Below are 99,870 nucleotides of genomic sequence, written 5' to 3'. Positions count from 1 at the left end.
AATGATTCTTGTTTTTTCTCTCTTGATAAAAGAGAATTAAAAATCGGATGTATATTTGTTGCTTCGCTCATACGTTTTTTGAATAAGAGTAAAATTAATAATTCTATTACCCTATATATTTAATAGGCAAATATAGAGTATGTCCATTTTATAACAAACAAATCTGCAAAAATTTAACCTTTCCGCAATATTAATCTCAAAAAAAGCACCTTTACATTGCATAATTTTCATACGTTAACAGGAGAAATGAATAATCAAAATCAGAATACCGAAAATAATATTAGAACAATTTTACGACCTCTACTCCGCTATCTTGAAGATAAAAATATTCAATATAGCATTGTAAATCACATAGATACATCTCCTTATTCATTTATTTCCATTCCTAGTATCAGTACAAAAATCCACTTTATCAACCCTACAAAGTCTTTTAAAAAGTGGCATACAACTCATGCTATTACCTCTATTAATTCCTATTTTAAAGAGGAACGTATTATTCATTTATGGGCAGATACTTGGCACTTGAAACAAAGTGCTGTCTTGTCTCGCGTTGCAGGACTACTTGGTTATACAACACGAATCCACGCAAGAACATTGAAAGTAAAAAGAATCGACATTCATACTTTAAATGAGTTTATTGAAAGTAATCATATTAGCGGATCTCCTAGTTCAAAAATCAAATTGGGATTATTTCAAGGGGAAAAATTAGTTGCTGTTGCGTCTTTCAGCGGAAAAAGAAAAATAAATGACAGAGATGGACTATCTCATCGATCCTATGAATTAATTCGTTATTGTAATCTTAATGATCATACTGTTGTTGGAGGATTAAGTAAGCTATTGAAATACTTCATCAAAGAATATTCACCAGATGATATTATGACATACACTGACTCCGACTGGTCTGCTGGTGAGAGCTTTACAAAATTAGGTTTTGAAAAAATGGATCATTCAGTACCCATCGTATACAACTGGAATGATGCATTAAAAATTAGAGAAAAAAGTAATAATAACTTAGACGCTAAATTCCCTGTTTTTAATGCAGGAAGCAATAAATATATCCTGAACTTAAACAGGATTAACAATTAAAATTTAATGGATATGAAAATGTTTATTAACTTATCGTTTAATAACATCGTTTTAAGATAGAATTATTAAGCGTTTCTATCTATTTTACATGTCATATGAAGAACTTTTTAGGCATTATTTTTATTTTCTCTCTGTTGCAATCGCCAATTATAGAAGCTCAGAACACAAAAATTGAGCAATTGGAACAAGAGCTACCAAATCTCTCTAAAGATCAAAAATGGACAGCCATGATTGACCTTATGTGGGAGTACAGAGACATTGCACCGGAAAAAACTATTACAATTGGCAACAAATTACTTCATGAAACAAAATCTGATGTAAAATTTAAAAATACTGCGAAAGTGCTCAACCTTATGGGGGTGGCACATCGTAACTTAGGAAATTATACAGAAGCGTTAGATTTTTATAAACAAGCTTTACTCCAATCAGATATCTTAAACGATACTCCTCAAAAAGGATATGCTTACATCAATATTGGTAATCTATTTTATTTCCAAGGAAACCAATATGAGGCTTTGAAAAATATGAAAGAAGCTCTCATCATCAGTACCAAGGAAGAAAATGATCATATGATTGGCTACTGCTACATGAATCTTGGAGATATACAACTGTCTTCAGGAAAATATGATGTCGCTTTAGAAAATTACAAAAAAGCTAGAAAGGCAAGACTTGCAATCAGTGATACAAATGGTATTGCCGTAGCGGAGTTTAGTATAGGCAAAGCACTTTTAAGTGGAGGAAAACCACATTTAGCACGTACTAAATTCTTGGCTGCTTTAGAAGAAGCTAAAAAAACAGATTACAAATCATTGCAATACAAGTGCTATGAACAAATTGGGATTACTTACGCGTCAAGTTTAGATAGTTTATCATGGGCAGTTCAAAACTATGATAAAGCTTATGAAGGTTTCTTAACCCTGCAACAGCCTCTTGGACAGGCAAGGGTACTCATTAGAAAAGCGGAGGTAGAGTATCAGCTGGAAAATTATAATCAATGTATTGCTTATGCTGGTAATGGTTTAACTATAGCTGAAAAATTGCCTGCTATATTAGAGGCTTTGCAACTCTCTGAACTTTTGGTAAAAGCTTACCATAATAAGGGTGATTTGATTAAAGAGAATATTGCCCTGAAGGATAACATTAAGTACCTCCAACTTTTTAATGATACAGAAAAGCTCAGAAGAGCACAGATGCTTGATAACTCTATTCAACTTTCGAACAAGGAAAAAGAAATTGACAAACTTAATTTCGAGCGTCAAATCTCCAATGATCAAATCAAAAACCAACAATATTTTATCATTTTTCTCTTTGTTGTATTTGTTCTTTTTGCTGTCATTCTTTATCTACTCAACCTAAAATCTAAACGATTTAGACAGTTTAGTGTACAACTCACCGAAAAAGCGAAAGAGATACAAAAACAAAAAGTGATCATTGATCAGAAAGCTTTAGAAGAACATGAGCTTAATGAAAAGCTTCTAGAAAAAAATATTGAGTTGATGGAAGCACTTGAACAATCCAAAAGGATGTTCGAGCAGCTTGAAAAGAATGATAAACTCGCTTTATTGGGTCAAATGATGGCAGTTGTTGCCCATGAAATTAATAACCCTACCAATTTCATTTACAATAATGTTGTTCCAATTCAAGAAACCCTTGATGAGCTTCTTGTTTTCATCAAAGAAATCGAAAATGTAGATGAAGAAAAAATAGAGGATGTGGAAGAGTGTAAGCTCTTATTAGATGGCATTCAAGATGGGGTAAAAAGGATTATGGACATTTCTGCTGAATTGAAAAATGTAGTAAAAAGTAATCATGGATTCCCTAAACCTTATCTTATTCACGAGAATCTTGATACCACTTTAAACTTACTCCATAAAAAATATAAATACGATGAAATTGAGATCATCAAAGATTATGATCTAAAGGTGGGTGAAATCATCTGTTTAGGTGGTAAAGTTTCACAAGTGTTCATTAACCTCATCGACAACGCTTTCCAAGCTGTAAAAGAACATACTCCTGAAGGTGGCCAAATTACCATTAGAACCAATCTTCTAAAGGATAAAATTGGAGTAAGTATTATCGATAATGGTGGCGGAATCAAAGATTTAGACCATTTGTTCGAAACCTTCTTTACAACTAAGAAAGATGGTTTGGGCTTAGGTTTGATGATTTGTAAAGACATTATCAAACAACATAGAGGAGAAATCAATGCCTTTAACAACAAAGAAGGAGGTGCAACTTTTACGATACAACTCCCTCTTCAATTTGATAACCCGGAGGCTTAGTCCTCCTCGTTTTATTTTTAATATCCCAGCTTCTTTTCAATGAGCTGTATGATTATATGAATAACTTTAATGTGGATTTCTTGAATACGGTCAGCAAATCCAAAATGAGGAACTCTAATTTCGACATCTGCTAGATTCGCCATTTTCCCTCCATCTTTCCCTGTTAATGCAATTACCTTAATGCCTTTTTGTTGAGCTGTATTGATCGCATTGACAATATTTTGAGAGTTTCCGCTAGTACTTAGTGCAAAGAGCACATCTCCTTTCCTACCGACTCCTTCCAAATATCTTGAAAAAACATATTCATATCCATAATCATTACTTACACAAGATAAATGACTAGGGTCAGAAATCGCTATTGCACCAATAGAAGGCCTATCTTCTCTGTATCTCCCTGTTAACTCTTCCGCAAAATGCATCGCATCACAATGTGAGCCTCCATTTCCACATGAAATTACTTTCCCTTCATTTTGGAAAGAATTTACGAGAAGATCTGCTGCAGCTTCAATTGCATTTATATTATTTGTATCTGATAAAAAACGAGCTAAAACTTCTTGTGCTTCTTTTAACTCCTCAATTACCAAGTTTGTGTAATCTGACATGTAATCTTTGTTTTTAATTGAAAAAAGCAATGTTTTTTCTTTTTACAATTACAATATTCAGAAAAATAATTTTAATTTTATACAAAGTAAGTATCTAAGTATACAGGTTATATTAATTTATATTTCATTTAACTAAATAATCCTTTCTGAAAACTACACATCGGTTGTACTTTCCATCAATTTTTTAAAAGAACTATAAATTATTGATATCTCATGTAACAATTAGATACAATAGCATTTTTCAATCTATTCTTTAATAATACCTTACAAATGGAAGAAATTTCTCAATATCAGGACGTAATTGTCGTCTCTACAGTGAATTTCGTTAACCAATATGCTTTTAAACTTTTAGGAGCTTTAGCGATTTTAATTATTGGTTTTTACATCGCGAATAAAGCTGGTAATTTTGTTTCCACGCAAGTCAAAAAGAAATATTCTGACAACAAAGCATTAGTTGACTTTTTAGTAGCTATCACAAAAATTATCATTAAAGTCATTATTGTTGTTGCTGCCATAGGACAAGCAGGAGTCGAAACAACTTCATTCATTGCAATGTTGGGTTCTGCAGGTTTAGCAATTGGTTTAGCACTTCAGGGATCACTAGCCAACGTTGCAGGTGGTGCTTTAATTCTCACTCTAAGACCATTCAAAAAAGGAGAATTGATTGATGCTCAAGGACACTTAGGTGTCGTTCTCGACATTGGTTTATTTGCAACTACTGTTGTTACACCACACCGTAGACATGTATTTATTCCTAATGGAGCTTTAGCAGGTGGTGTTATTAAGAATTTCACTCGCGAAGGTTTTGCAAGATGTGATATTCCTATTGGTATCTCTTATGGTGCTAATATTCAAAAAGCAAGAGAGATTTTACTTGATCTTGCGAATAATGATAAAAGAGTTTTAGACAATCCTGAGAAACCAGTGGTTTGGGTTACAAATCTTGGTGACAGCTCAGTAGATTTACAATTAAGAGTTCACGTAAGTGTGGATGATTATTGGGGAGTTCTTTTTGAAACAACTGAAGCGGCTAAAATCGCCTTCGATAATGCTGATATCGAAATTCCATTCCCTCAAAGAGTGGTACATATGCAGAAATCGGAAGATTAATCAACATACATATTAAATCACAGGAAGAGCATACGAATAAAAAGTATGCTCTTTTTGTTTTCTCTTCCTTTTTATTTCCCCTATCAATCCGTTGAAATCAAAATAGTAAGTAAAATCACAAAAGTGTGAGTAAAATCAACTTGTGTCATTCCTATGAAATCGTAATTTTGTGACTTGAAGCGAAAAGCTTCTATTATTTTAGAAATTAATAATACACAAAAGCAGATATAACATGTTGAAAACAGTAAATCCGACTTCAACAGCAGCTTGGAAAGCACTTGAAGCTCATTATGCTGAAATGAAAGACGTACACATGAATGATTTATTCAGTGCGGATGCAGATAGAGCAGAAAAATTTTCATTGACGTTCGAAGATATTTTTGTTGATTTTTCAAAAAACATCATCGACGAGAAAACATTCAGCCTACTTCTTGACCTTGCAAAAGAAACAGGTGTAGCTGAAGGTATTCAATCAATGTTCGCTGGAGAGCATATCAACCAAACAGAAGATCGTGCTGTTTATCACGTAGCATTACGTAATCAGTCTAACGCTCCTATGTCAGTAGACGGTGAAGACGTAATGACTGAAGTAAACCATGTGAAACGCCAAATGAAAGAATTTACGGACAAAGTAGTTTCTGGAAACTGGAAAGGTTACACTGGTAAAGCTATTACTGACGTTGTAAATATTGGTATTGGTGGTTCTGACTTAGGTCCTTACATGGTGACTGAAGCTTTAAAGCCATACAAGACTAATATTGATATTCATTTTGTTTCTAATGTTGACGGAACTCATATCTCTGAAACATTAAAAGGTTTAAACCCTGAAACAACTTTATTTATCATTGCTTCTAAGACGTTTACTACGCAAGAAACAATGACAAACGCTAACTCAGCAAGAGACTGGTTCTTGGAAGCTGCGAAAAGCGAAAATCATATCATGATGCACTTTGTTGCTCTTTCTACAAATGAAGAAAAAGTAAGAGAGTTTGGTATCGCTCCTGAAAATATGTTCCGTTTCTGGGACTGGGTAGGTGGTCGTTACTCATTATGGTCGGCAATTGGTCTTTCTATCGCTTGTAGCATCGGTTATGATAACTTCGAGGAGTTATTAGAGGGTGCTCACGCAATGGACAACCACTTCAAATCAGCTGAATTCGGTGAAAACCTTCCTGTAATCTTAGCAGTATTAGGTATTTGGTACAACAACTTCTTCGGTGCTGAAAGCCACGCTTTACTACCTTACGATCAATATATGCACCGTTTTGCTGCGTATTTCCAACAAGGTGATATGGAGTCAAATGGTAAGTATGTAGACAGAGCGGGTAATCCTGTAGACTACCAAACTGGTCCAATCATTTGGGGTGAGCCTGGTACTAACGGTCAACACGCATTCTACCAATTGATCCACCAAGGTACTAAATTGATCCCTGCTGACTTTATTGCTCCTGCAGTTTCTCAAAATCCTATCGGTGATCACCATCCTAAGTTATTATCTAACTTCTTTGCTCAAACTGAAGCTTTGATGACAGGTAAGTCTGAGGAAACTGTAGTTGCAGAATTCAAAGCGGCTGGTAAATCTGATGAGGAGATTGATAAATTAAAGACGTTCAAAGTATTTGAAGGTAACCGCCCTACAAACTCAATCTTATTCAAGAAGTTAACTCCATTTACATTGGGTGCAATGATTGCAATGTACGAGCACAAAATCTTCGTACAAGGTGTAATGTGGAACATCTTCAGTTTTGACCAATGGGGTGTAGAATTAGGTAAGCAATTAGCGAACAAAATTCTTCCTGAATTACAAAACGATGATAAAGTTGCTTCTCACGATTCTTCAACGAATCAATTGATCAACAAATACAAGGAGATGAGATAATTCATCCTTAAGAAATACATCTTTAAGCACCACATTACGGCAATGTGGTGCTTTTTTTATGATTTTTTGAACACAATTTTTCAAGAAATGAAGAATCGTCAACGAAAATCAACTTTTTATGGTTGTGAAGGTAGCTAATAACTTAAATCAGAGATCTTAATAATAAAAACAGGTAAAAGTTTTTGATCTATTTTTCTTTACCCCATGTCTTACCCTTTAGAATTAGGGTAAGACATTTTTTGTTTCTATCATTCCTTATCTCGAAGAATAAATTCTTATATTGATGCAACTATTCAAATTAACTTTTGTCTTTAAAAGAAAAACTTTCATCATGATGAACAAATTACTATTATTTACAAGTGTCATTTTAATTTCTATTTCTTCAGTATTTGCTCAAAAAGAAGTAACCACCAAAAAGCTTGATGTCAAAGACTTTACTTCACTCAAAGTAAACGGTGAGTTTGACTTAGTCCTTAAACAAGGGGATGTTCCAAAAGCTTTTATTGAAGGTACCGAAAAACAACTCCAAGAAATTACTTTTAAACAAAAAGGTGATCAAATCGAATTTAGAAATCGAGAAGATGGAGAAGAAAAAAAATCTACAAAGTGGAAAAATAACAGACCGGTCATTTATGTTCAATTTGTCGATTTGACAAAAATTGAAACTGCAATGGTCGGAGAAATGACCAGTGAAGGAGATTTAAAGTTCAACACTCTTGACTTTGAATATTCTGGTGTAGGAGACAACGAATTAGTCTTATCTGCAAATGAGTTTAACCTTGAGTTTGACGGCGTAGGTCAGATTACTTTAAAAGGTAAAGCGAACAAGGCCACTATGGAATGTAATGGCATCGGTAAAGTAATGGCCAAAGATTTTATTGTTAGAGACCTTGAAGCAGAATGCAATGGTATTGGAAGCATGCATGTAAATGCAGAACAATACATTAAAATGGAAGCTTCGGGTATTGGTTCAGTAAAAAACCACGGAAACGCAAAAGAACCTGCTAATTAAAAATTAGTTGAACATTGACTTAGATGAAAGGGAGTGATAGAAAAATATCGCTCCCTTTTTTTTTGTCTTCTGTTTTTTTCTTAGCTTAAGATTAGTACTAATGAAAACATGAGCCTTTCATCTGCTCTATTGATCATAGTACACTACACAAACCAAAAAACACTAGAAATAAACAACATGAAGGATAAGCTTCAGCAATTAGAAGAAATGAACCGCTTAGCCGAACTTGGCGGCGGAGAAAGAAGAATAGAAGCTCAACACAAAAAGGGTAAACTAACCGCCCGAGAAAGAATAGAGTTACTCTTAGATGAAAATACTTTCCATGAAGTAGGCAAATTCGTCAGACACCGTGAGGTACAATTTGGACTGGATAAAGAGCATTATCTAGGTGATGGTGTAATTACCGGTTATGGTAAAATTTCAGGTCGATTAGTTTATGTCTACTCTCAAGATTTTACTGTATTTGGTGGTTCTCTCTCAGAGTCTCATGCTGAGAAAATTTGTAAGATTATGGACATGGCCATGAAAAATGGTGCTCCTATAATCGGATTGAATGACTCTGGTGGTGCTCGTATTCAAGAAGGTGTGAAATCCCTAGGCGGCTATGCAGACATTTTTTATAAAAATACCCGTGCATCAGGCGTTATTCCTCAGATTTCATGTATCATGGGACCTTGTGCCGGTGGTGCAGTCTACTCCCCTGCTATTACTGATTTTATTATGATGGTGGAGCAAACGTCCTATATGTTTGTAACAGGTCCTAATGTTGTAAAAACAGTGACGCATGAGGAAGTTACTTCCGAAGAACTAGGTGGAGCCTCAGCACATAGTACCAAAAGTGGTGTAACCCATTTTACGGCAGCCAATGAAGCTATTGCACTACAAAACATCCGAAAGCTCCTAAGTTATATTCCTCAAAATTGTGAGCAGGATTCTCCTCGCTATGAATATTCTAATATCAATTCTGAAGTCAGAACAGAATTGAAAGATATCATACCTGACAACCCGAATACTCCCTATGACATTCGCGATGTCATTCACGGTACTATTGATAAAGATACTTTCTTTGAAGTACATGAAGCTTATGCTGAAAATATTGTCGTAGGTTTTGCTCGTTTAGGAGGAAAAAGTATAGGTATTGTAGGTAACCAACCTGCGGTACTTGCAGGCGTTTTGGATAATGACGCTTCAAAGAAAGCTGCCCGATTTGTGCGCTTCTGCGATGCTTTTAATATCCCTTTATTAGTATTTGAAGATGTACCTGGCTTTCTTCCTGGTACAGATCAGGAGTGGAATGGAATCATCGCCAACGGTGCTAAATTGCTTTATGCTTTTTGTGAAGCAACAGTTCCTAGAGTGACAGTCATCACACGTAAAGCCTATGGTGGTGCTTATGATGTAATGAACTCTAAGCATATAGGTGCAGATTTGAATTACGCTTGGCCTACAGCCGAAATTGCAGTAATGGGTGCTCAAGGTGCAGCGGAAATCATATTCAGAAAAGAAATCCAAAGTGCTGTAGATCCTGAGGCAAAACTACAGGAAAAGATTGATGAATATACTGAAGAATTTGCTAACCCTTATAGGGCCGCTTATAGAGGTTACATTGATGAAGTCATCAAGCCTGAAAATACAAGGGAACGATTGATTGCGGCATTCAATATGCTTCGAAATAAAGTGGATCATAATCCTAGAAAAAGGCATGGAAATATTCCTTTGTAAGGAAAACATAAAGAGTAAAAAAGAAGAAAGTAGAGCATAGGAAAAACCTATCTCTACTTTTTTTTCTCATGAATAAATACGTGTGGTTTAAAGCATTTCCAAAAAATGGAGCCGCTTAGTTACCAATAAAAACATCGTAAAAACACTATTTTTTTACTTAATCTATCCACACGTCATTCAAATAAAGTGAAACTATAAGACTATTACTTATAAGGTAAAGAATACTGATAGTAGGTATATATTCGTCCGTTTTCAAAAAAATACAATTTAAAATATTTTGCATGGGCGTTTCATTGCAACGCCCATACTTTTCTTAGTGTGTGATTTTCAAATAGCTTATTGAAACTAAACCATAATCGCTCGTATCTAATGACTTCCCTTTCATGGATTGCATATAGTTACCCGCTTTAAAATAGTTTGAATCACTGTTACAGCCATTGAAACGGTAGATCTCTGTTCTTGAACCGTTATTGATAGAATACAACACTACATTGCTGTTTTCAAAAATCAGTTCAAGATGCATTTCTTGATCCAATGCCCAATTTCCATCAATAAAGTCTCCTGAACCATCATCATTTTCTTCTGTTACCCAACCCATAATTTTCAATCTTGCCGAACCTGAAGATTGGTTAGGGTCTCCTTCATATTGTACTCTGATCACATCGTCATAAGAATTAGAAGGACCGTGAATTTGACCAAAACATAGCTTACCTGAACTTGGTAATTGGTTAACTGTTACTTTCCATTCCATACGGTTAGTACCACTTCCTCCATCCCAATAGATATTATTAGATCCATTGGCTGTCAATTCTCTTAACTCTGTTCTTGGATTTCCAGAACCAGAAGAAGTAGGGTATCCTGCATAACATTTGAAGAACACTTTAGAACCATCAGTATAGAACCAATTATCGTTAGAATAAGTATCCAAATTAGGAATTTGATCTACGAAAGTAGGGTTATTTAATGTTCCTGAGAACGCATTTAACTTCCAATTTTGCAAACCTAATACATCATAAGGATAATCTCCACCAGGTGTTGGGTCGGTAGGATCTGTAGGGTCAGTTGGATCAGTACCATTTCCATCTCCATCTGTCCCAAAAGCCTCAAATTCTGTGATACTGTTCCATGTGTTAGATGTGTTTCCATACCCAATAATCTGGATATAACGCCCTGAAACGTTACTCAATGATACTGTTTCTAAATCTAAAGAAGTTCCACTTGAGACACCTGAGTGTACAACACTTAATGCATCTGTTGCATCTCCAGCTAGAATCTCAAAAGTACTTGCTCTTTGATCTCCTTTGAACCAAGCTATTGCTACTGATTCAATGTTTTTTACAGAACCGAAATCATAACGAATCCATTGACCACTACCATTAGCTGACCATCTTGTACCTAGATTTCCATCCGTGGTGTTTTGAGGAACATTTCCATCATTTGATGAAGCTGCTACTCCACTTACCGACAACTGTTCTGAGGAGGCCGGAGGATTTGTAGAAGATCCATCCAATGCGATCAATTCGAAATCATCATAGCGGCCTTCACCATTATAATACTCTCCTTTAATCGTTACTGTCGATGAGGATCCTGAACTAAAAGCGACAGTTTCTTTTGTCCAATCCGAAGCATTACCACTTCTTGAAGTTTTGTTTCCATTGACTGTTGCAGAGATTCTCCAACTGCCTTTCACATAAGCAGATACTTCAAAATCAGTATTGGAAGCAACATTGACATCTTGAGCAAATGATCCTCCACTTCCTGTGATTTTGGCAGCACTTGTTCCTGAGTTGGCATCGCCTGAAATAGCGGATGGATCTGTATCCGACCAACTGCTCCAACTGCTTTCAAAGCCACTGTTACTTATAGCGACTGCTGTTCTGGCATTACTGCTCTGAAGGCTGGCTTCTTCAGCAACTGTAATTTCCTGTTGGTTGTTTGTACAGCTCATTGCGCCTGCAATAAGCATTGTTCCTAAAATAGATTTAGAGAATAGTTTCTCAATTAAAAACTGGTTGTTCATAATTCATTTAATTTGTGTGCATTTTTGCATTTCATTTCGAAGTATTGCTGCTGTTTATTTAGTTTATCTGGTATGCATTTGAAACCAAATACGTACCGCACACTGATGAGTACTTGGGATAAAGTAAAATTGACAAAATATCGTGCACCATGACTGAAGTCATGGGCTAGTGATATTGACTCCGACAACACTAAAGTGTTGCCTCTGTTATCAACCTTCAAGACTTTAGTCTTGGATAGGTTGCTATACCACCTGCCCATAGTTTTAACTATGGTGCAAGAGACACCCGATTACTTTTTCTTTGTACTTAGTAATGTTAGTTAGGATCCTTAATTATAGTTGATGAAAAAGTGTTTCACTATATCAAAAGTGTGATAATTGTTGGTGTTTTTTTAAATGGTGGTCCGTTGGACGTTGCAATGCAACACCCCTACATATTTTTTCCTATCGCAAGTGTTAAGCCGTAGGTGTCACTTGTGATTAAATTTTGGCGAAGTCTCCCGACTTCGAAAAATATCTGTTATCAATATTCGAAGTCAGGAGACTTCGCCAATGTTCAGTTCCAAGTGACGCTATCGCTTAACACTTGAAACAGTATAATAAATTACTGATGAGTAACCGACAAGTATGACATTGATACTTGTCCGTAATCCTCCAAATTATAAGGTTTGTTTTGCATGGATTGCATATAAAGTCCTGCTTTGAAGTAGTTTTCAGTACTTCCACATCCTTCAAAACGGTAAATTTCTATAGGTTCTTCTTTCACAATTGAATACAAAATCAAGTTTTCATTTTCGAAAATTAATCGGAATCGATAAATGGTATCCAAAGACCAATCTCCATCAATAAAATCACCTTCATTATCATCATTTTCTTCCGTTACCCATCCCATTATCTTTAAGCGTACATCTCCTTCACTTTGGTTTTTATCCCCTTGAAATTGTACTCTAATAACGTCATCATAAGAATCTGAAGGTCCATGAATTTGCCCAAAACATAATTTCCCTGAGCTTGGTAAGTTTTCTACGTTAAACTCCCACTCCATTTCATGAGTACCCTTTGTTCCATCCCAATAACTATTGGTTTTTCCATCATCTTCTAACTCCCTCAATTCTGTACGCGGATTCCCAGAACCTGAAGAAGTAGGAAAACCTGCATAACATTTAAAAGTTACCCAATTTTCAGCTGAAGAATAGAACCAATATTCATTAGAATAATTGGCTAAATCAGATATCCTATCAACGTACTCCAAATTATCTAATTCCCCCTCAAACGCATTCAGTTTCCAATTATTTAAATTGAGTATAACGTAAGGAAGATCATAGTCTGGAGTGACTATAACTGTGTCTTCGTTTGTTGTATCAGTTGTATCTTTCTCAGTGAGATCATTATCTATTTCTTCGTCAATGATTTCCTCATTTTCTTGGGAAGGTTCAACAGCATCCGACTTGCATTGAGCATTAATAAAAAAGAAAGAAAGTAGTGTTAAAGTAAAAAGTCTGTTCATCGCTTTATCAAAATTATACAAGTACAGTTTCTCTGCCCATCGCTTCTTGAGCTATTTGATAGACATTTTTAATATGTTCTTCCAATGCAGTGAAGTTACCTGAGGAAATCATTTTAGAATCCATCAACTGTGAGCCTAATCCCACACAATGCACTCCTGCATCAAACCATTTTTTTAATTCATCGAATTGAGGTTGTACTCCACCTGTTGGCATAATGCTCGACCAAGGCATTGGTGCTTTGACACCTTTTACAAACTCAGGTCCTCCCACTTGTAGTCCTGGGAAAATCTTTACGACTTCAGCACCTAATTCTTCTGCATAAGAAATCTCAGTGACAGAACCACAACCTGGCATCCAAGCTACTTTTCTTCGGTTACAAACCTTTCCAATACTTGGGTTCAACAGTGGTGAAACGATAAAATCAGCTCCATTTTGAATATATAATCCGGCTGTAACGTCATCGACAATTGAACCCACACCCATTTTCATTTCAGGTGCTTCTTTGATCACTTTCTTCAATACCTCATCAAAAACTTTGTGGGCATTATCTCCTCGGTTTGTAAATTCGAAAACTCGGATTCCTGCATTATAACATGCTTTTACCACTTCCCAACACACTGTGGCATCGGCATGATAAAAGACGGGAACAATCCCACCTTCTTTCATGCTCAAGGCTACATCAATTCTACTGAATCTTGCCATTTTATCGATTGATTTTTTTGATACTGTTTTTGTCCATGATCTGGAATACTTCTTCCTCTGTGGCAATGTTATAATCACCTGGAATAGATAGCTTGTAAGCGGAAGCGGCTAATGCAAAATCCAATGCTTCTTTGTCTACCACAAATTTTCTTTTTCCATGGATATAAGCCGCCATAAACGAATCTCCTCCTCCTACTCTATCAATGATAGATGGAATTTCATGTACTTCGCCTTTTACAAAGTTTTCTCCATCATAACTTACACCCGACCATCTGTTGTGAGAAGCGTTGATGGTTTGTCTTAAAGTAGTGATCACATAATCCAAATTTGGAAAGGCTTTCATCACTTCTCGACTGATAAACTTATAACATCGCTTATCAAATCCTTCTACTTCTTCGTAATCAGACTCCTGAGGAACAATGCCTAAGTATTTAGAAACATCTTCTTCATTGGCTAAACAGATTGTTGTGTTTTCCAATAGTTTAGGCATGATGTGTTTTGGATCTACACCATACTTCCAAAGCTTGCTTCTATAATTTAAATCACATGAAACTGGAATTCCTTTTTTAAAGGCAGTTTCTACGGCTGCAAGGTTAGCAGCAGCGGCACCTTTTGATAAGGCTGGCGTGATACCAGACCAGTGAAACCAATCGGCGTCTTCAAGGATCTTATCCCAATCAAACGTATCTGCATCTACATGAGTGATACTTGCTCCCGCACGATCATAGATTACATTTCCACCTCTTAGAGAACCTCCTTTTTCAAGGAAGTACATTCCCATTTTATCTCCTCCAAATTGGACTCCTTCTACTCCTGCACCCCATTTTTTTACTTCGCGTACTGCAAATTGTCCCAATGCATTATCAGGAACAATACTCACGTACTCCACTTCACTTCCGTACTGTGCCAGAGAAATAGCGATGTTGGCTTCAGCACCTCCTACAGTTGCTTCGTATTGGTTGGCTTGAGAGAATCGAAGGTTGCCCATTGGCGAAAAACGGTAAAGTAATTCGCCAAATGTTACGACCTTCTTCATATTATGAGAACATTAATCCTCCGTTGATATCGATATTTGTACCTGTCACAAAAGTTGACTGATCTGAAGCTAAACAAGTCACGAAATCAGCTACTTCTTCTGCTCTACCTTCTCTACCTAGTGGTGTAGAAACAGCTACTTTTTCACGTACTGCTGTTGCTGTAAATGTATCATGGAAAGTAGTTGCAATCATACCTGGGCAAAGTGAGTTCACTCTGATACCTTTTGGTCCTAATTCTTTTGCCATTGAACGCGTGAACGTCATCAATGCACCTTTTGCTGTAGCGTAAGCACTTGCACCTGGTCCGCCACCGTCTTTACCCGCTTGTGATGCGAAGTTGACAATTGAGCTACCTTTTGGCATTAATGGAGCTACAGCTTGTGTCATTAAGAATGCTGTATTTAAGTTCAATTGGATCACGAAGTTGAAGAAATCAAGATCCATTTCGTCGATTTTCTTTCTAGCTACTAATCCACCTGCTACGTTTACTAAGATGTCTACTTGATCACCGTAAGCCGCTTTTGTTTGAGCTACTACGTTATCTACGTCTTCTTTCTTCGTCATATCACCTTGTAAAATGATTGCTTCGCCACCTAGTGCCTTAATCTCTATTAAAGTTTGAGTTGCTTGTGCTTCATTATCAAAATAGTTGATCACTACTTTTGCTCCTTCACTTGCTAATTTTAATGATACTGCTTTTCCGATGTCTCTTGCTCCGCCAGTAACGATGGCTACTTTGTTTTCTAATAACATAATGATTTTGTTTGTTCTCACTTATTCTGAAATGAAATAAATTAGCTACCTCTTGATAACTGAGAATGAATAAGTGAGAGGTTGATTTTTAATTAATTGATTTGATTTCTTTAGCAAACAGATAGATCGACCCTACTCCTAATGGTACAAACGCTGCGATCATCACGAAGATGGGAACGTAAGAGTAGCTTGAAATAACTGGTACTAAAAAATTCATAATGATGACCGAAAATACGCCGACCGTACCTCCAAGTCCTGCCAATGACCCTACTGATTTACCTGTAAATAAATCGCTTGGTATAGTTTGAATGTTGCTGATTACAAACTGGAAACCATACAATACCATGGCTACGATAAGTACAAATTTCAATGCACTGTCTGCCAAAAATATAGTTGCCAATAGTCCAACAAACATGATGATTCCACCGATAAAAATGGTTCTCTTTCTTGCTAGATCTACCGATGCTCCTGCTTGCATCAATTTCCCAGAGAAATAACCGCCTGATACACTTCCCAATGCTGCTCCTACGTATGGAACCCATGCGAAGTAACCAATTTCTTTGACATTGAATCCATACGTATCTGAAAGATATAATGGCATCCAACCTACGAATAACCACCAGATGGGTTCGATAAAGAAACGGGACATTAGTACCGACCATGAAGCCTTTTGTGAAAGAATTGCTTTCATACTTAAACCCGGCTTATCTTCTTTCTTTTCCTCTTGATCACCTTGTATAAACTCCTTTTCTGCTTTCGTGATCCACGGGTGTTTTGCAGGAATCCCTTTATTGATAATTAACCAAGGGATGATCCATACTAAACCTAATCCACCAAGGAATAAGAACGTCTTTTCCCAACCGTAAGTCGCCCAAACAATGGCAATCAAAGGTGGTGCGATGACAGATCCTAATGCCGCTCCGGAATTGAAAATCCCTTGTGCCAAAGCTCTTTCTTTCGCTGGAAACCACTCTGCATTATTCTTTGCTGCTCCCGGCCAGTTACCAGCTTCACCCATTCCTAGCATTATTCTAAATCCTGCAAATGAAGTCACACCTCTTGCCACTGCGTGAAGCATTGTAGCGATACCCCAAACGGTGATTGAAACTACAAAGCCTAAGCGCGTCCCAATCTTATCAAACATCTTTCCAGAAACTGACTGTCCAATTGCATAAGCAATCATAAAGACGTTCAAGATTAATGCATAATCGTTTTTTGTCATGTTCAGATCTTGGGCGATATCCGGCCACATCATTGCCATTGCCAAACGGTCAATGTAATTGATAACTGTTGCCAAACATACCAAACCGATGATCCACCAACGGAGACCTTTTAGCTTAAAACCTCCGGTTGAAGAGGAAACTTTTCCTTTAATCTCCTCCTCAGGTAATTTTATGCCCGTAGCCATTATTTCTGATCGAAAAAGTCTTCACGAATAGGACTAAATACATCGATCAACTCGCCTGCTTCTAAGCAAACTGCACCGTGATCAACGTGAGGAGGAATGTAAAATCCATCTCCAGGGCCGATTACCTTCTTCTCATCACCCACCTGTAATTCAAATTGACCCGATACTACATAAGTGGCTTGACTATGGTGATGCTCATGTACCGTACCAATTGCTCCTTTTTCAAAAAGTACTCTCGCCATCAGAATTTTATCATCGTAACCCATGATCTGACGCTTCAAACCTGGTCCTACTTCTTCCCAAGGTAGTTCGCTTGAAAATAAAAATTCTTTGCTTGCTTTTAATGCTTCCATCTTGCTTAATATTTTATGTTTTTACTGTTTTAAATCATTTTGAAATAGGGCGAATGGACCGCCCCATTTGTACTCTCTATCTTCGATCGTAATCTCATGTGTTGTTTGACCTGATTTGTCAATAGTTGAAATGATGAAGGTCCATTCTTCATCTTGTTTGTTAGTAAAGCTTACCGCTGTATATTCGTCCGTCTGAAATGAAATTGTTACACTATTTATATTCCCGTATGAATTTCTTGAGGCTTCTGTTACCGTAGAATAACTACCGTGAGTTTCTAGTACAGAAGCCATCAGGTTATTCCCTTTTTGCCCTTTTCTTTTCAGAATAAAACAAGGATCGTTTCTCAAATTGAAGTTGGGATCATTAGCACCTAATCTTGCCATAATCAATTGATCTCCTTTATTTGAAGCTACATTTAATGTGTAGAAACGTGTCTTATCAAACCAATTGATCTGTTCGTAATCTTGATCCGCTTCACCTTCTGCTACCTTCCATAAGTGCTGATAACCGTCTTCTTCACCCAGTGGGCTTAAAGTTTGATTCCTTGTCAAATCTATGCTCGATGACATAAACTGACCGTGATAATGATAAGGTAATTCGATTTCTGCCTCTTCAGAAAGCTTCACATTGTAAAGGTCAATCACCAATGGATTTTCAAAGCTCTCATTCGTTACCAAAGCCAATGTTCTGAAGAGTTCAACGCCTTCATACGCATTGTTTTCTTTGGCACTTACCACTTGTACTTTTTGATTATCTGCTGAAAAAACAAACTCGTCTGGAGCAATTCGATCGGCTACTTTTACCTTTCCATCAAACTGCGATTGTCCGTCGATTACTACCGTGTTATGTGCAATGGTCTGCTTCGCCCACGTTTTATTTTCTTTTAAATATCCACCTCCATCTTTTTGATGAATGTTGACATATCTTGCAGCTCCGTAATCTTGAAGAATCTCGTTTCCATCATAATTCAAGCTGTAAGAAAGTCGATCGAAATGTCCGTGTCCCATACCGTGTTGAGTGAACTTCATGATTAGCTCATGTTCCTGACTTCTCAAAACACCGATTCCTCCCTTTTCACCTTGAGGGCCATCACTTAAATAGATTGATCGCTTATCAAATTTCTTTCCTTTTCCTTTGGCTAAACCAATAGCTGATTTCCATCCAGAATAGGTCAACGGCACTCTATTTTGCTTTTGAATCAGGGATAATAAACCTTCATCTTGATTGCCATAATAATATCCTAAAGCCAGTGACAATTGTAATTCTCTTGAGAAATAAGACATTCCTTTTTGAGCGTCATTTAATGGAAAGAACTCTCCATCATCATCTGTTTGTTGCAATAATGCATCAATGGCTTTCAACAATACGCCTTCTCTGTATTCAAAGATCTTTAAGTCCTTCTTTTGATGTTCCAATGAGAGAGCGAAAATCAAGAAAGGATACATCGCATAACGTTGGTAATAAGGACCCTCCGTGTAATAACCGTCAGGTGAAAAAGAGTGATCGATTTGAGCCAAGAAACCTGCTTTCGTTTGTCCTTCTTTTTGAATACTTCCACCATCGTTGTCCGTAGCAGCTTTGGTATCTATTGGCAATCCATACAATGCTTTCTGAATTAAATCTTCATTTTGCATCACCAAACCAATCATCCCTACACCTGCATTGGCCCAAGTACTATGGTTGTGTAAGCGGTTAAAAAAGTGAGGTGTTTCGATGGATAAGAAATTTGCCATCGGTACAAAAAGCTTTTCATTAAATCCCTTTTTCTCTTTTTCGCTTAACCAACTATATATACTTCCGTAAGCTTGACTTGTGTAAACCAACCAATTGGCATCATTTAAACATTGCCAGAAGATTTTCCCTCTTGCGTATGACTTTTCAGAAGGATGCCTCCCCCAAGTCGGGTATTGCTTCAAGTACTTCTCTAAAGTTGTTTTGATCAGTTCAGCGTAAGCTTCTTTTCCTGTAATCTGGAAAAGTAACCCTGCCTTCTGCATTGTAAAGTAATTCACTTTATGTTGGGTATGCGTGTAACCTCCAGCTAGATCTTTGGGAGTTGGAACATCCAAACCACTTTCCAGATAAGGAGCTAATTCCTTTTCTGCTTGCACAAGTGATGCACCAAATAGATTCCCTTGATTATCTACCGCTACGATCTCCTCAACTTCTCCTTCAGTCAGTGTTACTGACTGAGCGAAGAGAGTTGAAACACACATTATAAAGCAAACTACTGTATATAATTTCTTCATCAACATTACTTATTGATCATTTTCACGTTTTCTAAACTGTATTGATCCGAGTTCGCCACCACCTTTTCTGTTTCATCAAATGTGCAGTCTTTGATGATGGAAATGGGCTCTCCGTTGGTCAAGAATAATTTCAGTGGAGCACTCTTTTTCCAAAGGCAATCTTCAACGACCAAATGCTGTACTCCATGGAAAGTCAATGAAGACATTTCCTTATTTCTTTTATCTTTTCCTACCTCCTCGAATGTAGAATTTGTTACACTTACGTTAGGTCCGAAAGTACTTTCATCCGTTCCTCCTCTGTACACATCAGCGATTGTATTTCCGATGTTTTTGAAGTTGGATTGATCGATGATCACGTACTCTGCGTTATACATTCCCAAGTCATCCACTTCTTTATCCAAGGCTAAAATTGCTCCCGTTACATCTTCAAAATTTGTATTTTGAATTTGGATTGTATCCGCCATTGTGGAAGGATAAATCTTTAAGAAGTTGAAAGTATGGTTGATGTTTAAGCTCTTCACTGAACAATCAATCGTCTTGAAAATGTAGTTATCGTTCATAGAGTATTTACTCGTACTGACAATTGCATTTCCAGACTGATCTGGAGCGTCTGAAGCATCAATCAATAAGTTATTCAGTTCTAAATCACCTCCATTTTCGATTTGAATGGCAACTGATTTTTCTGATTTTAATACTGCTTGATCATCACTTTTAATCGTGATGGGATGCATTACAAATAAGGTCTTTGTCAGAATGTATTCTTGACTTCCTTTCAATAGCAACACATCACCTGCTTTAGATTGATTGTAAGCATCAATGACTGTATTAATTCCTGGTGTAACCTCAATGACCTTTCCATCATTCAATCCTAATCTATTTTTATCTTTTTGATAATAAGACGGTCCAACTTCTGCTTTCGCCACTGGTAATTTCACCTCTCCCTCAAAACCAATTTTCTTTAAGATTTTCTTTGAAGGAACCATCAAACCGTTTTCATTTTCTGATAGTTCAAACTCTACTTTTTTAAACCCTTCTTCCTTTGGTGTATTTTCTTCTTGGTTAATGTAATTTCCATTAAAACTAATCCCTGAAATATCATCATACACTGTAAAAAGTTGAGGGTTTGTACTTGTCATCAATACATTTTGATCAAAATGAGAATCTACTGGCGTTGCTGATCTTTCATCATCACTACCCGCACACAACTGAATGTGATCGCTATCAATAATGATGTTGTTCGTGATCTTTGCACCTACCACTTGATTGTAGCGGTTCAAAGGCGAGTTTGGCACTCCATTCATCACTACTAATGCTCCTCTAAAACGGTAGCCCGTCAATCCACTTAAATAGTTATTCTTTACCGTTTGATACTCATTGATGACTCTGATTCCTCCAGTATTGTGTTTTCTATTTCCCAAGAAATAATTGTTCTCCACTAATGTTCTTTCTCCATGACGCATCGTCAACGTACCTTTGCATTCATCAAAAACATTGTTCTGATAAGTGTTACCACATGATTTGTTTGAGATAATTTCTAATTCTCCATCACATGCTTCGAAGTAGTTGTTACGGACAATCGAATTAGAGTTTTTTCTTGAGTAGTGACTAGTACCAATTCTTAATGTTTCACCTCCGTTTGAACCTAAGTTCTGTCTTTTCCCAAAGTAATTGTACTCAATAATATGGTTATTTTCTAAGCTCTCCTCACTATTTAATCGCACTGTAAAAGTCACCCCTTTGTTGCGTTTATCAACTAATGCATTGTGGTCAAAGGTGTTGTTTTTTCCATACATTTCCACCCACTTGTCTGCATCATATCTTTCTGGATTACTGTAGCTTTCTACTACACACTGCGTCACTCTACAGTGGTAAGCCAATTCTTTACTGCTTGTTCTATAGCTAATTACTGCATTGGTAGGTGTATAGCCATTTCTGAAAGTAAGTCCTTCTACTTGAAGGTATTTTCCTGAAATACCGATATAAGACTGTCCTTCTAAGTATACACTTCCGTTTGTTTCTGCTTTTAAAATAATAGGTTGTTGTTCGGTTCCTTCTCCTTTAAATTTGATTTCGGCATCTTTCCAAACGCCATTTTTCATTAGAATAATGTCTCCTGATTTTGCTGTTTTAATCGCTTCTTTTAGTTCTGCCACATCGTTGACTAGCTTCTGACCGTGAGAGACCAAGGCCATAAAAAGTAAGAGCGGTAAGAGTAGTTTTATTTTAGTTGAAGTATTCATTATCAATTCATTTATGCTTCTTTGAATGATTTGAGAGGTACCATCCAGTTGATACTGGATGGTTGTTGTCTGTTCATTTTTACCTGTCGTAATTCGGGTAAACATATGAATTTGCCCCTACTCTACTTTTGCAATTTCTACTAAATCAAATCTTGCCTCAGTATCAACATAATTCAAACTGAATCTTAATTGTGAGGTGTTATTGGCGGTCTCTACAATGTAACTTATATATACGTATTCAGAAGAATTGTCAGTCATTGGAATGTTTTCATCAACAAATTTGATTTCATTGTCAGGGTCTTCTAAAAGTAATGCCCCTGCACTTGTTCCGCTGTTTTTACTTACATAATGGAAACTCACATTGTAAGTCACTCCGCCTGTTACTGCGATCGTCTGATCTAAGTATTGAGAGCTATTTCCAAGTTTCGCTCCTGTAGATTCATCTGGAGGCGTTGGTGACCCAGAACCTGAGAAACTACCCCAAACGCTTCTATCGGAACATTCGAAACTTTTACATTGGAACTCTGGAACTAACTCATCTACCACTTCTACAGTAATAGTCGTATCAGATGTAAGGTTGTTACCGTCTCTTGCTACTAGTTTTACAGTGAAAGATCCTTCCCCTGGGTAAGTATGTGTTGGATTTCTTTCGTCCGAAGCATTTCCATCACCAAAATCCCATTCAAATTCTCCTGCTGAAATAGAGTTATTAGTGAATAAAATTTCTTTGAAACTTTCTGTACTTGATTTGTAAGTAAAGTCTGCTGAAGGTGGTGTTAAATCCTCAATTGACCCCACACCAGGCAATTCTTCAGTACAAGCAAATAATGCTGCACTTAAAGCTCCTGCCAATCCTATATATTTTAAAAATGATTTCATGATTTGCTTATTGAATTGTTCTTCAAAAATTTAAGAGTAGGTTGGGAACAATGTTTCAAATTTCACGTGCGTTTCCCTTTATTTAATACTTATTCCCAATACTACTTTTAATGGAATTAGTAGCCAGGGTTTTGTTTTAATAACCCGTAACTTGTATCTATTTCTCTTTGAGGAATAGGAAGTAATAATTTTGTTCCGTTGAATGTGAATCCATTGTCCGATGCAAATGCACCCATTACTTCTTCCGCTACTCCAAATCTTACCAAGTCATAAAGTCTATGATTTTCGAAGCCTAACTCAACTCTTCTTTCCAATAATAAAGCTTGCTTAGTCAATGTACTTCCTGCGTCTAAAGTAGGCATTCCTGCTCTTGATCTGACCATATTGTAAGCGTCTACCGCTCCTGCATCAGTAGTTGTTTCTCCACCTGCTAAAATTGCTTCAGAGTACATCAAGTAAACATCTGCCATTCTTAAGACAATCCAATCATTTCCACAAAGTCTGTTATCCGATGAAGAAGTGATAAACTTACCATTTTCTTTGTCATCCTCTGGATTGTAAAGTACGGCTGTTCTTTCGGTATCTGCTGCATCTACATTGGCTTTAAAATCATCTGTTACATAATTCAAACCACTGTTTTTACCCAATTTTGTGAACTCATAAGAGAAGTCTTGTGATTCTTCAGCATTATCATTGAGAAACTGAATAGCGAAGATAATTTCAGAATTTAATTCAGTGTAAAATACATCTGTGTAATTTTCCTCAAGACCATAATCAGCATTATTCATTACAGTTTCTAATAAGCTTTTTGCACCTGCATAATCACCCGTTGTCAACTTCACTTTTGCCAATAGTGCTTGTGCTGCCGCTTTTGTTGCTCTTCCTTCTTCAATACTTCCTCTCTCAGGAAGACCCGCAATTGCTTCTGTCAAATCCTGATCAATTTGTTGGTACACTGTAGTTGTGGCTATTCGCTCAGTAGTTGTCAAATCACCAGGTACTACAACCTTGGTTACTAACGGCACATCACCAAAACCTCTGGACAAATTGAAATACATCAATGCTCTCACAAATTTTGCTTCACTTTCAAAAATTGTTTTCGAAGCGTCATCTGTTACCACATCTAGTGATGCAAGTACTTTATTCGCTCTGAAAATTACATTGTAACAATCGATCCAATACGTTGATAAAGTACCATTTGTAGGAGATACGTTCATGTGCTCAAATTGTGCCCACTCTCCTTCACTGTTCTTTGATTTTGAGTTATCAGAGCGCATTTCTGTCAATGCAAATTCTCTCAAAACTGTACTCTGAAGACCATCATACATCGCAAATGTTGCCGCTTGTACTTCTGAAGTGTTTTGGTAAAATCCATTATCCCCTATCGCTGAAAGAGGCTGAAGGTCCAATTGGCTCTCACAAGATGTTAATGTTGCTGCACCTAACATCAAAGCGGAGATAATATTTAAATATTTCTTTTTCATGTTTCTTAGAATGATAAGTTAACGCCTGCTGAGAATGTTCTGTTGATTGGTGCTGCACCTCTCTGATAACCGTAAGTTAAAGGTGAATTCAACCCTTGATTAATACCTTCTGGGTTATAGCCTCTATAGTCATTCCCCATGATGTACAATAAGTTTTGTGCTGCAACATAAATTCTCATCTTGTTGATACCTACTTTGCTTATTGCAGCTTTCGGTAGAGTATATCCAATATTCAGATTACGTAAAGCGATATAAGAAGCATCCATAACAATATCATCTGTAAATATTCTTTGTACCACTTTGTCTGCATCTGGGAAGAAATTCGGGTCTTCTTCATCTGTAATATAATCTTGGTTTGAGCTAAACTGATTATTTACATACTGAGGGTCCATGTTTCTTACTTTTGCACCATGCGAACCTTGGAACATAATGCTCAAATCAAAGTTTTTGTAGTTGAAAGTATTCGATATTGACCAAATCATTTTTGGATATGGAGAACCTAATATTGTTCTATCATCTGGATCAATAATACCGTCACCATTCAAATCTTTTACATAGATGTCTTGTGATTCACCGTTGATTGGGAAGAAAGGATTTTTGATGTAGTTCAATGGAATCTCTTTCTCTACCACATAACCATAAAACGATGACACCGGATGACCTTCTTTTGCAATCCATTCTGCTGGTCTTTTGGAATCTACGATAGAGATCAAACCATCAGCTCCAGCCATGCTTACCAACTTATTTTCATTTAAAGATAAGTTACCAGTTGTAGACCATTTGAAACCACCTTTATCTATATTGGTTGTTCTTAATTCAAACTCAATACCTCTGTTTTCAACTTCACCTAAGTTGACAATGGCATCACTAAATCCAGTAGCTGACGGGATTGGTCTGTTCAATAATAAGTCTTGGCTATTTTTCTTATAAAGGTCAATACTAAATCCGAAACGGTCTTGGAAGAAACCTACATCAATACCTGGGTTGATCTCAATTGATTTCTCCCATCTTAATTGTGGATTTGATAACGTAGACTGATTAAAACCTGTATAAGTATTTCCGTTGAAAACTGCACCTACCGGTTCTACTAGACCTATTGATGGATAACGGCCTACAATTCTATCATCACCATCATTACCAGTTACACCATAACTTGCTCTAACTTTCAGGTTACTGATAATTTCACTGTCTCTTAGGAAATTCTCTTCTGATATTCTCCAACCCACTGAAGCTGCTGGGAATACACCAAATTTATTATTTTCACCAAACTTAGAACTACCATCCGTTCTGAAACTTAGTGTAACAAAGTATTTGTCTTCATAACCATAGTTTACACGACCTAAATAAGATACCAAAGACTTCTGATCAGCTGAAGTGGCTGCTCCTGTTACATTGTTGGCAGGAATTGTATTGATGTAATCAAAGTTATAACCATTGGCTTCAATTGAGCTGTAATTTCTATCCCAGAACTCAAAAGCAAAACCAACAACTGCATTCAAAGAGTGCTTATCTGCAAATCTCTTGTTGTAAGACAACGTATGCTCTGTTATAATATGAAACTGATTTTCCGTGTTATCATATGCTGAAGTACCGGCCTCCTCGTTTCTACTTGCCTTTACACCTGTATAGCGATGATTTCGTGTATTCTTGTAATCGCCACCTACTGTAGATCTGAAGTTTAATCCATCAGCAATTTTATATTTTAAATAAAGGCTTGTGAAAAGCTTTGTTTGGTATTTTCTATACTCTCTTTCTAAAATCTTAGCAATCGGTGATGCGTTTGACGTTGTACTGATGTCTGTTCCCCCAGATTCTACTGGCATTCCAGCATCTAAATCATAATCATCAAACATTCTTTCCATGGTATAATCACCGATTTGAGTATTTGCCCAACGACCTGACTCACGCTCACGGTTAATATACTGCTCATTGTTTTCATCCACATATTGAGGCAACCAAGGCGATTGACGAAGGGCATCGTGTACACCAATTGGGAATCTTCTTTGATTACTGTATGAAGGGTTTAATTTCAAACCAAATGACAAACGCTTGTTGACTTTAGTATCTACACTCAAACGGAAATTGATTCTCTCATAGCTGTCTGTTAATAACACCCCTTCATCTTTGAGGTAGTTACCTGAAGCTGAATACTGTGTTTTTTCTGAACCACCTCTTGCTGAAAGTGAGTGACTTTGGATTGTACCACCATCCATGATTACATCTTGCCAATCGGTCTCCGTTCCCAACTCATTGATGTAACGCATCTTGTCTGTTAACTCTCCCTCGTTATTTTCTCTTACAAAAGCATTCCATTCACCAACAGTTTTTAAAACATCGTTCCCCGGAACTTCCTTTACACCGAAGAAACCATTGTAATTAAATGTTGCTTTTCCTTCTTTACCTTTTTTGTTGGTGATCAAAATAACACCATTCGAACCTCTTGAACCATAGATTGCTGCAGAAGAGGCATCTTTTAAGACCTCAATTGATTCCACATCATTCATATCCAATGTGCTCATATAATCTTGATCCACTACAACTCCGTCTACTACAATCAGCGGATTAGGGAATGATGTAATTGAACCCACACCACGAACACGGATGGTTGGTGCTTCACCTGCAGCAGGGTTGGTCATTTGAATATTTACACCCGAAACTTGACCTGCTAATGCGTCATCTAAACGAGCTGCTGGAATTTCGTCCATTTTATCACTCGTTACTTTTGATACTGCACCCGTTAAGTGTGATTTCTGTATAGCACCATATCCTACGACCACAATTTCTTCCAATTGACTTGCTTCCTCTTCTAAAGTAATGTTCAATTCTGTCTGTGAAGTAATAGTGACACTTTTAGGTTTACATCCAATAAAAGAATAAGTAACAACGTCTGATGTTTTAACCATCAATTTATAAATACCATCAAAATCGGTAATTGTACCTTTTGCCGATTCATTACCGTTGACCACAATTGTAACACCCGGAAGAGGCATTCCTTCTTGATCAACGACCTGTCCTTTGAGCATGTAAGCCTCCTGAGCATAAGTTTCTGAAGTGCATAAAAAAGCCATCAGACTTATTACAGTTAGTAATATTCTAGATAAATAATTCATTTTATTTCATATAAGAGAGATAGCGATAGATGTTATTTCACGATTGTAGCTAACGATAAGTTAAATACATACGCCATTCATCTATTTGCTTAAAATTTTAATAATTAGTTAGGATGCAGGTTGTGTTGTAGGTTAGATAAAAATTTGTGTTTACATAATTGAAATATTATCTTTGAACCCTAAGATGTTTCTAATGCGGATGATTTTGCCGATGACCCTGCTTATGAAAATCTTAACCTGCATGGATTAGCATTATTTATATTGTTAATCCATTTTTTTTGTGTCTTTGTTCATATCATAGGCATTTTTAAAGTTTAGTGTCAAGAATTTCCTTTAAGTGATTATACATTGCCAACTCTGCTTTTTCAGGCTCTCTGTTGGAAATATGTTCTAAGATTTCATAGTGTTCTTCCAATGCTTTTGAAGGTTTTGTCCCTGTACAGATATCATTTTCTTTAAAGAAAGTGATGATGTCTGGTGCTACAATCAACATCAACGACTTCAAAACATTGTTTTTACTTGCTTCCGCAATTTTAAGATGGAACATTAAGTCGTGTTCCACTGTATCATTTCCTTCTTTTACCGCTTTTTCATAGGCTGCTAATGCACTTGATATAGAAACAATATCTTTTTCATCACGACGCATTGCTGCAAAACGGGCTGTATTCTGTTCCAAAATCACCCTAGTCTCCACTAATGATTTAAAGTCATTTCCTTCTAAATCAAGAACATCGGTAATTAGACCTTCCAAAGCTGTAATGCCAAAACCTGCCACTACAGTGCCACTTTGAGGTAGCGTTTTTAGAATGCCATAAAATTCTAATTTTCTAATAGCATCTCTAACGTGTGTACGTCCGATTCCAAAATGTTCGCTCAATTTTCTTTCAGATGGTAATTTATCACCTGGCTTCAATTGACCTGAAGATATTAATGTCTTGATCTGCTTGATGATTTTATCAACAGGCTTTTCAATTTGAATTTTTTTGAATGTATTGAATACTGTCTGCTCCATTTTCGTTTTACTTATAAACTGGTAGACCAATTTACAAACATTTACATTTCACTTCCAAATCAAAAGACAATTTTATTTTAAAAATCATCAAAATAAGCCTTAAAATACTTGTTTTCTACATTTTAGTAGGCTTTTGTAGACAATGATCAAAGAGTGCTATAATAGTTCGTTTTTCTACCTAAATTAATTTATTGAATAAGTCATTTCGTTTTTTAACCTTGCTTTGGTAGTGTTTCAACTGCTCTACCATAAACTGGTTGACCAATTTTACGGCGATTAAATTTCAAAAGCAAATATTTATTAAAAAAATGTTCAAAACACACTTATTTTTTAACAAAAAAGAGAATTGATGATGAAAAACATTCCATAATTCATCGACAAAGGGTAGTTTTAAATCATGAAAAAAATTGTACTACTCCTATCATTTTTTACACTTTGTCATCACAGTTTTGCTCAATATAAATTCAAGCCAACGGATTACACTTCTAAAACTTTTCATCAAAGTAGAAGAGATAGTCTTCGGGCAAAAATGCCTGACAATAGTGTAGCAATATTTTTTGCCAATCCTGTACGTAATAGAGCCAATGATGTGAACTACATCTATCATCAAGATCCTGATTTTTTTTACTTGACTGGTTACAGGGAACCTAACGCAGTATTGATCATTTTCAAAACCCCTTTCACATTGGAGAATGGAGAGACGTGTACTGACCTTATTTACGTACAACCCAAAGATGATTATGATGAAATGTGGAATGGTGGTCGTTTGGGTGTACAAGGTGTTTATGAACAATTGGGGTTTCAAAATGTAAGGTCTAATCAAGAGTTTAGAAAAATTGAAATTGACTTTCAAAGCTTTCAGCATGTACTTACTTTCGATCCTCCAAGAGATTTACGCGACAATATTTATGATCCTTATGAGCTTTTCGACTTTATAAAAATCTTCAAAAAGAAAAGTCAGTATCCTACCTACCTCAATACTGCTACTGAGGACTTATATAATATGATGAGAGAAGTAACGCTTCAAGATCAAGCCGATATTGCTCAAATCATTGGTGGTGAATTGGTAGATGCAGCAGTTTTAAGATTAGATCAAAATATAATTTCATTTCTCACCGCCCCATCTCCAGAACAAAGGGTTTCTGTGGGAGAAAGTCTTACTACCACCAATATTCAAATAAGAGTCTTGGATAGTTTGATGAAAGACTTGAGACAAATCAAGCAAGAAGAGGAAATAAAATTATTGAAGAAAGCCGTTTTTATATCATGTGTTGGTCAAAAAGAAGTCATGAAAGCCATAAAGCCCGGAATGTCTGAGACCGAGATTCAAGGGATTCATGAATTTGTCTATAAAAAATACGGTGCAGAATACGAAGGCTACCCCAGTATTGTTGGAGCGGGAGAAAATGCCTGCATGTTGCATTATATCTCCAATAATAAGCCTAAAATGGAAGATGGAGAGTTGATATTAATGGATTGTGGTGCTGAATATAGAGGCTACACTGCAGATGTTACAAGGACGATTCCGGTAAACGGTACTTTCACAAAAGAACAAAAGCTGCTTTATAACATTGTACTCGAAGCACAAACAAAAGCAATTGAAGCCTGTCAAGCAGGTAAAACCTTTGAAGAAGTATATGAAGTTGCCACTGAGATTATTGGAAAAGGTTTGACGAAACTGAAAATTATAGAATTTCCTGAAGACTATGCTCGGTACTTCCCACATGGTTTAATGCATCACATTGGGTTAGATGTACATGACAAAGGACATTATAAAACGCTTTTACCGAATATGGTTGTAACGGTTGAACCAGGCATTTACATCCCAGAGCAGAGTGAGTGTGATGAAAAATGGTGGGGAATAGGTATCAGAATTGAAGATGATATCTTAATTACAGAAGATGGGCCGGTCAACTTATCGGCTTCTGCTCCTAGAACTATTTCAGAAATTGAAACGTTAATGGAGCAGGAAAGTGCATTTGATAAAATAATTCTCCCTAACTTTGAATAAATCTTTATTTCCCATACAATAATCTTATTGTTTACTAGGTTTAAAAAGTAGATAATAAAGTATATGAGGCTTATTACTATTTTTTTAGTTCTTTTTATCAGTACATCTTTTCAGATTCCTACAAATGTACTGAATACCACCCTTCCTCTCAGTGCACTTGAAATTGAGAAGCAGGGCTTTAATAAATTGAACTCTTCTCTTCACTATGAACTCAATATCAGCTATCCTTTTGTTCACTACAAGGATAAGTTTGATATAGAACATAAAATCAACATTGATATCCAAAGTATCATGGCTTTTGCTATTTCTGATTTTATGAAAAAGATGTATCATACCAAAAATGAGAAGGGGGCTATAGGTCTAAGTTTTTTAAACTTAGATTACCGAGTTCACTTCCAAGAACATGGTATATTGAGTATTGCCTTCGCAAAAGAGACGTATTATAATGGTTTGGAAGATGTCAGAAATATCAAATTGACATACAATTATGATTATATCCATAAAAGAAATATCCAACTCAACGATTTGTTCCTTCCTGAGTCTGATTATAAAACAAGATTACATCAGCTTATCAAAGAAAAAGTAGGGAGTGGTGGTAAAGTCAAAAAAGAAAGCTACAGCATTTTTTGTATCAATAAAGATGGGTTGTTATTCCCGTTAGATTACAATCGATGTAAGGGTAAAAATTGTCCGCATGAAGTATTGATCAAATGGACAGAGATTGAGGACATTACCTCTGATTTTATAAGATCAATTGAACTGTTATAATGCTTTTCATTTTGTCTTATTAATCAGATTGTATAAAAGCATAAAAAAGGCTTAAGAGAATTATCCCTAAGCCTTTCATATTTTAATAACAAATAGTTTCAATACTCTGTAAACTAAATTTCTGAATATTTATAATATTTAGAAATCGGGAGATTTCTGATGATCTGCAGGACACGAATGACGCTATCGCTTAACATTCGCGCCAGTGAAATTACTACTCTTTTAATTTGGTAGTTCTACCCCGGCCTTGAAGGGAAAAGCGTTAAGAATTTCATGGATTGAGCCGTTAAAAATAATTTTGCTGTTTGAGTGCAGCGAGTTTAAAATCATTTAGGCTCAAGCAATGGAATTTAGCTTTTGACTTCAAAGCCTTGACTTTTTTGCTTCGTTTTTGTGTTAAGACAAAAATGAAGAAGAAGGAAGCTTGGAAGTAGCCCCTATGAAGTCTAGTAGAAATAGGGATTAAAAGTTAACGATAACTTAGTTTACAGTATTAATACCCATTATTTTGTTGCAATTCTGGATGCACATCCAATTCCACAATCGGAATAGGTAAAAAGCCTCTCTGCTCCACTTTGAAATCAATTTCATAATCCTCGCTTTTACCCGCTTCACCATATCGATCAATTTCATTGGACTCTGGTGTGTAGTTTTTCACATCCAAAATGGATTTCACTGTCGTTAATCTACTTTGACCATACCTTCTGAGTAAGTCGTGGTACCTTACTCCTTCAAGGGCTAACTCTCTGTTTCTTTCTGCAAACAAAGTTTCTTCATCAATCGCTGCTAAAGCTGCTGCATTTGCTCTTGTTCTAACTAGATTGACATATTCTAGTGCTTTTCCTGTGTTTCCTTTTCTTAAATACAGTTCCCCTGCCATTAAAATAACATCTGCAAAACGGATGGCATGATGGTTCATCCCATAATTGAGATTAATGGCAATGGAAGGTTGAATAGAGGCAAAAGTACTGTACTTTTTATTGTATAAACCCGTGTGTTGCCAACCTATTTTAATGGGGAATTGAGCATTTTCTGGATCAAAACCATCGTCATTCTGTCCTTCTTCCACTTCCTCTGCTGTTAAGATGGTTGCCATTTTTCGCTCATCATTAGGATCATCCCAAATTGACAATAGCTTTCTTCTTGGAACTCCGTTTGCCCAGCCGTCAGCGTAAGTTGCATCAAAAGCTTTGCCTTTACCTCCCCATGGTCCAGAGGCTCTACACATAATATTTCCTGATTTAATGCCTGTCCAACCTGGTAAACCAGAGTCTACATGTGGTATTTCTAATAAAACCTCATCATTCCAATTACTTGTCAAAGGATCAAAATTATCTGCATATTTAGGCAATAGACGTTTTCCACTGTTCAGATAAATATCATCCGCTAATGCAATGGCATGGTCTAAAGTAAACGTACTTCCATCTGTTCTTGGTAAAGCCTCCTTTTCATAATAACCCGTATAGAAAAGGAACATTTTCAATAACTCTGCTTTTGATGCATACATTGACATTCTACCTCTCTCTGGGTCTGTTTCTGCCATCAATTCAAAACTCTTCAAATAATCATCTGTCGCTTGAGCATATACCTTTTCAGGGTCTTCCTGCTTAAAACTTCTCCAACTCGTACCGTCGATAGGTTCGGTTGTCAGGATTACGTTCTCATACATTCTGAGTAATTCAAAATAATAATGTGCTCTTAGAAAATACGCTTCTCCAAGGATATTATTAGCTCTTGCCTCTTCGCCTTGTTTGATAGTGATATTCTCCCAATTGTGGAATAAAGAATTGACTCTTGAAATACCATTATAAGACCTTCTCCAGAATGCCTCTGATCGAATTGGGCTCATTTCAAACTGATTTGCTTCCTGATAAGGATTGTTGGTCTGCTTTTTATTGGCCCCGCCATTCACATTGTCAGACATACATTCGCTAAACAAAGCAATAGAAAATAATGGGAACGGATCCACATAATTCATTTTCATGGTACGTATTGGTTCATACGCACCAAGAAGTGCCTGATAAGCCTCATCTACAGAATTATAATATTGAGAAGATGGGATTCTGTCGTTGGGTTGGATATCTAAATAATCACACCCCATCAATAGAAAAAAGATTAAATATATTTTTTTCATTGGATTACAGTTTAGAATGATACATTAAGTCCCATTAGGTAAGTTCTTGCTTGAGGATAAGAACCGTTATCAAGGCCATATCGAAGGAGGTTACTGTCACTAAATTCCGGATCAGCTCCTGAATAATTAGTAATTGTAAACAGGTTTTGAACTGAGCCATAAATTCTTAATCGCTCCATTCCAATTTTACTTGAAGTTCTTGTTGGAAGGGTAAATCCTAATTGAAGGTTTCTAAGTCTTAAATAGCTTGCATCCTCAATATGAATCATGTCGTTGATCTTAGTGAAGTTACCATTTGCATCCTCATGTGTCATTGCAGGCCACTCATTAGTTGATCCTTCCCCAGTCCAATAGCCTAGATGTCTAGCATTTAAGTTTTGGTAAGTTTCATTAGGACCATATGCCACATTTGCAATATCATAATGCGTTTGTGCTTGTAAGAACATGCTTAAATCCCAATTTTTATAACCAAGGTTAATCGTCAAACCGTAGTTGAATTTAGGAATAGCATTACCAATGTTCGTTCTGTCTTCATCTGAGATTTTTCCATCACCATTGATGTCTACAAAACGGATATCACCAGGCTTGGCATTTGGTTGAATTAAGTTTTCTTCATCATTGACATAACTGTTAACTTCTTCCTCATTTTGGAAAATACCGTCGGTTTTATAAGCAAAGAAAAATGGCATTGGGTACCCTTCTTGCACTCTCATGTTGCCATCCAATGTTCCTAAATTCCTTCCATTAAAGTATCCCTCAGAATTTTCTAGTTTGGTCATGTTATTATGGTTGTATGACATATTGCCTAGGATATCAATCTTAAAATCTCTGATTTCGCCAGTGTAACGTAAATCAATTTCAAAACCCTTGTTAGAAACGGTTCCAATATTTGCGAGTGGCCCCATTCGTCCTGTAAAAGCAGGAATAGGAAGTTCATATAGAAGGTCCTTCGTCAATTTATCATAGTATTCGGCTGTTAATGTAAGCTTATTGTTCAAGAAGCCGAGATCAATACCGATGTTCAATGTTTCTGACGTTTCCCATTTCAAATCAGGGTTTGCGGCTCTTAACGGTGCAAAACCTTGAATTAGGCGACCGTCCACAATATAATGATCACTTCGCTCCATGATGGACATGTGACCCCAGTTACCGATTCTGTCATTTCCTACCTGTCCCCATGATCCTCTTAGTTTAATCAAGCTGATTTTGTTGTGATCAACTTGGAAAAATTCTTCATTAGAAATAGTCCAGCCTGCAGATATGGAAGGGAAAATACCGTATTTATTATTATCTCCGAATCTTGTCGAACCATCTCTTCTAATAGTTGCATTCAGCATGTATTTTTCATCATAGTTATAGCTCACTCTACCAAAGAATGAAACCAACCTTGATTCATTCAACATCGCTTCAGCCAACATATTTTCTTGTCCTCCATTAGAAGGCCAACCATAATGCCATGTACTTGGGTAAATATCAGAGTTGGTACTGTTTGTATTTCTGTATTGATCACTGATTAATGATTGACCAAGTATTGCTGAGATATTTTGTTTCCCGAATGATTTGGTGTAGCTCAATACATTTTCAAATTGAATGGATGTATTTCGGTTGGTGATGACTTGAGCCGTACTTGTTCCATTTTGAAAAGGGCCTTGTGCTGAAATATAAAAGGCTGGTGTAAATACCCTGTTATGACTATCATAATTATTCAGACCAAAACTTGATTTAAATTTCAGTCCCTCAACAAGTGATGATAAATTAAAATCCAAGTACACATTTCCTCTTAAAGTGTTATCGAGTTGTTCTCTATTTTGAGTCTCTAAAATTGCCATTGGGTTACCTGCATAACCATCCAACTCTTCACTGATTGCATAGTATCTTCCATCTGCATTGGTTACCGCATTTTTGTGATAGCCGGTTGGGTCATCCGTAAATACGGGTGTCAGAGGATCATGCAAATACATACTAGAGAGCGTAGATACTTGCTGTTTTTCATTAAAACCTCTTGTCTTTGAATACGAATAAGAAAGGTTTTGTCCAAAAGTAACCACATCATTGATTTCATGTGTGGAGTTAATTCTAAACGTATAACGATCAAAATTAGATTTCGCACTTCCTCCCACTATACCATCTTGTGAGAAATAAGACAAAGAACTACTAAAACTAGACTTTTTACCACCTCCAGAAAAACTTAATGCGTGGTTGGTGATGGGCGCTGTTTGATACATTTCATCTTGCCAATCCGTATCTATTGTGTTTTGCTGAATTCTATCATCTGTATAACGTGGTTCAGTATTGTCCCATTCACTGGCAGCATTATGAATTTTCATATATTGGTTAGCGTTCAGCATATCAACCTTATTGGCTGCTTCTTGTATACCATAGTAACCATCGTAAGTAATTTTATACTTCCCTTTTTCACCTTGCTTTGTAGTGACTAATACTACCCCGTTAGCACCTCTTGCACCAAAAATGGCTGCAGAAGCTGCATCTTTCAACACTTCTATGGAAGCAATATCGTTGGGTGATAAATTATTGATATTCCCGACTTGAAGACCATCTACGATGTAAAGTGGAGCTGAGTTACCATTACTACTCACCCCTCTTATTTTTATACTTACTGCCCCACCCGGAGCTCCCGAGTTACTCTGTACAATCACACCCGATGTCCTACCTTGAAGCGCTTGTGAAGCATTGGCAATAGGAGTCGACTCTACATCTTCCGATTTGATAGAAGAAATAGCACCCGTTACCACGCTTTTCTTCTGTACACCATAACCTACGACTACGATTTCTTCCAATTGTTTCGCATCCAAATCTAATTGTATCTCTAGGGTGTTTTGTCCTTTTACAGCGATCTCTCTTGTCTGATAACCAATATAAGAGAACACTAGAATATCATTCTCATTTGTAGATAAAGAGAACTCCCCGTCCATATTAGTCACTGTGCCTTGTGTGGTGCCTTTAATAAGGATGTTGGCTCCTGGGATTGGTGATTCTTTTTCGTCAAGAACCACTCCTTTAATGATATTTTGGGCAAATACATTGAAGGATAGAAGAGATAATAGACTCACTGTCAATATCTCCGAAAATGTAATTTTAAACATACTTTAAATTCAAATTCATTTCAAAAAAAGAGCATAACCTTTCAGCATTAAGAAGATATTTCATCTTAATAAAATAATAAGCATTACATAATATATAGTATATCAATAGTTAGAACTCCCTTGTTTTTTACTCAAAAGAAGTGATGTAATTTGATAAAAACGCGTAGACATCGCTTTCGCTATCAATTGTTTAGTTTTAAGATTTTGATGTATAATTCTTAGTGCTTACATCAATGAGGCATTCCATTTTATATAGTTTTAATTTTATAGACCTACCACCTCATTGATAAAAGGTTGTTGTTTACTGTTTACGATTAACTCGACGGATGCAATCATCATCAAGTACCTTCTTTCTATGAAGAGAGATAGAAAGATCATTTCATTTTTGTAGTTTACTTTTAATACCTAATTCATTTCATGTATTGATTACTTCTTGGGATCATTTGAAAAATAATTATAGTCCAAAATTAGGTGATTTAACGTGCAGACAGGGATAGTATTAGTAAAAAACAAGTTACTGTTAGTTTGAAAAAATGTTGCTCTGAGTGAAAAAGATGTTACCGCTTTGAGAACGTAATTACATTGTAAACTAAATTACCGAAAATTTACAATCAATTATTCTACAGGCTTTTATATCCTACTTTCAAGCTTCCTTCTTCTTCATTTTTCCATTGATGAAAAACGAAGCAAAAAATCTAGGCTTAGAAGTCAAAAGCTAAATTCCATTTCACTTGCCTAAATGATTTTAAACTCGCTAAAGCTCGAACAAGAAAATCATTTTTAACGGCTCATTCCATGAAATTCTGAACGCTTTTCCCTTCAAGGCCGAGGGAAGAAGTAGCAAATGAATTGGGTAGAAAGTCCACTGGTGCGAATGTTAAGCGATAGCGTCATTCGTGTCCTAAAGATCAGCAGAAATCTCCTGATTTCTAAATACTTTAAATATTCGAAAACTTAGTTAACAATGTAGCAATTCTAAAAAAACTGCCTATATGAATTCTTTTCATATAGGCAGTCAATTATTATTTGTATTTAGATTGAAGATTTATTTTGCTTCTTCAGCTTCTTCTTTCTTTCTGAAAATTAAGTCATTTAGGCCTTCTACTTCGCTTCTTTCAAAGTCTTCAAACCAATTTTCCATTTTTTGTAATGCCAATTCCTTATGTTCTTGTTTTAAGCAAACCGAAACATAACCAATTGCAGCAAATACCACCGAAAAATCATCAGCAAAACCTACTACGGGAATAAAATCGGGAATTAAATCCATTGGTACTAATAAGTATCCTAAAGCTCCTGCAATAGCTACCTTTGCTTTACTTGGTGTTTCTTCATCGATATACATAAAGAAAAGTAACAAGGCAACATATACTACTTTTTCACCCGCTTTTTTGGCCATCTTAAAAAGAGCATTCATAAACTTACTCTCCTTAAATGCATTGATATATTTTGCCGTTTCAATATTCTTTAATTCCATATTTTAGTTTTATTTATCGTATTTATAAATGGGATATCTTAGGTGTGACTTTTCCTTATGATCGGAATGTTCATAAATAAATTCCAATTGCTGATAAGCAGAGTTTTTAAAATGCTTGTCTTCTTTTTTCTTCTGTTCTAATGCTTCTTTAAGTTCGGGATTTTTTGCTAAAATATCTATCGCTTTATCTTCAAAAACATAAGATGAAAAATGTTCTTTTTGCTGTAAAATAGGATCAAAGTAATTCCACGCGAAAAAACTGTCCTTTGCTTCAGGAGTGAGCGTTTCCATTAAAAACCGAACCCTTCTTTGTGCTGTTGGAATCAAATAGTCTCCTTTTCTAAATTGAACTTCCTCACTTTTGGTTACTGTCGCTATATCATAATGTAAATAATGCCCTTCATAAGGACTTTTTACCGTTTGATAGCGGTCTATGTATTTTACGTCTACTTTCATTTTTTGATCAGCTTCCAACTGTGTCATCTTAATATGATTGTGTTCCAAAGCGGCAATCACATTACCCCACGCCCTTGGAATGACAAAAAAGTCCGGTTTCTTTTCCTCCTTTGTCACTTGTAAGCCGGAGTAAAAAGGGATCTTTTTCTCATAAGGTTTTGATCGATCATAAAATAAGCGAGGCAAACCACTCACTTCACTTGCTTTATATGATCCTTCATATCCTTTAAACGTAATTTGATCTACTTTGGATGAATCCAAGCTCCAATTAATCGCTAATGACTCTGCTTTCAGATCTGATGCTATCTTATCTTCTTTGGCTTTTGATAGTGCATCACCGTGTTGTTCTAAAAACATAATGGCCTTCTTTAAAAAAGCATAAGTCGCTAATGTCCTTTGCTGATATGGCTTGAGCATATGTGTTTCAATCACATAACTTGGCGTATTAAAAAGAGCAGTGTAACCCGAAGAGTAACGAGGTGAATCAAAAAATTGTACATAACCTTTATCAGGTGTAGTGCCCCAAACATTGACATAAGGGACAATATCCCATCCTTCTTTTTTCATTTCAGCTTCCATAAAAGGATTCATTTTCTCTTTCATAAAAGCTCCTATTTCACCACCCAATTTCTCCTCATGAGTAGCTAAATAGGTTAAAACATGCTGGTAGTCTGCTCCATTACTCACATGTGTATCAATAAACAATTCAGGTTCATAGAGATGGAATATTTCTGCAAAAGAACGCATATTTTCAGAATCCATTTTGATAAAATCTCTGTTCAAGTCAAGGTTTTTAGCATTTCCTCTAAAACCATATTCGTGTGGGCCATCTTGATTTGCTCTTGTCGATGAGTTTCTATTGAGGGCTCCTCCAATATTATAAAAAGGGATAATGGCAACAATGGTATTTTCATTCTCAATATTTACTTTTCCTTGTAACAGATCACGCATCAACATCATTGACGCATCCACTCCATCTGGCTCCCCTGGGTGAATAGCGTTATTGATCAATAACACGTTTTTCTTTTTTATATCAGAAGGTATAAACGTACTTTCCTTGGAATAAATACCTACATTTAAAGGATAACCACTGTCAGTTTTGCCATACTCTACCACTCTAAATGCTTCATAACTATCACCTAATTGATGAAAATAAGCCATACCTTCTTCATAAGTGAAGGTTTCTGTTCCATTGGATTTCTCAAACAGTGTTTGCCAATCAATGTCTTCTTCAGTTTGATTCTTTGAACATGAAAAAATAAAGGTGAATAAGCCTATTATTAAAAAAGTTCTGCGTAGTTGTATCACTATTTTGATATATTTATTGTCAATATTGAAGTGCCAATACAAATGTAAGGATACTTTATTTTTAAACAGGCACTTACTTATAGCATATTGAATTCTCCCTTCTGGGTTGAATTATATGTTTATGAATATCTAATATTTAAATCGATTCAACAAAAAATATGCGCAATGTTGAATTTTTTTTTAATGAAAAACTTATAGTAAATCATCAACAATGAAACTATCTATCAAAAAAATAAGCCTTTCACTAATTGCTTTTATAGTATTTTTTTATGCTGTTATCTCCATCTTCACTTACACACAAACCTGCTTGATCCAAACACATCAAGGCACAAGCAAACTACAAGATGAAAAGGAAAATGGGTCTTTTGATACTGCTTGGCTGGACAAAGTAAGTAGAGAGGATTTTGAAGTAACTTCTGAACAAGGGTATACACTCAGTGGTACTTACCTTGAGGCCCCCGAAGACTCTGTACAACTGACAGCAGTAATGGTTCATGGTGTTACTCACGATCGATGGAGAATGATGCGTTATGCTCAAATCTACCTTAAACACGGTATTGATGTAGTACTTTATGACCATAGAAAACACGGATTGAGTGGTGGCGGAGAAGTGAGTTTCAGCTTTTTTGAAAGTCAAGACCTAGAGAAAGTAGTGCAATGGGCGAAAAAAAGAAAGCCAAATGATATGATTCTTGCTCATGGAGAGTCGTTAGGTGGTGCTACTGTCACATCTCATTCTGGTATTAATGAAACGACTCATTCTGTTGATTTTTATATTGCCGACTGTCCTTTTTCTGATACAAAAGAATTATTGGCATTTAGAGCTGAAGAAGATTTTCATGTTCCTGATCTTGGGTTTATGAATACTTCAAGTATTGTTACAAAATTGATGGCAGGCTTTTACTTAGGAGATGCTTCTCCTATTCAAAACGTAAAAAAATCAAAAGTCCCGTTCTTGTTTATTCATGGAAAAGATGACAAATATATTCCTATGCAAATGACGAAAGACTTATTTGAAGCAAAAGAGTTTGGTGAAAAATATATTTGGCTTGTACCTGATGCAAAACATGCGAAATCAATTACGGTTGCACCTGTGATGTATGAAATTACAGTGATGAATTATATCAATACAGTGCTTTCTCAGCTTTCTAAATAATTTGCACAGTATGCAATAATGTATGTATATTCACTCATTCATAATCAACACAATACACCTTTACTTATGACAAAACAAACAGATACAACAACAGGTAGAATAAGCAAAACGACGATTAAAGTAAGAAATTATCATATTGATAGTTTCCAGCATGTAAACAATATGAGATACATGGAGTTTCTTGAAGAAGCAAGGTGGTGCCACTTTGAAAACAATGAAACGTTATTATTGGCAAGTCAAGAAGATACAACATTTGTAATCGCCAATTATAATATCAACTTCAAGTACCCTGCTTCTATTCATCAAGAATTAGAATTGCACTCTCAAGTCGTTAAAGTGGGCAGTTCGAGCGTAACTTTCCATCAAATTATTTATATTAAAGGAACGGAACTTGTTGCACTGGAGGCTGACGTAGTTTTAGTCGCTTTTGACATCAAGACACAAAAGCCTAAGAAAATATCGCCCATCATAAAAGATGAGCTGTTTAAATAATTAACCTTACTGCCCATGTCATCATTACAGCATAGGATTTTGAAAATGGGATTGAACCTATCCTCTACTTTATTTCCTACAAAAGACATCAACCTTACTTTATTAAGAGAGACCACAGAATTGATCTCCTTTGTGGCTTTATTGCCCTGGGGAGTCAAGTCTACCAAATTCAAAATTGGAGAATTGGAAGCCGAAGTGATCAAACCTGTACATACTTCTGAGAAGAAAAGAGCTTTGCTTTACCTTCACGGAGGAGGTTTTGCTATTGGTTCAAATCAGACGCACCGGCATATGGTGGGAAAAATTGTGAAAGATACTGCTACGGAAGCATTGCTGATCAATTACCGTAAAATTCCCAATCACCCCTGTCCTGCTCCCATTGAAGATGCTTATGAAGGTTATCAATTTCTTTTGAAAGAAGGTTATCAAGAAGAGGAGATTATTGTAGCAGGTGACTCCGCAGGTGGAGGTTTAGTCTGTACTTTATTTTTTATGCTGAAAGAAAAAGGAGATCAACTACCCAAAGCAGGGATTTGTCTTTCTCCTTGGTTAGACTTAATGCATACAGGAGAGACGGTAGAAGATAATAAATACACCGATCCTTTTGTGAAAATTGATGAGATGAAAAGGTGGGCAGAGGTATATGCTGGTACAAAACCTTTGGACGATCCCTATGTTTCTCCACTTTACGGCGACTTCACGGACTTTCCACCTATATTGATTCAAACTTCAAAAAATGAAGTATTACATGATGATAGCGTCAGGCTCAAAAAAGCACTTGAAGACAAAGGAATTAAAGTCACCTATCAAGAATGGGATGATTTGATACATTGGTGGCAACTGTTCTGGCGTTTTATCCCCGAATCCGATGAAGCACTAACAAAAGTTTCAAGTTATATTCATCAACAATTCAAGTAAACGCAATAGTTATTTCCACCACTTATCTCTATCTTTATCAAGAGATTATCCTTAAATCAAAATTTTTCTTAAATTTCGGAATAGTCTTAATAATGATTGTTCATTCATTTATTTTTACTACCTTTGTAAAAACAATAACTCAAGGTGATTGAACAGTTAAGTTTAACCACAAAATAAAAAATAAGCACCATGGAAGAACTATTAAAAAAGCTAGTATATACTGGTGTCGGTATTACAGCATTTACTATCGAGAAAATTCAAGAAGTTGTTGACAAATTAGTAGCAGAAGAGAAATTGACTGTTGAAGAAGGGAAGAAAATAGTAGACGAATTTGTTGATAGCACTGAAGCGAAGAAAAGCGAATTTGAAGAGCAACTCAAAACATTAGCTGAAAAATTTACATCATCATTAAACTTTGATTTTGACAAGATCACTTCAATGTTTAAAGGTGGAGACTCTGAAGAGGTAGAGATCTTAAAAGCAAGAATTGAAGCTTTGGAAGCTGCTCAAGCAAAGACAGCTGCACCTAAAAAAGCTCCAGCTAAGAAAACTACTACGTCTTCAGAAGCGTCGAAAGCGTAAGCCTTTTGGTACTTTTGTGATGTGTGTGGGCCGACAGTACTGTATGTTGTACAGAATTGTCGGTCTTTTTTTTATACTTACTGCAATCGATTGCAACAAATCAGAAATAATTACCTAATTTTATCCAACCAATATAAGACAACGAAAAAACACAAAAATTATTCACCAAAAATTATGATGGATAAACTTACTGCTTCAGTCGGTACAGCGCTAGATCGTTTTATCGCTCAAAAGCAAGAACAATTTCCTTATGCTACAGGAGAACTATCTCAGCTACTTCGTGATATCGCTTTAGCTTCAAAAATCATCAACAGAGAAATCAATAGAGCCGGTTTGGCTGGAATTGAAGGAGGTGCAGGAGCAGAAAACGTGCAGGGAGAAGCGCAACAAAAACTAGACATGATTGCAGACATTCGTTTTACAAGAGCACTTTCAAAAGGTGGAGAAACATGTGGAATCATCTCTGAAGAGGTAGACGGAATTATCGACACGGGTAATCATCATGCAAAATACATCGTTACTATAGATCCCTTAGACGGTTCTTCGAACATTGATGTAAACGTACTTGTAGGTACAATCTTTTCGATTTATCGAAGAAGATCACCTATTGGTAGACCCCCTACCAAAGAAGATATGTTACAACAAGGTACTGAACAAGTAGCTGCTGGCTATGTACTCTACGGGTCTTCTACCATGCTTGTCTACAGTACTGGATATGGTGTAAATGGATTTACGTATGAACCTTCTTTAGGTGAATACTTCTTATCTCACCCAAATATGCAGTCTAAAGAAGATGGTCAAATCTATTCTATCAATGAAGGTGGTTATAATACTTTCGACGAAGGTTTAAAAGATTATATCACAAAATGTAAGGATAGAGAATACTCTAGCCGTTATATCGGTTCATTAGTTGGAGATTTTCATAGAAACTTATTGAAAGGTGGAATTTATATTTACCCATCAACTTCCAAGTATAAAAGCGGTAAACTACGTTTGCTTTATGAATGTAATGCTTTGGCCTTCCTAGCAGAGCAATCTGGGGCAATGGCAACTGATGGCTATCAACGAATTTTAGACATCAAACCAACCGAATTCCATCAGAGAACTCCTTTTTATGTTGGTTCTCCGAAAATGGTGGAAGAAGCTATGGCATGCTTACAAGGTAAAAAACATGAAACGGTTACTACACCTCCCGTCAATGGTGTAGAAGTAAAATAAGAAAAAGTACAAGAATGAGATAGTTTGTATTCATCAATACACTCAACTCCTTCCTCAATCATATCACACTTTAATGGTCAGCTAATCAATATTTTAGCTGACCATTTTTTTTCTTACAACCCCTGAATTCCTTTTAAGCAGTTGTACATTTAAAATTGGGATAAGTTGGATTATTATTTTTTAGTCTAATCAAGGCAGAATAGAAGAGCATAGTCGAAGCTACGTGATGATATTCTAACGAAGAGTAGGCTAAAAAAGAAAATCCAAAACTTCCGATTTTAATTGTACAACTGCTTATAACTTGATTAACACAGATTTATCATAATAAAAGTTTAGTGATGCTCGTTTTTATTGTTTTAACTCTAACTTTACAAATGTGTGTACTTAACTATAGACTGACAATTCATAGAAGGCGAACTTCTACCTAAACAATTTCCCGTATGATCTCACTAAATAAAAAAGAGAAAGTAACGCTATACATGCTTGCTGCAGTTAGTTTTACGAATATCTTAGACTTCGTTGTATTGATGCCTTTAGGACATACTCTACAAGAAACTTTCGATATGACACCTATACAATGGAGCGCAGTGGTATCTTCTTACACACTAGCCGCCTCAGTATCCGGGCTTTTATCCATTTTCTTTATTGATAAATTCGAACGAAAAAAGATGTTCTTATTCATCTATGCCTTTTTCACCTTCGGAACTGTATTGTGTGGAGTCGCAAATACTTACGATTTTCTACTCTTTGCTCGGTTGTTTACAGGGATTTTCGGTGGATTGATCAATGCCACTTTGTTTACAATTGTCGGTGATATGCTTCCAGAAGAAAAAAGAGGTACAGGTATTGGTATTTTAATGACAGGTTTTGCCGTTTCTTCTGCCGTAGGTGTACCGATCGGTTTATACCTAGGGGTTACAATTGATTGGCATGCTCCATTTATCATTATTGCAGTGGTATCCGCGATTCTTTGGTTTGTATGTTATTATAGATTAGAGGAAATGAAAGGACACATGGATGACACCCCAACTAAAGGGAAGAAGGCCTTCTTTTCTCCATTATTGAATGTTCTGAAAAACACAAAACAACTGAAAGGCTTATTTGCCTTATTCTTAGTGTTTTTCGGTCATTTCTTACTCATTCCCTTCTTCTCACCTTATATGGTGAAAAATATTGGATTTTTAGATCAACAACTCACATGGATTTACTTGTGTGGAGGTCTGGCCACGTTATATTTCTCTCCAAAAATTGGTAAATGGTCTGATCATCATGGTAAGTATCATGTATTTGTAATCATTTCTTTTATTACAATCATTCCGGCATTAGTACTCACCAATGTACCTTCAATGAGTATTCCCGTAGTGCTTGTATTCTCTTCTTTGTTCTTTATTTGTGGAGCAAGATCTATCCCTGCCAATGCTCTGATTTTAGGGACTGCTGATCCAAAACAAAGAGGTAGTTTTATGAGTATTCGTTCGGCTGTACAAAATCTATCTCAAGGATTGGCCTCATTCGCCTCAGGACTGATAATAATTGATAATCCAATTACAGATAAGCTGGAAAATTATAACATAGTCGGTATTTGTAGCGTAATTGCAACTATGCTAGGCGTCTTTATGTTCAAGCACATCAGTGATACAAAAGCACATAAAGAGCGAATGAAAAATTTAGTCACAAAATAAGGTTATAACCACACATTGATCATGAACTTTCAATCTAGAAGGTATTTCCCCTACTCCCAACAGTTAAAAAATAAATATGGAGGACGTATTCAAAAAGTCTCTATTCATGCGGAATTTACCTGCCCGAATAGAGATGGTTCATTGGGATATGGTGGCTGTACTTTTTGTAACAATGATAGTTTCGTTCCAAATTACCTTCATGATGGAATGCTGAGTATCACAAAACAGATTGATCATGGTATGGAATTTCTACCTGGCAGATACCATAGTGCAAAAGCATTTGTAGGGTATTTCCAAGCCTATTCCAATACGTATGGAACTTTGGAATATTTGAAAGAAATCTATTCTGAAGCATTAAACCATCCAAAAATTGATGGTTTAGTGATTGGTACCCGTCCTGATTGTCTTTCTGATGAACAATTGGATTACCTCGAAGAATTATCCAAAGAACATTTGATTTTTATCGAATTCGGTATTGAATCTTGCTATAACAAAACATTAGACAGAGTAAACAGAGGGCACTCGTTTGAAGACGCTGTAGAAGCGATTCAAAAAGTAGTTGATAGAGGTATTTCAGTAGCAGGACATATGTTATTTGGTTTACCCGGTGAAACAAGAGAAGAAACTTTAGCACAAGCCGAAATCTTAAATAAATTGCCACTAGAATCGTTAAAGTTTCATCAATTACAGATTGTAAAAGGAACGATCATGGCTAAACAATTCAAAGAAGACCCCTCTCAATTTCCGCTTTTCCAGCCTGATGAATATGTGGATTTTATGGTGGATTTCTTAGAAAGGCTTCGTCCCGATATTGCTATCCAACGTTTCAGCAGCGACACCCCTATCAACTTAAGAATTGCACCTAATTGGGGTATTCGTCCCAATCAAATTCAATTGATGATTGAAAAGAGATTAAAAGAGCGAGATACTTATCAAGGGGCTTTGTATAAATAATAGTAGAAAGGTCTATTGAATGTTGGTGAAACTTACTACACTGTAAACTAAATTTTCGTTAATTAATGCAACTACTTTTTATGAAGGATTAATGGTAGTGTGTTGTGGTTCGCGAGGACGTTGCAATGCAACGTCCCTACAGAACTGCATTTTAGAAAATTATTATAAAACCTTTGTCTTTTAACATGTAATCAGACCATCATTTAGTAGTATCTCCCTCGGCCTTGAAGGGAAAAGCGTTCAGAATTCCATGTATTGAGCCGTTAGAAATGATTTTGTTGTTTGAGCGCAGCGAGTTTAAAATCATTTAGGCGAGAGAAATGGAATTTAGCTTTTGACTTCAAAGCCTTGAATTTTTTGCTTCGTTTTTGTTTCAAGACAAAAATGAAGAAGAAGGAAGTTTGAAAGTTGATCCTATAAATGCTGGCAGAAAGGCTGATTGAAAGTTGACGATAATTTAGTTTACAGCGTACTTACCTTACAATGCACATTATAAATGAAGCAAAAAGACAGATTAACTTCTGTTTCATACTCTATTCTCCATGTTCTAAAAGGGATGTATTGAAAGATTTTGTAAATATTTCTCAATTTCTATTAAACATAATATCTTTCTTACGTATTATATTATGTAGGATAAATTGTATCCCAATAATTGGTGAGACTAGAGTTACAGTTAAAAGCGATCTTAATTAAAAACTTTCTCCTTAAATTTTTAGTAAAAATGGTTACTATAACTTTATATTCGTGATCCAATAAAGGGAAAAGAAGAGTATAAAGCACTCTTCGAGTAGAATACACCATTTATTAATATGTCAAATTAGAACGACCAGAAAGAATTAACAATGGAATATATAGATTATTATCAAGTGCTTGGGATTGACAAAAGTGCCTCTCAAAGCGAAATAAAAAAAGCATATAGAAGATTAGCTCGTCAATATCATCCTGACAAAATTCCAGACGATGATGTAGCCAAAAAGAAGTTTCAGCAAATCAATGAAGCAAATGAGGTATTAGGGAACGAGGAAAATAGAAAGAAATACGATAAATACGGAAAAGACTGGGAACACGCTGATCAGTTCGAATCTCAAGGCTTCGGTGGCGGAGGATTTGGAGGTTTCGGCGGCGGTGGTGGTTTTGGTGGAGGCGGCTTTGGCGGCTTCGGTGGAGGCCAAGGCGGTACCGATTTTTCAGACTTCTTTAACTCAATGTTTGGTGGAGCATCTTCTCCAAGACCTAAAAAAGGTGGAGATTACAAAGTCAATGTCACTTTAGACCTTAAAGACATCTACAAAACAGAGAAGCGTACTTATAAGATCAATAATAAAAATATTAGAGTAACAGTTCCTGCTGGTATTGCAGATGGTCAAGTCATCAAGATTCCTGGTCATGGTAAAGCGGGAATAAACGGAGGTCAGAACGGTGACCTTTTGATTGCTTTCAATATTATCAATAATACTGAATTTGAACGTAAAGAAAGTGATCTTTACAAAACTGTAGACCTTGATTTATATACTGCTTTATTGGGTGGAGATATTACCATTGATACTTTTGATAGTAAAGTGAAATTGAAAGTAAAAGAGGGAGCTCAAAATGGTATGAAGGTGAAACTCAGAGGTAAAGGTTTCCCTAAATACAAACAAGATGAGGTCTTCGGTGATTTATATATTACTTATAATGTGAAAGTTCCAACTTCGCTTACCGATGAGCAAAAAGAACTGATCAAAAAAGTGAAAGAATTGTCAGAATAAAAGAATGACTAAAATCAGTTCTTTTGTTGGATTAGGACGCACAATTGTTTATACTTGTGGCGTAAAAAACCGAATTACATTCTCTTAACTCCAACGACAATGATAGCAACAGCGTATTTGGAATATGCAGCAATGGGCTTTATGGTGCCTCCATTAGTAGGTGCAATTGCTTATGCTCTTATCACATTAAAAAAAGATAAAGTTTAATTTTGTCTTTTGCGTTAGACCATAAAGGCGTTAGAACAATATGTTTCAAACGCCTTTATTTTTTGATGATTTCTAAAAACGCTACATTAAAACAAAACCATGTGGCTTTATTTTCTCTGGCAACTTTTCTTTCCCTAGCATTTCCTTCAGATCAATTTCAATGGTATTACAAAGACTCGTCATCGGCGTATCAAATGCCAACCCCTCAAACGGGTTTTCAGCAAAATCCCCTACAAATTCCATGATAAAATAGATTCCTCCAACAATTGTAGTAAAGGGAATAGTCAACCAAACCAACCCTTCACCCATAGCTCTAAATTGAGACACCATTCCAAAAGGCAAAAGAAAAACGATCAAAATAGTCAACACAAAAGAAGTATTGGCATACTGTCTTGGTAATGGAAAATTCTTGATACGCTCGCACTTTCCTTGTTGGGTATAAAGATCACGAAGTAATTTTTGTAACTCTACATGTCTAAAATCATCGATTATCCCCTTTTCTCTCAGCTCTAAGAGTTTTTTAGATTGATTACTTATGATTTGTGTACATATATTTTTCTTCTGGAGTAACTCTTCCACCTCATGGTCTTCAATAAATAACTTTAACTCTTCTTCTTCAGAAAGTGAAGCGAAAGTATCTCCAAGTTCTTTTCTCATGTCATTAGAAAGCTTATGAGAATGTTCCCAAGGTTGAGGTTTCCATAACTGTCGACGTAATCGGTAGGTCCAACCAATATGTCTAAGAATTAAATCTCTATGAATTTGATACAGCTCATCTTCCTCCAGTTTTTGACCATTCACAAAAAGGTTGGATGTATAGTCTCTAGCTTGTATTCCCCAAGTACGGCTGGTATTAATGATCGCTCCCCAAATTTTACGAGCCTCCCAAGTTCTGGCGTAAGCTGAATTATTTTTAAAGCCCACATAAAAAGCCACTGCCGTACCTACGATTGATAATATGGACCATGGCAATTTGATCCATGTCATATTGAAATATTCATAAAGCACTACAATCAATGCACCATATAGCGCTAGAAATATTAATGGCTTATAGGCTTTTTGAATAAAGATTTTGAAGTTGATGGTTCTGTTAATGTACATCTATTGGTCGTTTTTGGTGTTTACTAAACTAAATTACCGTTAACTTTCAATCAGCCTTTCTGCAGCATTTATAGGATCTACTTTCAAGCTTCCTTCTTCTTCATTTTTGTCTTGAAACAAAAACGAAGCAAAAAATTCAAGGCTTTGAAGTCAAAAGCTAAATTCCATTCCTCTCACCTAAATGATTTTAAACTCGCTAAAGCTCAAACAAAAAAATCATTTTTAACGGCTCAATACATGAAATTCTTAACGCTTTTCCCTTCAAGGCCGAGGGAGGTACTACTAAATGATGGTCTGATTACAAATCAAACAACAATGGTTTAAAAATAACCATCTAAAATGCAGTTCTGTAGGGTCGTTGCATTGCAACGTCCTCGCGAACCACAACACACTACCATTAATCCTTTATAAAAGGAGTTATATTAATTAACGAAAACTTAGTTTACAATATATTTACTTTATGGAAGTTAAGTAAATCTAGTCATTAGGACAAAGGTTTAATAAGTTATCATTAACATGTAAAATGTTTTTAGTCATCTTAAACAAAAGAAAACACCCCTTATTTTAAGAGGTGTTCAACTTTGTATGTTACTTGAAAATTACTTTTTTATCATTTCTGAATTATAATAGAATGGATTCCATAATTAGATTTCTCATTAAAAACATCCATAAAGTATTTACCATTTCCAAGTTTATTAAGCTGTATATCTTTCGGTTCTCCCTGATATTTTTTTACAATCCTACCATTGATATCTCTCACTACTATCGATATTAAACTCTCCTCAATTCCAACCAATGACAACTCACCTTTTGAAGGGTTAGGATAAACAACCGTTGCGTTTTTGTATTCCTTCTCAATAGAATTAGGGTTAAACTCGATACGAATAACTGCTGTTGTTATAGTAGATGCTCCACAATTATTTACAGCTTGCACACCTACATTATGATCTCCAAGGTTAGATTCTCTTACTGTGAACTGTATAGTTTCTTCATTATCTGCTCCTAATATTTGAGCTCCTTGTGGTAAAGTCCATATACACTCTACTCCGCCCATTACATTAGATGCCGTCATGGACACTGTATCATTTGGATGAATAATGTCATCTGAAATATCGATACCAGACACTGTAGGTACCCTAGGTACTGCAATTTGTATAGAATCCGAGATATTTACATTACATGAATTTCCTATTGTCACATTAACTTGCACTGAATCTGTAATAATATCTGACATATCTAAAGTCACTAACTTTGTACCCTGACCAGAAATCAGAATTGCATCATTTGGGAAAGTCCATTGATAACTTTCTGCACCATCCACATCAGCTATGAATGAAACTATCTCATCATCACAAGATAACGCTCTATTAGCTGATAAGCTATGAATGCTTGGAACTGTATGAATATCTATTGAAGTTGTATCTGCAAGATTAACATTACAAGAGGCTTGAACTGATGCTATGATTTGATGACTACCTTGAGCAACTCCTGAAAAGTCTACTTCAACAGACGTAGCATTTTGATTATTTGCCCCTACAATATATGCTCCATTAGGTATAGTCCAATTTATTGTTTGACCACTTACCGGAGTTGTCACTGAAAAAGTTAAATTACCATCAGTACAAGTGGAACTTGCTGTACTCGTTAATTGAAGGTCATAATTTGGATCAACTAATTCAAAAGAAAGTGTATCTGAAACTTGTTCACCGCAACCATTAAAGGCGTGACAAATAATTTGATGCATACCATAATCTTCTCTACTAAGATCAATTTGTATTTCATCTTTATCATTTACACTTGTCAGAGCAACAATGTCCGTTGGAATTTCCCAATAGAAAGAATCGACATGAGTATACGAGCTTAAAGTTAGACGAGCATGTTGCACAGGACAATGTAAATCTACAGATGAGACAATATTACCTATACTTGGTTGAACATATTGATGTACATCCCATAATAATGTATCTCCATATTGATAAGCAGATGCTGCTATTGGATTATAAGCAGCAACACTTATTGTCGTTGTTTGCTCTAAATTTGCAGGGACGTTACTAAAATCAAAAGTTGCACTATCAGCGTTGGTCATTGATGGTACTAATGTCACATTCGAATTGGATGACCACCACTGAAGAGTACCTCGGTTATAACCATACACTTTGAAAGTCCTTGTAGTAATTGCACAGCCTAACGTATCGGCATTTAACTTATTACCTGAAATTGGTGCTAATTGAATAATATCTGTTGATGTTAATAATGGACTAATCCCTGTACTTTCCTCTAAAGTATAAAGTAATTCGAATGCATTAGCATTTGCCCTATCAATACTCCAAAAAGTACCGTTAAAAGCGGCTGTTCCTCTTTCAGCTCCATGATCAGCAGAAGTGTAACTTCCTGTTAATCCACCTTTAGTAAAACCATAAATTTTGTTATCATAATAGGCTAAATCTGCCATTGGGAACCATCCATCAGTACTATCATTTGCGGATGTATTTGAATCTGGATCAAAACCTGTTTCAGGAAATTCTTTAATGATATGTGTCGTTCCGATTCTATTTCCATTTTCACCCATTGGGTACGCTAGTATACATCCTAATGTTGTTGGGCTATTGTACTCAGAAGCTAATACTAATGTATCTGGATCTGAGTTTGTACCTGGTAATATTAACATACGCCCTTTAACACCTACACCTCCTCTACCTGCAGACCTTACTTGAATTCTTGACCTATAAGCACTATTAGAGGTAAGTGGATCAATAGTATATTCATGTGAAATTGTCCAAGGTGATGTAGAAACATCTAATTTCAAGATTGTGCCACAATGTGTATTAGGTAATACTTCTCCAGACCCTTGTGTTGCATAATAATAAGTATTGTCATCCTTTTTTGTTACAGCTGTAGAGAATAATTCTCCCCAATCCCAAGCAGCATCACTATTATCCACATTTCTTTTACTGTGTAGATCTAAAAGTTCTGTAAACTGACCAGATGATAAATCATAAGTATATAACCTATTAGTATAAGTAAAAACTAATTTCCCTTGTATTTCAATAATTTCACCGATAACATTATAGGGAGCATATTCATTTGTTTCATTAATTCTATTCTTAAATCTTGCAGTTAATACAGTTACTGAATCAAGATCATCATTGAATTGAACTAAACGGTCTCTATAGAATAAGGAATCTTTATAAATATCATATGCTGTTGCTCTAGTTCTTTCAATTGCATAGTATTTTCCATTTGAAGCCAAGAATGCACCGTTTGAATAACCTTGTTTCGCTAGAGAGTTATTCCCCGTAGCATATAAGTGACCTATTGCTCCTGTAGAAGGATCAAAAGAAGCTAATGTACCACCATTTTTAATACCTCCATCTCTATTCGAAAATGTATATTTTCCATCTTTGAAAGAAGTTAATCTTGTTTCAGGTACAAAACCTGTATCCGAACCAAAGTTTGCAATTACTTCCATCTTATTGGTTGCGATTTCGTATTTAAAAATTGCCCCTTGATTACTTTTTCCACCATATCCCGCAATACCCCATACTGTTCCTCCATTATCATTTGTAATTATAAAAAATTCAGAAGGATAAGACATATCTTTAAAATGATAAAGTTCCTTGTAATTTCCATGTCTATCAATTTGATATATTACCCCTCTATTAGGCCCTGAAGAAAGAAAATCAAAAGGCTGAGTCATACCTATTAAATCATGACCATTCGGTACTAAATTTGTAATTGCAGTTCCATTTGCTGGAGTTAAAGTAAATTCTTTGGTCACTTTTTTATCATCTGGAAGTATACTTACCAATGTACCTACTCCGGCACTTCCATCTTCAAAAGATCTAGAATAAAAATCACCTGAAGAATTTCTAAATACACCTGAGAATTTTGAGCCTTTAAATTTTCGATCTCTTACGACACTAATTTCATGAATAAAACCACTTTCGGCATCTACTTCATAAAAACCACCTGCTCCATATGGAGAAGATGAATTGGCTACTATCAATCTATCTCTTCCTTGCACATTACGATGAGAAAGAGCACCTGAACTTAATATATAACCATATGGGCTACTACATAATATCCTATCATTTCCTGTAGATAAATCATATTCGTATACACCTCCATTTACAATATTAGACCCATCTAGCCCATCAAATATTGTAGCATATAGCTTATTATTTAATTTATAAAAACCTCCTCCTAGTCTCTTTATTTTAAATCTGTCTGTTAAGTTAGTAAGAGCTATTAAATGAGTAGGATCACTGAGTTTAATAGCGAATACTACATCTTCTCTACTACTTCTTCTCATTACTCCGTACAGAACCTGATTGTGTTCAACCATGTTATAAATAGGAAAATGATTATTATAATCAAAAGAAAATAATTGAGTTACCGTGTTGGTAGCAGGGTCTATTCTAAAAAATATACCACTATAATTTTCACCTCCTCCTTCAGTATGTCCATAGATATAACCATCTGAAGCTAGTATTAAAGAACTAAAATCACCAGGTTGACCAGTAAAAGATTCTCCATGATCATAAAATTCAGGGGGAGTTCCTGCAGGAGATGATAAATTGTAAATAGAAATACCACCTGCATTCTGAATACCTCCACTTGAATTTGTATTCATCAAATAAGGCTGTGCTTTAAGGTTGGTAATTATACTAAGTATAAATAGGATTGAAAATAAGGCGAATGGGTATACCTTAAAAAAGCGATTCACTTTCATAAGTCAAGAGTATAATTGGTTTTAGATAATAATTTGTTTTGTCCATTAGGCTAAAACAAATGAATAAATAATCATATCTAATCTAATGATTAATAAAGACACCATATATAATAACATGGGACATTCGTAATCGATTCATGATATTTTACATTAAAATAGAGGTACGATACTAAATTGTAATCTATGTTATAAGACTATATTTAAATTGGGTTTACTATCACCTTTACTTCTATTAATACTTTTTTGAAGGAAGTAATCACAAATCAATAAATAGAATTAGTATTAGATAATTTTGAATTTGTACTTATATTAAATAATCCATCACTAAAATCCTTTACTCATGGAATATCAACTCATTAATAACGAAGAAAAGAAACGGTATGAATTTAATATCGACAATCAAATCGCCCATGTAGATTATATGCTAGCTCGAGGAAACATCTATCTCACCCACACTGAAGTGCCATCTTCTTTAGGAAGTCGTGGAATTGGTTCTAAACTTATACATAGCGTTCTCACTGATATTAAAGAAAATACTGAGTACAAACTTTTTCCACTTTGCCCTTTTGTAGCTGCTTATATAAAGAAACATACGGAATGGAAATCCATATTATCGGAGCTTGTAAATATTGAATAGCGAACGCATCGATAAAAAACACAACCCTCAACAAATTGGGTGATATAAGAGAGTAAGTTCTCTTCTTTTTTTTGATCTAATTTTCCAAAAAGTCATTTTCTCTAACAAACAATACATTTTAGCTTCCACACTAAAAGTGAACGATTTGAAGTGGGACTACATCTACCCAAATTTGTTTTAAATTCTCTAACTCAATAGAAAGTACAATACTAAGATTTGAGTTATTTAAGTCTTTTTACGTCAATTAGATACTATAAAATACAAATTCATTACATCTAAAATAAAATTACACAAAACTCAATTTATTAGATATATACAATATTTATATTCCCATACGTCAATTTTAATCCAAATAATACAATTGTAACATATTTTAAACAGCTAAAAATAATCACATTACAAGTAAAACCTCACGCATCTGCTTTATCTAAAATATATCCTAAATAAAAGTTAAACCGTTAGACAGACCAAACCTAATTTACACCTTTACTCACTGAAAAAATGAAAAAGATTTTATTATTGTTACTCCTAATTTTAATAGTAAAAATTAATATTAACGCTACAACTTACTCAGTATCAAATTCAGCTTCAGGATTCATTTATATAGGAACTAGAGGAAGTTTATCACATTTTGTGGATGAGGATGGAAATTCTTTACCGTCTTGGACCGGAAATTATAACATTAGAATTCAATCAGGAAAAAATGTTTATATAGGAAATGATTTATTTGATCCAGATGTAGTTATTGATACTTTATTTGTAGACGGGACCATCAACAATACAGCTTACAGAACTACGTGTCACTTTGGAACCATTATCGTTTCAGGTTCAGGAAATTTTAATGCTGACAATCATTCTGGAGGTCGATTATATGTCAATGTGCAAGATATTGTATTAGAAGAAGGTGCTGAATTTGCTGTACCATCAACAGGAACAGGCAATTACAGTGGATTAAACTGGACAGGAAGTATTGCTGTAGAAGATAATGTAACGTTGTCTACAAGTGGTGCATCAAATAACCTAATATCGTTATCTGACATCAATAACTTACCAGGAAATAACCCAAAGATTGTTGCACAAGGTACTTTAGAAGGAGTAGGCACCAATATCAATTCGGTAATCCTTAATGGAAACACCGCTATTACTGCTGACCTTACTTCTTCTGACGTTAATATATATACTGAAGGAAACGACTTAGTTATTGCTAATACCATCAATGAGAATGTGACTATTTTTGCGGATTTGGCTTCAAACACCAATCCGTCGGTAGACCTTTCGTTTGCAGGAACAGCTTCTGGTACTGTAACGCTAGCACCTACCAACAATGTAGTAAGATCTGTTACCATGAATACAACTTCAACTGCAGGGGTTACGTTGGGATACAAAGTTGACGTTGTGAACTCATCCTATAACTTAGCTGCTTTAACACTTATCAATGGGAAATTAATTACATCTGAAACCAATACCTTAGCCCTGGATGAGTTTTCTTTTGTAACCAATGCAGTGTATTCATGGTCGGGTCATGCTTCTGGAGGATCAAGTAATTCTTATATAGAAGGTCCTCTTACGAAAGAAATTGAGTATAGTGCTGCAACAAAAGCTGCTTTGGGAGTTTCGGGTAATGACTTTTTCTTAATGTTCCCAGTGGGAAAAAACAGTACACTTAGAGAAGCTGGAATTGGTATTCCAACTGCTGATAGCAAAACAACATTTAGAGTAGAGTATTTCAATACAACTCACCCCAATTATAGAAATATCGATCTTTCATCTACTGTTGATATTGTAAGTGAATTTGAATACTGGAACGTTGATAGAATTTCAGGTGCTGCTGGAGCTGCGGTTATTCTTACTTATAATTCAAACAGCGGATTACAAAACACACATATTTTAGATGCACAAGTGATGCACTATAATGGTTCAGTTTGGGAAGATCAAGGAAATCAATCACAGCATACTGTAGGTGATGATGAAGGAACATTGATGTCAGGTTTAGCTTCAAGCTTCTCACCTTTCACATTTGGCGGATCTAATAATCATGATTTACCGGTAGAGTTGACCTACTTCGAAGGAGAAAAAAATTCAAATGGGTCCATCTCATTGTATTGGGAAACTGCCTCAGAAATCAACAACAGCCACTTCATCATACAAGCATCTAGAAATGGTCGTAGTTTCGATAATATCGGTCAAGTAGACGGAAATGGTAATTCAAATATCTCCATAAAGTATGCTTTTGATGCATCAGAAAGAAAAGTTAGAGGTTATAAGTGGTATAGATTAAAGCAAGTAGATTTTGATGGTGCTTTTGAGTACTCTAACATCATCAAAATTCAAACAAATGAAATCAAAATTCAAGAATTAAACATCTACCCTGTTCCTGCTCACGGAATGATTCATACTGAAATTATTACAAGCGAGGAAATAGAAGTAGCGACAGCATTTATTTATAATTCTTACGGGGTAATGGTCAAAGAAATTGATACACACCATATGGAAGATATTAACATCTCAAATCTATTGGATGGGGTATATTTCTTAAGTGTTACTACCGCCAAAGGAACTAAAGATGTGAAAAGATTTATAGTAAGAAATTAGTTGCATAGAAGTAAAAATTAGTTTTTCAGTTGAGTTAAAAAGACTACTATATTAGTAGTCTTTTTTATTTTTGTTTCAATACAAACTTAATAAATCATGATGAAAATGGTTCTAAAACTCATCAAAACCAATCTAAATCAACTTAAAATCTAAATTTAAGTTAAATAAAACAGTGTTTTACTTTCATTATCTTACCATTTCTTAAACATTAAAACTTGTTCAATATCAAACAACGTATATTTGAAATGTAATAACAAAATACTCAACTCTATTAATATAGAGTCATAATTATATTCACAACTATACATTGATATGAAAAATATATTACTAACAACGTTGGCCGTTTTATTCGGCTTAACAGGATCGACCGCTTTTGCAAAAAAAGCACCAGAAAAACCAAATTTCTTAATTCTTTGGGGGGATGATATTGGTATGTATAACCTTTCTTACTGGAACAGAGGTATGATGGGTTATAAGACGCCAAATATTGATAGAATTGGTGAAGAGGGAATTGCTTTTACAGACTATATGGCAGAGCAATCGTGTACAGCAGGTCGTTCATCATTTATAACAGGACAATCAGGTATTCGTACAGGTATGACTAAAGTAGGTCTTCCTGGTGCTGAAAAAGGCCTTACTGATGACACTCCTACCTTAGCGGAGTTGATGAAAGCACAAGGTTATGCTACAGGTCAATTTGGAAAAAATCACTTTGGAGACAGAGATGTAGACCTTCCTACCAATCACGGTTTCGATGAATTTTTCGGTAACTTATACCACCTTAATGCGGAGGAAGAGCCAGAATTACCTGACTATCCAAAAGACCCTGCTTTCAAGAAAAAATTTGGCCCAAGAGGCGTAATTCACTCTTATGCGGATGGTCGTGTTTCTGATACAGGACCTTTGACAAAGAAAAGAATGGAAACCATCGATACTGAAGTAATGGACGTTGCTCAGAAGTTTATTAAAACGCAAGTAGACGCTGAAACTCCTTTCTTCGTATGGTTCAACACGACTCGTATGCACTTCAGAACGCATATCAATGAAGATGAAAAAGGTTTATCCAACGGCCAAGGGATTTATGCTGACGCAATGGTTTCTCATGACCAAGTGATCGGTCAAATGCTAGACTTCATTGAGGAGTTAGGTGTAGAAGAAAATACATTTGTAATGTACTCTACGGACAATGGTCCTCACTATAACTCATGGCCTGATGCTGCCGTAACACCATTCCGTGGTGAGAAAAACACCAACTGGGAAGGTGCTTACCGTGTACCTTGTTTCGTAAAATATCCTGGTCACATCCCTGCTGGTCAAGTTTCTAACGGTATGGTTTCTCACTTAGACTGGGTGCCTACAATCTTGCACTACGCTGGAAATGAAACCATCAAAGAAGATTTACTTAAAGGTGGTGTAAAAGCCAACGGTAAAGAATTTAAAGCACACCTTGATGGTTATGATTTAGTGGACCACTTGGCGGGTAAAGAAGAATCGCCTCGTCATGAGTTCTTGTACTTCAATGATGATGCACAGTTGACCGCCATCCGTATGGACGATTGGAAAGTAGTTTTCATGGAACAAAGAGCACATCAAATGGCTGTATGGTCAGAGCCTTTCGTTCCTCTAAGATTACCAAAAATCTTCAACCTTCGTCGTGATCCTTACGAAAGAGCCGATATCGACTCGAATGCTTATTGGGATTGGTATTTTGATCATGTTCCTTACTTGTACATGGCACAAGATAAAGTGGGTGCTTTCATGAATACTTTAGTGAAATATCCTCCAAAACAAAAAGCAGCTTCCTTCTCTGTAGATCAAATCATTGAGATGATTATGCAGCAAACAGAAGCAACGAAAGCGGCACATAACTAGAGCATTTTATTAATGCTTAGCAATACATTACCCTCTTACGAAATGATTTTTGTAAGAGGGTTTTTCAGCAATATTACTATTTTTACGGGATGAAAGAAAAAGAAATTCGTGCCGTTTTCGATCAAGAAACTATTACCGTATATCAGGCTTACCGACCCGAAATTGCAATTCCTGCTGTGAAAAATCAAAAGTTTGTTCCACCTTTTAAGCTGGAACGAATGACATGGATCAAACCTTCTTTCCTCTGGATGATGTACCGTTGTGGGTGGACTCAAAAAGAGGGGCAAGAACATGTATTGGCAATCAAAATAAAGCGTGAAGGCTGGGAATGGGCCATGCAAAATGCCTGTATTTCACATTTTGATCCAAGTATTCATGCTTCAAAGGAGGAATGGAAACAAAAACTTCAAAACGCTCCTGTCCGAATCCAATGGGACCCTGAACGAAATATTAATTTGGAAAGATTAGAGTATCGAGCTATACAAGTGGGACTTTCTGGAGATGCTGTATTTAAATATGTCAATGAATGGATTGTTGAAATTAAAGACATTTCAGATCAGTGTAGAATAATCCATCAGCTTGTCATGAATAAAGAAATTGATAAAGCAAAGGCTTTACTTCCTCAAGAAAAGGTCTATGAATAATATAAAACATTTCACAATGTATGCATGGAACAATGATGGAAGTGACAACATAAAAAACACCTTACAGATAAAATTTGTAAGGTGATATTAATAGCTTAATATAATCTTTTATGCTTCGTGATTATAACCATTTGAAATCACTATTTGTTTTCTTTTCAATACCATAAAATTTCTTCAGCCTCCCATTTTCGACTTCCCCTCATCTTATCTCTAAAATATTGTTGCTGAATTGAAACACATTATAAACTAAGTTATTCATATAATTGTGGCTTTTAGAAATCGGGAGATTTCTGATGATCTGAAGGACACGAATGCTGCTATCGCTTAACTTAACATTCGCACCAGTGAGCTTTCTACCATTTTAGTTTGATAGTACTCCCCCAGGCATTGAAGGGAAAAGCGTTAAGAATTTCATGGATCGAGCCGTTAAAAATGATTTTCTTGTTTGAGCAAAGCGAGTTTAAAATCATTGAGGCGAGAGGAATGAAATTTAGCTTTTGACTTCTAAGCCTAGATTTTTTGCTTCGTTTTTCATCAATGGAAAAATGAAGATGAAGGAAGCTTGAAAGTAGGACACAAAAGCCTGCAGAATAATTGATTGAAAGTTTGCTGTAAAAATCCATCAATATATAATAATAAAGCCCACCCATTTTGAGATGAGCAGGCCTTGATAGTGAGTTAGTTTTTAAACTTTGCTAATTTGACACTTTGTTTTCTTGATTTGACACTAGTAGAAAACTTATTGCTGTTCGTATTGTTGATATAATTCTGAGAGTTCATTCCAAGAGATCCCTAATAGTTGAATCTTCTTGAAAAATGTAGGTACATCGTCTTTCATAAATGCCGATTTCTCTACGTTTTGAACCATTTTCGATGCTTCTTCTGCTATAAAGTAGCCTATTCCTCTTTTGTTAAAGATAATGCCGTCATCTTGAAGAGAAGAGTAAGATCTTGCCACTGTGTTTGGGTTTACCTCCAACTCTACAGCCAACTGCCTCACTGAAGGAATTTTTTCTCCCTCTCCCCAAGTTCCTTTCAATACCTTTTCGCAAATGAGATCCATTATCTGTAGATAAATTGCCTTATTGCTGGTAAATTCCATATTACACCTCCTTCTTTTTAAATTTTAAAAATGATAATCCCCATAATCCTAAAATAAAGGAAACAACTACCACTTGAACTACATATCCTAATCGCTCTTGTATCATTTGATCATTAAACTCGAAAGTAAACATGTTTTGATCTGCCGCCGCTCCAACTAATGCAACGAGACCAATGGCAACTACTAGCCAAAACACAAATGCTAAGACAAAGAAGGCTACGGTAGATTTTAAGAATGAATACTTTTTGAATAAAATTGAACCCAAGAAGTAGAATGAATGCATTGTAAAATAGCCCAAGGTTACATTCTTGATTAGGTTTGTATCAGTGATAAGAAAAGGATTGTACATTTGGAACTCTCCTCCTGTTACTGTCCAGCCTAATTTTGCGATGAACTGACCAATCACAAAAACTAATGTTACACCTAAGGGGTAGATTAATACAGTACTTAAGAAGATCACTAAAAACTTTTCTTCACGAGAAGCAGGTAGAGATAGATAATTCAAAGCTCCACCCTTTGTGGAAATTCTATGAAATGAAAAACTAGTCACAACTGCTCCACCTAAACCAAAAAGTAGAGGATAAATACTTTCCATTGTACTAACTCTTACCAATCCTTTAGGTTCTACACTACTTGCCATAGCACTGATGGCTAAAATAAAGGCAACAACGCCTAAAATCCCTATCAATAAAGGTTGTTTTGATAATACCAACTCATACTTTAAAAGATGAGTGATTCTTCTGATATTTATTTTAGATTCCATGATGATTGTTAGTTTTAATTAATTTGACAACGCTTCTACCATTACTGTTTTTTCACTTAAAACGGCATTGAACAATAACTCAAGATTTACTCTGCTGACATCACCTGAAGTATTCTTGGCCACCACCTTATCTTCTGCAATACCTTTTTCTAAATAAATAACGTCTTCACTCAACACCTTATCAGCGGTGGTGAAAAGGAGCTTTTCTGTAATGCTATCTAATGTTTCATTGAACACAACTTTACCACTATCTACAATCACAATTGGATCTATCAAACTCTCCAAATCTCTCACTTGATGGGTAGAAATAAGAAAGACTCTATCATCTGACATATATTTTGCAACTAACTTTCTAAACTGACTTTTGGATGGAATATCTAAACCGTTTGTAGGTTCATCCATCAAAAGCAAACGTGTATTACTAGCTAGACCTAATGATATTAATGCTTTTTTCTTCTGACCATAAGACATATTGTGAAGTGTCATATCTGGTGTTAGACCAAATTCTGAAATCATTTCAAAAAATGCTGTATGGTCAAATTTTGGATAAAAGGGAGCTAAAACCCCTACATAATTTTCTATAGAAATATTGGGGAAGGTCATCTCTTCTGGAATAAAGAAAACCTCTCTTAAAAACTCAGGTGAAGCATCAGAAGCATAATGACCTCCTACTTCCACGGTTCCATAATGTGGTCTTTTTAAACCGGCAATCAACATCAATAAGGTCGATTTACCTGCTCCATTTTCACCTAATAAACCATATATATTTCCTTCTTTTAATTCTAATTCAAGGTTATCGTATAATATTTTTCTTCGAGAATACCCGAATGTTAGATTATTTATGTTGATCATTTTATTAATTATTTAGTGTACTAATTAACTATTACACTACAACATTAGAACATTAATGTAATAATTCCAAATTTTGAAGAAAAAAAATACCCTAATTGCAGAACAATTAAGGTATTATAATGATAGATTGTGAATTTCGTTCTAGGTCACATCTAAAGTATTATGATTAATGACCCTACCGATGAGGAGTAGTTAGTTTCTGTAACGTCCATTTGAATTCATTACCTCTGGCTGCCAAGTTCTAGTAAATTTGGCTAAGTTGTCTTGTACTTCTGGTAATAAATCACCAGCGTATTTATCTATTGCACCATCGCCAAGGTAAAGACCAATATATGCGAGAATATCATCTGTGGCTAAACCATTTTCTTGACCAAAACCTGTTCTTAATACCTGTCTTGGATCAGATCCTTTTGCTTGGCTAGCCTCATTTCTTGTCAAAATACCATCACCATTTGTATCCAAATCTTCAATCAACCATTGTGCTTTTTCTTCACCAATTAAGGCTTTAAAGTAAATCTTAGCATCAGCAGCTGTAATCGTAGGATTGATAGATGGTACTGTACCTTGGTAACCACATTTTTCAATAAACCCATCATCAATATCAATACCCAAGTTCACTTCGATATCAAGGATGGCTAAACGAGCATTTTCTGGATCACTTACCACTCCATCACGAGAAACAAAGTAACCATCTGAATTTAGACAGCCGTCATTTCCATTACCAACAGGTGTAACACAAGTAGTGTTATCTGGATTAAGGTTACCACTTCCTTCATTACCACCGTTTGCTGTATCATCTCCTTCTTGAGGAGTTTCTGTACAACCGGCACTAAATGCTTGTACTTGATCTGCCCAGCATTGTCCACATGCTTCATAAGGGTGAGATGCAGGACAGTTACTTGAAGCTGGAGTAGTATCGTCGGATGTTGATTCATCTGTTGACCCCGTATCTGTACATCCGGCAGACTGTGCTTGTGCTTGGCTTTCCCAACATTGATCGCACGCTACAAAAGGATGAGAAGGAGGGCAACTTACTCTGTAATTAGAAGCAGTTTCATCGATTTCGCCTTGGTGGTCAGTAAGACATCCTGTAATCGACATTGAGAATAGTAGTAGTAGAATTAAATTTACTGTTTTCATTTCATTTCAATTTAAGTTTGAGATCAGTAATAACGCTGAATATCAGCCCTAAAACTTATCTCGAAATAAGTAGTCAAAATTGGAGAAACTAAATTTTCCGCTACTTCATCATTTTATAGAAACTTCAAAAATCAATCTTATTTTCTACTTCATAAATACACCCAACAAAACACAAGACACTTAAAAACAATCATTTAAGGTAATCGAAATACTATTCATACTTACTCCAAAGAATCTACAATTTGTATTTGAAGTAAAGTTTCAAAAATAATTACGTCATTGTTTTTAAGTATATTTATTCACTCTTTTTTCTTATAGAATCCTACTAAATTGGGAAGTATGAAAAAGGAATTATTACTAGGATTGACTTCACTTCTCATTTTGAGTTGTCAAGTACAAAAAAACACAATGAAGGAACGCTTGAACGAAGAATGTGTCCTTTCGGAAGAACAATATAAAGCACATCAACAAGTTCACTTAAGCGATATTAAAGAATGGGTACAGAAGAAAGAAATCTCTTCTGTTGAAGACCTTATGCTGAAACTACCAGAGGTATATCGTAAAAACTTTTCGCTTGTAGAACATACAAAAGCCCTGGGAGAAGCCAACTTAGATTATCCTCGCATCGTCATGTTTGGCAGTGATGGACACCTACTCTTCAATATCAGTTCCAAGTTAGATGATCCCACTTATCAGAAGGTGGATGGAATTGAACTGAATGAGCAAACAGGAAATTGGGAGCTTTTTCAGGTAGATTTCACCCAAGCTAAAATCAAAGTACACGACGCTCCTCAAGAGTGTTTTAGATGTCATGGTCAAGCTCACCCCAAACCTCTTTGGGGAACAAGTAGTCATTGGGAAGGTGTATTTGGTGACAATGAAGCCAAAGGCCCAAATGGTGAAGCTTTATCAATGAGGCATCTCCAAAAAATGAATGCATTTAAAGGTCATCGAACCAACAGTCCAAGACTCAAATTACTACTTTGGGATATGGAGCAAAAGCTGCGTTCTGGGGGAATAAGAAACATCAAAGACAATCGTTTTGGGGCTGAACTGATCACCTCCAACCATTTTATTGGAGCATCTACCGCCAAAGGTATCTATATCAGAATGCGACAACATGAGAACTATCAAAATATAGTGCTTCCGTTATTGTTACTGACCGCTCAGATGGGAAAAGATATCAATATTGGACAAATCACTTCTAAACATTTTGACTTGAACAATATACCTCACCACATCGATTCACTCTATACTTTGGTTAATATTGATACCAAAACCGACTTTTCAATCAATAATAGCTTGGAAGATGAAAACCCTGACCCGCAATGGAGAATGGGAAAAGGTACATTGTATGAACAAATCGCCTTATTAGCTTTATATGATGAATTGTTGGTCAATGAGGAATTAAAAAATATATTTCTCAGTATACCCGCTCAACTGAGTTGTAAGTCTGAAGATCATACAATGACCAATTTATTTGACCTGGTACAACACAAAGTAAAATATCATTATTTGCTAAAAGGGAGCGGAAAGGTTGAAGCTTCAAAAGTCTATCTGCCTTTGGATGATGATGAGGTGTTGGCTTCAGTGTTAGAGCCTGCTTTTCATTATCTGCAAAACTATTATATCACAGACTATCATCCCTTTTTATGAGAAAAGAGTAGATGATGTGTGCTGTGGTTCGCAAGGGCGTTGCAATTCAACGCCCTTACAGCACTGCACCTTAGATGATTATTACAATGCAATTATTTGGTGATATTTTCTATAAAATCCGTTAGGTTTTCATGCCTATCCAAATTCAATTTCTTTCTTAAACGATAACGTGATGTTTCAACGCCTCTTAAAGATATATTTAAGGCTGTTGCCATTTCTTTTGAAGACATATTCATACGGATATAGGCACAAATTTTCAGTTCTTGTGTATTAAGGTTAGGATGTTGCTGCTTTAATATTTTGAAAAAATCACTGTGTAACAAATTGAAGTGTTCTTCAAAACGAGACCATTCTTTTTCATCATTGATGTCTTTTCCAATTTTTTTGATGATGACCTCCAGTGAATCATAAGTACGTACTTTTGAGAAGTTTCCTTTATTAATACGTTCAAGAATTTTCTGCAAATCCTCCTTTAAATTACTGAGCAGTTCATTACGCTGTGTTAAATGAACCGTACTTAATGCGAGTTCTTTATTCTTGTGTTCTAAATCCTGTTGTAATTGCTTTTCTTTTAAGACTTGGATTTCGATATCCTTGTTGTGAAGCTGTAATTGTTTTTCACCTAAAACACTTTTCACTTTGTTGAGAAATGACCATCGCGAAGCAAGAAATAAAGCCAACACCAATAAACCCACCAATAGTACGTAAAGGATATAAGCGTAAACACTTCTGTTCCAAGGGGGAAGTACCGTGAATTTTATGGCTGTCATTGCACTTTCTTCCCCATAGATGTTTTTACCTTTCACCATCAATGTGTAGTCTCCTTCCTTAAGGTTAGTGTATTTCACTTGGTTTTGACTACTCCACTCATTAGGCTGCTTATCAAAACCTTGAAGGTAAGTTTCATACTCATTAAAATGCATTCCATCGTAATAGGAAGCTACAAATTCAACATCAATTGTATTTCTATCATAAGGAATTTCAATGGTCTGTTCCTTGTACTGTGGATTGTATTCATTTTGGGTTTCTAATCCATCTGAACTATTAAATGAGATGATTGAAAGTGGCACTTTTTCTATAAATGATCTTTGATATCTCGGGTTAAAATCAATGAATCCTTCTTTGGCTGTAATGAGCACATGATCTTTATCAATAGGGATAATTTGCTCCAAATCATCACTTACCAAGTGATTAATTCTACCAAAAATATTTCTTTCAATGATGGGTGAATTACTTAAAATATTTTTGATCATGCCGACCTTTCCTTTTTGGATGAAATAGATATTACCCGCAAAGTCACTGGACATTGCAGATACTCTCTCATTTGTACCTAACAAATTGGTATACAGATCATGAAGTTTGAATCTATCCTGTTCTGGATCATAACTAAAAATGCCTCTTTCGCCACAAAAAACAAGTTCTCCATTAATCTTAAATAAATTGATTAGAACATTACTATAAAATCCTTCTGATTGGCCATAGTGTTTTAACTCTGTAATCTTATTCGCCTTGAAATCAATCTTCAGTTTATAAACCCCTTTAAAACCATGGCTTATCCAAAGTGTATTTGTTTTTTTATTGAGCGACATCAACCTCGATGACTCATGAAAATCTTTGAGTTTTTCCCTTTTCCAACCGTTTTTTTCTTTTGTCAAAATATAGAGGCCATTATATGCTCCTTGTAAATAACGGTTATTGTCTATAGCAATTAGATTCCAAGCCCCTATTCGATCATTGATCAATTGGCTTTTACCGTTTTTAATATTGTATAAGCCTAAATGCTGACCATAAAATACCTCCTCATTAATTTTCTCTACAAAATAAGACTGTCCTCTTCCTCCTTCGACTGAATGATATGTGATACCATCAGACACCTGAATACTTTCATACAAACCATTGGATGTTCCCAAATAGACCTTTCCATTGTCTTTGAAAGCCGTATATCCACCTCCTTCTATCCCCGCATATTTGTTGAGCATTCTGAAAGGAGATTCGAGCTCTATGTACGATAAACCGTTGCGGTGAGCCACCCATAAATTATCTTGTTTATCAATGAAAAGATCATAAACAATAATATCCGTCAAACCTTGATCGGTCACAATGTGATCTAGTTTTTCGCCTTTCTCATTGATGATAAATATTCCAGCATTTTGAGTACCAATCGCAATCCTGTCTTCCGGTAAAATTAAAGCCGTATTTATCATCGCATTTTTGAGTGCTTCCCATAAGTTTTGAGCAACAGGCGATATGATATTATTTTCCTCTTTATAGATTTCCCCTTCTAAAGTGAAGATTAAACGTTTATTGGAAGAGTAGTTTAATACTTTTCGAATATTTTTCCCTTTTAAGAAAGAAGCATTCGTTAGTTTTATTCTTTGTTGTGATAAAGGAATAAACTTCTCAATACCAAATTGAGCACTAGAGGAGTAAATAAATTCATCTATAAAAAAAGAATAACGTGTAGCTTCTTTGGTCTGAATAGCCGTTACTCTTGTATGGTCGTAGTAGAATATAAAATCATGCGAGATAAAGTAAATCTCATTTTCCTTTCCGCTGTAAATATTCCAAACTTCATCAAACTCTATGTCTTGTGGTAATACATCTGAAAGAGAATTATAACGAAGTTGATTAAGGGAATCCGCCTCAAAATATCCAAATTCCTTCTGCCCTCCCACATAAATTCTTTTACCTATAGATCTTACACATAGTAGATTACTATTGGCTTGGTTTAGTTTATAAGTATTCCAATTTTTACCATCAAATTCTAATAATCCAAAGTTATTGGCGAAGTACATAAAACCTTTATTTCCCTGAGTAATAGACCAATTTTGTGATCCGGCTCTATAAACTGAGGATGGAATTTTGGTTATGATAGGTACGCCATCAATAGGGTTTATTGATTTTGCAAAAAAAGGAAGTGAAAAGAAAATAACACTAATTGTTAATAAAAAATATTTCATAGCCAGTGAAGTAAGTTAATCAAATTGGTTCCTATTAGATCACAACGCTTCGAAAAACTTATAATTGATAATCGAAAATCTTGAGTACACAAATAAAAATTTCTTTTTAAGATATAGAGAAAAAACTCTCCATACAAGAGATGAGTATGGAGAGTTCAAGTACTAATTTCATAATCAGCACTTAAAATTTTTAAGTATGTACTTCACTATTGAATTATTCAATTATTACCTTTTTCATCAACTGATCATTGATTTTTAAGACATAAAGTCCTCTAGTCAATTTTGAAACATCCATTGAAAAACCTTCTTTTTCCATCAATAACACCCCTTGTGTAGAGTACAATTGCACTGTAGGCACTTCATTTAAGCCCTTGATATTTAAAGTATTTTTTACTGGATTTGGATAAAGAACAACAGTTGTATTTTGTACTATTTCGTTTTCATCAACTCCTAAAACTCTAGCATTACTTGCTCCATCGTACAGATCATTCGCAATAGATGGACTACCTAATAACCAGAAATCAGAATTTGTTTCCTCTAACCATAATGCTTTAATGGCTGGATTAGACTCAATACGTGTATCACCCCAATAACCTTCATTGTAAGGACTCGCCCACTTGGCTTGAGTGTTCCAATTGGCATTGATATAAGTAACAGATCTAATCACGTCCTCATTGTTATGGATATAGTCCAAGAAAGGCGTGAACCATCTATCCCAAGCTTCTTGTGCCTCATAGTTACCGAACCATGTTCCTGGAGCAAACTGTTCTTCTGCTGCACTTAGTCCTTCTGTAAATAAGGTCTTCGCCCCTTCGTAAGTATAACCTGTTGCTGCTCTTGAAATCATGCTTGGTGTTGGGTCAAACTCTGAAATTTCAAAATCATATCCTTGAGGTGTCGATTCAGCAATCATCACTGGCTTGTTATGCTCTCTTGCAAAAGCTAACATTTCATCTGCTAAATCATCTTGATTTGGTAAATTAGGAACATCATCAAACCCAAAGTAATTAGAAGCTTCTGTTGGAGAAATAAACCATGAGATACCACACCAATCTACATAGTCATCTCCAGGATACCAATCTGAAATGTCTTCTCTTGCCGCTGCTAAGTCACCATTATTGCCAAAATATCCATCCAATACATCATCAACTGGCGATGTAGATGACTGCCATACATAAGCAACATTGTTTACTCCTCTTGCATTCATTCCGTCTACAATATGACGCCAAGCCGCTTTGTATTCTTCTTGTTTGTGATACCCTGCCGGATAGTTACCACCTGCTGTTTCTTGAGAATTCCAACGTCCATCAAATTCATAACCAATTCTTAGGTAAATCTTCTTCTCAGGGAAAGTATTACAGAATAAAGCCAATTTATCGATATGTTGTTCATATTGTCCGCTCGCAATCCCTTGAAGACCATTCAAGTTCCAGTTTTCAGTGATGGACATAGCGATAATCAAAGCCGATTGATCCCAACCTAATGCTGTACTTGATGCGTTTAACGGTCCTGATCCCCAATCTGTATCCACCCCAGTGAAATTGCCATCATTGTCCATGCCAGTCGCACCATAGTTGATACCATAATTATCTTGTGTCAGCATAAAGAAAGAAACATAAGCCACTGCCGCTGCTGGCTCTGGCATTTCACCTTCTCTGTAACCCGACATTGCTGCCAAATCCTGTCCGATTGCCAACATTGTTTTTCCATTTTTAGGCGTAAACTTACCTTCAATTTTATCGCCTAAAACCGGTGCTGCTTGTGTAGTAGCAGAAGTCTCTGTTCCCAGATCTCCAGAGCCTTCTGCATTAATCGCGTACACATTCACATAATAATTCGTTTCTGCTTGAAGGTTGTTGATTGTTGTTTGAGTGGAATTAACCGTTAGGGAATCTGTATAATTTCCTGATGAAAGGCCATATTTTACAACGTAGCGCTCAGCATCAGTTGCCGCTGACCAACTCACTGAAACAGATGAAGATGAATTGCTAGTAGCAGCAATATTTGATGGTACACCTGGCAGTACCCCTTCTACTGGCTGATTATCATCATCTGGAGGTGTATCGTCTCCACAACCGCCAGTGGTTAGAATCTGATATAAATTGGGATCTCCATTTTGGAATTGACCCGAAGTGATCCAAGTATTCCACTGTTGAGCGATGTAAGGATTTTGTTGTACTCTCGTATCTCCCCAATATCCATTGCCTGCCTCTGGCCACATCCATTGCTCTTGTGATTGCCAATCTGCATTGATATACGAAATGGCTCTGATCACATCTTCGTTTCCTTCAATAAATGGTTTTAATTGATCTTCAAAATACTGTTGCCACATCGCTTCTCCTGTCATTGGTGTTTTTAAGCCAGGATTATCATAAGTCGTAAATGTATTTTCATCAAAATCATAATACTGTGCTGAAACCTCTGCCATCATGATTGGCTTTTGCTTGTTTCTAGCCATATCCAATAGGAATTGAAGGTTAGGTCCATTAAATCCTTCATCATAGAAGAAAAATGATAAACCAATATAATCTACATACTCATCTCCTGGATACCATGCATCTATTGGGTTAGAATTATAAGTAAACCCATAAGCTGCTGATTGCCATACATAAGCAACATTTTCTACATTTTGGGCATTTAAACGATCTACCAAATAACGGTACGCATTGATGTATTTTGTGGGATCATAGAAGTTCCATGTTCCATCAAACTCATAACCAATTCTAAGGAAGAAAGGTGTTGTTGGGTTAGCTTTCGCGAAATTGGCGAATTTATCAATTGATGCATCGTAAACCCCATTGACAACGTCAGTTAAACCATTCGGGTGGTCTTCGCCTTTTCCATCGTTGTCCTCTACCATGTATAGACCAATTGCTACAGCAGCTGAAGGGTATTTGTCAATACCACATTGGATACACATGTCACCACTTCCGTAATTATTGATCGATTCTAGACCCGCAAAGTCATAAATATTAGTATAGTTGGTAAAACCACCAATTGCAGGGAATTGACCGGAGTTGACATACTCATCTACGGAATTGTTGTCTTGTCCAAGGAACATTAATACTTTCCCGTTCTTAGGTGTAAATTTCCCAGATACTTTTCCTTGCTCATCCGCTGATCCATTACAGCTTGACCTAATTTTTTGAACTGGATTAGACTGTTTTGAGTCTGTAGCATTCGAAGCAGTCAAAGTATAGATGTAAGTTCTATCTTCAACTGGATTATTCTCTGAATAAGACAACCCTGTAACGATCAGATCGTCATTAGAGAGTTCCGTATTCCCTTCTTTAGTTGTAATGTTCAATGAATAAGAAGTGGCGTTATTCACACTGTTCCATTCAATGACCCAACCATTTCCCTGGTTTCTTGAAGACAATAAAACATTTCCTAATTCATCAGAAGGAATATCTTCCTCTGTTGTGACTTGAAGAGGACTTGTGGCTGATGACTTCAAGCTTCCATTAAAGGCCAAAACTTCAAACATATAAGTGGTATTACTTGACAAGTTTTGACTGTTGTAAGAAGTTACATTAGCTCCAACAGTAGCCACTAAACTGTTATTTCTGTAAACTTCAAAACCTTCTTCATCTGTACTGTTGTCATTCCATTGAATACTTACTGAAGATGTTGTTACTGAAGTGGACACCAAATTGGACGGTGCATTGGGAGGGGAAGTTGGATCGTTGGTTTCCTCACATCCTCCTGCTTGTGCTTGGGCTGCATTTTCCCAACATCTGCCACATGCTTCATAAGGGTGTGATGGTGGACAGTTTTGAGCATACGATCCCAATACTACTATTGTAGTTAAGATTAGTAACGTTAGTCTTTTCATTTCAATTTTAGTTATTTCATTTCATTTAAAAATCAAATATGAAACCCGGTGAAAGAGGGATTTCAGTATTTCATAGCTAGATGAGCTTCGAGACTCATTTATAACTCAAACTTAGGTAATGCGTATTGAATGCTATAATATTTAAGTACTACTAGAGTTACAGAAAGGTATTCTTCAAATAGAGCACTTTTGACGTAATGAAGTTGTTTCCAAGCTTTAAAATTAAGTTTCTGATACTGCATCAATGCTTCACCATGAGTATACTGCTCTCATTTTTCATGGAATTGCTGTTACTTCTTTGAAGTGGATTTGAAGTAATTTCACTGTTCTTTTACGCATAGATCTAACAAATTGAACTATACTCTCTTTTTACTTTACTCAAAATGTAATTATGATGAGTTGTAATGTTGTCTGGATAATGTTAATTTTAACGCATCAAGCTCTAAATTGAACTTCAAATACATTATTACTCTATCGTTTCTTAATTGATAAAATTCCAAAAACCATAAGAAATCGTGACTGTAATTTTGATTTAGAACTTCTATTATTCAAAGAACAAACTAATTAATATTCAATCTTATGAAGGCAAACATTTTGTTTTTCGTTTTCATCTCAATTTTTACTTTAACGGCAGTAGTTACCCTATTAGGTATTACAAATATCATCAAAGGAATACGTGAAAAATACTTGACACCTTTGTTTTCTGCTTTAATTCTTGAGGTTGTAGCCGCAGTTATTTTACTTTTTAACAATCAAGATTTTTCAGGTGAAAATACTATTCCTGAACTTTTCTATAGTGAAACATCTGTAGAGAAATCAGATCAGACTTTATTAGATCAAAATTCATTTCTTGATTTGATTCATAAAGGTGAAAAGTTAGACAGTTTAATTAATCTGAAGAACTCAAAAATCAAGAAATTAGAAACTGAAATCAATGAACTCTCTGACAATACCCAAAAAGATTTTTACTATTATATACAACAAATCGAAAAAATAAGGATTGCCTGTAATGGTAATATTAACCTTAAGAGTGATAAAGAAAATTCAAAAAAAGCCCTCAAAATTGTAGAACAGATATTATTCTTGAATGGAAGATTGACGAAAGAAAAAAATACAAAGGAAGAGGTAATTAAGACCTTCTCCGAATTTAAAAAAGACAATAATAGGGATAACATTTCACATAAGATCTACTTACAGGATGTTCCTCTTTTCATTAAAGAATATCTTGAAGAAAATTATGAATTGAAGTTTTATATCTCAAATCCAAAGATTCCAAGTGGTGTTTTAAAAAATGAATTAAAACAAAGTAGCACCCTTTAGAGTAAACTTTCAATCCATATTTCTGCAAGACTTTATAGGGACTACTTCCAAGCTTCCTTCTTCTTCATTTTTGTCTTAACACAAAAACGAAGCAAAAAAGTCAAGGCTTTGAAGTCAAAAGCTAAATTCCATTCCTCTCGCCTAAATGATTTTAAACTCGCTAAAGCTCAAACAGCAAAATCATTTTTAACGGCTCTATACATGAAATTCTTAACGCTTTTCCCTTCAAGGCCGGGGAAGTATTACCAAACGAACTGGGTAGAAAGTCCACTGATGCGAATGTTAATGTTAAAAAAATTCGTACTCTACAAATCATTTGAAATCCTACGATTACTCTTCTTCTTCATTTTTCGCTGTTGAAAAGCGAACAAAAAAAGAGACATCCTAAAAAAGATGCCTCTTTAACGTTCGGATTTTCAATCTGAAAATTCATCTAATTTTTATTTGAGACACTACACTCAAATAAATTCGTTAATCTTGGTAATCTACAATTACGCGTTTCGAAATTGATCTACCGCTTTTATCAGTGTATAACAATATATAAATACCAGTCGTCAGGTCTAACTTTTGTCCCATCACGAAGGACTTAGACTCTGACACACTAAATTCCTGAATTAAAGTACCAATGGGTGAAAAGAGTTGAATAGTACCACTTAATGGTGTATTACCTTCCACCGTAAAAATTCCATTTTTACTTGGGTTAGGAAAGATACTAATCCCTAGTGAAGGCAAACTTTCCACCAAAGTTGGCGTATTGATTCTTGCATTTGAATTACAACTTGCTTCTGCTTGAGCTTGGGTCTCAAAACATTGATCACAACTTGCTATTGGTCGGCAAGGTGGACATTTCACTGTAATATCTGCTACATTTTGCTGTGCAAATACACCAATACAACTTCCCAAAATAAGTAGTATTGTTGTTACTAATTTCTTCATTTTTATATTTTTTGAAATGAAGAGTAGCTAAAATGCTACCCTCCATGATTGATTTTAAAGTGTCTTAATAAATTTGACGATGTTACTCTTTTCTTCTTCGGAAAGAGCATTGTATGCTGCTCTTACACCCGAAGCATCTCCACCGTGTTTCTGTATCGCTTCTTCAAGAGAACTTGCAGATCCATCATGCATAAATAGAGTTGGATGCCCATTTCTTTCCAATAAATCAATGTTTCTACCAATTCCCCAAAGTGCTGGTGTTCTGAAATTACCATTGTTGACATTGTGTAACTTCATATCAGTATAAGGGCGAATCACAATGTCTCTGAATTCCTTAGGTGCATCGCTTCTTGTTTTTTGTGCGACTTGGTGACAAGATGCACAACCGACCTGATTGAAGGCCAATTCACCTTCTGCCACCCCTGGTATATTGTAAGAGTTGGCACTACGCGTTGGAACCGTTAGGAATTTGGTGTATGCAATGATTTCTTCTAAGTCTTCTTGAGAAATATCCGTATCAGGGTCAATTCCGTGGTCCTCAATCAAGGCATTGCGTGTTTGCTCCTCTACTGTTTCAACTCCTCCATCCCATCTTAATCCAACTTCTGCTCCTGCAATCCACTGTAAGAAACCAACACCATAAACTGCCGGTGGTAAACGTGGACCTCTTGGAGTTTGAATCACTTCTGGACCTCTACCATCTCTAAAGTGACATGTACCACAAGTTGTAGACCCGATCTTTGCTTCTCCGAGATCCACCTGATATTGGTTGTAACCGCCAGCTTCACTTCTATGCACTACACCGTGGAACAAATGATGTCCCTCTAAGAAATCATCTACATCATCTTCACTTTCTACCGTAATAGAATGTTGTGTGAAAATGGCGTCTCTTTCTAGATTATAGTTTCTTTCATTGAATCCTGCCGTTTGTAAACTTGGTAATATCATTAAAGTGGATGCTTTACCAGCTGAAGCCAATCTAGGATCTCCATGCGTATTGAAACCTTGACCAATAAAGTAATTTTGAAGGGTATTATACGTCTGGGCGCCACTTCCTCCAGCAACAGCCGTGATTTCGTAATTGACCATATTACCATAATTATAGCCAGGGCCAAGATCAGCATAAGTTGTTCCTGAAACACCTCCAACAGTTGTTGCATATCTTGGTGCTGGAGAATCGCCAATATCTAAAATATCTATACGAACTACTGTAACGTCAGCTCCAGTATGTGGGTGGAAAGTACCATTCGCAGAAGTCAATTGAGGATCAATTCTTAAATTATCAGGACCGTCTGTGATGATCGTTTCGTAACGGTCTAAGTAACGTAATTGATCTGCATTGTGTACTGCATCAAAGATAGCTTCAGTGATTCCATCATAAGCATGAGGGTGTCTGAATCGCATCCAATTGGCACCTAAGGATGATATCGTTGGACGAGTTCTTGGATCAATTCTCTCCCCTTCAGTTGTAAATAACGAAGAGTACATGTATTGATCACCAGGATCATCTGTCATATAACCTTGTTTCTTATATCTGAAGAAGTAGTAAAAATTACCAGCATCTTTACATTTTGAAGGAACTTCTCCTGTTTCGTTAAGTTTTATTCCTTCAAATTCGATCTGATTACATGAACAGAAAAATTCAAAATCAGGATCTCCTCCAGCTTGAATACCAATAGTTTGACCATAGCTTACTGATACCTTAGAATAATCTTCTGCTAAATCAAAAGTATAACCGTGAGTACCCGGTGCTACCCCTATCACTGGAGTAGGTAAGGCTGGAGAAGGATACAATACCAATGGAATATCACCACATGGATCGTCACCACATTCCTGACAAGGGCCACCACAATCCACTCTTGTTTCTCCTTGATTCAAAATACCATCAGAACAAGTTGGTGCTGCACCACCTTCAAGAATTGTGATCTCGCCCAAATTTATCGGACAGTCGCCCCCGTTCCCCCATCTCACCTTAATAGGGTAAGTACCTGGAGCAAGATCAGCTACCGTAAACCATTCTGAATTATCATTTCTAGCATAAGGGTAAGTCTGTCCACCGTCAATTGAAAATTCTAAAACTTCTCTACCTATTACATCTTCATAAACAAAGGTAATCGTACCATCAGCTAAATTCTCAACCGATTCATTGGTCTTTTGAAGCGTTGCATTGGGGTTGGGAGTTCCATTACAAACTTCTTCACATGAAATGCAATTGGCCCCACCACAATCTACACCGGTCTCGTCTCCGTTTTGAATACCATCTTCACACGTTGGGCAATCACCACAACTACCGCCACAATCAACACCCGTTTCATCTCCATTTTGAATGCCGTCATTACATGTTGGTACAAAATAACATTGTGCTACCTGAGCTACTTTTTCTTGCTCATTACTTCCTTGAACTTTGATAGTATAATCGGTATTCGTAGAAATAGTAACGAATCGCTTGTAATATCCATCTTCTTGAACATCTGGCGGGTAACATTGTCCATTTAAACAGAGATAAGATGCGGAACCTAAATCTTCATTGAAGTATAAAACACCCTGCCCATCAATGATTGTCAAACCAAAGTCACTACATGATCCTTGTCCAGAACCTGATGAACAAGGTGTACATGACCCGCCACAATCCACTCCGGTCTCATCTCCATTTTGGATACCATCTGAACAAGTATTTGTTGCCACTTCTTTGACGATAAACCACTCATTACCTGCTCCCTCTCCGTTCACATCACCTTCAACATTATCTCCAACATAGTAATACAAAGGATTTCCATCAAAGGTTAATTGAAGTTGACCATCACAAGTGCCACTTAAACCAAACTCTCCTGTTAAACCTGAAGGCAAAGTCGGTGGTAAAACTAAGTCTGCTTTCGTATCAGTCACAACATAAGGCCAGTTTTCATCACAACCTCCAGTACAATTTGTAAACTCTGAATTATCATTGGTCCATGTATAGATCGTCATTGGAGGAGCTTCACCATATTGAGCTACAAGATACTCTCCATGTGAAGGAGAAATTGCTACAGAAATTACAAGGTCTTCAGTAGGAAGAGGTTCATCAGTACAGACAGGACAAACACCTCCACAATCCGTTTGTGTTTCGTTGCCATCTCTTACACCATTTTCACATGATCCTACTGTAACAGTTCCCAAATCTGAGGTACAATCTCCATTACTCCATTGAATTGATACAGGATAATCACCTGCGGCAACATTTTGAACTAAAAGTGTCTGATCACTTAATGCAGTAGTATAAGAAGTGCTTCCTAAAATAAAAGTGATGCTATCGTAATCGTTTGTTACGTTATCAAAACTAAACGTTACTGTTCCATCAAGTGCTCCATCCGAAGTTTCGTTAGTAGTAGCAACCCAATTAAAAATAGATGATGGACTATTCAACCCAGTACATGGTAATGGTTCACCGGCTTCTCCTACAAAATTGACATAATCAACATTGAGTGCTGCATCACCAGTTTGAAAAATCATTTCAAAGGTAGACCCCTGCTGTATATCAATGGTATAAGTAGCGGTCTGATAAGTACCAACCCAGCCACCTGTACTCGTAAAAGGTATATTCCCTTGATCTACACCATCAATAAAAATAGAAATTTCTCCTTCTAATTCGGATGCATAAACGATTTCAACCGAAGAAGCTGACGGGGTATTGGCAATAGAAAAACCGGCTCCTTGCGAAGAGATATAAGCTATTCCTTTTCCATTCGATGCAGATGTATCATCATATATAGAGGCTCCACCTAAAACAGTAGCCATTTCTACTTCTACTTTTCTAGAAGCAACCGGTGGTGGTGTGACCTGACACGGTGCACAAGAACCGCCACAATCTATTCCTGTTTCATCTCCATTTTGGATACCATCATCACAAGTTGGAATTGGATCGGGGTTAGAAGAATCATCTTTCGCAACAGACGTAACCGTATATTCTGGTGAAATATACTGTCCATTTGCATTGTCTTGAATCTTTAGTTGGATAGTATAAGTTTGTCCAACTGTCAATCCAGGTACTTCTCTCACCCATCTTGAACCTGATTTTTCACCAGTATTACAGTCGCTCCCCAAGCAGATATAATTCCATCCGCCAGTCCATCCTTGATCTTCAAAATAAATTGTTCCAACACCATTTTCGACCTCTATTCCATACTCTTGGGCGTTCATTGTAGAAAATGAGAAAAGAAAAGTTAGCACAAGAAATGATAGTTTTTGAGAGAAGTGAATGCTCCGAAATAAAGCAAACAAAGCCCCTATCTTTTTCAAGACAGACCTCTCATTGAAAGTAATTAATTCATTCATTTTTAAAGTTGTAAGTGAATAATTGTTTTTAGTAATAATCCTAAATCATAACTGATTAGCTATCGAAAATTTAGGTATTCACTTTAGCCACTCAAAAAAAAGAACTACTTAAAGACTACTCATTAAAGTACACAATCGATACAGGTGCATGTTTCATTCTCATTCGCCCATCGTCAAAAAAAGTAGTATTGTTTATTCTTGTTTTAATCACTATTGCAGTACTTCAATTGCTGGAAATTGAAATTCATATTTCAAACTAAATACAGCCATAACCCCTTAAAAAAGAACAGCATAGGCTTTTTTCTCCCAAAAGGAAAAATACCTATGCTGTCCATTTCTTAATAGCTTGACGTAATCATTTTTTAAAGAAAATCATTACGAAAGAGTAAGTCACACGCTGGAAATCCAAAAGATTTCTACTTCAAATCAAGAATTTGGTTTCACGCAATATTTGTACAACATTGTTGTAGAAGGGATGTGACCTAATCGTTCTGCTTCTACCCATGCTTCACATGCTTTGTCTTTTTCACCTATTTTGGAATACATATTTCCTAAGATAAAATGTAGTTTCTCGTTGTTTGGTCTTAATCGTAATGCCCAATTAAGATCTCGGATGACTTCCTTATGTCTTTCTAGCTGCATAAGCAGTCGTGCCCTTAAATAATACAGGTTGAAATGAGTATTCGGGATATCCTCTCCGTTGAGAATCACAGCGTAAGCCGCTCCATAAGTAGACGCATATTCCTCTGTTGTCACCAATACGCCTTCTGTTAGAATATCGATTGCCTTTTCGGGTGAATTTAGTCCTGATGAATACACTTCAGAATAAGCCGCATAAGCATCATAATTCCATTTATTTTTAGTAATTAATGTTCGAAAAGTCTTTGCACTGTTATTATACTCTTGAATATTGAATTGAGAAAGTGCCAATTGCCATAACATCTGCTCTGTTAACACATTGTTGGAACTATCTCTTAAGTCAGTCAAAAGGTAATGCAGAGAAGTATACTCTTTCTCTTCAAATAGCTGTAGTGAGGTGTTTTTTAAGACTGAATGCAAACTATCGTACAGCTTTCGATGTTGCGTATAAAGGTATTGCATATCGTACTCGACAGCCTCCAAAATGGTAAAAGCAGTAACATAATCATTAATCTGAGCGGCTCTTTGTGCCTTCTGAAGTAACGAATATTCATATGCGATTTGTTCTTCCACTTTTTTGTCTTTGAGATAATTATTGACCCCAATAAACGTGATGACTAAGCAAAAGAAACCAATAACGGAAACCATTCCCCAACGTACCACTTCTCTGTCTTCTTTCTTTTTGGAAGCATTTGAATAAGCAGGTTGGTAGTTTTTGGGGAGAGAAACCCTCCTCTTCTTTGTTTTTGTCCGTTCTTGAAAAAGCCAAGCATCATATAATTCCCTTTGAGAGTGATTGGAAAGGTTATTATAAGCCGTAATAATCAATTTAAAATACTCTTCTGCATTTTCATGACTACTTACATCTGGATGGTACTTTTTAGCCATTCGTTTGTAAGCACGTTTAATTTCTTTTTCTGAGGCTTTTTCGTCAATTTCTAGTATCTGATAATAGGTAAACATGTTATGAGTTAAATTCGTTGGTGGGTGTTTGGGTTTATTTCAAACGGTTGTAATATAGCAAATTAACATTTTTAAACAATTTTAAAAAGATATTCGAAGGAATTGATATAAATCACCGTAAACATATTATTGTTTTATATTAATTTGCACGCGTATATACCAATCTTATCTTATATATTTATAATGGATCAAATAATAAACCAAAACGTACAAGCTTGGTTGGAAGGACCTTTTGACGAAGCAACTAAAACAGAAATTAAACGCTTGCAGACCGAAGACGAACAAGAACTCAAAGAAAGTTTTTATAAGTCACTTGAATTCGGTACAGGTGGATTACGTGGTATTATGGGAGTGGGTACTAACAGAATGAACAAATACACTGTTGGTATGGCTACGCAAGGATTAGCAAATTATGTAAAACAACAAGTAGAGGGTACTCCTAAAGCTGCTATTGCTTATGACTGTAGAAATAACAGTTCATTTTTTGCTGAAGTTGCTGCCAACGTATTAGCAGCCAACGGATTTACAGTTTATTTATTTGATGAACTTCGTGCTACTCCAGAATTATCTTTTGCGATTAGAGAATTAGGTTGTCATACAGGTATTGTACTTACTGCCTCTCACAACCCTAAAGAATACAATGGTTTTAAAGCATATTGGGCAGACGGTGGTCAAGTGGTACCTCCACATGATGGTAATATCGTTGCTGAAGTAAGAAAAATCGAATCTATCGAAGACGTGAAGTGGGAAGGTGGAGCCGGAGAAGTTGTGAAAATCAACAAAGAGGTAGATGAACCTTACTTAGATATGTTAGAAGGTTTGGCTGTTTCTCCAGAAGCAATCAAAGCACAAAAAGACTTGAAAATTGTTTTCACTTCAATTCACGGTACAGGTATCACTATGGTACCACGTATTTTGGAAAGACTTGGATTTGATAATGTTCATATCATCGAAGAACAAGCAGTAGTAGACGGTAACTTCCCTACTGTTGTTTATCCTAACCCAGAGGAAGCGGAAGCATTAAGCATGGCTTTAGCAAAAGCAAAAGAAATCGATGCGGACATTTTATTAGGTACTGATCCTGATGCTGACCGTGTGGGTATTGCCATCAAAAACCACAAAGGTGAGTGGACATTATTAAACGGTAACCAAACTGCTGCTTTATTATTCAACTACGTGATTTCTGCTCGTAAGAAAGAAGGTAAAGCACAAGACAATGATTTCGTTTGTAAAACAATCGTAACTACTGACTTGATTGACCGTTTCGCGAAAGCAAATGGAATGCCTTGCTACAATGTATTGACTGGTTTCAAATACATCGCAGAGGTAATCAAAGAGAAAGAAGGAAAAGAGAACTTCATCGTAGGTGGTGAGGAATCATACGGTTACTTGATTGGCGATTCTGTAAGAGATAAAGATGCTATCGCTGCATCTTCAATGATCTGCGAAATGGCTGCTTACTATAAAAACGAAGGTAAATCAATGTTCGACCAATTGATCGACATCTACGTTGAGCACGGTTACTTCAAAGAGAAATTAATCTCTATCACTAAGAAAGGTATGAGCGGTGCTGAGGAAATTGCGAACATGATGAAAGAACTTCGTGCTAACCCTCCTGCAACGATCAACGGTTCTACTGTTCTTGAAATGAGAGATTACCAATCTTCAGTAGCTACAGACTTAGTTACAAAAGCAGAGTGTGCAATTGATCTTCCTAAATCAAATGTATTGCAGTTCTTCTTAGAAGATGGCACTAAGATTTCTGCTCGTCCATCAGGTACTGAGCCTAAAATCAAATTCTACTTTAGCGTAAACACTTCTATCTCATCAGCAGACGAATTTGATGCTGCAGATGCTACTTTAGAAGAAAGAGTTGCTAAAATTATTGAAGACATGAAATTGAAATAAACATCAATTCATTCTCTTTTATTAGCCAATAACCTTTAAAAGGTTATTGGCTATTTTTATATAACGGCAAGAATTCTTTTAAAAAGCCTTATAATAAAACAACTTTTCTAAATTCAACTGTCAATTTTCCAACCTCAATTGTTCTACCTCGTTTTAAAAAGCAAATTAATTTACAATTCTATTAAATTATGTGTACGTGCAAAAGGTAAAAAAAATAATCGTGAGAGAAGTTCGATACTTCTTTTTCGCCCTTTTCCTAATAGGATCAGGAGCTTTACCTTTTCTAACTGATCATTTCTCAAAAGAGCCAACAACAACAGCAGCTCAAAACTTATCCAATGAAAATACTAGCATTCTGATTGACCGAAAGATGAATATCGAAAGTGCTCAACTTAGCCAATTGTCATTTTTCAAGAAGGAATGGAAAAACAAAGGAAATGAAGACCGACAAAGCATGCATCTTTACTTTATGTACTTTGCATATGTTTGTCTTGTTATCTTCTTCATTTACCCCGTAAGGTACAATATTTACATCCTCAATTATCTTTTGGAACAATAACTCCACAAGATTAAAATAAATGTCATTGAGGGGAAACATTAAATTTCGAGCATCATGGTAAAAACTATGGTGCTCATTTCCGTTTTTAAGCTATTTCTCCTCTTTTCTATGTCATCCTGCTATCAAGTCTAAAGATAAAATAAGGCAGGTATACCCTTTGATAGATTATAGGAAATGTGGTTACAAGACCTCAATAGCAGGGATTAGGCCTACTTTTTCATTTCTACCAAAATACATTAAACAGCGTTTTTATGTTGTTTGACTTGAAAAACATGCCTCTCAGCTAAAAGTTTTCTTTCTACACTTATTAAGTAATAAATTGCTTATAGAAATAATATCGAATTATGTTTTGGCGATGCCAAGGAACAATAGAATATACTATAATGAGGACATTCAACTATCTTTTATTCGTGTTATTTTTGGGACTTTTCTCTTGTGTAAGTACAAAAGACAAAAGCACTAAGGATATCACAATACATTGGAAACAACGAACAAACGATGCGAATGAAAAAAATGAATCATTTGCAGAATTAACCATAAAAAATGTAGGCAAGCAAAACCTTGATAAGGATAATTGGGAACTATATTTCAACAATAAACCATGTACAGATTTAAATGTAGACCTTGCAGGTGAGGATGTCAATATTGAGAGAATTAATGGAGATTTCTTTAAAATTACACCTAAAAAAACGTTTAAAGGTTTAACTACAGGCGATAGTATTATTGTTCCTCTTTATACCAACAGTGCAGTTATTAAGTATACGGATAGAGCACAAGGGTTTTACTTTATTTTCAATAAAAACAATAAGAAGGAGTTTTATACACCAAGTTATTCTTACAGTGACTTAGAACCTTCAATGGCTAAGATATCTGCGACAGATACGTATGAGGTAGAAACGAAAGAGATCCGATACAAGAAAAACAGCAAGTTATCTGAAATTGAATTAACGACTGCTCAGAAAATTATTCCTTCTCCTTATTCAGTAATTGAAGGGAAATCAAGCATCGATATTACGACATTAAAACAAATCGAGGCGGCAGCAAATACAACAAAACAAGCTAAGTTACTACAAAGTTACTTTAAAGAGGCTACTGGAGTTGAATTAGAAATCGTTCCAAAGGCAACTAAGAAAGCTATTCATCTAACATTAAACAAAGTTAATGATTCTGAGGAGGCTTACACTTTGGATATCAATGAAAACAATATTAAAATTTCTGGTCAAGAAAAAGGAATTGTTTATGGTATCCAAACATTAAGAGGACTTCTTCCTATCGAAGGAGAAACGAACAGCATCAAAACAGCCAAAATTAACGATCAACCTCGTTTCGGTTACAGAGGGTTTATGCTAGATGTGGCACGAAACTTCCAAACTAAAGAAACGGTCTTAAACCTTCTGGATGTAATGTCATTCTACAAAATGAATACTTTACATTTCCACTTAACAGACGATGAAGGTTGGAGAATTGAATTGAAGAAATTCCCAGAATTGACCGAGATTGGTAGTATTCGTAAACACCCTACTTCAGAATACAGTACGTTACCTTCTTACGGTTCTGGTGCTGAAGGTATTGAAAATGTTTCCAACGGTTATTACACGGTGGAAGATTATATTGAAATTATCCGTTATGCTGATGAGAGAAATATTACAATCATCCCTGAAGTAGATCTTCCTGGACATGCTCGTATTGCCATTAATGCAATGAAATTCAGAGCTGAAAACCTTCGCAAGGTTGAAGAAAATGAAGAAGCTGATAAGTATATTCTTCACGATCCAAATGATGAGTCAGAGTATTCCTCTGTACAAGGCTTCAATGATAATACAATCTGTCCTTGCCAAGAATCTTCGTATACATTTATCAATGATTTGATTGGGGAATTTAAAACGATTTATGCTCAAGCGGGTATTCCATTAGAAACAATGCACCTTGGTGGTGATGAAGTAGCACATGGTGTTTGGGAAAAATCTCCTCTATGTCAAGAGTATATGAAGGAAAATGGCATCAAGAGCATTAATGAATTGAAAGGGTTTTATGCAGTAAAACTTGCTGATATCGCAAAAGCAAACCAAATCAAATTACAATTATGGGATGATATTCTTCATCATGCAGAGGGCATGTCTTCTGAAAACCTGACATTAAACGCATGGGACAACTCATGGGGCTCTGGTACTGAAGATTTCGGTTATAAGAGAGCAAATGAAGGATATGATGTAATTCTGACAAGCGTTTCAAGCCTTTACTTTGATATGGCTTATACAAAAGAAGTCGATGAACCTGGTTTCTACTGGGGTGACTACAACGATACAAGAAACATTTTCAATTATCTGCCAACTAATTTCTTTGAAGTGAGTCATAAACTACGCTTAGGCGGTGATTTGACCGTAAAGGAAATGAAAGATAAAGAGCGTTTAACGGCTAAAGGCTTATCACACATCAAAGGTATACAAGGGGCACTTTGGTCAGAAACTTTAAAGTCTCCTCAAGACACTGAATATTTACTTTATCCTAAGATGATGGCGTTAGCTGAAAGAGCATGGTCTAAATCTGTAGTGAAAAAAGGAGATAAAGAAAAAGAGATTTTCAAAAATCTAGATCAGAAATGGAATGTGTTTGCAAATGCCGTTGGACAAAGAGAATTTAACCGATTGGCTTCATGGGGACGCAACTTCAGAATACCACCTGTAGGAGTTGATTTAGAAAATGATGTATTAAAGGTAAATGTAGCCTACCCTGGCCTACAAATACGCTACGCATCAGTAAAAGAAACTTTAGACAAAAATTCAAAAGTACTTACTTCACCAATGAAAATTGATGGACCTATCAAAGTAGCTGCTTTTGATGCTTACGGCAACTATGGTAGAGTACAAGTCATATCAAATAATAAGAGTATGGCAGGTCTATAAACATTATAAAATTAACTGACAAACAACCTTTCTAAACCATTCTTTTTGGCAACATTAAGAATGGTTTTGTTTGTTTAATACCTTTTGTACAGTTGTAGTCTACTATTAAAAAGACTTGAGTTCAATACATTGTTAACTAAGTTTTCAATTTTTTATGGTGTTTAGAAATCAGGAGATTTCTGTTGATTTGTAGGACACGAATGTCGCTATCGCTTAACATTCGAGCCATTAAGCTTTCGACCCATGTAGTTTATTAGTATACCCCCGGCCTTGAAGGGAAAAGCGTTAAGAATTTCATGTATTGAGCCGTTAAAAATGATTTTGCTGTCTGAGCGCAGCGAGTTTAAAATCATTGAGGCGAGAGGAATGGAATTTAGCTTTTGACTTCTAAGCCTTGACTTTTTTGCTTCGTTTTTGTGTTAAGACAAAAATGAAGAAGAAGGAAGATTGAAAGTAGATTCTATAATTGCTTATAGAGAAGTCGATTAAAAGTTGACGATAACTGAGTTTACAGTATACGAAACACCATGGTAACAGATGTTAAACAATTTATGATTACAAAAAAGATGGTAAAAAATACCGACTTCAACACATTAAATTGTTTTCAAGTACAGATCAAAATATAATTTTGAAAGCTCGTTAAATAACAATGCGAACATCAACTTTGATCTTATTACTTGTACTTGCTACGTCTAATAACTCTTGTACTTTTGTCCTCTAACTTTAAATAATTTTTATTAACCTCTCACATTTTATCTACTAACATAAATGATGAAATACACATTTACTATTCTAATTTCAATTCTATTTCTGAGCATAACGTTTCAATCCAATGCACAAGGAAAGTTAAGTCTATACAAAGTCAACAGTGATAATACAGAAGACATATTCAATGATAAAGACACTATAAACTTTGGTAATCCTGGAGTAACATCACCAATTCTGTCACAACAAATCATAGTCAGAAATGAGTCTTCTACTGAGTCATTAAAAATCAATACGATTACTTTTGATGATACTGGAATCTTTGGTTATTTCCCCGCTTCTGGTGAGATGACTATCAATCCTAATGAAGCTGGGAGTTTTTATATTTATTACTCTGCTGCTTCTAATATTGATTTACATAAAGGATTTCTTACTTTTTCTTCATCAGATCCACAAGCTTCCTCTGTTACCATCAATACAATTGTCAATAAAGATGACGGAGAACTTAAAGTAAGTAGCCCAGAGTATCCTATTGTCAATCATCAAATTGACCTTGGAGATGTATTAATTGGAGAAATAAAACGTTTCACTATTGAAATGGAAAATATTGGAGAAGGCTATATGTTTGTTGATAAAACAGAATTCGATTCTGAAACAAACAAGTTAATCTCTACCTACCACACAAAACAAGGTTTCGGGAAAGGCACGACTTACAATAATAATCTTTCATTTAAAGCAATGAAAAAAGGTGCTTTTGAAGCCACCATCAAAAATAAACTTGAAAGAGGACAAGTAGATGAACACCAAATAAAAGTCATAGGAAATGTGCTATCGCCTGATGTAGAAATTAGTTATGAAGGTGATCTACTCCAACCTGAAAATACTATTACAGAAAACCCTCTACCCTATGCAACTCAACAATTCCGTTTCACGGTAGAAAATAAAGGTAATGCCGATTTAACGATCAATGGTGTCACTTTAAACCAAAATGATGACCGTGAGTACCACATGCCTAATAGTGGTATTTTTACCACAATCAAACCGAATGCCTCTTTCACATATACCTTAGAGTTAATTCCGTCCAGTATCGGGGAAAAGAATGTTGAGGTTATATTCAATACTACAGATGTAGAGGCTCAAACGATTAAAGTTGATTTTTCAACAATCATTGAAGCTGCTGTAATTCGTTTCGAAGATAAAAATGGACAAGAGATCACTCAAAATCTGGGATTTGATATGCAATCCACTTCAGACAATGCGGTGGTAACTGATGAACTTTATATCAAAAATATTGGAAATAAAGTATTAAGCATTACTCAGTTTAATGAAATATATGACATCTATAATCAATTTTCTTTTGACTATTCAGGTAGTGATATTGGTGTAAACGAGCGTCAAAAAATCTCATTCACCTATTTTCCTAATGGCTATAATGCATATAAGAAAAGCTTTCCGATAGATATCGTTTCAAATGCTCATGAAAATAAAACAATTCGTTTCAATGTTCATGCATTCCATCAATACCATGAAGCTGAATTAAGATACGACGGTAATTTAGTCTCAGAATCGTATCCTATTGATTTTGGTCGTTTTGATATCAATACAGGCAAAGAGATTACACTTCTTGTTCAAAACTCAGGCACATTACCTCTAACCATTAAAAATGTAAGCTTCAAAAATACAGGTCAAAATGATTTCGAAATTAAAGAATTTACTCAAAATGAAATCAAGGCAAATGAAAACGGTAAGATCGTTATTCAATGTAATTCATCGAAAGCACATCAACATCTTGACGAAATATTAAAAGTAGAAACATCGGATTACAAAAATGCCATTCAAACTGTCAGGTTAACAGCAAACCCTGTTAAGTCTGAATTTTATATGAGTAACCCTGAAAATACCATTACCGTATGGAATGGAGATGTAGAAGAATATGGTCCTTTGAGTTATGAAAGAGATTTTGAATACACTTATGTCATTCAAAACAGAGGTGCTGCTCCTTTAACCATAAAAGCCATTACAGTAGATCCAAACGATGGTTATACACTGAATTTTTCGGGTTTTGATCTTCCGATTACACTTCAACCTTCTGAAAAGCAAAATTTGATAATGAGCGCTACTCCACATTTACCAGGAGAGTATAACTCTAAAGTACATATCACAACGGATGAACCTTCTGCCAATCATTTCAGCTATACAGTGAAAATGACTTCATTACTTCCGGTATTGGAGGTGACACATAATAATGAAGTAATACAACCAAGTATCGTGGATTTTGCAGGTTTTGATGCTTACACACTAACCGTACTCAATAGAGGAACTGACATCCTAGAATTACCCTCAATTCTTGTAAGTGATAATGATGAATTCTCAATTTCTTATGACGAGAAAGTGGATTTCTTAAGACCTCAAGAAAGCTTGGATATTACTATTAATTATTCACCAAAGGATAAAACAAAAGTGGAGGGTACCTTCTCTTTAAAAACCAATGATAAAAAAATGGAAGAATTCTCATTGATTTTAAAAGAAAGAACCATAACAAGTATTGACGATCAAGTGGTAAAAATTGATGTTTATCCAAATCCTACTGAGAACCAACTGTATATCAAAGGAATATCCCAACAAGTAAAAGTTAGAATTTTCGACCTCTATGGCGTGCAACATGTAGATCAAATGTCCAATGGAGTGATTGATGTTAGTCGATTACATACAGGGATTTACCTTTTAGATATTAATGGTCAAGTCACTCGAAAAGTGATCATTAAGTAAAAATTGAATGAGCATCATGATGATTACACTGTACACAGTGCGTTTAAAGGCAAAATGAAGAAGAAGGAAATTTGAAAGTAATGCCAATTGATCGTTGACAATGTATTGATTTACAAAGCTTATTCTCTCAATTTTCGACTGAATAGTTAACTTTACTTTAAGAGATTTGCTTCGATCAATAATACTTTAGAATTTTGTAATTGGGAGTCGATGAAAAATTTGATTCCAAATCAAAGAAAAGATTATGCAGAATACGCCAGAATTAAATAGTCAAGGAAAATACCTTGGTACAATTACAAAAGATTTTATTAAAGTCTATTCCGTACTTCAAGAAGCTTCCTATCAAATCAGAAAAAGAAACTTTTCTCAATATCCTATCTTTCCCGTGAGCAAAACACAAGCGAAAGTAGGGCAATACATTGTAGGGCCTCAACAAAAGGATTTCCTAGAGTGGAATTACAACGTTTCTTTCGCTGAAGAATTCCTTCAAAAGGAACTTATTCTTGCCGAGAAATATGAAGAGTTTAAAAAGAACTATAAAAATGCAGATGAATTTTGTTGTCTTTTCGTAATTGATGAAGACTTCGTCAATTTCGTTTTTATTCCTTATCCAGTGGATGAGGAAGGAAAAGAGGTTCTATAATAGAATATCATCTATTGAAGTAGTCCATCTACTTTATAAATAGGGGCATAGATTTTGAAGTGTAATATTTCGGAATTTATGTCCCTATTTCTTTGATTTACAGACTTCCTGAACTAGGAATAAATACAAAAAGAATGATTTACTCGGCTCAATAACACCATCAACTCCCATCTTTCTATAACTAACCATTCATCCTTTAATAAATATCAAAATGAATCAAGAAAAACAGAATGATGCTTTCGGAAAAACTGAATTTGGAAGTTTAATCTTCATCATACTTATTGTTTGCTTTTTGTTTTTAATTCTTCCAGAAATGCACCTTACAGTACTCTACCCTAGATCCCTTTTTTATTTTTTAAGCTATAGTTTAATTCTAATCCTATCTGGGTTCACCTTTAATTATTTTCTAAAGACATTAAATCAAATTTTCAGAAAAAAATAGTTTTGCTCAAAAATCGCCTAAAAATAAAAAGGGCATCGAGTAATTGAATACCAGATGCCCTTTTGATCTATATTATTGATAGAAATAATTACTTCTCAAAAGTCATTACTACTTCTTCAATGATCGCGATACATTCCATTAATTGCTCTTCAGTAATTACTAAAGGAGGCGCAAAACGGATAATATTACCATGTGTTGGTTTTGCTAAAAGGCCTTTGTCCATTAAAGCATAGCACAACTTTGTAGCTGTAGAACTTTCCTCCGTGTCATTTACTAAAAGAGCATTCAATAAACCTTTACCTCTTACTCCAATTAATAAATCCGTTTTTCCACAAAGTTCCTCCATCTTCGCTCTGAAAATTACCCCTAAGTCATACGCATTTTCAGTTAGCTTTTCGTCTTTCAGTACGTTTAAAGCTTCCATCATTACTGCACATGCTAATGGGTTACCACCGTAAGTAGAACCATGTTCACCAGGATTCAATACATCCATTACTTCATTTGAAGATAAAACCGCAGATACAGGATAGAAACCACCTGAAATAGCTTTACCCAAGATGATCATATCCGGCTTGATTTCTTCATAATCTGAAGCTAACAATTTACCTGTTCTACCTACACCTGTTTGAACTTCATCTACCATAAATAATACATTATGTTGGTTACAAAGTTCTTGTGCTTTTTTCAAGTAGCCTTCTTCAGGAAGGTAAACACCTGCTTCACCTTGAATAGGTTCTAACCAAAGACCCGCAACATTAGGGTTTTGTAATACCTCTTCTAAAGCGGCAATATCATTATAAGGTACAATTTCGAAACCTGGCATAAACGGACCGAAGTTCGTTGTTGCAACAGGATCTGTTGAAGCTGAGATAATCGTCGTCGTTCTACCGTGGAAGTTTTTCTCTACACCTACAATGATTGCCTCATTTGCAGGAATACCTTTCTTCTCGTAACCCCACTTTCTTGCTAACTTAATAGCCGTTTCGTTTCCTTCAGCACCTGTATTCATTAGGATTGCTCTTTCGAAACCAAATGTATCACATAACATTTTTTCGGCAATACCTAACTGATCTGAATAGAAAGCTCTTGATGTCAAAGTCAACTTTGAAGCTTGCTTGACCATAACATCTAAGATTCTTGGATGAACGTGACCTTGATTCACTGCACTGTAAGCTGAAAGAAAATCATAGTATTTCTTTCCCTCTACATCCCATACAAAAACGCCCTCACCTTTCTCTAATACAACAGGTAGGGGTGCATAGTTGTGTGCACCATATTTCTTCTCTAAAGCGATTGCTTCTTGCGAAGAGATAGACTTTACTTGTTCCATGACAGTTAATCAATTATGAATATTGTGTTTATTATATTATAGTTCGTCAAATATGAAAGTTATTCATCTACTTTCCAAAAATTAGTCATCACTCCACTCAAAATTATCATCTGTTACAGGAACTGAAATTCTATATTCGTCTAAGAAAATCTTAAACTCTACTCTTCTATTCAAGCGTTTTTCATCTTCGTTCTGAGGGTTCATAATGATAGGGTCATCATCTCCCTTACCATCAGCAATTACACGATTGTCTTCCATCTCACCGTAATTGATCAAAAACCTACGGATAGATTCTGCCCTTTCTTTTGATAATTTCAAATTGGCTTTTGAATTACCATCTGAGTCTGTATGCCCAGTCACCAACAATCTGTAATTTTCATGTTTAACTAAAAAATCAACCACTAAATGAAGATTGTTTTCCATCTCAGGTTTTAACTTTGAACTACCAGGATCAAAATCAATGGAAGCAAATGAAAGGGAACTGTTGACAGAAATAGCAGGTATTTGAACATGTCTATCTCCTTCCACAAAAAATATTTCTTCAATCTGGAAAAAATTATCTCCTTCAATTACCAAGAGGTATTTCTTTTCGTTGACCAATTCAAAATCAAAAGAACCATCTTCTCGAATTTCCTTTGGAGCTACTTCTACCCTATCCGATAAATCAATAATGGTTACTACACCTTTAAAAACTTCACCTGTTGTCGGTTCTACAACTCTACCAGAAAAACGTACTGTATTGTTTGGTTTTGCCTCCATGGGAAGCGGGAAAGATTGTAAATCCAAGTTTGGATCTCCTTTGACCTTAGATTTTGCATAATACAGTTGCTTCGCCTCTGAATCGATTGCAAAATAATACTCATCACCAGGACCATTGACCAAAGGACCCACGTTTTTAGGTTCTGTAAACTCTCCTTTAACGATGTAAGATTTATAAATATCAAAGCCCCCGAAGTTGATAATGCCTAATGAAGAGCTAAAATATAAAACTGGAAATTTCACATGGGGATGAGGACTCAATTCACTTCCTCTCGAATTAATAAATGGTCCTATATTTTTAGGTTTACCCCAGTTACCATCTTTTTTCTTTACACTAAAATAAATATCAGCATTACCAAAACCACCCTTTCGGTCAGAAGCAAAATACAAAGTATCCTCTGTCATGGACAGCGATGGATGAGAATCCCAAGCATAAGAATTAATACCCGGACCCATATTTTTAGGTTTACCCCAACTGCCATCTTCATTTTTTTGAGAGACATAAATATCACAATCCCCAAAACCATCAGGAGTCATACAACGAATAAAGTAAAGAGTATTTCCATCTTTTGTAAGATATGGTGACCCTTCATTGTATTTCGTATTAATCTCATCAAATGACTCAGCCGGTCCCCACATATCAAATTCAGTCTTTTCGGATACAAAAATATCCTCGTTAGCATGTGAAGGATTAAACTGTCTGTTGAAAGCCGATGTGTCTCTACCGCTTCTATTACTTGTAAAAAGTAACCTGTTTTGAGCTTCGCCACCTAATGTCATTCCATAGTCTGAAAATTGAGAGTTCACATGACCTCCCATATCCACCAATACATCTTCAGGTGGTTGAAGTGTATCAATTAATGCTCTTTTATCTACCAACCGATAGTAGTCATCTAGGTTGGCATATAGTGGTTTTTCGAATAAAACTAAGTTATCGTAATGTTTCAATGCTTTTGAAAAATCACCACGATAATGTCTAAGAAGAAGTCTGTAGGATTCTTTGGCCAATGCCCTATCACCTGCATGTTCTGACACTTTGGCCAATCGCCAAATCAGATCCATGTCTTCTTTCTTTAAAAAATTTTGAATGCCAAAAGAAGTGACATAAGTATACAATAGTTGTCTGTATTCAGCCCATTGTTTGTTTCTTTCTAGTCTTAAGATTTGAGCTAAAGCTTTGTCGTTTCTGTAATATGGAATACGATTTATATTCGGGAATTTTAATCCTGGCAGTTTGACTACTTTATTAATTGAAGTAGGTTCAAACTCAGAAATTTTCAGTCCGCTGTCTTGTTGTTCCTTATTTTGTGATTCGGCCTTCTTTTTCTTTTTTCTTTGTCCATATATTGGGTTATGCATGAGCAACAATACGATGAATAAAAGACTAAGTCCGCTTCTAATGAAGGTTTTTTCCATAGTTTATCTTATCTCTCTATTCTTTTAAGATAATCAAAGATGTTAATTTAATTGAGTACTTAAATCAAAAATAGTTCATAATTTGATTCTTTGTTGTTTTTTGTAAGCATAACGCTAAAAAAAAGCACTAAAAGTGGTACTATTCTACGTTTTTTGAAATCAAAAATTGTAATATAATAATAAGAAGAAGTAGTATAAAGTCATTTTGAGTTAGTACTTTTGTACATTTACCATAAAAGATAATTTCATACCTGAAACATCTCTATATTTATATAACGTAAAAAAAATTGTTTCCGTACAGTCGTAGGGAAATTCAAAATAATATACCGTCCATTGTTGCGCCACTTTTGTCAGTTGAGCATGAAAATATGTCAGCATTTACCATTTAGGTACAATATTGAATAATACAAACCATACTGATTGTGCAGATAGGCATAATAAAGACAAGACAAACTCAATTTATGAGAAAAACAAAAGATACATTAGCCCAAGGGCTTTTATCAAATATAAATAATGATGCTGTGATTTCAGTGATTGCTGAAGATGATAGTAGCGAATATCAATTAGACGGAATTACAGAACTTGAGGTACCCATACTTCCACTAAGAAATATGGTACTCTTCCCTAATGTGATTTTACCCATTACCATCGGAAGAGAAAAATCCTTAAAACTTGTAGAGGAGGCTTACGATAAAAAACAATTTATCACTGCAATCGCTCAAAAAGATGCCGCTGTTGAAGATCCATCTTTTGACGATATGCATAAATTTGGTACACTTGTTCAGATCGTAAAAATCTTACAATTACCAGATGGTAACTGTACAATCATAGCACAAGCGAGAAGTAAAGTTGAACTGATTGATGTGACAACACAAACTCCTTATTTAAAAGGAAACGTTGCCATCAAAGAGGAGAACTTTGAAAATATAACGCCAGATCAAGAGAAAGCTTTAGAATCATCATTGAAAGATTCTGCTTATCACCTTTTGAGTTTAAACCGCGACATTCCTCAAGAAGCTTCTTTAGCTTTAGAGAATATCAAGGGTTTAGAATTTTTAGCCAATTTCATTGCCACAAACATCACTGCAGATGTTAAGGAAAAAGTAAAAATCCTTAAGATCTCAGAAGGTAAAACCAAAATCGAGAAACTCCTTAAGTTGATGAATAAGGAAGTGAACGTTTTGGAAATCAAAAATGAGATTGCTGGAAAGACAAATGTAGATATTGATCAACAACAACGTGATTATTATTTACGTCAGCAAATGAAAGTGCTTCAAGGTGAATTGGGAATGGAAGGTCCTGATCAAGAAATTGAAGAACTAAAGGCTCGTGCTGTTAAAAAAGATTGGCCTGACAACGTTAGAGAACATTTCTTTAAAGAATTAGCAAAACTTCAACGTTCAAATCCTGCTGCAGCTGATTTTGCTGTATCAATGAACTATTGTGAGTTTATGCTTGATCTTCCTTGGAATAAATTAACGGAGGATTCTTTTGACTTGAAAAATGCTCAAAAAATCTTAGATAAAGATCACCAAGGTTTAGAAAAAGTAAAAGAGCGTATTTTAGAATACCTTGCTGTTCTTAAATTAAAAAATGATATCAAAGGACCTATCTTATGTTTATATGGCCCTCCAGGTGTAGGTAAAACATCACTTGGCCGCTCTATTGCAAAAGCGTTAGGTAGAGAATACAATAGAATCTCATTAGGTGGTTTACATGACGAGACGGAGATCCGTGGTCACCGTAAAACCTATGTAGGAGCTATGCCAGGCAAAATCATTCAGAGTATCAAAAAGTCAGGTGTTTCAAACCCTGTATTCATTTTGGATGAGATTGATAAAATCGGTGCAGACTTCAGAGGAGATCCTTCTTCTGCATTTCTAGAAGTGTTGGACCCTGAGCAAAACAGCTCTTTTGTAGATAACTACTTAGAGGTAGAATACGACCTTTCAAAAGTATTGTTTATTGCAACAGCCAACTCTTTAGACACGATACAACCTGCCTTAAGAGACCGTATGGAAATCATTGAGATTACAGGTTATACATTTGAAGAGAAAGAGGAAATTGCTAAAAAACATTTGATTCCTAAGCAAAGAAAGGAACATGGTTTAAAAGCAAAAGATTTTACACTTTCAGCTAAAGGTTTAAAATTCTTAATCGAAAATTATACTAGAGAATCTGGTGTTCGTGGTTTAGAAAGAACTGTAGGCTCTATTGTTAGAAAGGTTGCAAAATCTATTGCTCTTGAAGAAGAGTACAAGAAAACGATTGGACCAGATGAAATTATAAAATTCATCGGTGCACCAATTTTCGAAAGAGAAACATACCAAGACAACGAATATGCAGGTGTTGTTACTGGTTTAGCATGGACTTCTGTTGGTGGTGAAATTTTATTTATTGAAAGCTCACTGAATAGAGGAAAAGGCAGATTAACACTTTCGGGACAGTTAGGTGACGTGATGAAAGAATCTGCAACAACGGCATTGTCATGGTTAAAAGCAAATGCGGAGGTATATGATATCGATTATAGAATTTTCGAAAACTATGATTTGCATATTCACGTACCAGCCGGTGCTGTTCCAAAAGACGGACCTTCAGCAGGTATCACGATGCTTACGTCTATGGTTTCTATCTTTACGCAACGTAAAGTCAAAGCTAAATTGGCCATGACCGGTGAAATCACTTTGAGAGGTAAAGTATTGCCTGTAGGTGGTATTAAAGAAAAGCTACTTGCGGCAAAAAGAGCTGGAATTAAAGAGATCATCTTCTCGGAGAGAAACCAAAGAGATGTGAAGGATATTCCAGAGAAATATACAGAAGGTTTAACTCTTCATTTTGTTAAAGATGCAAAAGAAGTTTTAGACATTGCTCTTCTAAAAGGTAAGGTTGGAGACCCGATTCAATTTCACCTTCCAAAAGAAAATTAGGCCTTAAAAAGCACTAAAAATAAGGGCTATCTTCATTCGTAGAATGTTATGAAGATAGCCCATTTTTTTCGCATTACATTAAAGTGAATATTCATTCACAATGGTTTGAGTTTTATCCTTAATATTAACTCTAAAAAACATCTTTATATAATGATATTTTTTCTTTAATCGAAAAAAATTCTTTTTTTTGCATCGAAGCTTAATTAAAATCAGTACCCCATTGTACTGCTTTTTTTTTCTTCCTAACACACAATTACCATAAAAGTAACCAAACGTATGAGTCCAATAAATGCTGCGATTACCGCTGTAGCAGGCTGGGTTCCTGAAGACAAATTAACAAACCACGATTTAGAACAAATGGTGGAGACTAGTGATGAATGGATCACTTCTCGAACAGGAATTAAGGAAAGACGTATTTTAAAAGGAGACAATAAAGGTACTTCAACACTTGCGATAAATGCCGTACAAGCATTGCTAGAAAAAACAAATTCTAAAGGAGAAGAAATTGACTTACTGATTTGTGCTACGTCAACGCCAGATATGGGATTTATCTCTACTGCTAATATTGTCTGTGACGCAATTCAATCCAATGCTATGAGCTTTGATATTTCTGCAGCTTGTTCAGGATTTATATATGCTTTAGAAATGGCTTCCAACTTTATTAAGTCAGGAAACTATAAAAAAGTTGTAGTGGTAGGTGCAGATAAAATGTCGTCTGTAATGGACTACACTGATAGAAATACATGTATTCTTTTTGGGGATGGTGCTGGTGCAGTTCTGCTTGAACCAAGTGAAGAGTATGGTCTAATGGATGCTGTACTACACTCGGATGGGTCAGGTAAAGACCTATTAAATGTAAAAAGAGGATCAGCTTATCCACTGTCATTACAACATTTAGCTGAAAACGAACATTTCTTCTACCAAGACGGTAAGTCGGTTTTTAAACACGCAGTAACAAACATGGCTTCTGCCGCTGCTTCTATTTTAGAAAGAAATCAACTTTCTGCAAAAGATGTAGCTTACCTTATCCCACATCAAGCCAACTTGAGAATTATTGATGCGACTGCGAAACGCATGAAACTAGAGAAAGAAAAAGTGTGTATCAACATTGAAAAGTATGGAAATACTACTGGTGCCACTATTCCTTTGGTTTTATGGGATTTTGAAAAGAAATTTAAAAAAGGTGATAACCTAGTTTTAGCGGCCTTTGGTGGAGGATTCACATGGGGATCTCTTTACATCAAATGGGCTTATGATAGTAAATAAGACTATTATTTCCTTTTAAGACTATAGAAACAGCATTTTTTCTGAATCAAAAGAGAAAATGCTGTTTTTTTCATATATTTATGAAAATAGAAACTTAACCTATAAAAAATGTAATCAAGCTTTACCTTTAATAAGATTACTATTCTACTGGTGGTGTGAAATTTAAGACTATAAAGACTATAAAATTTGCCGAATTACCTTACAGAATGAACTGAAATTATATCACACCTTATGAATAATAACCTCATGACTGAGGGACTGCTTCGTTATATTCTTTTTTTAATAACTGGTTGATGGTTAAGGACAAGTAATTTTTTAAAATCTTATTTTAAAACAAATTCATCATGCCTAACATAATTTTGATTACGAACCCAAAATCTGGTAATGGTTCGTCTATTAAAGCTGCACACCTTGCACAACAGGCGTTAGCAAGTAAGAGGATCAACGTACATATTGTCTACACTGAATATCCTGGTCATGCCTCATCGTTAGCAAAATCTTTATTAAATGATTTTGATATCATAGTCGCTATTGGTGGAGACACTACAGTGAATGAGGTAGCACAAGCGTTAGTTGGAACAGATAAAATTTTTGGGATCATACCTTGTGGATCAAGGAATAGACTAGCCGAACACTTTGGTATACCTGTTCGACTTAAAAAAGCGATAAAAATAATTTATCATCAAAAGGTAATTCATATTAATGCTCCACTTATCAATGATCAATACTTTTTCTGTAATGCAGGAATTGGGTTTGATACTTTGATAAACAACAATAGTTTGATGCAATTCAACAGCAGAACTTTAAAAAACTACTTTAAGGTTAAGTTTATGGGATTGCAAAATCAAGTACAGAATGAATATACAATTCATATAAATGGTCAAAAAATCACCTCAAAAGCATTTTCAATTTCTGTAGACAAAGAAGCCCAATCTTATCCTATGGACTTTGATACTACATCAAAAAAATTAAATGAAAGACTCCGAAAAGCTAAAATTTCAGCCCAACCCTCCCTTCATAATTTTATCAACTTTGATGTTCAAATCCTCAAAGAAAATAATGTATCAAAAGAAATTAACCTAAAATCAAATGACTTCGTGGTTAACTCCACAACTCAGAAAAGTCAGATTTTGGGACACAAGGATGGAGAGCATAAAAAGTGGTCTACTCCATTAAATTTTAAAATTAGAAAAGAAGATCATCTAAATGTGATTATTGATTAAACACATTGTAAACTCAGTTTTCGTTATTTATATAGAAATCGGGAGATTTCTGATGATCTGAAAGACACGAATGACGCTAACGCTTAACATTCGCGCCAGTGAGCTTTATACCATTTTAGTTTGGTAGTACTCGCCCCCGGCCTTGAAGGGAAAAGCGTGAAGAATTCCATGAATTAAGCCGTTAAGAATGATTTTCTTGTTTGAGCAAAGCGAGTTTAAAATCATTGAGGCGAGAGGAATGGAATTTAGCTTTTGACTTCTAAGCCTAGATTTTTTGCTTCGTTTTTCATCAATGGAAAAATGA

62 protein-coding genes are annotated in these 99,870 nt (G+C 35.6%); 30 read left to right on the top strand and 32 right to left on the bottom strand.

All coding sequences use genetic code 11. The features are described 5' to 3' along the window. Positions 1-246 precede the first annotated feature (246 nt). Both IC221_RS16985 and IC221_RS16980 read left to right on the top strand, forming a co-directional pair. Positions 247-1,086, top strand: coding sequence for a hypothetical protein (locus tag IC221_RS16985; RefSeq protein WP_188170117.1), 840 nt, complete (start codon positions 247-249; stop codon positions 1,084-1,086). 95 nt (positions 1,087-1,181) lie between these two features. Next, a complete protein-coding gene (locus IC221_RS16980; protein ID WP_188170116.1) occupies positions 1,182-3,368 on the top strand; it encodes an ATP-binding protein in 2,187 nt (728 codons plus the stop codon). Between the two features lie 17 nt (positions 3,369-3,385). Here the strand turns inward: IC221_RS16980 and lpcA are convergent, their stop codons facing one another. Beyond that, positions 3,386-3,970, bottom strand: a complete 585-nt coding sequence (lpcA, locus tag IC221_RS16975) for a D-sedoheptulose 7-phosphate isomerase (protein WP_188170115.1) — start codon at positions 3,968-3,970, stop codon at positions 3,386-3,388. A gap of 270 nt (positions 3,971-4,240) precedes the next feature. Between lpcA and IC221_RS16970 the strand changes: the two genes are divergently transcribed. The 4 genes from IC221_RS16970 (at position 4,241) to IC221_RS16955 (ending at position 9,693) form a co-directional block, all read left to right on the top strand. Beyond that, on the top strand, positions 4,241-5,080 hold the full coding sequence (locus IC221_RS16970) for a mechanosensitive ion channel family protein (RefSeq protein WP_188170114.1): 840 nt from the start codon (positions 4,241-4,243) through the stop codon (positions 5,078-5,080). Between the two features lie 232 nt (positions 5,081-5,312). Then, the gene (gene pgi, locus IC221_RS16965) at positions 5,313-6,959 is read left to right on the top strand and encodes a glucose-6-phosphate isomerase (protein WP_223241416.1); all 1,647 of its coding nucleotides are present in this window, start codon (positions 5,313-5,315) and stop codon (positions 6,957-6,959) included. A gap of 331 nt (positions 6,960-7,290) precedes the next feature. Further along, complete coding sequence (locus IC221_RS16960; RefSeq protein ID WP_188170113.1) at positions 7,291-7,971, top strand: head GIN domain-containing protein; 681 nt, start codon at positions 7,291-7,293, stop codon at positions 7,969-7,971. A 177-nt stretch (positions 7,972-8,148) separates the two neighbouring features. Further along, positions 8,149-9,693, top strand: coding sequence for an acyl-CoA carboxylase subunit beta (locus tag IC221_RS16955; RefSeq protein ID WP_188170112.1), 1,545 nt, complete (start codon positions 8,149-8,151; stop codon positions 9,691-9,693). A 313-nt stretch (positions 9,694-10,006) separates the two neighbouring features. On the opposite strand, the gene IC221_RS16950 is transcribed toward IC221_RS16955, so the two are convergent. The 13 genes from IC221_RS16950 to IC221_RS16890 all read right to left on the bottom strand — a co-directional run bounded on the left by IC221_RS16950 (position 10,007) and on the right by IC221_RS16890 (position 28,449). Continuing rightward, positions 10,007-11,713 carry a polysaccharide lyase family 7 protein gene (locus tag IC221_RS16950; RefSeq protein WP_188170111.1) on the bottom strand — a complete coding sequence of 569 codons (1,707 nt, stop codon included), beginning with the start codon at positions 11,711-11,713 and terminating at the stop codon, positions 10,007-10,009. Positions 11,714-12,317: 604 nt separating this feature from the next. After that, positions 12,318-13,220 carry a polysaccharide lyase family 7 protein gene (locus IC221_RS16945; protein ID WP_188170110.1) on the bottom strand — a complete coding sequence of 301 codons (903 nt, stop codon included), beginning with the start codon at positions 13,218-13,220 and terminating at the stop codon, positions 12,318-12,320. Between the two features lie 13 nt (positions 13,221-13,233). Then, positions 13,234-13,923, bottom strand: a complete 690-nt coding sequence (locus IC221_RS16940) for a bifunctional 4-hydroxy-2-oxoglutarate aldolase/2-dehydro-3-deoxy-phosphogluconate aldolase (RefSeq protein ID WP_188170109.1) — start codon at positions 13,921-13,923, stop codon at positions 13,234-13,236. 1 nt (position 13,924) lies between these two features. Continuing rightward, complete coding sequence (locus IC221_RS16935; protein ID WP_188170108.1) at positions 13,925-14,959, bottom strand: sugar kinase; 1,035 nt, start codon at positions 14,957-14,959, stop codon at positions 13,925-13,927. 1 nt (position 14,960) lies between these two features. Further along, positions 14,961-15,713 (bottom strand): SDR family NAD(P)-dependent oxidoreductase, encoded by a 753-nt coding sequence (locus IC221_RS16930; protein WP_188170107.1) that lies wholly within the window; start codon positions 15,711-15,713, stop codon positions 14,961-14,963. Between the two features lie 88 nt (positions 15,714-15,801). Further along, positions 15,802-17,121: an MFS transporter gene (locus IC221_RS16925; protein ID WP_188170106.1), complete on the bottom strand. Its 1,320-nt coding sequence runs from the start codon at positions 17,119-17,121 to the stop codon at positions 15,802-15,804. Then, positions 17,121-17,474: a cupin domain-containing protein gene (locus IC221_RS16920; RefSeq protein ID WP_044204794.1), complete on the bottom strand. Its 354-nt coding sequence runs from the start codon at positions 17,472-17,474 to the stop codon at positions 17,121-17,123. The genes IC221_RS16925 and IC221_RS16920 overlap by 1 nt, the downstream gene beginning before the upstream one ends. A gap of 21 nt (positions 17,475-17,495) precedes the next feature. Beyond that, a complete protein-coding gene (locus tag IC221_RS16915) occupies positions 17,496-19,724 on the bottom strand; it encodes an alginate lyase family protein (protein WP_188170105.1) in 2,229 nt (742 codons plus the stop codon). A 5-nt stretch (positions 19,725-19,729) separates the two neighbouring features. Continuing rightward, positions 19,730-22,069, bottom strand: a complete 2,340-nt coding sequence (locus IC221_RS16910) for a polysaccharide lyase 6 family protein (RefSeq protein WP_223241415.1) — start codon at positions 22,067-22,069, stop codon at positions 19,730-19,732. Between the two features lie 12 nt (positions 22,070-22,081). Beyond that, on the bottom strand, positions 22,082-22,843 hold the full coding sequence (locus IC221_RS16905) for a PKD domain-containing protein (RefSeq protein ID WP_188170104.1): 762 nt from the start codon (positions 22,841-22,843) through the stop codon (positions 22,082-22,084). A gap of 116 nt (positions 22,844-22,959) precedes the next feature. Beyond that, on the bottom strand, positions 22,960-24,327 hold the full coding sequence (locus tag IC221_RS16900) for a RagB/SusD family nutrient uptake outer membrane protein (protein ID WP_188170103.1): 1,368 nt from the start codon (positions 24,325-24,327) through the stop codon (positions 22,960-22,962). A 5-nt stretch (positions 24,328-24,332) separates the two neighbouring features. After that, positions 24,333-27,395: a TonB-dependent receptor gene (locus IC221_RS16895; RefSeq protein ID WP_223241414.1), complete on the bottom strand. Its 3,063-nt coding sequence runs from the start codon at positions 27,393-27,395 to the stop codon at positions 24,333-24,335. A gap of 349 nt (positions 27,396-27,744) precedes the next feature. After that, entirely contained in the window at positions 27,745-28,449 is a 705-nt protein-coding gene (locus IC221_RS16890) for a FadR/GntR family transcriptional regulator (RefSeq protein ID WP_044204787.1), read from the bottom strand. A 397-nt stretch (positions 28,450-28,846) separates the two neighbouring features. Between IC221_RS16890 and IC221_RS16885 the strand changes: the two genes are divergently transcribed. Both IC221_RS16885 and IC221_RS16880 read left to right on the top strand, forming a co-directional pair. Beyond that, positions 28,847-30,460, top strand: a complete 1,614-nt coding sequence (locus IC221_RS16885) for an aminopeptidase P family protein (RefSeq protein ID WP_188170101.1) — start codon at positions 28,847-28,849, stop codon at positions 30,458-30,460. A 63-nt stretch (positions 30,461-30,523) separates the two neighbouring features. Further along, complete coding sequence (locus IC221_RS16880; protein ID WP_188170100.1) at positions 30,524-31,228, top strand: hypothetical protein; 705 nt, start codon at positions 30,524-30,526, stop codon at positions 31,226-31,228. 493 nt (positions 31,229-31,721) lie between these two features. Here the strand turns inward: IC221_RS16880 and IC221_RS16875 are convergent, their stop codons facing one another. The 4 genes from IC221_RS16875 to IC221_RS16860 all read right to left on the bottom strand — a co-directional run bounded on the left by IC221_RS16875 (position 31,722) and on the right by IC221_RS16860 (position 39,704). Continuing rightward, entirely contained in the window at positions 31,722-33,362 is a 1,641-nt protein-coding gene (locus IC221_RS16875; RefSeq protein WP_188170099.1) for a RagB/SusD family nutrient uptake outer membrane protein, read from the bottom strand. Positions 33,363-33,373: 11 nt separating this feature from the next. Next, positions 33,374-36,466, bottom strand: coding sequence for a TonB-dependent receptor (locus tag IC221_RS16870; RefSeq protein WP_188170098.1), 3,093 nt, complete (start codon positions 36,464-36,466; stop codon positions 33,374-33,376). Positions 36,467-37,511: 1,045 nt separating this feature from the next. Then, positions 37,512-37,940 carry a YkvA family protein gene (locus tag IC221_RS16865; protein WP_188170097.1) on the bottom strand — a complete coding sequence of 143 codons (429 nt, stop codon included), beginning with the start codon at positions 37,938-37,940 and terminating at the stop codon, positions 37,512-37,514. Between the two features lie 9 nt (positions 37,941-37,949). Beyond that, positions 37,950-39,704 (bottom strand): M14 family metallopeptidase, encoded by a 1,755-nt coding sequence (locus IC221_RS16860; protein WP_367397777.1) that lies wholly within the window; start codon positions 39,702-39,704, stop codon positions 37,950-37,952. Positions 39,705-39,915: 211 nt separating this feature from the next. Between IC221_RS16860 and IC221_RS16855 the strand changes: the two genes are divergently transcribed. From IC221_RS16855 to IC221_RS16820, 8 genes are all read left to right on the top strand, one after another. Beyond that, positions 39,916-40,860: an alpha/beta hydrolase gene (locus tag IC221_RS16855; protein ID WP_188170096.1), complete on the top strand. Its 945-nt coding sequence runs from the start codon at positions 39,916-39,918 to the stop codon at positions 40,858-40,860. A 66-nt stretch (positions 40,861-40,926) separates the two neighbouring features. Then, the gene (locus IC221_RS16850) at positions 40,927-41,352 is read left to right on the top strand and encodes a thioesterase family protein (protein ID WP_044204933.1); all 426 of its coding nucleotides are present in this window, start codon (positions 40,927-40,929) and stop codon (positions 41,350-41,352) included. 15 nt (positions 41,353-41,367) lie between these two features. Beyond that, positions 41,368-42,270 (top strand): alpha/beta hydrolase, encoded by a 903-nt coding sequence (locus IC221_RS16845; RefSeq protein WP_188170095.1) that lies wholly within the window; start codon positions 41,368-41,370, stop codon positions 42,268-42,270. Between the two features lie 189 nt (positions 42,271-42,459). Further along, positions 42,460-42,852, top strand: a complete 393-nt coding sequence (locus IC221_RS16840; RefSeq protein ID WP_188170094.1) for a phasin family protein — start codon at positions 42,460-42,462, stop codon at positions 42,850-42,852. Between the two features lie 174 nt (positions 42,853-43,026). Continuing rightward, positions 43,027-44,070, top strand: a complete 1,044-nt coding sequence (fbp, locus tag IC221_RS16835) for a class 1 fructose-bisphosphatase (protein ID WP_188170093.1) — start codon at positions 43,027-43,029, stop codon at positions 44,068-44,070. 440 nt (positions 44,071-44,510) lie between these two features. Next, on the top strand, positions 44,511-45,752 hold the full coding sequence (locus IC221_RS16830) for an MFS transporter (protein WP_188170092.1): 1,242 nt from the start codon (positions 44,511-44,513) through the stop codon (positions 45,750-45,752). Between the two features lie 21 nt (positions 45,753-45,773). Beyond that, on the top strand, positions 45,774-46,706 hold the full coding sequence (locus IC221_RS16825; protein ID WP_188170091.1) for a TIGR01212 family radical SAM protein: 933 nt from the start codon (positions 45,774-45,776) through the stop codon (positions 46,704-46,706). 842 nt (positions 46,707-47,548) lie between these two features. Next, complete coding sequence (locus IC221_RS16820) at positions 47,549-48,454, top strand: DnaJ C-terminal domain-containing protein (RefSeq protein WP_188170090.1); 906 nt, start codon at positions 47,549-47,551, stop codon at positions 48,452-48,454. Between the two features lie 288 nt (positions 48,455-48,742). Here the strand turns inward: IC221_RS16820 and IC221_RS16815 are convergent, their stop codons facing one another. Next, positions 48,743-49,762, bottom strand: a complete 1,020-nt coding sequence (locus tag IC221_RS16815) for a bestrophin family protein (RefSeq protein WP_188170089.1) — start codon at positions 49,760-49,762, stop codon at positions 48,743-48,745. Positions 49,763-50,372: 610 nt separating this feature from the next. After that, the gene (locus IC221_RS16810) at positions 50,373-54,395 is read right to left on the bottom strand and encodes a choice-of-anchor tandem repeat GloVer-containing protein (protein ID WP_188170088.1); all 4,023 of its coding nucleotides are present in this window, start codon (positions 54,393-54,395) and stop codon (positions 50,373-50,375) included. A gap of 439 nt (positions 54,396-54,834) precedes the next feature. Between IC221_RS16810 and IC221_RS16805 the strand changes: the two genes are divergently transcribed. From IC221_RS16805 to IC221_RS16790, 4 genes are all read left to right on the top strand, one after another. Continuing rightward, complete coding sequence (locus tag IC221_RS16805) at positions 54,835-55,131, top strand: GNAT family N-acetyltransferase (protein WP_188170087.1); 297 nt, start codon at positions 54,835-54,837, stop codon at positions 55,129-55,131. A gap of 501 nt (positions 55,132-55,632) precedes the next feature. Beyond that, positions 55,633-57,723 carry a T9SS type A sorting domain-containing protein gene (locus IC221_RS16800; protein WP_188170086.1) on the top strand — a complete coding sequence of 697 codons (2,091 nt, stop codon included), beginning with the start codon at positions 55,633-55,635 and terminating at the stop codon, positions 57,721-57,723. 312 nt (positions 57,724-58,035) lie between these two features. Beyond that, positions 58,036-59,595 (top strand): arylsulfatase, encoded by a 1,560-nt coding sequence (locus tag IC221_RS16795; RefSeq protein WP_188170085.1) that lies wholly within the window; start codon positions 58,036-58,038, stop codon positions 59,593-59,595. Positions 59,596-59,684: 89 nt separating this feature from the next. Continuing rightward, positions 59,685-60,239: a DUF4291 domain-containing protein gene (locus IC221_RS16790; protein WP_188170084.1), complete on the top strand. Its 555-nt coding sequence runs from the start codon at positions 59,685-59,687 to the stop codon at positions 60,237-60,239. A gap of 739 nt (positions 60,240-60,978) precedes the next feature. Here the strand turns inward: IC221_RS16790 and IC221_RS16785 are convergent. The 4 genes from IC221_RS16785 to IC221_RS16770 form a co-directional block, all read right to left on the bottom strand. Next, positions 60,979-61,302, bottom strand: a complete 324-nt coding sequence (locus IC221_RS16785; protein WP_223241413.1) for a GntR family transcriptional regulator — start codon at positions 61,300-61,302, stop codon at positions 60,979-60,981. A 40-nt stretch (positions 61,303-61,342) separates the two neighbouring features. Next, a complete protein-coding gene (locus IC221_RS16780) occupies positions 61,343-62,104 on the bottom strand; it encodes a hypothetical protein (RefSeq protein ID WP_188170083.1) in 762 nt (253 codons plus the stop codon). A gap of 18 nt (positions 62,105-62,122) precedes the next feature. After that, positions 62,123-62,956, bottom strand: a complete 834-nt coding sequence (locus tag IC221_RS16775; RefSeq protein ID WP_188170082.1) for an ATP-binding cassette domain-containing protein — start codon at positions 62,954-62,956, stop codon at positions 62,123-62,125. Between the two features lie 192 nt (positions 62,957-63,148). Then, entirely contained in the window at positions 63,149-64,096 is a 948-nt protein-coding gene (locus tag IC221_RS16770; RefSeq protein WP_188170081.1) for a hypothetical protein, read from the bottom strand. Positions 64,097-64,435: 339 nt separating this feature from the next. Here IC221_RS16770 and IC221_RS16765 point away from each other — a divergent pair, with 339 nt between their 5' ends. Further along, entirely contained in the window at positions 64,436-65,752 is a 1,317-nt protein-coding gene (locus tag IC221_RS16765) for a hypothetical protein (protein WP_188170080.1), read from the top strand. A 92-nt stretch (positions 65,753-65,844) separates the two neighbouring features. Here IC221_RS16765 and IC221_RS16760 read toward each other — a convergent pair whose 3' ends face one another. Next, a complete protein-coding gene (locus IC221_RS16760) occupies positions 65,845-68,712 on the bottom strand; it encodes a triple tyrosine motif-containing protein (protein ID WP_188170079.1) in 2,868 nt (955 codons plus the stop codon). 214 nt (positions 68,713-68,926) lie between these two features. Then, positions 68,927-72,547 carry a fibronectin type III domain-containing protein gene (locus tag IC221_RS16755; protein ID WP_188170078.1) on the bottom strand — a complete coding sequence of 1,207 codons (3,621 nt, stop codon included), beginning with the start codon at positions 72,545-72,547 and terminating at the stop codon, positions 68,927-68,929. A 579-nt stretch (positions 72,548-73,126) separates the two neighbouring features. On the opposite strand from IC221_RS16755, the gene IC221_RS16750 reads away from it, so the two are divergent. Then, positions 73,127-73,867 (top strand): hypothetical protein, encoded by a 741-nt coding sequence (locus IC221_RS16750; RefSeq protein ID WP_188170077.1) that lies wholly within the window; start codon positions 73,127-73,129, stop codon positions 73,865-73,867. Positions 73,868-74,338: 471 nt separating this feature from the next. Here IC221_RS16750 and IC221_RS16745 read toward each other — a convergent pair whose 3' ends face one another. The 3 genes from IC221_RS16745 to IC221_RS16735 all read right to left on the bottom strand — a co-directional run bounded on the left by IC221_RS16745 (position 74,339) and on the right by IC221_RS16735 (position 80,716). Continuing rightward, positions 74,339-74,803 carry a T9SS type A sorting domain-containing protein gene (locus tag IC221_RS16745; RefSeq protein ID WP_188170076.1) on the bottom strand — a complete coding sequence of 155 codons (465 nt, stop codon included), beginning with the start codon at positions 74,801-74,803 and terminating at the stop codon, positions 74,339-74,341. A gap of 54 nt (positions 74,804-74,857) precedes the next feature. Further along, entirely contained in the window at positions 74,858-78,979 is a 4,122-nt protein-coding gene (locus IC221_RS16740) for a di-heme oxidoredictase family protein (RefSeq protein ID WP_188170075.1), read from the bottom strand. A gap of 561 nt (positions 78,980-79,540) precedes the next feature. Then, positions 79,541-80,716: a M48 family metallopeptidase gene (locus IC221_RS16735; protein ID WP_188170074.1), complete on the bottom strand. Its 1,176-nt coding sequence runs from the start codon at positions 80,714-80,716 to the stop codon at positions 79,541-79,543. Between the two features lie 183 nt (positions 80,717-80,899). Here IC221_RS16735 and IC221_RS16730 point away from each other — a divergent pair, with 183 nt between their 5' ends. The 5 genes from IC221_RS16730 to IC221_RS16710 all read left to right on the top strand — a co-directional run bounded on the left by IC221_RS16730 (position 80,900) and on the right by IC221_RS16710 (position 90,203). Then, complete coding sequence (locus IC221_RS16730; RefSeq protein ID WP_188170073.1) at positions 80,900-82,624, top strand: phospho-sugar mutase; 1,725 nt, start codon at positions 80,900-80,902, stop codon at positions 82,622-82,624. Positions 82,625-82,820: 196 nt separating this feature from the next. Continuing rightward, positions 82,821-83,183 carry a hypothetical protein gene (locus tag IC221_RS16725; protein WP_188170072.1) on the top strand — a complete coding sequence of 121 codons (363 nt, stop codon included), beginning with the start codon at positions 82,821-82,823 and terminating at the stop codon, positions 83,181-83,183. A gap of 383 nt (positions 83,184-83,566) precedes the next feature. Further along, positions 83,567-86,086, top strand: a complete 2,520-nt coding sequence (locus tag IC221_RS16720; RefSeq protein ID WP_188170071.1) for a family 20 glycosylhydrolase — start codon at positions 83,567-83,569, stop codon at positions 86,084-86,086. 771 nt (positions 86,087-86,857) lie between these two features. Further along, entirely contained in the window at positions 86,858-89,560 is a 2,703-nt protein-coding gene (locus IC221_RS16715; protein ID WP_188170070.1) for a choice-of-anchor D domain-containing protein, read from the top strand. 244 nt (positions 89,561-89,804) lie between these two features. Further along, positions 89,805-90,203 carry a hypothetical protein gene (locus IC221_RS16710; protein WP_044204717.1) on the top strand — a complete coding sequence of 133 codons (399 nt, stop codon included), beginning with the start codon at positions 89,805-89,807 and terminating at the stop codon, positions 90,201-90,203. 530 nt (positions 90,204-90,733) lie between these two features. Here IC221_RS16710 and rocD read toward each other — a convergent pair. Continuing rightward, positions 90,734-91,975, bottom strand: a complete 1,242-nt coding sequence (gene rocD, locus IC221_RS16705; RefSeq protein ID WP_188170069.1) for an ornithine--oxo-acid transaminase — start codon at positions 91,973-91,975, stop codon at positions 90,734-90,736. Between the two features lie 81 nt (positions 91,976-92,056). After that, positions 92,057-94,150 carry an OmpA family protein gene (locus IC221_RS16700; protein WP_188170068.1) on the bottom strand — a complete coding sequence of 698 codons (2,094 nt, stop codon included), beginning with the start codon at positions 94,148-94,150 and terminating at the stop codon, positions 92,057-92,059. A 461-nt stretch (positions 94,151-94,611) separates the two neighbouring features. Between IC221_RS16700 and lon the strand changes: the two genes are divergently transcribed. From lon to IC221_RS16685, 3 genes are all read left to right on the top strand, one after another. Then, complete coding sequence (gene lon, locus IC221_RS16695; protein ID WP_188170067.1) at positions 94,612-97,077, top strand: endopeptidase La; 2,466 nt, start codon at positions 94,612-94,614, stop codon at positions 97,075-97,077. A 276-nt stretch (positions 97,078-97,353) separates the two neighbouring features. Beyond that, on the top strand, positions 97,354-98,343 hold the full coding sequence (locus IC221_RS16690; RefSeq protein ID WP_188170066.1) for a beta-ketoacyl-ACP synthase III: 990 nt from the start codon (positions 97,354-97,356) through the stop codon (positions 98,341-98,343). Between the two features lie 344 nt (positions 98,344-98,687). Further along, positions 98,688-99,566, top strand: a complete 879-nt coding sequence (locus IC221_RS16685; RefSeq protein ID WP_188170065.1) for a diacylglycerol kinase family protein — start codon at positions 98,688-98,690, stop codon at positions 99,564-99,566. A 105-nt stretch (positions 99,567-99,671) separates the two neighbouring features. On the opposite strand, the gene IC221_RS29590 is transcribed toward IC221_RS16685, so the two are convergent. After that, a partial coding sequence (locus tag IC221_RS29590) for a hypothetical protein (RefSeq protein WP_223241412.1) occupies positions 99,672-99,870 on the bottom strand: 199 nt, incomplete at its 5' end.

The sequence above is a fragment of the Flammeovirga sp. EKP202 genome, from assembly GCF_014534745.1.
In the GTDB taxonomy this organism is placed as follows: domain Bacteria; phylum Bacteroidota; class Bacteroidia; order Cytophagales; family Flammeovirgaceae; genus Flammeovirga.
Note: the sequence above shows the minus strand (reverse complement) of the source record. Positions and strands in the feature narration are given on the sequence as shown.

Coding starts and splice junctions, on each gene's coding strand:
- rocD (WP_188170069.1), bottom strand. CDS start 91,975: ATGGAACAAGTAAAGTCTATCTCTTCGCAAGAAGCAATCGCTTTAGAG.
- pgi (WP_223241416.1), top strand. CDS start 5,313: ATGTTGAAAACAGTAAATCCGACTTCAACAGCAGCTTGGAAAGCACTT.
- IC221_RS16895 (WP_223241414.1), bottom strand. CDS start 27,395: ATGGCTTTTTTATGCACTTCAGAAACTTATGCTCAGGAGGCTTACATG.
- IC221_RS16830 (WP_188170092.1), top strand. CDS start 44,511: ATGATCTCACTAAATAAAAAAGAGAAAGTAACGCTATACATGCTTGCT.
- IC221_RS16935 (WP_188170108.1), bottom strand. CDS start 14,959: ATGAAGAAGGTCGTAACATTTGGCGAATTACTTTACCGTTTTTCGCCA.
- IC221_RS16955 (WP_188170112.1), top strand. CDS start 8,149: ATGAAGGATAAGCTTCAGCAATTAGAAGAAATGAACCGCTTAGCCGAA.
- IC221_RS16950 (WP_188170111.1), bottom strand. CDS start 11,713: ATGAACAACCAGTTTTTAATTGAGAAACTATTCTCTAAATCTATTTTA.
- IC221_RS16870 (WP_188170098.1), bottom strand. CDS start 36,466: ATGTTTAAAATTACATTTTCGGAGATATTGACAGTGAGTCTATTATCT.
- IC221_RS16845 (WP_188170095.1), top strand. CDS start 41,368: ATGTCATCATTACAGCATAGGATTTTGAAAATGGGATTGAACCTATCC.
- IC221_RS16840 (WP_188170094.1), top strand. CDS start 42,460: ATGGAAGAACTATTAAAAAAGCTAGTATATACTGGTGTCGGTATTACA.
- IC221_RS16980 (WP_188170116.1), top strand. CDS start 1,182: ATGAAGAACTTTTTAGGCATTATTTTTATTTTCTCTCTGTTGCAATCG.
- IC221_RS16740 (WP_188170075.1), bottom strand. CDS start 78,979: ATGAACGCCCAAGAGTATGGAATAGAGGTCGAAAATGGTGTTGGAACA.
- IC221_RS16745 (WP_188170076.1), bottom strand. CDS start 74,803: ATGAAGAAATTAGTAACAACAATACTACTTATTTTGGGAAGTTGTATT.
- IC221_RS16790 (WP_188170084.1), top strand. CDS start 59,685: ATGAAAGAAAAAGAAATTCGTGCCGTTTTCGATCAAGAAACTATTACC.
- IC221_RS16945 (WP_188170110.1), bottom strand. CDS start 13,220: ATGAACAGACTTTTTACTTTAACACTACTTTCTTTCTTTTTTATTAAT.
- IC221_RS16720 (WP_188170071.1), top strand. CDS start 83,567: ATGAGGACATTCAACTATCTTTTATTCGTGTTATTTTTGGGACTTTTC.
- IC221_RS16825 (WP_188170091.1), top strand. CDS start 45,774: ATGAACTTTCAATCTAGAAGGTATTTCCCCTACTCCCAACAGTTAAAA.
- IC221_RS16750 (WP_188170077.1), top strand. CDS start 73,127: ATGAAGGCAAACATTTTGTTTTTCGTTTTCATCTCAATTTTTACTTTA.
- IC221_RS16690 (WP_188170066.1), top strand. CDS start 97,354: ATGAGTCCAATAAATGCTGCGATTACCGCTGTAGCAGGCTGGGTTCCT.
- IC221_RS16905 (WP_188170104.1), bottom strand. CDS start 22,843: ATGAAATCATTTTTAAAATATATAGGATTGGCAGGAGCTTTAAGTGCA.
- IC221_RS16925 (WP_188170106.1), bottom strand. CDS start 17,121: ATGGCTACGGGCATAAAATTACCTGAGGAGGAGATTAAAGGAAAAGTT.
- IC221_RS16700 (WP_188170068.1), bottom strand. CDS start 94,150: ATGGAAAAAACCTTCATTAGAAGCGGACTTAGTCTTTTATTCATCGTA.
- lon (WP_188170067.1), top strand. CDS start 94,612: ATGAGAAAAACAAAAGATACATTAGCCCAAGGGCTTTTATCAAATATA.
- IC221_RS16710 (WP_044204717.1), top strand. CDS start 89,805: ATGCAGAATACGCCAGAATTAAATAGTCAAGGAAAATACCTTGGTACA.
- IC221_RS16855 (WP_188170096.1), top strand. CDS start 39,916: ATGAAACTATCTATCAAAAAAATAAGCCTTTCACTAATTGCTTTTATA.
- IC221_RS16915 (WP_188170105.1), bottom strand. CDS start 19,724: ATGAAGAAATTATATACAGTAGTTTGCTTTATAATGTGTGTTTCAACT.
- IC221_RS16795 (WP_188170085.1), top strand. CDS start 58,036: ATGAAAAATATATTACTAACAACGTTGGCCGTTTTATTCGGCTTAACA.
- IC221_RS16755 (WP_188170078.1), bottom strand. CDS start 72,547: ATGAAAAGACTAACGTTACTAATCTTAACTACAATAGTAGTATTGGGA.
- IC221_RS16930 (WP_188170107.1), bottom strand. CDS start 15,713: ATGTTATTAGAAAACAAAGTAGCCATCGTTACTGGCGGAGCAAGAGAC.
- IC221_RS16770 (WP_188170081.1), bottom strand. CDS start 64,096: ATGAAAACAGTAAATTTAATTCTACTACTACTATTCTCAATGTCGATT.
- IC221_RS16885 (WP_188170101.1), top strand. CDS start 28,847: ATGAAAAAAATTGTACTACTCCTATCATTTTTTACACTTTGTCATCAC.
- fbp (WP_188170093.1), top strand. CDS start 43,027: ATGATGGATAAACTTACTGCTTCAGTCGGTACAGCGCTAGATCGTTTT.
- IC221_RS16920 (WP_044204794.1), bottom strand. CDS start 17,474: ATGGAAGCATTAAAAGCAAGCAAAGAATTTTTATTTTCAAGCGAACTA.
- IC221_RS16815 (WP_188170089.1), bottom strand. CDS start 49,762: ATGTACATTAACAGAACCATCAACTTCAAAATCTTTATTCAAAAAGCC.
- IC221_RS16775 (WP_188170082.1), bottom strand. CDS start 62,956: ATGATCAACATAAATAATCTAACATTCGGGTATTCTCGAAGAAAAATA.
- IC221_RS16960 (WP_188170113.1), top strand. CDS start 7,291: ATGATGAACAAATTACTATTATTTACAAGTGTCATTTTAATTTCTATT.
- IC221_RS16875 (WP_188170099.1), bottom strand. CDS start 33,362: ATGAAAAAAATATATTTAATCTTTTTTCTATTGATGGGGTGTGATTAT.
- lpcA (WP_188170115.1), bottom strand. CDS start 3,970: ATGTCAGATTACACAAACTTGGTAATTGAGGAGTTAAAAGAAGCACAA.
- IC221_RS16785 (WP_223241413.1), bottom strand. CDS start 61,302: ATGGATCTCATTTGCGAAAAGGTATTGAAAGGAACTTGGGGAGAGGGA.
- IC221_RS16850 (WP_044204933.1), top strand. CDS start 40,927: ATGACAAAACAAACAGATACAACAACAGGTAGAATAAGCAAAACGACG.
- IC221_RS16760 (WP_188170079.1), bottom strand. CDS start 68,712: ATGAAATATTTTTTATTAACAATTAGTGTTATTTTCTTTTCACTTCCT.
- IC221_RS16780 (WP_188170083.1), bottom strand. CDS start 62,104: ATGGAATCTAAAATAAATATCAGAAGAATCACTCATCTTTTAAAGTAT.
- IC221_RS16735 (WP_188170074.1), bottom strand. CDS start 80,716: ATGTTTACCTATTATCAGATACTAGAAATTGACGAAAAAGCCTCAGAA.
- IC221_RS16765 (WP_188170080.1), top strand. CDS start 64,436: ATGAAAAAGGAATTATTACTAGGATTGACTTCACTTCTCATTTTGAGT.
- IC221_RS16800 (WP_188170086.1), top strand. CDS start 55,633: ATGAAAAAGATTTTATTATTGTTACTCCTAATTTTAATAGTAAAAATT.
- IC221_RS16685 (WP_188170065.1), top strand. CDS start 98,688: ATGCCTAACATAATTTTGATTACGAACCCAAAATCTGGTAATGGTTCG.
- IC221_RS16865 (WP_188170097.1), bottom strand. CDS start 37,940: ATGGAATTAAAGAATATTGAAACGGCAAAATATATCAATGCATTTAAG.
- IC221_RS16940 (WP_188170109.1), bottom strand. CDS start 13,923: ATGGCAAGATTCAGTAGAATTGATGTAGCCTTGAGCATGAAAGAAGGT.
- IC221_RS16730 (WP_188170073.1), top strand. CDS start 80,900: ATGGATCAAATAATAAACCAAAACGTACAAGCTTGGTTGGAAGGACCT.
- IC221_RS16820 (WP_188170090.1), top strand. CDS start 47,549: ATGGAATATATAGATTATTATCAAGTGCTTGGGATTGACAAAAGTGCC.
- IC221_RS16810 (WP_188170088.1), bottom strand. CDS start 54,395: ATGAATACAAATTCAAGTGGAGGTATTCAGAATGCAGGTGGTATTTCT.
- IC221_RS16910 (WP_223241415.1), bottom strand. CDS start 22,069: ATGTTTACCCGAATTACGACAGGTAAAAATGAACAGACAACAACCATC.
- IC221_RS16880 (WP_188170100.1), top strand. CDS start 30,524: ATGAGGCTTATTACTATTTTTTTAGTTCTTTTTATCAGTACATCTTTT.
- IC221_RS16985 (WP_188170117.1), top strand. CDS start 247: ATGAATAATCAAAATCAGAATACCGAAAATAATATTAGAACAATTTTA.
- IC221_RS16805 (WP_188170087.1), top strand. CDS start 54,835: ATGGAATATCAACTCATTAATAACGAAGAAAAGAAACGGTATGAATTT.
- IC221_RS16970 (WP_188170114.1), top strand. CDS start 4,241: ATGGAAGAAATTTCTCAATATCAGGACGTAATTGTCGTCTCTACAGTG.
- IC221_RS16900 (WP_188170103.1), bottom strand. CDS start 24,327: ATGAAAAAGAAATATTTAAATATTATCTCCGCTTTGATGTTAGGTGCA.
- IC221_RS16715 (WP_188170070.1), top strand. CDS start 86,858: ATGAAATACACATTTACTATTCTAATTTCAATTCTATTTCTGAGCATA.
- IC221_RS16890 (WP_044204787.1), bottom strand. CDS start 28,449: ATGGAGCAGACAGTATTCAATACATTCAAAAAAATTCAAATTGAAAAG.